Here is a 115,343-nt window from a genome sequence, read left to right on the forward strand (position 1 = left end):
GTTGCCAAAGAAATAGGGCAGTACCTGGCTACGAGACCAGAAGTGGTAAATTACCAGAGTTATGTTGGTACTTCTGCACCAATAACATTTAACGGATTAGTACGTCATTACGATTTACGTGGTGGTAGTAATATGGCAGATATCCAAGTAAATCTAACAGATAAGCACGATAGATCTGCACAGAGCCATGATATCGCTAAATTATTGCGTCCAGATATTCAACAGATTGCTTCAAAATATAATGCCAATGTAAAATTGGTTGAGGTTCCACCAGGACCACCAGTATTATCTACGATAGTTGCGGAAGTTTATGGACCAGATTACGACGAGCAAATTCGTGTTGCAGATTCGGTTCAGTCTATTTTAAAGCGTACAACCGACGTTGTTGATATCGATTGGATGGTTGAGGCAGATCAAAAAGAATTCAATTTTATTATAAACAAAGAAAAAGCGATGCTAAATGGTGTGGCACCACAGCAAATTGCTTACACCATGAATATGGCTTTGTCTAACAGACCTGTAACGACTTTATATGATGAAGATGCTTCAAATCAAATTGGGTTGATACTAGCTTTGGATGAAAACGAAAAGTCTACACTACAAGATATTGCCAATTTAAAAGTAAAATCTCAACATGGTAATTTGGTGCCAATAATAGATTTGGTAACTATAGAAGAAGGAACAAAACCAAAGCGTATTTACCGCAAAAATCAAAAACGTGTAGTATATGTTATGGCGGATATGGCAGGCGAATTAGAAAGTCCGGTTTATGCTATTTTAGGTATGTCTGATAAACTTCAGGAAATCAACTTGCCAAAAGGTTACAGCATGGATGAGCTGTACATAAACCAACCAGAATATGAAGATGATTATACTGTGAAATGGGATGGAGAATGGCAAATTACTCTAGAAGTTTTTCGGGATTTAGGAATTGCCTTTTTGGGAGTAATTATTATCATCTATATATTAATTGTAGGATGGTTCCAAAATTTTAAAGCACCAGTAGTTATGATGGTCGCTATTCCATTATCACTGATAGGTATTGTTTTAGGTCACTGGATATTGGGAGCTTTCTTTACGGCAACGTCTTTTATTGGTATGATTGCTTTAGCCGGAATTATGGTGCGTAATTCGGTATTGCTCATTGATTTTGTGAATTTAAGATTGGCAGAAGGTATTCCATTAAAGCAAGCTGTGATTGAAGCGGGAGCAGTAAGAACAACACCAATTTTGTTAACAGCAGGTACAGTTGTTATAGGTGCATTTGTTATTCTTTTCGATCCAATTTTCCAAGGTTTGGCTATTTCATTAATGGGAGGAACTATTGTGTCAACGTTCTTAACATTATTGGTAGTGCCATTAGTATACTATATGATAGAACGTAAAAAATATAAATAATATGAAAAACAGAATAGTTAGAGGTATCGCAGGAACATTTATTTTAATCAGTTTGTTGTTGGCTATATACGTCCATCAAAACTGGTTATGGTTTACTGCTTTTGTAGGTGCTAATTTATTACAGTCGTCTTTAACCAAATGGTGTTTAATGGACACTATATTAGAGAAGTTAGGTGTGAAAAGTTAGTTAAAATTTGTAACATGTAAGTATTGTTTGCGTCATATAGTGGTAAACAAATAAAATCATGGAATCTAATTATCACACATTGAAACGTACAGACAATCAGTTGTTAGTTATTACGCATCTTACACAGATGTTAACTTATATTACAGGTTTTGGTGGTTTAATAGTACCATTAATCCTCTGGGCAACGCAAAAAGATAAAGTAGAAGGTATGGATGATCATGGCAAGGCTATAGTTAATTTTCAATTGAGTATTATAATATATTGTTTACTAAGTATACCTTTAATCTTCCTGTTTGGTTTAGGAATTTTACTTTTAATATTAATAGGAATTTTAGCATTTGTAATGCCTATAATAAATGCAATAAAAGCTAGTAATGGAGAATTATCTAGCTACCCATTATCTCTTAATTTTATTAGTTAGTTAACATTTCTGAAATAATTCAGAGTCAAGGAGATAGTATAAAAACGCTTACAGCAATGTGAGCGTTTTTGTTTTTTTTAGAAAAAAAAATACCACTTACAGAAAAATAGATAAAAGAATAATTACATAAATAGTAAGTTTGTTAATAGTTTGTAATGCGGTATTTTTTTAAATTCATAATCGTGTTTTGTTGTGGCTTTTTACTAAGGGCACAGAATCCGGTTTCTGTTAATATGTCTAATGTATCTAAGCTACCAGATGTAGTATTTTATGATATTATAGAAGACCACCAAAATTACATTTGGTTAGCGGCTAACAAAGGCCTTTATCGCTACGACGGAAAACATTACAAACGGTTTAGCCATCCTAAACAAAAAGCAAATTCACTTTTTCAATTAAATTTCGATTCAGATAACAAACTTTGGTGTAACAATATTTACGGACAGTTATTTTATGTAGAAAATGATAGTCTCAAACTATTTTATGATGCCAGTGAATTGGTAAAAGGGCAATTAGCATCTTACCAAGTCTTAGATACCTGCATTAGGATATTTACAGTGACAGGTATTTATGATATTGATATTAGCACAAAAAAAATCACCAAAATTTTTGATGGCATGTGCATAAGTAATGCCAATATAAATACTACTAATTACACGTTTGCTATAAATTTTGAAGGCTATTTGAAACGTCATCGTATTTATAAATTTAATAGCAATGAGTCCGAAAGTATATTTGAAATAACAAGTTTAAAGAGAATACAATCTCCAAAATTATTCGCATTTCAAAATCTTATATTTTTTACACATAAGAGTATAGAGGGTAATATAATATATGCTATAAATAATGAAAATAATGCTGTAACCAAACTTAAAACACCATTACAGGTACAGCATGAAACTATTTATAACCTTCTAAAAGTTAATAATGTTTATTGGTTTTTAACCAGTTCTGGTGTTTTTGTTTATGGTTTTGAAAATGAGAGATTTACCTTTAAAGAACAGCTTTTTAAAACAGAATCTATTACCGATGTTCAAGTAGATTTTAATAATAACTATTGGTTTACAACTTTAGATAATGGTGTGTTTGTGTCGCCAAATTTAAATATTCGTCGTGTAGAATTATCAAATATAGACTCTAAAGTCACAGCTTCTGTTGCTTTACAAAACAATCAATTTGTTTTAGGAACCAATGATGGTAAATTACTGTTTTACAATCACAATCAGCTAATAAAAACATTGCAATTACCAGGAAAAAAAATTATTGGGGAACTTTATTTTGATAAAAAAACTGAGCAATTAATCATTAGTATTAATGCTTCGGAGTCGTTTGTTGTCAATTTAAACACCTATAAGATTACCGATGTAAACAACCGATTTTCCGTTGCTAAAACATTTTCAAAAATTGATGATAATACCATGTTTTATGGTAATTACCGTCAAGGTATAGTATATAAAAATCCATTTAGTAATCCTGAAAAAAATATTCTCAAAGAAAGTCGTGTAACAGCTTCTGTGGTTTCTAATAAGCACTTATTTGTATCGTATATCGACGGACTTTACAAGTACGATATGCAAACATTTAGTGCAGAAGAAATCACGTTCAACGCTAATAGTTTGCTAGTTAATGCCTTAACAAAAACCAACGGGACGGTTTGGATTGCAACCCAACACAACGGGTTATTAAAGTACGAGAATAATATTCTAAAACCTTCAGGAATAAAACTTCCTGAAAATATTCAAATTAATGCTATTGGTGCCGATGGTTTAGCGTTATGGATTTCAACAGATGCTGGTTTGTTTCAATATCATACAAAAGCAAATCAGCTTAAATCTTTAAGTGCGCAAGATGGTTTAAATACCGCAGTAAATGATTTTTTAATTCTTCAAAATCAAATTATTGTAACCTTGCCTAAAGCATTTTATGCGCTACCAAAGTCGGATACATTGTTTAAAGCATTTAATACTGCCAAGGTGAGGGTAGAAGCCGTAAAAATTAATGATCGCGATACTTTGGTTACAGACAGGTACACACTACCTTACGATTTAAATAAAGTTGATATTTCGTTCAACTCAAATGGATTTCAATCTAATCAACACGTAAGTTATCAATACCGCGTTAAACAAATAGATACAAGTTGGCAAACTATACCTCTAAACACACATTTTGTTACCTATAATAGATTGGCTAGTGGTACGTACACGTTTGAGTTAAAAGCTAAAAATTTAAGTGCAAAACAAGCTGTTTTCAGTTCACCAATAACCTTTGTTATAGCCAAGCCATTTTGGGAAACTTATTGGTTTTACGCATTGGTTTTACTCACAATTTTTGGGTTGATATGGTTGTATTTTAGATGGCGATTGCAACAAAAAGAAGCACAGCGTATTGCTGAAATTGATAAAATTTTAATGGATAAGAAGATCACTAATTTAAGGTTAGAAAATCTGCGCTCTCAAATGAATCCGCATTTTATCTTCAATGCTTTAAATTCCATTCAAGATTATATTATTTCGAATGAAAAAGAATTGGCAAGTTCGTATTTAGTAAAGTTTAGTCGACTAATCCGTATGTATTTAGATTATAGTCAGCAAAATGAAATCACTTTAGAAGAAGAACTAAACGCTTTAAAACTGTATTTAGAACTAGAGAAAGTCCGTTTTGAGGACGAATTAGAGTACAAGGTTAGTATTGGTAATCAGTTGAAAATGCAACAGATAAAAGTGCCGTCATTATTCATTCAACCGTATGTAGAAAATGCTCTAAAACACGGATTATTACATAAGTTAAACGACCGACAATTGCATATTGAGGCCAAAATAACTAAGCAAAACAAATTGCAAATAACTATTGAAGACAATGGTATTGGTCGTGCACAATCCAGAAAAATAAAACGGCCAAACCAACAACATAAACCTTTTGCTACCAAAGCCAATGAAGAACGTACAAGGCTTTACAAAAATAATTTAAAGCGAAATATAAATATAGAAATTATAGATTTATATAATCCCAAAGACCAGCCCACTGGTACAAAAGTAGTAATATCAATGCCAATACAATAACGCATGAAAACTCTTATTATAGATGACGAAAAGCGCTCAAGACATCTATTGTCTAACCTAATAGCAGAACATTGCCCTAGCATAGAAGAGGTCTATGAAGCATCTGATTTAAAACTAGGTGTAGATGTAATTAAAACGGAGCATCCAGATATAGTGTTTTTAGACATAGAAATGCCAAATCAATCGGGTTTAGATATTTTAGAATATTTTCCAGAAAAAGTTGATTTTAAAATCATTTTTGTAACAGCATATAACCAGTATGCTATAGAAGCTTTTAAGCTTTCGGCAATTGATTATTTATTAAAGCCCGTTGATATTACCGAGCTTAAAGAGGCTATAACAAAGGCAAAAGAAACTATAGAAGCCCATAATTTAAGTGGGCAGTTAAACAAACTGCGCAATTCATTTAGGCAACTATCTATGGATAAAATTGCTCTAGAAATTCCGAAGGGTATTCTTTTTGCCTCACATAGTGATATTATTTATTTCGAAGCAAATGGTATGTACACCAACGTGCAATTGGCAGAGGGAAAACAAAAAATAATTTGTAAACCTTTAAAGCATTTTGTAGTGCAACTATCTGATAACGCAATGTTTTTTAAGTGCCACCGCTCATATTTTATTAATTTAAAATATGTTGAAGAATTAGTAAGAGATGATGGTGACTATCTATTGATGAGTAATCAAAAACGAATTCCAATTTCTAAGTCAAAGCATAATCAGTTTTTAGAAATTGTAAAAGAAACTTTTATGTGATTTTTTCAGAACAATCTAGCATCCTTACAATAATGGTTTACTTAGAGCCTAGCAAAGAGTCTGTAAAACTCATTTAGAAGAAAAATACCACTTTTCAGAAAAAAGAGTCTTTATTTATTAGTGTTACGTTTTTTATTTGATAAAAAACAAAAAATACTATGATTAAAAAAGTTATCCTGTTTGTTGCATTAACATTCTGTTATGGCACAACTCAAGCTCAATTCGGTAAAATACTTAAGAAGAAAGCCAAGGCAGCAGTAGAGAAGAAGTTAGATAAAAAAGAGGGTACAAGTACATCTTCAAAACCTGAAAAATCTACAGGCATGGTTGGTAGTTCTTCAACATCTCACCAAGATTCTTCAAAAACAGAATATACGGATGAAGAATTTAAAGCAGAATTAGCCAAAAAATATCCAAACGATCAAGCGAAGCAAGATCTATACTATCAAAAATATCTAGAAAAAAAGCGACAAGAAGCAGAAGCCAATAAACCAAAAGCAGCTGCAAAAATAAGAGATGAATTCTTATACATGTCTTATCCATTTGCAATGACAAAAGGAATGAGTGCAGTAGGTGTAGATCGCGTAAAGTTAAGACGCCAAATGACAGATATGGGTGATAACGTAGATTTGTTGCCATACCCAGACCCAGATTACGCTTGGTTGAGATTTTTAACAACACCAGAACTAGAAATGATGTCACCAGAAGGTTACATTGGTTATGAGTTAGTTTCTGGTATGTTTACAACAAAAGTAGGAGCAGACAGATCACAAACTTTAGAGCTTGGAACAGGTATGCCAATTTTAGTGAGAGGAATGTTAATCGCAGAAGATGTATTTGTAATTTATGCAGGCTCTCATCAAGGAGGTCACGCATTTAATGTGCCGTCTTATATGCACCAAAATGATATTACAATTTTAAATATTATAGGAAAGGGTGAACAACAATTTCATTTAGATTGGTTAGATAAAGCAAAGCCAATCGTAAAAGCGTTTGAAGCCACTTTAAAAGCAAATTACGATGAAGCCGCAAAAGCAACTAGAGATGCTATTAAAATGCCTAATGCAGGTACAATGAATAACAATACCTCATTAATCAATTTTGCGAAAGAAAAAGTAGCAGCGAAAATAGCTAAAGATGGTGCAAAGCTTTTAAACTTAAATATAGAATCTAACGATTGGAGTATTGTTAAAAACAAATACACAGGTCGTATTTTGTACCGTTGGATTAAAGGTGCTTTTACCGAAAAAAACAAAAATAATGATTGTTACCTGCAAGGGTTTTTAATAAAGCAACAATATAATGGTAGTGGTTACAGTGGCTCTGAGTTTGGTGGTATTATCCACGGACAAATGCCTTACGGACAAAAAATGAATTGCGAGAATGCTAACTAACGACTTTACAGAAGTAAAAAAAGATATCAATTGCAAATTTAAAATCCATTATTAAGTTAAAAATGAAAAAATTATTATTACTCTTAGCCTTTTTATTTCTTGGTTTTTCTCAACCCACTCATGCACAATTTTTAAAGAAAATAAAGGATAAATTAGACAAACCACTAATTAAAAAAAAGGATAAAAAAATTAGTGATGAAGAATTGGAAAGAAGAAATAACATAAAGTTGCCAGACGCTGGTGCCTTAGATAAAGATGAAGCTCTAAAGTCTATTGCTATAAAAGGCTTGGATGAATACTACGAGAAATACAGTATGTCTAATACACACCAATATATAACTTCAGACACCTGGTCTACGGTTAAGCATAAAGATACTGGCGTACCATTGTATCAGTGGGCTGTGGGTGCAGTGGTTCAAAAAAATTCGGATGGGCAATGTATGCTATATGAATTTATTTTAAGAAAAGATTATACAGGTGGTGGTGACTATGGTAAAGCGTATTTTAATGGTATTAATAGAGCAACAATTAAGGCGCCATATGGAAATTACGTTGGTTGTGTAGATTAAATACTGAAATTTATAATTAAAAAAATTAAAGAGTTTACTTATGGTAAACTCTTTTTTTTAGAAAAAAAACAGGGTGATTCAGAAAGAATCCCATTCATAATGGTTTTTTAAAATTTTCTTTTGTAAGTAAATTAATAATAAAAATAAAAATGAGAAAAAAATTACTATTGCTATGTTTATTAGTGTTTGGATTAACACAATCACAAACCGTAGTTTATGTAGATATTGATGCTACAGGAAATAACGACGGTACAAGTTGGGCAAATGCCTACAACTCCTTGCATGATGCATTAAACAATACAACTATTGCAGGCGCAGAAGTGTGGATTGCAGAAGGAACTTATACACCTACTAGCGCATCAACACCATTTATAAATCAATATGGATTGCACATTTATGGTGGGTTTGTTGGAACTGAAGCTGCAAAATTTGAAAGAACTTTAGATCCATGGTTACATCCTGTTTATCTATCAGGAGATATTAATGGTGACGATTTAGTTGAAGTACCAAGCGCAACTTCAACAAATAAATCAGACAATGCAAATCGTATTCTACAAATAGAACCAACAACTTTAGGAGGTACAACTCTAGATCATGTTTTAGAAGAAATTATTATAGATAGGATTAATTTCGTAAACGTTTACGGAGGTAGCGCTTTATTCAGTCATCCAGCTACAGGATCTAATTTCACACAAAGACAAATAAAGTTAAGAAACTGTCGTTTTTCACGCAACTACGCAACTACAAGACCAGCTTTTGATGTGTGGTCAAACGAACCAGGAAGTCCTGCAACTTCACCTTTAGAAACTTTTATAATGATTAATAGTATTGTAGATGAAAATGTATCTTCTATTGGTTATGCATTTGAGTTTAGAGGTTTAGCTGGTTATCTTAAAACAACTTTAGTTAATAATTTATTTATTGCTAATACGGTAACAGATGTAAATTCATCAGGAAGCGTTGCACGTTTTATTAGTAACGGTTCTAATAATATAACTGTAAATTTTGCTAGTAATACCCTCGCTCTTAACCAAGAAGGTGCATCTTTTGGAGCAGATGGTGGAAGCTGTATTTACTTACAAAGAGCTGCAGGTGGTGGTATTGTTGGGCTTTGGTATAATAACATCTATTATAACAATCAAGGAACAGGTGAATACGCTCTATCTAATAATTTTACTTTGGCATTTATTAATGCTGCTAATACTAATGCAAGAGATTTTGCAACACCTACTTACGACCTTCCAAACTCAATTGTCTTAACAGAAAGCCCATTTATTGATATTACTACAGGTAATTTTGAACCTCTTCCTGCGTTTAGGCAAAATGGTTCACCTTCAAATGCAGCTTACAACAACAGTGAAGTAGGTATTAATGATTGTTTTAATAACCCAAGGTACTATTCAAATTTAAGTGTTATTGGCCTAGGAGCCATACAATTCGCTAATGTGGCAATGTTACACGGTCCGGGAGATATAGCAAGTTTATCTTTACCTCTAGCTCCTGGAGCTTTTTTTGTAGATCAAAATGCTACCGGAGCTAATGATGGTACATCTTGGGCAGATGCATTTACATCTTTATATGCAGCGTTAAGTTCTCCAAGTTTGTCTCCAGGGTCGAGTTTATACGTTAGAGCTGGTACGTATTTAGCCAACAACGGACCTTATATAATTGCAGATAACTCAATAAGTATTTATGGAGGTTTTGATGGTACCGAATCTTCTGAAGCTGATAGAGATCTAACATTAATTTTTACAAGTAATGCAACTATTATTGATGGAGATATAAATGGTGATGATACTTATGTTGATGGTTTTTTAACTGGAAATACAGCAGATAATGCTAATAAATTATTTGATTTAACATCAGACGGAGTTACTGTAGATGGATTTGTATTTAAAGGAGCAAATTCTTCAGGAAATGCTATTATAAATACACCTACGACGCAACTTTCAAATTTTACTTTAAAAAATTGTGAAATAAAAGAGAACAAAAGTTCTGGGTTATTTTTAGACTGGAGAAATTATGTAGATAATTTTAATATGTATAATACTGCTATTCATCATAATGATGTTAATAACGGTTTAATGTTATTACAGACTCAAAATGACGATTTAACTACAAGATTTGTAAATGTTAATGTTTACAAAAATAGAACAAACTCAGATTTTGGTGCAATATGGTTTAGAACCGTCGGGAGTGCAACAAAAAATGAAGTTGCTATTTTGAATTCTTCTTTTGTTGGCAACGAAGTAAATGGGGTTTCTGACAGTTATTTTAATATAAGTGGGCAATCCTTAATTAGTAGTTTAGCTATAATTAATTCTATAGTATGGGATAACAGTAAGTCTGGCAATCTAAATTTAAACGCTGTTGATAATACTAAAGTTGCCGAAGGTGATTTTACAGATTTAAGTTTAGTAAGTTCTATTGTTAGTCCATCTTCATTAACTATTACACCAACTTCAGGTTCATTTACAACACAAAATGTTAATACTGATAACCCACAATTAGATGAAAATGATAGTTATAAACCAACTGTTCTGTCAATAAATATCATTGATTCTGGCGATACTGGTTTTTATTTGGCGACTTATCCAACGGTTGATTTAAATTTTAACCAAAGAATCTTTAATACTACTATAGACATAGGGCCTTATGAATTCAACTCAACATTGACTTCAAATGATTTAGACTTACAAACAGCGTCGGTAAAGCTATATCCAAATCCTGTAGCTGATAAGTTATTTATTAAATCAAAAAACCAAATTGAAAGTGTATCTATCTATAATATAAAAAGTCAGTTGGTTAAGCAGTTTAATAATATAATAAACGGTTTAGATGTCTCTCAATTACAAAATGGGCTTTATTTTATAAAGATAAAAACATCAGAAAATACTATTAATCAAAAGTTCATTAAGAATTAAACAGGTTCATTTTAGTTTAAAAAGAAAAAGCTCACTAATAAAGTGGGCTTTTTGCTTTTTTTTAATTCTTAGTATACTTAATTGAATGTAATAGTTTATATTTCTGTATGAATAAGAATATTTTAATTTCAATTATAGTTAGTGTTTTATTTATCACTTCATGTATATCTTCAAAAGGAATAGATTTTAAAAAGAAACCACCTGCAAACAATAACAAAATTGATACATCAGTTTTAGATCATAGCAATTGGGATCTACTCTTAAAAAAGTATGTTGATGACCAAGGCTTTGTAGATTACAAAGGTTTTGTAAAAGATAAACAAAAGCTTTATGCCTATACAGATTATTTATCAGAACATTCACCTGAAGATAGTTGGAGTTATAATGAACAATTGGCGTATTTTATCAATGTCTACAATGCAAATACAATTAAACTAGTTGTAGAAAATTATCCTGTAAAGAGTATAAAAGATATTAGTGCCACTTTCTCACCTTTTTTAAAAAACTTTATTAAAATTGATGATAAAACATTCTCATTAGCAGATATAGAAAAGGGATTTTTACAAAAAATGAACGAGCCTAAAATTCATTTCGCCATTAATTGTGCCTCTTACTCTTGCCCAAAACTTATGAGAGACGCTTACACTGCCGAAAATGTTGAAAAATTGATGAACACCGCAGTGCAAACGTTTATAAACTCTAAAAAGAATAAGATAACTCCGAATAAAGCGACACTATCTAAAATTTTTAAGTGGTACAAAAAAGACTTCTTAAATACATCTGAATCTATAATTGATTATATAAATCAGTACTCTGACGTAAAAATTGAAGCTAATGCAATTATTGATTACAAGGAGTACAATTGGAGTTTAAACGACACAAAATAATTTAATCTTCAAATATTACCCGGCCTGTGTAAAGCTCCTCAACATTTACAATTGGAGGTGTATTAATAATAATCATATTTCCGGTACTTAGTAGGCTACCTCTAACCTCTAACTGTGGGTTTATAATAATGTCATTAGTACCTCTGTGAAACACATCAGCGTTTTGTACTATTAAGTTTCTACCTTCGAAGCGTGCATCTCCAAAAAGAAAATTTAAATCGAGATGCTCAACATTTCCAGATAGAAAGAAATTACTCAGGTTATTTTGTGTAATGGTTAGATTCTCTACATTTAAATCAAGCTCAAAGTCACCATTTGTATAAAAACTATCTTCTTCCTCTAAATCTTCCGATAATAAGGTGAGATTGTCATAGGATAGCGTGTTTAAGCTAGTAATTGTTAATCCAGAACTGTTTCTTATCTCATTAAGGTTAGGTGCGGTAACATATATTTTTGTAATTCCGTAGTCGCGTCCAAGATTACAACTGTTGTTGTTTTCAATGATTAAGCGATTGTTAGATACTCTAATATTAATGTCATTAACTAAATTTTCGCCAGTTTCAAGTATTACGGAAAATTCACCCTCAGAAACAAAGAGTTTACACCTTGGCATTACAGTTATCTTGTTAAATGCGTCTAAATTGTAGTTTACCATAATACTATCTCCTGAGCTCTGAAAACAATCAAACGCATCTTCAGAATTACACGCAAATGCTAAGAAAAATACTAATACTATGCTTATGTTTTTCATAATCTTATACCAATTCCAAATTCAACTGCTTCGGCTTTTGCACCGTGGGAGTGTACGTTAACGACTCCAAATAAAGACTCGGTAAAGTAACGTTTAAGGCCCAAGCGATTATACACTCTATTTTCAAATTCTACTGGCCAATATAAATAATAGCCTAAATGCGTAATAAAAGCTACTTTATTAAAGCGTAATTCATGACCAATAAATACACCAATCCTTTTAAAATCGGTATCTTTTTCGATGCCGTTTTCAGGAAAGGCGATAGATTGATGTTTTATATACTCTTTTAAAAAAAAGGAGACAAATAATTCGGTGCCAGCTAATAAGGTACTTTTATGGTTGATACGCTTATCTACAAAACCTGTAAAAACATAAAACGGGAATTGACCACTTCCGTTAATATCGCTTTCATTAATACCACTTCTAAAAACAAGGTTATACTTTAAAGGTTCTGAATATTTTGTTCGTTTTCCCTCTGGTATGTATTCAGGAAAATCGTCTCTATTAAATAAATAATTAATGCCAGCAGAAAAAGCAAAGGTATTTGTACTGTTATTAGGTGCCTTTATATTTGCATTAGAATAGTGAATAACCGTAAAGCCAGCACTAACGCCAAGCCCTTTATATAAATTCTCTTTTATATAATCAAACTTAAGATATGTACTACTTAAAATATGAGAACCATAGGCATTGTTTTTAAAGTTGTTATTTCTGTGGTAAGGTTTGGTTGCGTATGTAATGCCTTGCCCAACTCTAAAAACCAAATTTCGTTTTAAGAAATAGAAGTTAAAATGACCGTAGAGCCCGATGTTTTCGCCCAAAAATTCGTTTTTCATATCTTGATACGATAATGAAAATCCCCAATCAGGGTAGTTATACCTACGTTCCCATTCGTTAAAACCGTAAGTTTTTCTGTTATAACTTATAATAACTCCAGTTGGGTGATCTGTAATAAGATGCGATATATCTGGATTATGCTCTAGGATAGTGCCATAGAACATACTAAGATCTACCGAAAATGGTTTTTCTTCATTTTTTTGAGCATAAGAAATTAGGTTCAATAAAAAAATAATAACCAAATAATGGCATTTCATAAAAATCTATAGGATTTCGATAGGGGGAAGGATTTAATATTTTAAAAATAACACTTATTTTTTAATAGTATTAGTGTAAACTAAAAAAAGCCCACTTAACAAGTAGGCTTTTTTTATGTCATAAAATATTTTATTAGTTGTTAAGCATTACTGGCATAACAAGCATAGTTACATTTTCGCCTTCATCTAATCCATCCACTGGTGTTAAAATACCTGCTCTGTTTGGTAAGCTCATTTCTAACTGTACGTCGTCAGAATTGAGGTTGTTTATCATTTCTGTTAAAAAGCGAGAGTTAAAGCCAATTTGCATATCGTCACCTTGGTAGTCACAAGTTAAACGCTCTTCTGCTTTGTTGCTGTAGTCAATATCTTCTGCAGAGATATTAAGTTCTGCACCAGCAATTTTTAAACGGATTTGATGTGTTGTTTTGTTAGAGAAAATACTAACACGACGAACAGAATTTAAGAATTGTGTTCTGGCAATAACTAGTTTATTGGGATTCTCTTTAGGAATTACTGCTTCATAATTAGGGTATTTACCATCGATTAATCGGCAAATTAATACGGAGTTATCAAAAGTAAACTTAGCATTAGATTCGTTGTATTCTACTAACACATCATCATCATTTCCGGCTAAAATTCCCTTTAAAAGGTTTAAAGGTTTTTTAGGCATAATAAATTCAGCAGATTCTGTTGCGCTGACGTCATCTCTTGTATATTTTACCAATTTATGAGCGTCCGTTGCCACAAAAGTTAGATTGTCTTGAGAGAACTGAAAAAATACACCACTCATTACAGGTCTAAGGTCATCATTTCCTGCTGCAAAAATAGTTTTGCTAATTGCGGTAGCCAAAATGTCTCCCATTATAGTGGTTTTACTCGCATCTTCTACAGAAACAGCGTTTGGAAATTCAGCACCATCAGCATAAGCTAAAGCATATTTACCATGATTAGAACTGATTTCTACAGTATTGTTTTCTTCTACGACAAACGTTAATGGTTGCTCAGGAAACGTTTTTAACGTGTCTAATAATAAACGCGCTGGTAAGGCAATACTACCTTCAGAATCACTCTCTACATCAATGGTAGAAGACATTGTTGTTTCTAAATCACTAGCCGAAATCGTAAGTTTCGATTGGCTTAATTCAAATAAGAAATTATCTAAAATAGGAAGAGTGTTACTGTTATTTATAACACCTCCTAATACCTGAAGTTGTTTGAGTAAATATGTACTTGAAACTATAAATTTCATGCTAATAATTTAAAATTTTATCAATTATAACGTATCCTACAAATATATCTTAATCGTATAGATTTGTAAAACAAACTTATTAACAAATTCTAGGTGTATTTCTTCTTTCTAAAGAAGTTAAAAGCCAAACCAAAAAGACCAAGTAGTGCCAATGGTAATGCAATGTTTAAGAGTTGCCAAGTGCTGCTTTCTTCCTTTATTTTATCTTCATCAAGGTAAGCAACGCTAATTTCTTTGGCTCTAATGTTTATAAGTCCTGTATCGTCCAAGAGGTAGTTGATGGTATTAAGTAAAAATTCTTTGTTGCCATAGAGAAAGCCTCTATAATCTACACCGAGTTCTAAAGGTCTTCTTTGTCTAACATCGTTTTTTATAACATCACCATCAGAAATAACTACCATTTTGGTTGGTATACTTTTAGATTGAAAATTTTTCACCTTAAAAGGCAAAACACGTTGGTTGTAAACCGAAGTAAATTCACCCTCTAATAAAACAGCCAAGTTTTGTGGGCCAGAATTATATAAACGCTCATCAGGAGATTTGGTAACGTCATTTAGAGATATACTAGTTGGTACTCCTTCTAATCTAGATTTGGGGGAACTTTGAAGCAATATTGTTTTGTCTATACTATTTTTTAAGGTGTCTACAGGACTTGCAAAATCAAATCTAACAAGCTCTAAATTTTTGGTGATAGGATGCTTTTGGTTAGACGCGGCCAAAGGTGCATATTGCCATTGTATAGGTTGTAATTGTGCTTGGCTTCCTTCACCAATTGCCAACATAATTGGTGCAGAGTAGAGGTCTTTTACCAAACTAGGATTAACTCTAACTCCGTATTTGAAAAAGAAGTCATTGAGGTTGAGGTCTCGCATAATGGAAACGCTAGAGTTTGTAGCATTTCGTAAGCTATCCTCATCCATTACTACAGACTCAGTAAGCCAAAGACTTTTTCCTCCTCTCATGGTATACTGATCGAGTACCAGTTTCTCTTCTTCTGAAAACGCTTGGGTTGGCTTAGCAACAACTATTAAATCGTATTGTTTTAGCTTATCTAAAGTACCTTGTGGGTTTGTAGCAACACTATCTAAAGTAAAAGGTGCAATTTTATAGTAAGACTGTGCTGTTTGTAGAAAATCTGCAATATTTAAATCAGCGAGTTCACCATTACCTTTTAAAACCGCTATAGTTTTAGATTTTGAATTTACCAGCTTATTAAAAGCGTCAGCAAACACATACTCCAGCCCTTGTACAGAGTTATTGATTTGATCTGATAAATTTTGAGTAATGCTTCGCTTCAATAGTGGAATTTTAACCGTTTGATCTTTGTAACTCGCAAAGGCCCACGGAAAAATTATTTCTTGAGTAACTTTCCCTGTGCTGTTATCTGTATTGATATATGGCTCTAATCCAGAGCGCGTAAGTTCATCAATAATTTGTTCTCTTGTAGATTCATCTTCAATAGGGTCGATGTAATTAACCCTAATATTACTGGTTTTAAGCTGAAATTCTTCAATGATTTGTTTTGTCTCGGTTTGAAGTAATCTAAATTCTGAAGGAAATTCACCTTCTAAAAAGACATCAATTATTAACGGAGAATCTATATGATCTATGATGGTATTAGTGGCATCAGATAATGTATAGCGTTTGTCTTTGGTTAAATCAAAACGACCATAAATAGAACTCGATATAGCGTTTACTATTACCAGTGCAGCCAATACAATGAGTATGTATATTAGATTTTTATTCTTCTTCATTACTCTCGTATGTAATTTCTTCTTGATAATGTCTTAATGCTGTGACTTTATCATTCTTAAATATGATTTCTACACATTCTTTTTCGGCGTTAAAGGCTCCTGGTTCTATGCCTAAGCCGTAATTCCATTTATTGTTATCATGATCTTTTATACTGTCATTCCATGTTAACCATTCGTATTTTCCTAAAAGGGAAGTAATTTTGGTTTTAGAAGCACCAATCAGTGTATCCGATTCTATAGTATTATCGATCATTTCGTAACGTAAGGCTGGTTTTTCAATCCATGCTTCACTATCAAAATACTTTTGATGATGGTAATTGCTAATAATATTTACAAATGGATAAAACATATAGAAATACACAAAAGGTGTTAAAACCAAACTGATTAATCCTGTTAACCATTTGCGTTTATCTACCGTATTCAAAAACAAAAAAAGTAGCACAAAAACTACGATCATAAATATGACTAAAAAGGGTGTTATAATCATTGTTTCTGAATTCTAAGTTTTGTGAATAATAAAAACGCTAAAGCTATACTTATAAAATAGACCAAATCTCTGGTATCTATAACTCCACGACTCATACTGTTATAATGCGCAGACATCCCAAGATTTTCCATATAGACTAAATCACCAAATACATTATAGTTTGAAAGCCCTTCGAAACCAAAATACATAAAGAAGCAGATAAATACTGCAATGATAAATGCAACAATTTGGTTATCTGAAAGGGTAGAAGCAAACACTCCTATTGAAGTGTAAGCAGCAACTAGGAAGAGTAGACCAAAGTAAGATCCTATGGTACTTCCCATATCTAAATTACCTTCTGGACTACCTAATTGATAAACTGAATAAACATATAGTAGAGTTGGTATTAAGGCTAAGATAATAAGGATAAAAGCACCAAAATATTTACCCAACACAATCTGAAAATGTGAAATAGGCTTGGTAACTAATAGCTCTAAAGTACCTTGTTTTTTCTCATCACTAAAACTACGCATAGTTACAGCAGGAACTAAAAAGATAAGAATCCAAGGTGCTAATAAAAAAAATGACGATAAGCTTGCGATACCATTATTAAAAATGTTGAAATCGCCTTTAAATACCCAAAGAAAAAGACCGTTTAATAATAAAAACACACCAATAACCAAATAACCAATTGGAGAGGCAAAGAAGGTGTTTATTTCTTTTTTTAGTATTGCTAGCATATTTTCTAGTTTTCAGTTTCAGTTTTCAGTCTCAGTAAATCTGTTTACTGTTACTGCCAACTGTTTACTTGAGCGAAGCGACTTTACTCACACTCCAAGCTTCAGGTTTTGCATTAAACAAGGGTTTGGTTTTAGCCCAAACACTTTTAAATAAATCAGAATGTCTGTAATTATTTAAATCATCTTCAGAGTTCCAATAACTATACGTAAAAAAGATGTTGGTATTGTTCTGATCGCGATATAATTCTAAAAAATTACAACCTTCAAACCCTCTAATTTTAGATTTATTCGCTTCAAAATTAGCCAAGAATTCTTCAATCTTGGATGATTCAAAACTCATTTTTACAATTCTTACTAACATAATTTTAAAAGCCTTTCCTAAATCCTTTCCAAAGGAAAGGACTTTCTTACTTTTGTGAAACTATTTTTTTGGTTTTTGCTTCATCTTGGGCTTCCTTCCCACTGGGAAGGACTTAGGATGGGCAGGAAGTTTACCGTCACTGTGTCCATTGTTTTTAAACCCATAAGGGTAGAGGCACTACCAACAGTACTACAATTACTTTTATAGACTGCAATTTCTAAATAACCAGATGAATTAAAGACAACCAAACCTTTACCTTCATCATTTCGCTTAGCTTCTTCAATTTCAAAATTTACAATGTCGCTGTACCTGTTGTAAATTGTTCTAAACTTATGATTTCGAGCTGAGATTTCATATTGCCGTGTTTTTTGAACTTCCTCAAAAAATTTCCTTTTAATGTTGGTAACAACATTACCATAATTATCTATATATATAACACTACCTATAATTTGATTTTTGTCATCATTAACAAATGGGTTCAAATTTTTTATAGGCTTAATAGTGTTAATAACTTTTCCTATCACCTCAAGCGTACCTCCTCTTGCAATATGGCATGCTACTTTTACAAACACATCCAGAACAGGAAAATTGGTTTCAATTTTATCATGGATATTAATTTCAACAATTTTCTCTGGTGCAATTTCTGAACAAATCATGCTCATTATACCATTGTTGGCACATATAAAGTAATGGTCGTCTAAACTAACTGCAATGTGCTTATTTTCAGGGCTTAACTCAGAATCAATTCCTATGATATGAATTGTTCCTTTTGGAAAACTGCTATACGCATTTAAGATAATATATGCTGCTTCAGAAATGTTGAAAGGAGACACAGAATGTGAAACATCAACAATTCTAACTTCAGGTAATTCGCTATAAATAGCACCTTTAATCGCACCAGCAAAGTGATCTTTTTCTCCAAAATCAGTGGTTAAAGTAATAATTGCCATGGATTAATTGTTGATATTTTTTTTAGAATTGAGGTTGTAAAATTGTTAGATTTGTTTGTACACAATCGTTACACAAAAGTACATGAATTTTTTCATTTGAAAATTCTTAAAAACCAAATGAAATAAATTTTTGGACTAACGAAGTGGTTCCTGAATTAAAACAAAATTTTGTTCTTTTTTTGATAAAAAATTTTGTTCTTAAAGAAGAAGACTAAGAAAAGAAAACAGATTAACACACTAAATTAATTAGCCTTTTGAACGAACTTATTCTAGAATTAGAAGAAATTACTCCAAAAGAATTCTTCGGTGCCCAAAATGCCAATATTGAACTATTAAAAAAATACTTCCCTAAACTAAAAATCGTTGCACGTGGTAATAAAATTAAAGCCTATGGTGATGAAGATTTACTTGAGGAATTTGATACGCGAATGATGATGCTTATGAAGCATTTTGGTAAGTATAACAAGCTAGACGAAAATGTCATTGAGCGTATCTTAACTAGCAATAGTAGCGAAGATTATTCAACCTCTGCAACAAGTGGCGAAGTCATAGTGCACGGAGTAGGAGGCAAATTAATAAAGGCACAAACCGTTAATCAGCGAAAACTGGTAGAGAGCATACGTAAAAATGATATGGTTTTTGCCATTGGTCCGGCAGGTACAGGTAAAACTTACACAGGTGTAGCATTGGCCGTACAAGCTTTAAAGAGTAAGGAAGTAAAACGCATTATACTAACCAGACCAGCTGTTGAGGCAGGTGAGAATCTTGGGTTTTTACCAGGTGATCTTAAAGAAAAATTAGATCCGTACATGCAGCCTTTATATGACGCTTTACGCGATATGATTCCGCATGAAAAGTTAGAAAGCTACATAGAAAAAGGCGTAATACAAATAGCACCATTGGCTTTTATGCGTGGTCGTACATTAGATAATGCATTTGTAATCCTAGACGAAGGCCAAAATACGACACATGCACAAATGAAAATGTTCTTAACACGTATGGGTAAAAATGCCAAGTTTTTATTGACAGGAGATCCTGGTCAGGTAGATTTACCACGTCGTACTATTTCTGGTTTAAAGGAAGCCCTACTTGTCCTTAAAAATGTTGAAGGGATTGGCATGGTTTATTTAGATGACAAAGACGTCATTCGTCATAAATTAGTTAAGAAAGTCATTGCAGCCTATAAAAGTATAGAAAACAGAGATTAAATTTTTAGGAGCTATTTCCAGCTTTCCGCTATATCTTTTTATTTGCTGACTTCGACTACGCTCAGCCACCAAATAAAAAGGATGGCGCTTCAATCTGGGCTAGGGCTCAAACTAAAAGCAATAAGCACAACAAACTAATAGCTAATACCCAAAGGCTAAAAGCTAAATAAAATGAGTAACACAATAACAGACACAAACTTTAATTTTCCGAATCAAAAAAGTGTTTATAAAGGCAAAGTAAGAGAGGTTTATAATATAGGCAATGAGCAATTGGTAATGATTGCTACGGATAGACTAAGTGCTTTTGATGTGGTGATGCCAAAAGGAATTCCTTACAAAGGGCAAATTCTTAATCAGATTGCGACCAAAATGATGGCAGCTACCGAAGATTTGGTGCCAAATTGGTTGGTGGCTACACCAGATCCCAATGTGGCTGTTGGTCACCTTTGCGAGCCATTTAAAGTAGAAATGGTGATTAGAGGTTATATGTCAGGTCATTCAGCTAGAGAATATAAAGCAGGTAAACGATTACTTTGTGGTGTGCCAATGCCAGAAGGTATGAAAGAAAATGATAAATTTCCTGAGCCAATTATAACTCCAGCTACTAAAGCAGAAATGGGAGACCATGATGAGGACATCTCCCGTGAAGATATTTTAAAACGTGGCATAGTCTCAGAAGAGGATTATGTAGTGTTAGAAGACTACACCAGAAAATTATTTCAGCGAGGAACTGAAATTGCTGAGAAGCGAGGCTTAATTCTAGTGGACACAAAATACGAATTTGGAAAAACCAAGGATGGAAAGATTGTATTGATTGATGAAATCCATACACCAGATTCTTCTCGTTATTTCTACGCTGATGGTTACCAAGAACGTCAAGATAGAGGTGAAGCTCAAAAGCAGCTATCTAAAGAGTTTGTACGTCAGTGGTTAATATCTAATGGTTTTCAAGGTAAGGAAGGTCAGGAAGTCCCATTTATGAGTGATACATATATAGAATCCGTAAGTGAGCGTTATATTGAGCTATACGAAAACATTACAGGTGAAACTTTTGTAAAAGCAGATGTGTCTGATATTCAAAGTAGGATAGAGGCTAATGTTTTGGGTTATTTGGAAAGAGCTTAGTTGTTTATTCTTGGATTTGTTTAGATGTGTCACACTGAGCTTGTCGAAGAGTTGTTTTAGAATCTATTAATGGCTTGTAATTAAATATTCTCTATCAATAATTCTATTTTCACCATCATATTCCAAAACATATAGGATTTTTCTTGGTGAATAATTGATATTTGGATCTACTTGCTTATCAATAATTGTAATTTTTATAGGTAGTAAGTTATTTACTCTTTTAGCGAAATTTAACCTCAAATTACAATCATCATTGTCATAATTAATAATGGAGTTATTAAAATTCATTAAAAAACCAGAAAATGAATAAATTGAATCAAAGACTTTAATTTTTTCAGATTCATTTATATTATCATACTTTTCAATGCTTTTGGTCATTATATATAAGGTAATTGGGAAGTCTTCATGCGTAATAGGTTCTACATAATCACTTACTAGAAAGTTAAGTTTTTTACAATTACTTAAATCTGAATAATAGTTTTTAATCTTTTTAATAAAAATAGAGTCTTTGGAAACATACTTTAAAGCATTATCATATATAGTTAATTTGGATTTGTTTTTAATATTAGAATTTGTTTTGCAACAAACTAAAAGAATTGGGATACTAATAAGTATAAAAAGTCTATAAATCATAAATATAATTTTGAATTAAAGTATTAAATGTATTTTGTTGTAGAAAAATAGAAGAAGTAAAACTGCATAATGAATGAGTTTGAATAACTATCTGTCATTCTGAACTTGATTCAGAATCTAACAAATCTCTTGTGTGAGATGCAGAAATAAATTCAGCATGACAAAACTTAATATTTTTCTTTCAAAGTTATAGTATGATGCTCTACATGATAAGCTGTCCACATTATAATCTCGCGTATTGGCATTTTGCCCATGAGTGGATGTGGTAAAACTAGTTTATCCAAGTTTTTATCACTAATTCTTTTTGTCTTGTATTGCAGTTTTTTACTTTCGGTTTGTAATCGGTTTAGAATATATTGTTTTTCATCAATCTCAGGAATCTTCATATTCTGCGAACCTTTAAACGTTTTTCCTTTAGCATCTTTTAAACGCTCATGATATCGGTTAACAATAGTGTTGTAATCTCTAACAGGTCTATTTGCTTTTCCAAACTTATAGCGGATTAGGAATTTTGGAAGGCTTAAGGCATTATTGAGTGGAATGATACTCTGTAATAGATGCAGTGCTTGTTGCCCTTGTGTCCACTTTCCTGTAGGACCTTGTAACCAGGTTTCATTAGGTTGTTGCTCTAACCAATTTATTAGTTCAGAATGCTTTGCATCGACGAGGCTAGCGATTTCTTCTTTATCCATAAGTGTTAATTTTAGATAAAGAAAAGATAGGAATTTTTGTTGAATGTTTATGAAGTTATAAACTACTCTTTTTCCGTTTCTTGTATTACAACTTTATCTTTCTTAAAGATAGGTACTAAGTAGGATAAGTTGAAACCAAAACCCGCTCCAAAGCGACCACTGTCGTAGGTACGATTAAAACCAGGTATATAAAGATTTTCATAATCATTTGGTGCCGTTTCGGTAATTAAACCTTTGAGTTGTGCATTAATACCAGCATAGAAATTATTAAATAATTCTGCTTTTATTCCTATGATAATTTCTGCCCAAATTGCAGTAAGACCAGAAAACTCTGTACCTTCTTCAACAGTAAACTGTTGGTTCCAGTATTGGTTGTTAACATTATAAATGTTATAGCTATTTAAGGTTTGGCTAAATGTACTGGCTCCACCTCTAAACCCGATGTAGATCATATTTTCCATATCTAGCCAGTTCTTATAGAAGTTAAGGTCTATACCACCTTTAAAATAACTACCTTTAGTGGTGTTGTTGAGAACTTCATTTTCTAGAGTATATTCTTCGTTTCCTATCTCACCAGCTATATAGATACGCTTAGTAAGACGGTAGTCTCCCATAACTTCAAAACCCGAGTAGTTATCATCAAAAAAAGTACGCGCAAGTTTGCTTATATCGGCACCTATACGCAATCCGTACTTTTGTTTATAAATTAAAGTATCTTTTACTGTTTTCTTTTCCTCTTGAGCTATTGCCATTGTAGAAAACAATAGCAATAGAATACTGCTTTTAATGTAAAATGCGTACATGTACTACGTTTTCGTTTTCTACTTGCTCTATAGCGTCATTTATTTCAATGCTACTAATCCATGTGGTTCCGTCTGATGCTTCAAAGCTGACTTGTAAATTTTTAAATATGCTTTTGTAGCCACAAGCTCGAGAAACATAAACAAATTCGGTTTCGTATGATATTTCTATGATATCTATATTAGAGTTAGTATTGTCATTATCATCTAATCTTAAGTTGGTATCTTTTTCTAGGATAAACCGTGATATTGTAGTTTCACCTTCATTGTCAATGCGTAGTGGTAGTTCTGCTGTAGTAGCATTTGCATTATATACCAATGTGCCTTCCGTATTATCATCAGTTGGATTATTTGCTAAACCTTCTCCGTATATTGTTAATCGTGTTACGGGTTTTAGGTCTTCGGGTTCTGTAGCATCATTAAATTCTACTAAAAGCCTTGGTGTGGTTGGTGTGCTTTCTGCACAGATATCGTCGCGTTCGCAATTTTGAAATAGTAGTAGAGTAGTAAAGTACATTACCGAAACAACGATGGTCTTTATTTTTGTTTTAAAATTCATTAAATAGATTATGCGTTTATTTGTTTAGTTGGTAATTACGTAACGCATTTAACATATTGGTTATTTTTTCAATTTTATTTCTTGCTAATATATAATCATTATCAGACAAAAAGCCTAATTCTTTACTAATTAGTAATTGATTAAGAACTTCCATGGTAGAACTGAATGAAATTGTTGTAAAGTGTGCTTTGTCCTTTTGGGTCTTTCTTGATGTTCCTTCTGCTAAATCAGAAGAAATTGATATTGATGCTCGTCGTAGCTGATTAATTAATCCAAATTTTTCTTCTGATGGAAATGAATTCGTTACATCATATATAAATTTAACTAGTTCAACTGATTCTTTCCAGACCTCTAATCTTTCAAACGAGTACTTTTTCACTTTCAAATAAACTAATCAACAAATAAACAGATTTACAAACGTTCAAACAAAACTACAGTTTCAATATGTGCAGTATGCGGAAACTGGTCTACCAAACTTAACTTTTTTATTTGATATCCTGCAAGTAATAATTGCTCTGTATCTCTAGCTTGGGTAGCAGGATTACAAGATACATAAACCAAACGGTCTGCATTAAGGTTTATTATTTTTTTAAGGGTTTTTGGTGCAATACCAGCTCTTGCAGGATCTAAAATTATGGTACGTATCTTATTTTGATATTCTGGATGCTCCGATAAAAATTTACCAACATCAGCAGCATAGAATTCTAAGCCTTTTATATTGTTTCGCTTAGCATTTTCTTTTGCATCTTCTATAGCCGAAGCTACAATATCTACACCAACAATTTTAGTGTTATTTGCTTTACTTGCTACAATTTGTCCGATAGTTCCTGTTCCACAGAAAAGATCTAAAACTACCGTATTGTCTATAGCTTCTTTATTTTCTAAAGCATAGTCAACTACTTTAGAATATAGTTTTTCGGCGCATTTAGGATTGGTTTGAAAAAAGCTTTTCATACTAATTTCAAAGTTAAGTTCTAATAACTCTTCAATTATTTTGTCTTCTCCATAAACTAATTGAATGCTTCCTGTAGTAGCTATAGTTCTGTCTCCAACCTCATCATTTATTGTATGAAGTAAACCTGCAACTCTGTTGCCAAATAATTCAACTAAATAATTGGCAAAGGCATGTAAATCAAATTGGTCTAAGTCGTAAGAAGTGGTTACAAGGTTAAAAAGTAATTTATTTGTCTTGTAAGATTTCCTAACTACAAAATATCTGAAAAACCCTTCTTTTTTTGGACTATGCCATGGTGCTAAACCCGTATTTTTACAGTATGCTCTAATATCTTTCAGGTGGTTTTCAACGTCCGCATCAAAAAGACCAGAATCACTATTTAGATTATCTCCACACCACCAAAGTCCTCTGCGCTTAAAGCCTAATGTAAATTCATCCACATCTGTATTTACTTCACGATCAAAACCAATAGCAGAAAAGCCATACTCCATTTTATTACGATAGTGAAATGTATTTGGAGAAGCAACAAATGCATCAAACTTGGTTTCAATATTTTTTACTTTACCAATACGTTTAAAAAGCTCTAAGGTACTTTGCTTTTTGTATTGATGCTGTTTTTCAATTGGTAAATTGATGTAGGGCGCACCAGGAATATCTTGGTAAGGCATTTCTACTTCATCTTCCGAAGGTTTTAAAATCTCCAAAAGCTTGCACTCTGCATATTTTTTACTCGACTTTTTCACCTGTGCTTTTACCAGCTGACCGGGAAGTGTATTAGGTACAAAAACTACAAATTCACCATGTTCATTACGTATACGGCCAATTCCTTTACCACCAAAAGCGTAATCTTCAATTAAGATATCTAAGGTTTCTCCGCGTTTTACAAATTTATTTCGTTCTCGTCTTGGCATTAACTGCAAATTAGGCTGCAAATATAGTCGCATTTTAGTAATTGCCTTCAAGAATTTGGTCTCAACTTTAATCAAAATATGTGATAAATATTTATTAATTTGCACACTTCTAGGGATGATTTCTCTCCCACGCTGCTTTTTTAGGGCTTCACCATAACTTCTAAACATTGATGCGCAAAGTCTCTAAAAGAATAAAGGTAGAGTAGGAATGGTTATTTTTTCAACACTAAAAATTTATTAAAATGGCTGTTTTAGAACACATTACGTCGCAAGAGGCGATGGCACTAGAAAATAAGTATGGTGCACAAAATTATCATCCCTTACCAGTAGTTCTTAGTAAGGGCGAAGGAGTTTATGTTTGGGATGTAGAAGGAAAAAAATACTACGATTTTTTATCTGCATATTCTTCATTAAACCAAGGACATTGTCACCCAAAAATTGTGAACGCCATGGTAGAGCAGGCACACCGATTAACCTTAACATCGCGTGCGTTTTATAACGATATGCTAGGGCGCTACGAAAAATATGCAACTGAGTATTTTAAGTTTGATAAGATGCTACCAATGAACTCTGGTGCAGAGGCTGTAGAAACAGCTTTAAAGCTTTGTAGAAAGTGGGCTTATGAGGTAAAGGGAATAGATTTAAACAAAGCAGAGATAGTTGTTTGTAAAAATAATTTTCATGGAAGAACAACGACTATTATATCATTTTCTAACGATCCAGTAGCGCGTAAAAACTTTGGTCCGTATACAGACGGATTTATAAAAGTAGAATATGATAACCTTAAAGAATTAGAAGAGGTACTAAGTACTAACCCTAACGTAGCTGGTTTTATGGTTGAGCCCATACAGGGTGAAGCAGGTGTTTACGTACCAAGTGAAAACTACTTAATAGAAGCTAAAGCGCTTTGCGAAAAATATAACGTTCTTTTCATCGCAGATGAAGTACAAACAGGAATTGCACGTACAGGGAGATTATTAGCTACTTGTGGTAATTGTACCTGTGAAAATAAAGATTGCTCTGGCACACCAGATGTAAAACCTGATGTTTTAGTTCTGGGTAAAGCCCTTAGTGGTGGTTTGTATCCTGTATCTGCAGTAATGGCTAATAATGATATTATGAATGTTATTCAGCCAGGTAACCACGGAAGTACTTTTGGTGGTAACCCTATTGCTGCTGCGGTGGCTATTGCTGCCTTAGAAGTAGTAAAAGAAGAACATTTAGCTGACAATGCAGATTATTTAGGTAAGGTTTTTAGAGCAGAGATGAATAAATATATTAAAGATAGTACTATTGTGAGCTCTGTTAGAGGTAAAGGATTACTTAATGCTATTGTAATAAATGATGATGAAGATAGCGATACAGCATGGAACATTTGTTTAAAGCTTCGCGATAATGGTTTATTAGCAAAGCCAACGCATGGCAATATTATTAGGTTTGCGCCACCATTAGTAATGACGGAAGAGCAGCTATTAGATTGTGTTTCTATTATAACTAAAACCTTAAAAACGTTTGAATAAGTATTAAAGTTTAAATAAAAAAATACCACGATAAAATGTCGTGGTATTTTTTTGCTTTATTGTTTGCGTATTATCTACATCCGGCATTTTCAGCGGCTTTATAAATTTGTTCCATGGACTCTGCAGGTACATTAGGATTATTTTCAAACATTCCTATATACCAATCAAAGAATGCACAAGGATTAACCATTACCCATATTATAAATGCAAGTCCTATAAAGGAAATACACAATGATACGATGGCAAATGTTCTTGCACTTTTCATTGCGGAGCCGTTGCTGTAAACTTCAGGAGTGGCATTGAATTTTTTAAGTTCTTGATTCGCAATGACAATGGCTATTATAGCTGTAACTGTACCTAAACCATAGGCACAACAGCATATTATGCCTATTATAGATAAAATATAAACGAGAGTTGTGTTGAGTTTTTGCATAAATAAAGTTAATTAGTTAGTTAAAAATAGTTTTAAAGTATAGTTACCTACGGCAGCAATAAGAGTTAAGCACGCTAATGTGAGTTTTAGTTTTTCGCTATGTTTTATCTTTTTAAAAGTGTCAAAAATAAGAAAAGCAAAAAATAATAGCATAGGGTAGAGCGCAGGGTACATAAAAAATGAGGCTACAAAATCACCTTTAATTAAAAGTACAGCAGAGCGCTGAAAACCACAACCTATGCAATCTAAACCAAAATGCGTCTTGCTCATACATGGCAGCATGTAATCTTCCAAAGTTTTTAAAAGTAAAACCATAAGGCTAATTTAATAATTTACATTTACTTTAAATAGTATTAGAATAATTGTGCTAAATATTATTTTTGTTTTAAATTATTGAAGCTAATGAATTTTTCAAGAATTGTTAATGCCGTTTGTGTTGTTTTTGGTGGTATAGTAGCGATATATGCTCAAGCGGGTGAGAAACAGAACACTTATCTTTTAATGGGCGGTATTATACTTTTAATGTTTGGTGTTTACAGAACATCGCGCAATATTCCTAGTAAATACGAAAAGCAAGAAGACGAATCTTTTGTAAAATCTGAACCAATAGAAGATGATGAAAAAAGGTGATATTGTTGAAACAATAGATGATGCCATTAGAGGAACGGTTAAACAAGTTTATGGTACAATTATTACTATTGAAGATGCTGATGGTTTTGAATTTCAGTTTGAAGAAAGCGAATTAATGCTTGTACACACCAACGCATCGTTAGATAATGCCATTTACGATGCAGATATAGAGTCTGTAAAGAAAGAAAAAGAGACCTCAAAACGAAAAACTGTACCAACAGTTAAGCCAAAAGAGCGTCACGCACCAAAATTTGAAGTTGACTTGCACATACATCAACTTACCGATTCTACAAAAGGCATGACTAATTTTGACATGATGAATCTACAGTTAGATACTGCCAGAAGACAATTAGAATTTGCCATCAGAAAGCGTATACCAAAAATGGTATTTATCCATGGAGTAGGAGAAGGCGTTTTACGACAGGAACTCGAAACGCTTTTAGGACGTTACAATAATGTTCAGTTTTACGATGCTGATTACAAAACATATGGTATAGGTGCTACTGAAGTTAGAATTTTTCAGAGTATAGAGCCTTAATCATCAGCTTCTTCTATAAAAGTGATGTCGTAAGTTAAAGTACCAAAATCAATTTCTGTAGCAGATAATATATCTAAATTAAAATCCTCAATTAAAAAATTAACAGTAACAGTTCTTGTATAGATGTTACCACCGGCAAGTCCAGGGTTGCCATGATCTGTTGCTTCCAAAACATTTAAATAATCTGGTACTTCAACACCTTCAGCGTTAAGATTTCGGTCATCTCTTGGGTCTTTATTTTGGTTAGCATCTTCTAATATAGTATCTACACCATCACCATCATCGTCTTCATCTAAATAATCGGCAATGCCATCACCATCAGTATCTAGGTTGTTAGAAGGATCTCCATCACCATCAATATCGTCGGTTTCAATCTCATTTATAGTTAAGACATTATCATTATCGTCATCCTGATCTATATAATCCGGAAATTCATCATCATCAGAATTTCTAGGATTATCAATACCTCCAGGACCATATTCAAATGTGTTAGGTATACCATCATTGTCGTCGTCCTCTATTGAAACTGTAGCGAAAGCAGTGCCAGCATCAGCTTCGTAATCCTCTACAATAGTAAGGTTTGCAGGTGGAATAGGTGAGCATAATTCGCCATCGACAATACTTCTATTATAGGTGCGATAAATAAAACGATTGCCTATTTGTTGTAAATTAAATTCTATAGGCTCACCTACTGGTGTGGCTTCGGTAAATGGAAACTCTTCATTGTTTCCTCTTGGAATAATCAATGATAAGGACTCATTAGGGTTTTCTCTCGTGTCGTAAATAAGAAATGACTCTGTATTGTTGGTACATAGGTCTAGCTCTTTATCAAATTCTAAATCTACAGTAATAATATCACCATCATCACACGCTGTTAAAAGTAGAAGTGCAAAAATTACATAAAGGTGGCGCATCATAAGCTTACGTTTTGAACAAAAATAATAGATTTGTAAAATTATAACGTTGCATTATCTAAATAATTTTATTTGCAATATTTTTGCACTATGAGGCAAGTGTATTTAGACAATGCGGCTACAACAGCATTGCGACCAGAGGTTATAAATCGAATGGCAGAAGTTCTTACCAATACTTACGGCAATGCCTCTTCTACCCATAGTTTTGGACGCTCATCTAAAGCATTACTAGAGCAATGTCGTAAGAATATTGCTAATTATTTTAAGGTGTCGGCTTCTGAGATTGTTTTTACCTCAGGTGGTACAGAGGCAGATAATTTAGCTTTGCGTAGTGCTGTTAGAGATTTGGGAGTAACAGAAATTATTACCTCAAAAATAGAGCATCACGCTGTTTTGCATACAGCACAACAGCTACAAAAAGAGTATGGTATTAAACTAAATTTTGTTGAGCTCGATGAATGTGGAGCGGTAAACTACGAGCATCTTAAGCGTTTATTGACAGATTCTAATAAATCTGTGGTGAGCTTGATGCATGTTAATAACGAAATAGGGAATATTCTTAATATTGAACTTGTAGCAAAATTATGCAAAGAATATAATGCTTTGTTTCATTCTGATTGCGTGCAGTCGGTAGGGCATTTTAAATTTGATTTGCAAGACATACCAATCGACTTTTTTGCAGCTAGTGCTCATAAGTTTCATGGTCCTAAAGGTGTAGGGTTCTGTTTTGTTAGAAAAGAGTCTGGGTTAAAACCACTGATTTTTGGTGGTGAGCAGGAAAGAGGTTATAGAGCAGGTACAGAGGCTATTCATAATATCGTTGGTATGGACGAAGCTCTGAAAATAGCACACGATACCATGGATATTGAAAGAGAAAAAATCACTTCAATAAAAACGTACTTTATTAATCAGCTAAAACAAGTAATACCTTCGGTGAGTTTTAATGGAGGTTGCGAGGATATAGCTAAAAGTACCTATACATTAGTTAATGTTTGTTTTCCAATAGAGCCATCAAAGGCATCTATGTTTCAATTTCAATTAGATCTAAAAGGTATCGCTTGCTCTAAAGGGAGCGCCTGCCAAAGTGGTAGTGGTCAACAATCTCATGTACTATCAGAAATTTTAAAAGAAGATAAATTGAAACATCCTTCTGTGCGATTTTCTTTTAGCGCTTTTACAACAAAAGAAGAGATCGATTATACCGTAAATGTTTTAAAAGAAATTATTAGTGTTTAATAATAATCTTTTCAGATTTTACTGTATTAGAATTTGAAGTAACATTAACTACATAAACGCCATCACTCAGATTTACAGTTGATAATTCATAACGGTTAGAAACAGAATTATAAGCTTGATTAAGCATTCGTTTTCCTGCCACATCAAAAACTTCGATAGCTTTTACGTCTAAACCATTAGGGTTAACAACAGATAATTGTTGAATATTATTATCCTGACGAATAGTTAAATCACTTACTTCAAAGTCATCAATACTAAGAGCCTGGCCAGGCGTAAATACAATTTCAAAACGGTCAGTGTAGTTGCCTGGTTCTATATTAATATGGTAATTCTGAGCTCTAAGGTCTTGGTATACATCATAATTTGAGTCGTATATATAAATACCTTGATTATCATCAAAGTTTTGAATATCGTAAATACCAAAACTAAGTGGTTGTTGTTCTTCAATATCAATAACTAATGGTATTCTAAGTTCTGCGTCAAAAGCGTGCGCTTGTATAACAAAACTTTCGTCATCCTGAGTCCAATATGCATCAGATAATAGTTCGCTAGGTCGTTTTGCTTCTAAACCATAGTCAAAACCTTCAGTTGCAGAATCGTGAAAGTTAGCTAATAACTCTCTGGAGTATAATTCATTAAAGCTAATTATTACTCTAAATCTTTTATAATCATCAGGTACAATAAAATTGCCATTTTCATCATATTGAGATATAGGATCTGAGTTTGAACTGCTCTCTGTTGTTCCTCTAAAAAAATAACTTTCTGTTGAACTCTCTTTTATAAAGTTTCTATGACTATTTTTTAGATAAACTAAAGAACCTCCCGGAATACCAGTGGCACCTTCAACCATAAATCCTTGCCCAACAGGTATATAACGCCCCATTAGTCTAGATCCTGTACCAGCAGGAGGTGTTGCAGCAACAGAGCCGTCTGATAAATGGAAGTTATAAGGTGCATCTACAGTTGAAATTACTACATTATCTGAACCGTCGGGCTCAGTACACGTAAAAGAGGCATAGCCACCAACATAATCTTCAATTAAGTGAGAATTAGAATTTGCAGGGTCTTGTTCCCAATAATAAATAGCACCAGTTGTACCGGCAGGTGGAGAGCTAACTTCATCTAAGTTAATGTTCTGAGGATCCCATAAAAAATCTGCTGCATCAAGCGCAGAAGGGTAAGGGTTGCCAATTAAAGTAAATTGCCCTGAAGCGATTGGATTTGTAATGCTACCATTGTTAGGTTTTCCTCTAAAATCAAAAATTTGATTTACAGCAGCACCACTTGGTCCCATACCTTTCATGGTAAAACCAAGTCCAGGGTTAATTGTACTAGTTTCTGTTAAGGGATTCCATTCACTGTATTCGTCGGAGACTTCAAATGTATATAACCATTTGGTTGAAATCACCAAATCTGGTGAAGTGGAAGTCATATTAGGTGTGCCGTTTAAAACATTTAGAAATGTTGGGTCACCGCTATCTATTGGAGTTGCGGTAATGTAGAGAGGGTCGTCAATTTGGTTTACTGTAAAGGGGTTATTTGCTGTACTAGCTGATATTCCACCAACGGGAGAGCACCAATAATGATAAGCAAATTGGTTTACCTCAGAATTTTGATAAACACTTAATTCACCAGTACCAGAATTACCAATATTATTTCCTTGAAGTAACTGCGCATCATTACGTAAATAAATATGTGAGTTGGTTTCTAGATTAACATCGTCAGTAACAAAGATTGGTGCAACATTTGGACTGCTAGAAAAACCAGTACCATCTACGTAGATGTAACTTCCGTTACTTACAAATAAATCTGCTTGTGCCGAAACAGCACCAATACATAGCATTACGCATGCAATGAAGGTATTTTTCATGCTTTATGATTTACAACTGTAGCTTAGTAGGGTAACCTAAAGTGAATTAGACAATTACAAATTTATAAATTTTGCTGTATGTAACGGTGCATTACAACGAGGATATATGCGGTTTCGCTAAAAATTTGAAGATTTTAATAAGAATTTTACAAAAAGCTAAAACCTAGCCGATAATCTTAAGTTGAAGACACGAGGTGTCAAAAAATTAGGGATGGCAAACTGTCGTTTGGTATATACGTCTCTTACCCAAGTGTTGGTAATTGAGTTTTGATTATTAAACATATTGTAGATTTCAAAACCCAAAGCAAGTTCTCTAAATGTCTTTTTCCATTTCGCTTTGTAGGTTTTGGTAGGATTTACCAATTCTAACTGAATTCCTAAATCGGCACGTCTGTAATCTCTAAGTCTTATTTGAAAATCGTATGGGTCTGCGTAACTTGGTGAACCACCAGGAACTCCGGTATTGTATACCAAATTAAGGTACATTTTTAGATTTGGCATGTTTGGTACATAATCTTGAAAGAGTGCACCAAACTTTAGGCGTTGATCTGTTGGTCTTGCTATATAACCTCGATTATTTATGTTTTCTTCGGTTTTAAGATAGCCAAAGCTAAACCATGATTCTGTGCCTGGAACAAACTCACCATTTAGGCGCATATCTAATCCGTAGGCATAAGCCTTAGCATTATTTTCTGCCCTGTATCTTATCCTAACATTTTCTACCGTGTAGGCATTAACATCTGATAGGCCTTTGTAATACGCTTCTGTAACAAGTTTAAATGGTCTGTCCCAAATTTTAAAACTATATTCATTGCCCAATACAACATGAAATGACTTTTGTGCTTTTACATTAGGTTGCACAACACCTGAAGAGTCTCTTAGCTCTCTATAAAAAGGAGGCTGGTAATAGAGACCGCCAGCAACTCTAAAGAGCATGTCTTTTTCCCAATTTGGTTTTATGGCAAATTGAGCTCTTGGGCTAAATACGGTTTGCGTATTGCTTTGTAGGTTTTCGCCACTAACTGTCCAATTATGCACTCGTATACCAGCGTTGTAGAATACCTCATGACTATCCCATTCTGTGCGTTTGCTATATTGCGCAAAGGCTTGAATTCGGTCTATTTGAACTCTATTTAGCGCTCTAATATCTTCAAATGCAGTCAGTGGGCCTTCAAAAGGCTCGTAAGGTTGAAGGTTGGGAATGCTAAAATTAGGAGGACGGATGGAAAACCCAGCAGAGTCAATAATTTCATATTCTACCAAGCGATCTCTAATATCTTCGTGCGTGTATTTTACAGACCATTCAACTGTAGATTCTTCATCAATATTATAATCACCTCTATGCTCTGCATTCACTATAAAGGCATCCAAATCGTTACGAGCATGTGTTAATTGCGACCCAATACCTTCGCTAAATTCTACTTCGCCTAAATTTTCGTCACCTATGTTTGTGTTTACTTCACCTAATCTGTATTGTGCAAAAATGTCAAAATACTCTTGCTCTAACGTATGATAGGCAGATCCAATAAATTTTAATGTTAAATCTTTATTTACATAGTAGTTTGCTTTTATGGCACCAAAATATGTTTGGTATGCGTCTTCTTCATTACCATCATAAAAAACCAATAGTGCAACGGGTTCTTGTAATGTACCAAAATTGGTTTGTCTATTTTCTGGTTGAAAATTATATTGGTTGAGTGATATGTTTCCAAGAAAATTTAAATGGAATTTATCGGAAAAACGATAGGTCAAATACGTTTGTGCATCGGCAAAAACAGGCTCTACGTTTCCTTCGGTTTCAAGATTATTGAGGATTAAACTATTATCTCTATAACGCACACCAGCAATACCAGAGAATTTACCATTTTTTGATACAGCCTCTGCAGCAACACTCCCACCAAGTAAACTTAAATCGGTACGTACACCAAAGGCCACAGGGTTACGATAGGTTATGTCTAATACGGAAGATAATTTATCTCCGTATTTAGCTTGAAATCCACCAGCAGAAAAATCGACATTGGAAACCAAATCTGTATTTACAAAGCTTAAACCTTCCTGATTACCAGAACGAATCAAAAACGGTCGATAGACTTCAATTTCGTTAACGTAAACAAGGTTTTCATCAAAATTGCCACCTCTCACAGAGTATTGTGTGCTCAATTCGTTAGAAATATTTACTCCAGGTAGTGTCTTAAGTATATTTTCTATACCAGGTTGTGCACCTTTTATAGTTCTTAGTGTTCTTGGCGATATGGTAACAACTCCATCTTCATTTTGTCTTGTGTTAGTTGTAATGACAACTTCTGCAAATTGCTCTGCTTCAACCTTCATTACAGGGTTAAATTCTAACTCCTGTCCATTTTTTAGTTGAAATTTCTGTACAATACGACTATGCCCTAAATGTGTGAATTCTACAGTTACTTCAACATCAGAAGGTATTCTTAATTCGTAAAACCCATTAGTATTGGTAGCTGCTCCGTCACCTGTTGAAGCTTTTATATTAACATTTTCAATTGGTAGGTTAGCCTCATCTAAAATAACACCTCTAATAATGGCAGATTGCGAAAAGGATAACATGCTATACAGTAAACATGTAAGGAGTGTAAAAAGTAAGCGTTTCAATAGGTGTAATTTTATTTTCTAAAAAAGGTTGCTTCAAATGTAGAACTATTTCCAACATTATCGGTAACAATTATCTTTAAATCGTTCTTGGTATCTTTAACGATATTATCATTAAAATCGTGTACCAGCATATTGGTTTTGTAATCGTATTCCATTAAAATCCATTTGCCATTTACGGTTGCCCTATATTTACTTATTCCAGATAAATCATCGTCAATTTTTACTTTAAGATACCTGTATTTACTCAACCATTTTTTATCCTTAAAGTTTATTGGTTTTATTGAGGGTGCTACAGTATCTACGGCCAGAGTATAGGTGCCAAAAACATTACTACCAGCACTTAGGGTGTGCCCCTTTCTTTTGGTGTAAACATAACTTGGTCTTTTGTAGTAGCCATAAAGTCTTGCAATAAAAATTTTATCGAGATCATCTGACTTATAATTGCTTAGATCGTAATTGATATAAAATTTTTTTTGAAGTGGTATGTTATCTTCGTGTAAGTTTAGTGTATCTGAATTTACACTAAAATCTATACCAACATCTTCATAAACAGTATTTTTATAAAAATTAACAGTAACTAATCCAGATTTTAGCTCTGTTGCTTTATCTGAATAAATTAAGGTCTTATTAGACCAATCCTTTTCTGTTGTATTGTTGTATTCTCGCTTGCCCTTAATAGGGATGTTTACCCAAGTTTCGTTGTTTTTAAAGTCTCTTATTCTAATTTTATAGACTGAGGATGTGCTGTCTTCAACTCTAATATATCCATCATCGTAAGCGTTTTTATATAGACTTAGCGGGTTGTTTTTTTCAATAAACAGTTTTTGTATCCTAGATCTCTTGGTTTTAAAGTACTCATAATCTATCAATTTTTTAATGTGCTTTGTTTCATTGAAACTGAAACGTTTAAAATCAATTTCGAGACTTTTATTGCCATTATAAAACGTCTGAATGTTATAAACACCGTTATTATTAGGTGCTAAATCTTGCCTATCGTAAGAAGTGATTCCAAAACCAATATTGCCATGAGCTGTAATTTTCTCTACGTCATAATCACCATTTTTTTGAGGTATTAAACGAAGTGGTATGCGCTCGTTCTTACCGTTAATAATGGCGTTTTCATCTTTTGGGTAGGCATATATAGCTGATACAAACGGACGTGTAGTGTCTTTAATATCAATACCAAATAGCATAGGATTGATAGGGCGTTCTTGGTTGTCTCTAATCTCAAAATGCAAATGCGGCCCACCAGATCCTCCCGTATTTCCTGAAAATGCAATAATTTCGTCTTTTGATACTAAAAGCTCTTGTGTGCTAGGAAAGACCTCTACCTCATAACTTTCCTTCTCATATTGGCATTCCTTAATATATTTTTCAATACGATCAGAAAATTTCTGTAAATGTGCATACACTGTAGTATAGCCATTAGGGTGCGTAATATAAAGCGCTTTACCATAGCCGTAATGCGAAATTTTTATTCTACTAACGTAACCATCTGCTGCTGCATAAACTTTTAAGCCAATTTTTTGCTGTGTTTTAATGTCTAATCCCGAATGAAAATGCGAGGATCTAAGTTCTGAAAACGTTCCTGATAATACCAATGTTATATCTAAAGGGTTTCTAAAATAGTCTTGTGGATATTCTGACTGGGAATAGATTGAACAGGTGATTAAAAAGAAGAGTATTAATTTTTTCATTTAGACAACTATTACGGCTAAAATATCAAATTGCATAAAAAATGCAAACCATAAATATGTATTATTTTTCTGAACGTTTTAATTTCTAAGTTGTTATGTCGACTAAAAATAATTGTAAAAGAATTGTATTATTTCAATAGGTATGTTAAATTTGTTTCAATAGTATTGAATTACTTAAATGAGTAAAATAGAAGAAATTGTTGATGCTTTAGAAAACAAAATCAGCAAGGTTTTACATAAGCAAGAAGTCTTAAAACAAACGAACGCGAGACTATCTCAACAGCTTGAAGCGCAGCAACAAAAGCTTCTAGAACAGCAAAAAGAAATTGCTTCTTGGGCAGATAAATATGAAACACTCAAAATAGCAAATTCAATGCTTGGTAGTGACGAAAATAAACGAGAAACAAAGCTCAAAATAAATGCACTTATCAGAGAAATTGACCATTGTATTGCTCAACTCTCAGAATAAAGTTGTAAATTTAAACTAAATGTCAGATCAATTAAAAATTAAACTTTCAATTGCCAATAGAGTGTATCCGTTGACAATAAATCCAAAGCAGGAAGAAGGTTTACGTAAGGCCACAAAAAAGATAGAGGCCATGATTGGTCAGTTTGAGCAAAATTACTCTGTAAGAGATAAGCAAGATGTTTTGGCCATGTGTGCCCTACAGTTTGCTGCTCAGGTTGAGCAAAAATCAATTGATAAAGAGTATGTTAACGAAGAAGTTCAGGAAAAGTTACTTGCTATAAATGATCTTTTAACGCAGCATATCTAACTCGTACGTTCTTTAAAATACAAAAAGGTTACTGCCTACATTAGTTATATTTTTTGATAAACTCAACGTTAATTCTTTAAAAAGGGTGAGTTTAAATTGTAAAAGCATGCTGCTAATACTTAGTATTTGGGCAGATCCTTGATCAGTTTGTTAGCCCTAAACTTGTTTTTAAGGAGTTTATACAAAATCAGAGCTGATGTAGGCTTTTTTTATATATTAAACTAAACATAAAACATGGACATTAACACAATACTATATATTGTTGGCGGAGTGGTATTAGGACTAATACTTGGTTATATTATAGCTAAATCCTTAGAAAAAGGAAGGGCATCTAAGTTAATTGCTAATGCCGAGAGCGAATCTAAATCAATTTTAAAACAAGCCAAAGCAGATGCAGAGGCATTAAAAAAAGATAAAATACTCCAAGCAAAAGAAAAATTTATTGAGCTTAAAGCAGAGCACGAAAAAGTTATTTTATCTAGAGATAAAAAAATGGCAGAGGCTGAAAAGCGCATAAGAGATAAAGAGTCTCAAATTTCTAATGAGCTATCTAAAGCTAAAAAATCTAACCAGTCCTTGGACGATAAAATCAAAGATTACGACTTTAGGTTAGAGTTTTTAGAAAAAAAGAAGGACGAAATAGAAAAAGCACACAAAAGCCAAATAAAACAATTGGAAGTCATTTCGCAATTATCTGCAGAAGAAGCTAAAGAGCAGCTAGTAGCATCCTTAAAAGAAGAAGCGAAGACGGATGCCATGGCCTTTGTACAAGATCGTATCGAAGAAGCTAAGATGACCGCTCAACAAGAAGCTAAAAAGATTATAATAAACACCATACAACGTATTGGTACTGAGGAAGCTATAGATAATTGTGTTTCTGTTTTTAATATCGAATCAGACGATGTTAAAGGAAGAATTATCGGTAGAGAAGGAAGAAACATTAGAGCTATTGAGGCGGCAACAGGCGTAGAGATTATTGTAGATGATACACCAGAAGCAATAATATTATCTTGTTTTGATTCTGTAAGACGTGAGATTGCGCGTTTATCGCTTCATAAATTAGTGACCGATGGTAGAATACATCCAGCACGTATTGAAGAAGTCGTTAAGAAGACTACAAAACAAATAGAACAAGAGATTATAGAAGTCGGTAAGCGAACTGTAATAGATTTAGGTATCCATGGCTTACATCCAGAATTAATTAAAATGGTTGGTCGTATGAAGTATCGTTCTTCTTATGGTCAAAACTTACTACAACATTCCAGGGAAGTGGCTAAGCTTTGCGGTGTTATGGCTGCTGAATTAGGGTTGAATCCTAAACTAGCAAAGCGCGCAGGATTGTTGCACGATATAGGCAAAGTACCGTCTTCAGAGACAGATGTAGAAACTCCACACGCCATTTTAGGTATGCAATGGGCAGAGAAGCATGGTGAAAAACCAGAAGTTTGCAATGCTATTGGTGCACACCACGACGAGATAGAAATGACAACATTATTATCTCCAATAATACAGGTGTGTGATGCTATTTCTGGTGCTAGACCAGGAGCAAGACGTCAAGTGCTAGACTCTTATATTCAACGTCTTAAAGATTTAGAAGACGTTGCATTTGGTTTTACAGGTGTTAAAAAAGCGTATGCAATACAGGCAGGTCGAGAATTGCGTGTTATTGTGGAAAGTGAAAAAGTATCAGACGAGAAAGCTGCAAGCTTGTCTTTTGAAATATCTCAAAAAATTCAAACGGATATGACGTATCCAGGACAAGTTAAAGTTACAGTGATAAGAGAGACAAGAGCAGTGAATATTGCTAAATAAAGAATAACTAACTCAAGTAATGTAAAAGGGTGTTCTATTAGTTTAGAGCGCCTTTTTATTTTCTAGGATGAAACTTGTTTAAAACATCACTTAAGTGCGATCGGTCTACGTGCATATATACTTCTGTTGTGGTAATACTTTCGTGACCCAACATCATTTGTATGGCTCTGAGATCTGCACCATTTTCTAATAAGTGGGTAGCAAACGAATGTCTAAAGGTATGAGGAGACACTATTTTCTTTAAGCCAGACTTTTTAACCAGATTTTTAATTATAGTAAAAATCATGGCGCGTGTTAGTTTATTGCCCTTATAATTGAGAAATAAAATATCTTTAGATTCTGAATTTACATCTATTTGATTTCTTATGTCTTTCCAAATATTAATGAATTTTTTGGTAGACTCACCAATAGGAACAAAACGTTGTTTATCTCCTTTACCAGTAACTTTTATAAAGCCTTCGTCAAAAAACAAATCAGAAATTTTTAATTCTATAAGTTCGCTAACACGAAGTCCACAACTGTACAAAGTTTCTATAATCGCTCTATTGCGCTCACCAAGATTTATACCTTGATACTCGTAGCCCAGATCAATGGTATTAATTAATAAATCTATATCGGCAACAGATAAAGTGTCTGGTAGTTTTCTGCCTATTTTAGGAGATTCAATTAAGTCCATAGGATTAGAGTCTCTATAATTTTCAAAGACTAGGTAATCAAAAAAGTTTCTCAAGCCAGAGATTAACCGTCCTTGAGATCTTGGATTAATAGTTTTAGATGTGCTATAAATAAACTGTTTAATATGTTCTTGATCAATCTTATCTGGTGCCTCTTTAATTTGGTTGTTATCCAGATATTTTATAAGCTTTTTAATGTCGTAACAATAATTCTCTATAGAATTGTGTGATAACCCACGCTCAATTTGCAGATAATGTCTATAATCTTTAATTGCTTGAGGCCATTTCATAAAACTTGTCTTTTAGGTGTAAAAAATAGTTAATTATCTACGTATTTCATCGTATTTTCTAAAAAAAATGTTAATAACATTTTTTTTAAAATACTGATTTATAAATATTTAAGATATAATGTTTATTAAATTGTTAATAACTCCAAATAAAAATTTTAATATTATAAAAAAAAGGCTTTAGTTTGTATCAATCAATTTTAAAACTTAAAAGATTATGAAAAAATTATTTTTAGCTGCATTCGCAGTTTTTGCTTTTGCAAGTGTTAGTGCTCAGGATGGTGATTCATCAAGTGCTCTTACAAAAGGTTCTTGGCTAGTTGAAGCCAATACTGGCTTTGGTGGTGGTGCAACAGGTGCTGCTCACAGATCAACAACATCATTTGGCTTAACATCTATCGATGGAACTACAATTTGGTCAATTGGTGGTGAAGCAGGATACTTTGTAATGGACGATTTAGCGATAAAATTAGGACTTGGTTATAATGATTTTGATGGTGCTTCATCTTTTTCATACAAACTAGGTGCTAAGTATTATATTGCAAGTCAGTTTCCTGTACAGTTAGACTTTACTGGTGCATCTGGAGACGATGTATTTGGTGATGAAAGCCCTCTTTGGTTAGGTATTCAAGGTGGATACGCTTGGTTCGTCGCAGATAACATTTCAATTGAGCCAGGTCTTCGTTACAATCATTCTTTAAATGAAGATTTTACAGACGAAGGTGTACTAGAGTTAAACATCGGCTTTGCATTACACTTCTAAATCTATTATTATAATTTTTAAAAAAACCGAAGCTAATCGCTTCGGTTTTTTTATTTCGAAATTTTATATAATTGGATTTATCAAAAATCTTTAAAGTCTAATACTTCCGATAAAGAGTACAAAAATTTAACTATTAAATAGCGAATTATTGTAGCTAAAAAGCTACGTTTGTGTAAACTATTAATTATAAATTCTTATGAAAAAATTATTACTTTCTGCTGCTGTGGCAGTATTTTTTTAACTAGTGTAAATGCTCAAGAAAGATCTTCAGGAGATATAGAGCTTATACCACATGTTGGTTACATGTCGGCATTTTTAAATGGAGACGAAGTTGATGGCTTAGACCCTAGAGGATCGTTCAATTTTGGGGTTATAGGTGATTATTTTTTTAATGATAGATGGAGTCTTAGATCTGGAATTAATTTTGATTCTATGGGAGCGAGTATTCCAGGATCAGATTTAACACTGAATTATATTAACATTCCTATTAATGCAAATTGGCATTTTGGTAGTACAAGAAAATGGAACTTAAACTTTGGTGTTACACCTGGTTTTTTAACCAAAGCAGATTTAGATGGTGATGACGTAAAGGATGACTATAATTCATTTCAGCTAGGAATTTCTTACGGTATAGGTTATAAAATTGAAGTTCAGACAGCTTTAGCATATTAGTGCACGGTCAGGGTCTAGTAGGCGTTACTAATATACTTTCAGAGGAAGCTGGTGGAGAAGACTTTACTAGATTAAATGCTGGTTCTACAATTAGTGTAGGTGGTGTATTTAAACTATAAAAATTACAATTTAAATTGGTAAAAACCGAAGCTACTGCTTCGGTTTTTTTATGCTCATATTTTAATATCTTTACGGAATGAAGCAACTTATAATAATTAATGGTCCAAATCTTAACCTTTTAGGCAAACGTGAACCCGAGATTTATGGCAGCCAAACTTTTGACGACTATTTAAACATACTTAAGTCTAAATACAATAAAGTTAAGTTAGATTATTTTCAATCTAATATAGAAGGCGAACTCATTAATAAGTTGCAAGAAGCTGGTTTTAGTTACGATGGTATTGTTTTGAATGCTGCAGCTTATACACATACTTCAGTTGGTATTGGTGATGCTGTAAAAGCCATAGAAACACCTGTTGTAGAGGTTCATATTTCAAATACATTTTCTCGTGAGGCTTTTAGACATCAATCGTATATTTCTGCACACGCTAAAGGTGTTATTCTTGGTTTTGGCCTTAAAAGCTATGATTTGGCAATAGAAAGTTTTATCTTATAACCATGAAGAAAATTATTCTATCTTTTGTTGCTATTAGTCTTTGCATTGTAACTACCGCTCAAACAGATTTTGGTGTTAAGGGCGGATTAAATTTTACCTTTTTTAAAGTTAATGAAGGTGATTTTGGTACTAACCCAGATACGGAGATAGGCTTTTATGGTGGTGTTACATTAGATTTTCCTATAGATAATGGATTTCATATTCAGCCAGAACTTTTGTATAAAGGTATTGGTGATTTTAGGTTTTTAAATGCTCCTATTTACTTAAAATACGATATCTATAATACGCTTCATATTTTGGTAGGACCTAGTTTAAATTACTTTTTTGATTTTTTCTCTAATAAATTTAAGGTAAGAGCAGATCTTAGTTTAGATTATGATTTTTCTTCAGATTTAAGTATGCACATGAAATATACTATTGGTTTTGAAGAATTATCTCCCAACGTACTTTTCCTTGGACTAGGATATAGATTATAAAAAAAGCGATTCATATTGAATCGCTTTTTTTATGTATTGTGGATGTTTTATTACAAATGTATCACTTCATCATAAGCATCTGCAACAGCTTCCATAACCGCTTCACTCATTGTTGGGTGAGGATGAACCGCTTTTAATACTTCATGACCAGTTGTTTCTAATTTACGACCTAATACAGCTTCTGCAATCATATCTGTAACACCAGCACCAATCATATGGCAACCTAACCATTCACCATATTTAGCGTCAAAAATCACTTTTACAAAACCATCTTTGTTTCCACCTGCACTTGCTTTACCCGAAGCAGAGAACGGGAATTTTCCTATTTTAATATCATAACCCTGTTCCTTGGCTTGAGCTTCCGTAAGACCTACACTAGCAACTTCTGGTGAACAATATGTACAACCAGGTATGTTTCCATAATCTAAAGCTTCAACATGCATACCAGCAATTTTTTCAACACAAAGTATGCCTTCAGCAGAAGCAACGTGGGCCAAAGCTTGTCCAGGTGTAACATCGCCAATTGCATAGTATCCAGGTATGTTAGTTTGGTAGTAGTCGTTTACTAAAATTTTATCTCTGTCAACTGCAATACCAACATCTTCTAATCCAATATTTTCAATGTTAGATTTTATACCTACTGCAGATAATACAATATCAGCTTCTAAAACTTCTTCACCTTTTTTTGTTTTTACAGTAGCCTTTACACCTTCACCAGAGGTGTCCACAGAAGTAACTTCTGCAGAAGTCATGATTTTAATTCCAGATTTTTTGAAGCTACGCTCTAGTTGCTTGGATACTTCATCATCTTCAACAGGGACAATTTTTGGCATATATTCTACGATAGTAACTTCCGTTCCCATTGAGTTGTAGAAGTAAGCAAATTCAACACCAATGGCTCCAGAACCAACCACAATCATTTTTTTTGGTTGTTTATCTAAGGTCATTGCTTTTCTGTAACCTATTACTTTCTTACCATCTTGAGGTAGGCTAGGCAACTCGCGAGAACGAGCACCTGTTGCAATGATGATATGATCAGCCGAATACTCTTTGCCATCAACATCAACTTTTTTTCCTGGCTTAACTTTTCCGAAGCCCTCAATAACATCAATTTTATTCTTTTTCATTAAGAACTTTACACCATTACTCATGCCATCTGCAACACCACGGCTTCGCTTAACAACAGCATCAAAATCGTGTTCTGCATCTTTAACTTTTAAACCGTAATCTTCAGCGTGTTTTAAATATTCAAAAACCTGAGCAGACTTTAAAAGTGCTTTTGTAGGTATACAGCCCCAATTTAAACATACACCTCCAAGACTTTCCTTCTCTACAACAGCGGTTTTAAAACCTAATTGAGATGCTCTAATTGCTGTTACGTAGCCACCAGGACCACTTCCTAATACTATGATATCGTATTTACTCATGAGTAATTTTTTAATTGAATTTTTGAGAGTACGAATTTACGAAACCAAAATGTAATATTAAAGGTCTTCTGTAAAATGTCTTTTGCCTTTGTCTTTAGAAAATTTTTCTTTGTTGTAATCTTTTGATTTTCCTTTTGGTATAGATAAGGATTGCCAACGCTTTCCTTTAATGAGTTTTCCTAAAAATACAATCTGACCGACATGGTATGCATAATGCATCATTTGTCGATTTACAGCTTCAACCACTGTGTGACCTTGATTTCTTATGTAGATCAGACGCTCTAAATCTTCATCCGTTAGAGATTTCATTGAGCCAAATAAGCAGTCCCAACCTTTATTCCAGTTGGCTAGAAATTCTTCTTTAGACGTAAACGAATCAATAAATTCTTCATCGCGTTGTCTCCATTCTTTTTCACCATCTTCGGTTAGAAAATTTGTCCAACGACTTAGCATGTTACCAACAAGGTGCTTTACTATTATTGATATAGAATTAGAATCTTCAGAGAGCTCTCTTTTTAATTCATCAAAAGTTAACTGTGCAAAAGTTTTATCGCCAAGACTTTTGTAATATTCAAATTGCTTGATGCTGCTCTCAATGTAATTATTCATCTTTTTTAGTGTCCTCTGGTACAAAATTTAATGCCACACCATTAATACAATGACGTTTTCCTGTGGTGTCTTTTGGGCCATCGTTAAACACGTGGCCTAAATGTCCTCCACATGTTGCGCAATGTTCTTCGGTACGAGCATAACCAATTTTGTAGTCTGTGGAAAAAGCAACATTACCTTCTATCTCTCTGTCAAAGCTTGGCCAGCCAGTACCAGAATCAAATTTATGTTCACTTTTAAATAACGGTGTATCACAAGCAGCACAATGGTAAACTCCTTTTTCGTAATTTTTGTTCAATGGACTCGAGAAAGCACGTTCGGTACCAGCCTCTCTAAGAACATAGTATTCCATTTCGGTTAATTCAGCCTTCCATTCAGCTTCGGTTTTTGTAATTGGGAACTCTTCCGACTCCTCATTTTCTTTTTTTTGAGCAGAGCCATTGCAATTGAATAAAATAGCGGTTAAGGAAAATAATAAGATCTTTTTCATAGCTTAAATTTACAATTTTTAAATATACTTTTTGTCGTGTTAAGTTTTAAAAAATTACAAAGTTATCAGTGTAATTTTATTATTAAGTAATTGGATTAAAGAGTTGATAAAATCATAATATTTAAGTACATTACATTGGTGTTTTTTTAAATACCTTTTTCCATCGTATTAGTTATGCCTAGTGGCTATTATAATGTGTTGTAAACATTCATTGTGTAAATAAGTAATTTAAATCTTGCAGCTAATAAGTATTAAATAAATTTAGATGAAAGTATTGTTTCTTACCAGAGAATTTCCTCCTTACGTTTATGGCGGTGCAGGTGTGCACGTAGAATATTTAGCAAAGGAACTGTCTGATTTAATGGAAGTAGAAGTAAGAGCTTTTGGAGACCAAGATAAAACAACGAACAATCTCAGTATTAAAGGTTATCCTTTTGAAGATGGTTTTTTTAAAAATAGTGATGGTAAGCTTAAGTCTATTTTTAAGACCTTAAGTACAGGACTTCATATAAATGCTGATACCATAGACGCAGATATTGTACACTGCCATACTTGGTACTCGCATTTTGCAGGTATTATGGCAAAGTTGTGTTATGGAAAACCTTTAGTGGTTACTACACATTCCTTAGAGCCTTTAAGACCATGGAAACGTGAGCAATTAGGTAGAGGCTATGACGCTTCTTCTTGGGTAGAAAAAACCGCTATAGAAATGGCAGATTGTTTAATTGCTGTATCAGAAGAAACAAAACAAGACATTATCAAACATTTTGATGTTGATAAAAATAAAATTGAAGTCGTATATAATGGCATTGATTTAAAAGAGTATAGCATTGTAAACGAAACTAATGTTTTAGAGGCTTACGGCATTGACAAAAGCAAACCCTATGTACTTTTTGTTGGTAGAATTACAAGACAAAAAGGAATAGTTCATTTAGTTAATGCTATTAAATATATTAATGCTGATACTCAAATTGTATTATGTGCTGGCGCTCCAGATACAGAAGAAATTGCCAAGGAAATGAAAGATGCTGTTGCAGAAGCTTCTAAAACAAGAGATAACATCTTTTGGATTGATAAAATGTTAGATAAAAAAGATGTTATTCAATTATATTCTCATGCAGATGTATTTTGTTGTCCATCGATTTATGAGCCATTTGGAATTATAAATATAGAGGCTATGGCATGCGAAACAGCCGTAGTAGCAAGTGCAGTTGGTGGTATAAAAGAAGTAGTTGTTGAAGGTGAAACAGGCTTACTAGTAAATCTAGAGCAGCAAAATGTTGCACCTTTTGAGCCTGTAAATCCAGACCAATTTTCTAGAGATTTAGCTAATGGTATCAATAAAGTTATTGGGAATAAGGAACTAAGAGAAAAAATGGCCAAGAATGGACGACAGCGTGTAGAAGAGTTTTTCGACTGGAAAGCCATTGCAAAGCAAACCAAAAGCATATATCAATCCTTAAGCGCTAAGTAAATGATAAACGACAAAGTATTAAGTATAATATTAGGTGGAGGACAAGGCTCTCGTCTTTATCCATTAACAGAAAGCAGATCTAAACCTGCTGTACCCATTGCCGGAAAGTATAGATTGGTAGACATACCTATTTCAAATTGCATCAATTCTGATATTAAACGTATGTATGTTTTAACACAGTTTAATTCAGCATCTTTAAACAGGCATATAAAAAACACTTACCACTTTAGTTTTTTTAGTTCGGCATTTGTAGATGTTTTGGCAGCAGAACAAACTATTGCTAGTGATAAATGGTTTCAGGGTACTGCAGATGCAGTTAGGCAGAGTTTGCATCACTTTTTAAGGCATGATTTTGAATATGCCTTAATACTTTCGGGTGATCAACTTTACCAAATGGATTTTAACAAAATGATTGATGCGCATGAAGCAAGTGGCGCAGAAATTTCAATAGCAACTCAACCCGTAAACGCTAAGGATGCTACGTCTTTTGGTATATTAAAAACCGATGATAATAATTTTATTTCTTCGTTTGTAGAAAAACCAGATGCTTCATTATTGCCCGATTGGACCTCGCCCGTAAGTGAAGACATGCAGAAAGCAGGAAGAAATTATTTGGCGTCAATGGGTATCTATATTTTTAATAAAGCGTTATTGGTTGAATTATTAAAAAATCCTGATACAGTTGACTTTGGAAGAGAAATAATTCCTGAGGCAATTAAAAACCATAAAACGTTAAGCTACCAATTTGAAGGCTATTGGACAGATATAGGAAATATTGATAGCTTTTTTGAAGCAAATCTTGGATTGACAGACGATATACCGAAGTTTAACCTGTACGATAATGAAAGACGTATCTATACCAATGCTAGGATTTTACCAACTTCAAAAATATCAGGTACGCTTCTAGACAGAACTGTAATTTCTGAAGGTTCTATTATACATGCTGCAAAAATTGAACGTTCGGTAATTGGAATTCGTTCTAGAATTGGTGCAGAATCTACAGTTATTAACTGCTACATGATGGGTTGTGATCGCTATGAGTCTTTAGAGGAAGTAGAATCAAAAAAGATTAAAATTTTTATGGGTATTGGTGAACGTTGTTTTATAAAAAATGCAATTCTCGATAAAAACTGTAGAATAGGTGATGATGTTAGGATTAACGGCGGAAAGCAATTAAAAGATATTGAAACTGACAGTTATTTTGTTAAAGATGGCATTGTGGTTGTGAAAAAAAACGCAGTTATTCCGCCAAGAACCATTATTCAATAATCAATAAATTTAGTAATACTTAATTAATTCAAACGTTGTAGTTTGCACCTCTTTATTTATTCCTTTTATATGTCGAGTTTGTATATTACTTTCGTTATGTAATCAACAATCAATTAGCAAGATGCAGAACCAAAAACGTGTTGTCATAGACGCAGTAAAACCACAAATAAATTGTGGTGAATTTTTTATAAAACGTATTGTAAACGAAATTGTAAATGTAGAAGCTCATGTACTGGTAGATGGACACGACGTTATTGCAGCTTCGGTCTTGTTTAAACACGAAAAAGCAAAAAAGTGGAGCGAGATAAGAATGCATCATGTAGTCAATGATGAATGGAAAGCCTCGTTTACTGTAGAAAAACAAGGGTTTTATGCATACAAGGTTGAAGGTTGGGTAGACTATGCATTGAATTGGCAACATGGTATTGAACGAAAAATTGACGATAATCAACATGTAAAGTCAGAACTTTTAGAAGGAGTAACTTACCTTAAGCCTTTATTAAGCAAAGTTTCAAAAAAGGAAAAAGAGTACTTAGACTACTGCATAGATTGTTTTGAAAATGAAAGTAAGTATGATGAGGCAATCAAAGAAGCAACATCTCACAAGCTACACGATATCTTTGTAAAATATCCAGAAAAGCATTTGGTTAATGAATCTAAAGAGTTACAAATCTATGTAGATAGAAAAAAAGCACTTTTTAGTACTTGGTATGAATTCTTCCCTAGATCTTCTTCTCAAACCGAAGGTCAACACGGCACATTTAAAGATTGTGAACGCTTGTTGCCTCGTATTGCCGAAATGGGTTTTGATACCTTGTATTTTCCGCCAGTGCATCCTATAGGCGAAGTTAATCGTAAAGGAAAAAACAATACAACTAATGCCAAAGAAGGCGATGTAGGCTCAGCTTGGGGAATTGGCTCGCAATATGGCGGACATAAAGATATACACCCACAACTAGGAACTGTTGACGACTTTAAAGCTTTGGTTAAAAAAGCTAAAGATTTGGGTATTGAGGTTGCTATGGACTACGCATTGCAAGCAGCTCCAGATCATCCTTGGGTAAAAGCGCATCCCGATTGGTTTAAATGGCGACCAGACGGAACCGTTCAGTATGCCGAGAATCCACCAAAAAAATACCAAGATATTTTACCAATTTATTGGGAAAGCAAAGACTACAAAAACCTTTGGAAAGAATGTTTAGACATTTTAATGTATTGGATAGATTGCGACATCAAAGTATTTAGGGTAGACAACCCACATACTAAACCTTACTATTTCTGGAATTGGATTATTACTGAAGTAAAAAAACAACACCCAGATGTCCTTTTCTTAGCAGAAGCATTTACAAAACCAAAGGTTATGCAGCAATTAGCTAAACAAGGTTATACCCAATCATATACCTATTTTACTTGGCGGAATAATAAACAAGAGCTTATTGAGTATATGACTGAGCTTACTCAAACCGATCAGCGTGAGTATATGAGACCGAATTTTTGGCCAAATACACCAGATATCAACCCATATCACTTGCAAGGCGCTAACGAGTCTAAATATATACAACGCTATGTATTAGCTGCAACATTAAGTTCTAATATTGGTATCTATGGCCCTGTATTTGAACAACAGTTAGATAATGCTATTCCAGGAAAGGAAGAGTATTATATGTCTGAAAAGTTTGAAGTGAAGCACTACAATTGGGATGTGCAAAATAAATTGACGTCTATAATATCAAAGGTAAATGCTATCCGTCATCAACATGAAGCATTGCAACAAACAAATAACATTAAATTCTGTCATGTAGAGAATGATAATCTATTGGCTTATTACAAATGGAATGATTCAAAAACAGACGAGTTACTAATCATTGTTAGTTTAGAACAATACTATGCACAACAGGGAACAGTTCAATTGCCTTTGCAAGATTTAGAAATTCATTCTGGACAGCAAATAACTGTAAACGATTTAGTTACAGGAAGTAGTTATAATTGGCATAACGAATGGAATTTCATTGAGTTGCATCCCACCTTACCATTTCATATATTTAAAATAAATAAATAGAAATGTCTAAAAAGAAATCTACAACAGTCAATCTAAAAACTCCTTACAATTTTGATGTAGAGTGGGAAGATTTGATGGAAAATAAAGATTTTGTAAAAACATTTCTTTCAGACGTTTTAGAAAAGTATATTATTAAGCAACGTTGGTATGGTGGCAAATCAAGCAAACTAAAATATATTGAATTAGCTGAATATTTCAGAATTCAGCAAAATGAAGAAGTATATTATGGACTTATTTTAGAAGTTAATTTCACCGAAGCTTTTTACCAACACTATTTTTTGCCTATAGCGTTTGTGTCAGACGAAAGCTTCGCAAAAGACGACCGCATACTTCCCATAAGTATTCAAAACCAAGAAGGATTTATAATAGATGCCATAAATCTAGAAGCCTTTAGAAAAGTGGTTTTCGAGCGCATACTAAATGCTGTGCCAAAAGACAGAACTCGAGTACAGTATAAAAAAAGCTCAAATTTTTCAGACTGCCATTACGAGTCGTCAAGATTCATGGGTATGGAGCAGAGTAATACTTCTATTGTATACAATGATAAGTATGTTTTAAAGTTTTTTAGACGCATCTATGCAGACCGCAATCCAGATTACGAGATGAGTCGTTTTTTGTCCGAAAAGAAAGACTTTAAAAATACACCTGCTTATTTGGGCAGTATGCAAATTAAAGACCATGAAAACACCAATATAACCATAGCTTTAATGAATGAATTGGTGCCAAATGAAGGCGATGCTTGGGACTATATGTTAAAAGAACTTCATAAGGTGTTTTCAAATTTAGAGTATAAAAACATTAACATAAATCGTCTGCCTCACACAGAACCTTTTGAGCGGTTGACTATTAGGGATATTCCTGCGCAAATTATTGATTGGGCAGGTTTAAATGTTTTTACAAAAATACAGACACTTGCCAAGCGTACTGCCGAGATGCACATAGCTTTGGGCTCTGAGTTTGAAGATACATCCTTTACTCCAGAAAGGTTTAATGGCGATTACACAGTATGGCTAAAAAACAGATTGCTTTACCAGTTCCAAAACCGTTTAAATGCGGTTGAAAACAATCTACACAAGTTAGATGGCTTAGCATTAGAACTAGCCAATGAATTTTTAGAACGTAAAAATGAAATTAGAAAACGATTCTTAAATTTTGATTGGACCAAGCTAAAAGGGGAACGTTTGAGAGTACACGGAGATTACCACTTAGGTCAAGTTCTCGTTAAGAACGATGATTTCTACATTCTCGATTTTGAAGGTGAGCCAGAAAGTACCATTAGAGATAGAAAAGTAAAACAGCCACCATTAAAGGACGTTGCAGGTTTATTTAGATCGTTTCATTATGCTATATATGCGACAATCTTTAATAATCAAGATAAATATAAACAAAGTCAAGAAGAACTTTTTAAAGCTGGTGAAATCTTGTATCAATATTTTATTGGTTTGTTTTTAGGAACTTATGTTGTCGAAATTCAAAATGCTAATATTAATATCGGCTATCAGCAAGAACGTATCTTTTTATTAAAATATTCACTATTAGAAAAAGCAGTTTACGAATTAGGTTACGAGCTTAATTCTCGACCACTTTGGGCAGTTATTCCTTTAAAAGGAATTTCAAATATTATCAACCACTAAATTTATGGCAGAAGTAATTGCACACAGTTTATTTACAGATTTCGATATCAATTTGTTCAAATCTGGTAAACATTACCGTCTTTACGAAAAATTCGGTTCTCATATTACAACCGTTAATGGTATAGAAGGCACCTATTTTGCGGTTTGGGCACCAAGTGCTAAATCAGTTTCCGTTGTTGGTGATTTTAACTTTTGGTTAGAAGGAGATCATAAACTCAACGTGCGTTGGGACGAAAGTGGTATATGGGAAGGTTTCATACCAGGAGTTGGTAAAGGCAACATTTACAAGTATAAAATTCATAGTCATCATAACGATATAAAAACTGAGAAAGCAGATCCGTATGCCAGACGTTGTGAGCATCCGCCAAATACAGCCTCTATTGTTTGGGATGATGATTATAAGTGGAAGGATAACAAATGGATGAAAAAACGTAAAGAACATAACGCTTTAGATGCTCCTTTTTCAGTTTACGAAGTTCATTTAGGATCTTGGAAAAAGAAAGTTGAAGAAAATAGATTTTTAACCTATGAAGAACTTGCGGAAGATCTTGTAACTTACGTAAAGGATATGAACTTTACACACGTAGAGCTTATGCCAATTATGGAATATCCTTATGACCCATCTTGGGGTTATCAGTTAACAGGTTATTTTGCGCCAACATCACGTTTTGGTTATCCTGAAGATTTTAAACTACTAGTAGATAAACTACATCAAAACGATATAGGAATCATTTTAGATTGGGTACCATCGCATTTCCCAGAAGATGCTCATGGGCTTGGATTTTTTGATGGCTCAGCTTTATATGAGCATCCAGACAGGCGTAAAGGCTACCATCCAGATTGGAAAAGTTTGATCTTTAATTATGGTAGAAATGAAGTGAAATCATTTCTAATTAGTAATGCTATTTTTTGGCTAGATCAATATCACGCAGACGGTCTAAGGGTCGATGCTGTCGCCTCGATGTTGTTTTTAGATTACAGTAGGGAAGAAGGTGAGTGGAAACCAAATATGTTTGGAGGTAGAGAAAATCTTGAAGCCATTTCCTTTATGCGCGAAATGAATGAAGCGGTGTATAGTTCGTTTCCAGATGTACAAACAATTGCAGAAGAATCGACATCGTTTCCAATGGTTTCTAAGCCAACTTATCTAGGTGGGTTAGGTTTTGGAATGAAATGGATGATGGGCTGGATGCACGATACCTTGCAATATTTTGCAAAAGAACCAATCTATAGAAAGCATCATCAAAACGATTTAACCTTTAGTATGACTTATGCATTTACCGAGAATTTTATGTTGCCTCTAAGCCATGACGAAGTTGTTTATGGCAAGCACTCTATTTTGGGTAGAATGCCTGGTGATGAGTGGCAGCGATTTGCAAATCTTAGATTGTTGTATTCATATATGTTTACACATCCAGGGACAAAGTTATTATTTCAAGGTGCTGAATTTGGGCAAAGTGAAGAATGGAACTTTCAACAAAGTTTAGATTGGCATCTGCTGCAATATGCACCACACAAAGGTGTGCAAGCATTAATTAAAGATTTAAATAGTTTATACAGAAAAGAACCGGCTTTGCACCAAAAGCAATTTACGGGAGAAGGTTTTGAATGGATAGATTATAACGATGCTGAGAATTCAGTATTAGTTTACATCCGCAAAGGAGACAATACTAAAGATGATTTGGTTATAGCTTGCAATATGACACCAATACCTAGAGAAAACTACAAGATGGGTGTACCAAAAAAAGGAAAGCTGAAAGAGGTGTTTAATAGTGATTTAAAAAAGTATTTTGGATCGGGTTCTTACAAAAATAAAATGCAGAGTTCCGAAACTGAACCATGGCAATTTAGGGATAACTCAATCGCTATTACAATTCCACCATTAGGCATGGTAGTATTTAAGTACACGCAATAAAGACAAGATTTAAAGACATAAAATTTAAATTTTATCTATACTACGCTCTCGAAAACGATGTAGTTCATAAAACTGTATAAATACACGCATTTAAGCTTTTTAAAGTTCTTAATTTTCCGTTTTTTTACGCGCCCTTTCATATTAAATCGAGCTATGATAACAAATACAGAATTAGAAAATAAAGGAAATCAATTTCCTTCAAAAATAATAGGCTTTGAGAAAGATGTTGATAAACTTTATTTCTCAACCGATAACGATGTTATTCTACAATTAACTGTTGTTCGCGATAGTCTTTTAAGATTTAGATACACAACCGTAGGTACTTTTGATAATGATTTCTCTTACGCCATAACCAAATATGCAAGTATTGGCTATAATAAACTTGAAATTGAAGAAAATGATGATTGTTACATTGTTATAACTTCTAAGTTGCGATGCGAAATTTCTAAAGAAAGTCTCCGTGTTTCAATATATGATGCTAAAGATGGCATTTTAATCAACCAAGACGAAATTGGTTTTCATTGGGAGGAAAGCTACGAATTTGGCGGTAATATCGTAAAAATGAGCAAAGTCTCTAACGATGGTGAAAGTTATTATGGACTCGGTGATAAGCCTAACCATCTGAACCTGAAAGGAAAGCGTTACGATAATTGGGTTACCGATTCTTACGCATACGGAAAAGATACAGACCCTATTTACAAAACCATTCCATTTTACACAGGCCTTCATCATGGCAAAGCTTATGGGATTTTCTTTGATAATACTTTTAGGAGTTCTTTTGATTTTTCTCAAGAGCGACGAAATGTTACCAGTTTTTGGGCACAAGGCGGTGAAATGAACTATTACTTTTTCTATGGCCCAAATATGAGTGACGTGGTTGAAAGCTATACAGATTTAACAGGAAAACCACACCACTTACCACCATTATGGGCACTTGGGTTTCATCAATGCAAATGGAGTTATTATCCCGAGAGTAAAGTAAAGGAAATAACAACAACCTTTAGAGAGCTTAAAATTCCATGCGATGCTATTTATTTAGATATCGATTACATGGACGGGTTTCGTTGCTTTACTTGGAATAAAGACTATTTTCCAGACCCAAAACGTATGGTTAAAGAATTGCAAGATCAAGGTTTTAAAACAGTAGCTATAATAGACCCAGGTATTAAAATCGATAAAGACTATTCGGTTTTTAAAGAAGCATTAGAGAATGATTATTTCTGTAAGCGTGCCGATGGGCCTTACATGAAAGGAAAAGTATGGCCTGGCGAATGCTATTTTCCAGATTTTACAAATCCTGAAGTGAGAGAATGGTGGTCAGGACTTTTTAAGGAGTTAATCGAAGAGATTGGAATTAAAGGGGTTTGGAATGATATGAATGAACCTGCCGTAATGGAGGTGCCAAACAAAACCTTTCCAGATGATGTTAGGCACGATTACGATGGTAACCCTTGTAGCCATAGAAAAGCACATAATATTTATGGAATGCAAATGGCGCGAGCAACCTATCAAGGTTTAAAGAAATACTCGTTTCCAAAACGACCTTTTGTAATTACAAGGGCTGCATACTCAGGGACACAGCGCTATACATCTACATGGACAGGCGATAATGTAGCCACTTGGGAGCATTTATGGATAGCGAATATTCAGGCACAACGTTTGGCCATGTCTGGCTTTTCATTTGCTGGTAGTGATATAGGTGGTTTTGCAGAACAACCTCAAGGTGAATTGTTTACACGTTGGATTCAACTTGGTGTTTTTCATCCATTCTTCAGAGTACATTCATCTGGTGATCATGGAGACCAAGAACCATGGGCTTTCGATGAGGATGTTACAGCCATAGTACGTAAGTTTATTGAACTTCGTTACCAATTATTACCATACTTGTATACTGCTTTTTGGAATTATACCGATCATGGTACACCTTTACTTAAATCGTTAGTGTTATTCGATCAAGAGGATGTTCAAACACATTACAGAACAGACGAATTTATTTTTGGAGAACAGATTTTAGCCTGTCCTGTATTAGAACCCAATGCAAAAGGCAGACGCATGTACATACCAAGAGGCAACTGGTACAATTTTTGGACAGATGAGATTATTAAAGGTGGTAAAGAAATGTGGGTAGATGCAGATATAGATAGCATGCCAATATTTATTAAAGAAGGATCGATTATCCCTAAATTCCCTGTACAACAATATGTTGGAGAGAAAGAAATTGAAGAAGTTGTTCTAGACGTTTACTACAAAAAGGGTAAAGAAGTTAGTGAATTATTTAGTGATGCCAATGATGGCTATGATTATACAAAAGGACGTTATAGCTTAAGAAGTTTCAGTTTAACAGGACGAGAAAATGAGTTAATAATCAATCAGCATAAGGAAGGAAAGTTTATTACAACCTACGAAACCTTCAAGATAAAAATTCATGGTTTACCATTTGATATTGAAGAAATTCAATTAGATAACGAAATTATCTCGCTAGAGCACTTAAAATCTAATGGAACAAATTCTTTCGTTGTAGATAAAAACTTTTCAGAGCTTCATATTATAGGAAGCGAAGCAAAGTCTAAGTGACCAACTAAAAAAAGCCGTGTCTAAAAACTACCCATAGATTTTTTGTATTTTAGTAATTGTATAAATTAAACCATCAGCTATGACTTTTAAAAAAGGAATATCAATACTAGGAATAGTAGCAATTTTTGTTTCGTGTGCCACAAACCCATTTACAGGTAAGAAGACCATGGCATTTGTTTCTAACGATCAGTTATTTCCTTCGTCTTTTGCGCAGTACAACCAAGTTTTGAGTGAAAGTAAAGTAATTACAGGCACTAAGGATGCAGAAATGATTACCAGAGTAGGGCAGCGCATTGCTGTTGCTGCTGAGCGTTGGTTAAATGCCAATGGACACCAAGGGTATTTAGAAGATTATAAATGGGAGTATAAATTGATAGAGTCTGAACAAGTAAACGCATGGTGTATGCCAGGTGGAAAAATAGCGTTCTACACAGGGATTCTACCTATTGCTCAAAACGAAACAGGTGTTGCCGCCATAATGGGCCATGAGGTGGCGCATGCTTTAGCCAACCACGGCCAACAACGTATGAGTTCTGGAATGTTACAGCAGTTGGGCGGAATAGGAGTTGCTGTAGCTACTGGAAATGACAGCCCAGAGAAGCAACAAATGTGGATGCAAGCTTACGGATTGGCAAGTAATGTTGGCGGAATGTTACCATTTAGTAGGTCTCACGAAACTGAGGCAGATAAAATTGGTGTAATTCTAATGGCAATTGCAGGTTATAATCCTGATGAAGCCGCAGAGTTATGGAAACGTATGAAGGCAAATAGTGGCGGACAAGCACCACCAGAATTTTTAAGTACACACCCAAGTAACGACTCTAGAATTGCAACACTACAAGCGTTATCCTCAAAAGCAAAAGCGGAAGCTAAAAAGTTTGGTGTTACGTCGTTTAGACCAATAAATTAATATTGGCTTAAAAAATAAATGATTACTTTAGAAGCTGTTCAATACGAACAGCTTTTTTTAATTTATATCTATGAGCAAACTTAAAAAAGGAAGTAAAAAACTTCTTAATGCCTGGGCATTTTATGATTGGGCAAATTCGGTTTATACCCTTACCATTGCATCATCTATTTTCCCGATTTTTTATTCGGCATTATTTCTTTCAGAGATAAAAAAAATTACTGCCTTTGGATATGATTTTAAAAGTACTGCGCTTATAACGTTTGTTACAGCATTTACATTTTTGGTGGTTGCTTTTTTATCACCAATTTTATCTGGTATCGCAGATTATATAGGTAACAAGAAGAATTTTATGAAATTCTTCTGTTATGTAGGTTCTATAGGCTGTATAGGTTTATATTGGTTTAGTTTAGATAGAATTCACCTAAGTCTTCTCTTTTATTTTATGGGATTAATTGGGTATTGGGGAAGTTTAGTCTTTTACAACTCTTATTTGCCAGATATTGCGTACGAAGAGCAACAAGATAGCATAAGTGCAAAAGGGTTTAGTTTAGGATATATCGGCAGTGTTTTGTTGTTGGTAATTAATTTAGCTATGGTAATGAGTCAAGAAGATGGTGCAGACAAAGTGCAAATGATGCGCTATTCATTTATTACCGTTGGTATATGGTGGGCAGGCTTTAGCCAATATACATTTTATGTGTTGCCAAAAGGTGTGTCATCAGGACACAAGGTAACTAAGGATGTTATATTTAATGGTTTTAAAGAATTAAAAGGAGTTTGGCGAGAACTCAAAGAAAACCTACGACTTAAGCGCTACTTATATGCGTTTTTTGTATTTAGTATGGCCGTACAAACTATTATGTTAGTCGCGGTATATTTTGGTGAAGAAGAAATTGCATGGGGAAGTGATGAAGCAAAAACAACAGGACTCATAGTGAGTATATTAGTTATTCAACTTGTTGCAATTATAGGCGCTGTGTTAACCTCGAGAGCTTCATCAAAATTTGGAAATATACCTACTTTAATAGCTGTTAATTTTATTTGGATGTGTTTGTGCTTCTATGCCTATTTTATGAAAACACCAATACAGTTTTACATCGCAGCATCTTTGGTCGGTTTGGTTATGGGAGGTGTACAATCTTTAGCGAGATCTACATACTCAAAATTTTTACCAGAGACAGAAGATACAACATCGTATTTTAGTTTTTATGACGTTGCAGAAAAAATTGGTATTGTAATAGGCATGCTTATTTATGGGTTTATAGACCAAGTCACAGGCAGCATGCGTAACTCTATTTTGTTTCTTTTCATTTTCTTTTTAATAGGAATTATTTTATTATTTAGAGTGCCAAAAAGACAGATTCAAAATTAATTCTTAACTTTAGCCAGCTATGGTTAAGAAAATATTTATGTTAGGAGCATTTGCTATGCTCTTTATGGCAGTAAACTGTGATAATGAGCCTTATGAAGGTGAAATTATCGTTGAAGACACCTCTTGTATAGAAGCTATTGAAACTACAGAAATAGCTGCTCAGAATTTCTTAAATGGAACACAAGAAGATTTTAGTGACCTGTGCCTTATTTATAAAGAAGCTTTATTAGATCAGATTGAAGCTTGTGGAGATGAAGACGGTAGCTTACAATTACTTGCAGATGACTTGGGTACTTGTACAGAAGAAATCGATGTTTGCGAAGAAGCAATTGAAGCTTCTGAGTTGGCTCGTATTATATATGAAAGTGCTGCAGACGAAACCGCTGAAGTTCTTTGCAATGCTTACAAAGACGCACTTTTTTATCAAATAGAAGTTTGTGGAGATGATGGTACCTTACTGGCTGTTATAGAAGATCTCGGTAATTGTGAAATAGAAATGGTAGATGTTGTAGGTACTTGGAAACTAGTATCTTGGAATACCGATGAACTGAGAGACCTTAATAATGATGGCATAGTAACAAACAACTACCTTGATGATATAGATTGTTATGATAATGAGACCATAGAATTTAATCCTGACGGCACAGGAACTATGTTTTTGAGATCTACAGCAGAGTTTACATTTACACCAACCGCAGACGGTGAAGACTATTTTACAGAATGCACCAGCATTATGGAGGATAAAACTTTTACATGGACTGAAACTATTAACAGTGTAACCATGTTATATACAGATGGTACCAGTCTAAGTCTCTTTAAGAATGGGAATCTTTATACCGCAATTAATGATGCATTTTATGCTCAGAGTACAGTAGACAATTCTGTAATTACAGAACGCATAACCTTTGTTTATAATAAGCTTTAGGTTTTTTTACTATAACTTGGCATTTAATATAAATACTTCATAAATATTCTTATATTGCCAGTAACTAAACACTCAATAATGAAAAAGCTATTAATACTTTCAATCCTATCTTTAACTGTATTTTCATCATGTAGTAGTAAAGTAGACCTTGCTATTGATAATCCAACAGATGCCTCTGTAGAAATCGTAGTAGATACTTTACGAGTTTTGGTTCCGCCAAAAGACGTTGTTTGGGTAGAAATGGGACCAGGAGAACACCAGTTAACCTTAGAGAATGATAGTATTATAAAATATAATTTTACCGAATCTGTATACATGATTAACCCTTCGTTATCTGAGTACTTAGTAGCAGACGAATATTATGGACCACCAGCTTTTCAAAATTCTTATTCATCTACATTACCAAGTAAAGAAGTTACGTTTTTGGGCATGACGATTGAAGGAAATTACGATGTCTTTGCTGATGTTATTAATAAAGTGACTTGGGATTACGGTCCACGAGAAACGTTACCAGAAATGGTAGAGGTAGATGCCGATGAATCTTATACAACGCTTGTTAAAGTTTATGATTCTTATGAATTTATAAACATGATGCAAAATGCATATGACTCTTATTCTGAAGAAGAATAAACCACACTAAGTTTGAAAACTTCTCTCGGTACTCATATCACTTGGGATGTGTATAACTGTAATGCAGATACACTATCGTTTATACCTACGGTAAAAACGGTATTAAATGCTATAGTTGAAGAATTACAGCTTACCAAGGTTAATGAATCCTACAAACAGTTTGAGCCTATTGGTGTTACTGGTTTTATTCTTTTAGAAGAAAGCCATGTAAGTATTCATTCCTGGCCAGAGCATCAGTTTGCAGCAGTAGATATTTTTTCTTGTAGACCTTTTAATGCTAAAAAGATTCAGCAATTATTAATGAAGTCTTTTAGTTCGGATAAAGTTGTTATAAAACAGATTGTAAGGGGAGAGGGTATCTCTATTATTTCACCAGATCTTATATAATAAAGTGAGACATAAACTCACAATCATCAGTTATAATCTTAGATTCTTGTGTTCTTAAGTTTATGGCAGACGCTCTCGATGTATAGAACATTCCTATTTGATAAAAGTAATCTTCTTCATCCTTGTTTAATGGATAAAACTTTTGAAACACCATATACTGATGCCCAAAATCACCTTTAGATCTAGCTTCAGAATTACCCATAGCTTCAATAGAAATATTTTCACCCAGTCGACCATAAACTGGCTTTTGTACATAATTGTATAAGCTTGGTTCTTTATTTAAATACGTTTCAGCCAAAATGTTATTTGGAAAGTTTTGTGTGATATAGGCCAAAAACTTTTTATTCTGCCAAATAGCCGTGTATGGTGGATTTAAAACTACAACTTTATCGTTTAAGATTAAATCTGAAAGGATGTGTGCCAATTCAGGTTCATCAATAAACATCCAATCCCAGGGAATCATTTTAAAAAGCACATCTACATCTTCATATTCATCACCAATTTGATGAAACACACCTTCATCAGAAAAAATAACATGTTCTAAGTCCGAATAAAACGGTTTATAGCCTGCTTCGTAAGCTATATCTATAATGCAGTTAACGTTTTCTTTGTCTTCAATATACCCAAATGAAGTACCAAGAAATATAGGGTTGTCTTTACCAAAATAAGATTTTAGGTTAGACAAAGCATCCTTTATATCAAACTTTAAAGTATTAAAACTTTGCGGATTGCCTTTTAGTTGTTCTAATTGAAGAGGTTGCCACAATAACGTTTCAGGTAAGGTGCTGCATGTGTCTGCATTAAACTCAATAATGCGACCATAATCAGATTTTAAACCTCCATTAATATCAAAACGACCATAGAGAAAAGGATGTTTATTTTTGTTCTTCCAGCTATGTTCAATACATTTTTGAAACGATAACGGAATGCCAAGCTCACCTAATTTATGTTCGGCTATAATTTTGTCTGTAGCGCGTTGAAATACATAAAACGCTTCGTCAGAAATACGACGTAGTTGCTCTACCTCAGAACGGTAAATACCCAGTAATTCTTCAGAAAAATAATCTTCTTCTAAATACCAATGTAAGCGATGTGGAACGTGTTTCTTTTTAAGACGTTTTATCTCTTTAAAACGACTATCCTCCAAACGATCTAAACGACTTTCCGCTGCCATATCCTCTAGATGATTTTCCTGGTACACTTACTCTTCGAGATGTTGCAGAGCTTCTTAAATCGTTTTTTAATCCTGTAGATTTATTATAAGCAGAAGCATTTTTGTAGTTACTTTGGTTTGGTGTAACATTACGTAAACTTCTGTTAAAAAAAGAAGCTGCTAACGAGTAGTATAGGATGCTTCTTAAACCCGAATGACGACTGTAAGATGACTCGTCATTTTTCATTTTTCTTAAAGATAATGTATCTGTTGTTCCTTCTAATGTGTGTACAATAGCAATAGATTTATCTTTATCGTCAATTAAACGCTCATCGATGATTTTATAATCATTTCCTGGTTCTACTTCTTCAACCTCAGTGATAACACCTTGAGTAGTTTCGTAAACCGTTTCTTGCTGTGCATCTTTAATGCGTGGACTAGGATCGTTATCGCCACAACTTTGAAATGTTAATGCAGCCGCTACAGCAGCCATTAACGTTATTTTTTTAGTTAAAGCAAGACCAGTTATAATTTTTTTATTCATCTTTGACAGGTTAATTTCCTCAAACATAATCAATTTTTAATGAATAAAAAAGCACTAATTCCATTTGCTGTATTTATTGCAGGTTTATGTTCAATCATCTACGAATTGCTAATAAGCACAACTGCAACTTATTTTTTAGGAGATGGTGTAAGACAGTTTTCCATAATTATTGGTGTGTATCTGTTTTCTATGGGAATAGGCGCCTTTTTATCCAAATTTTTTAAGGACAAACCACTTACATTTTTTATCAATGTAGAGTATCTGCTCGGTTTTATTGGTGGTGTTTCTGTGCCACTGCTTTATATGCTGTTTGTGTATGTGTCGCCAATGATATTACAAATAAGTTGTTTGGCTATCATATTTGTAATTGGCTTACTTACAGGTATGGAAGTGCCTTTATTGACTTTTGCCTTAGAGGAGAGCAATATTAAAAATAACTTGTCTAACGTGTTGTCGTTAGATTATATAGGTGGACTTATTGCGACCTTGATTTTTCCATTTATCATACTTCCATTTGTTGGCTTGTACTATTCGTCGCTAATCTTTGGAATTGTAAATATTGTCTTAGGTATTCTTTTGAATTACACTTTGCTCAAAGACAAAAAACGAAACAGCATTTTTGGCTTTTTGGCCGTTATTGCTTTAGTTGTTTTAGTGTTGCTTGGCGGTAAACTTTTAAAGGTTTGGGATCAGAAAATATACAAGCGTCCTATTGTATTGAATGAGCAAACGCCGTATCAAAAAATTGTAATGACCAAAACACAAGGAGATGTTCGTTTGTATCTTAATAGAGTGATACAGTTTTCATCTTCAGATGAGCATCGTTACCATGAGTCTTTGGTACATATTCCTTTAGCAATGCATTACAATCCAAAGCGTGTTTTAATTCTTGGAGGTGGCGAAAATTTAGCAAGTAGAGAAGTGCTAAAACATAGCTCTATTCAGCGTGTTGATGTTGTAGATATTGATAGTACCATGTTTTATCTGGCTAAAGAGAACAAATATCTAAAGGATATTAACGCTGATGCTGCCAAAAATGAAAAAGTAAATCTTATACCAGAAGATGCGTTTACGTACCTTTTTAATAATACTGAAAAGTACGACGTAATTATTGCAGATTTGCCAGACCCAACCAACCAGGCATTGGCAAGATTGTACAGCAAGCAGTTTTTTTTAATGGCGAAGCGAAATCTTAAAAAGGACGGTGTTTTTGTAACACAATCTGGTGAAATTTATTTCTCAAACAAAGTCTTTAGTTGTATCAACAATACCTTGGCATCAGTTTTTGAAGACGTACAACCTTATCACACGTATATACCATCGTTTGGAGATTGGGGATTTATTATTGCAAGGCATGATGGTAACAACAGTAAAGTGGATACTAAAGCTTTGCCAGAAGATTTAAAATATCTCAACCAAAACCAAATAGAGCAAGCCTTTATTTTCCCTAAGGATATTACCATTGCCGACACTAAACAGAATACTTTAGACAATCCAATTATCCTTAACTATTTCTTAGACGAATGGGAAAAATGGAAAGTAGATTTTGAAGCTGGAACGAAGTAATTTATTTAGATTATGAAAAGCCTAATATCTATATTCTTATTGATTTTAATTAGTAGCCTTTTTAATAATGAAAGAATTTCAGAGTATGAAAAAGCATTAAATGTTATTCTTGATTCAGAAGAGTACACGTCTATAACTAAAAATAAAAAACAATTTCATGTGTCTAGTGAGGTTGTGGTTTTTGAGAAAATGGGAAAGTTCTTTATAGAAGAGTTACAGAATAATAGTATATACTTATCTGCTGAGAACATAATACTTGGCGAAAAGAAAGAGAATTTTAACAATGAAGGTTTGGAAAAATTGAATTGTAAAAAGAGAGGTAAAGTACAAGCTTATTTTTCAGAAATCAAAAATGATGTGTTTTTTGCAGAAATTGTCGAGTCAAAGAAAAAGAGCTCTTATGAAAAAAAGATTGGGTTTGGTACAACTTCCATATTTATGTTTAAAATTTCAAATAATGAACTGGAGTTAATTTCCGTCAAAAAACTAATATATGGATGATGGAAACTAAAAAAGGACAAGCCAACACTTGTCCTTTCTCCTTTTTTGGTTGATTGATTGAGCACTAGTTGCTAACGCTACCAGAGCCTGTCACTTTAGTGTCTTTGTTGGTTGGATTACCTGAATATTTTACATCACCAGAGCCTGTAATTCTTACTTTAAGCTCACCATTACAAACCACATTAGATCCACCAGAACCAGTGATTTTTGCAGTGACATTAGTGCTGTCTAGGTCGCTACCATCAAAATCGCCAGAGCCTGTTACTTTTGTCGTCAAATCTTTTGTTGAGCCACTTAATTCTATATCACCAGATCCCGAAATACTACTTTCAACAGAGTTAGAGCTAATCTTTAAACTGATGTCGCCAGAGCCTGCTAAGGACACATCAAAATCGTTAGCTTTAATTGTGCCTGAATTTTCAATATCACCTGAGCCAGCCAAGGAGACAGAATTGATAGATTCGTAAGGTACGGTAACTACAATAGTTTTTGTAGGTTTCAGATTAATACCATTTTCAACTTTTACAACAAGTTTACTACCTTTTACCTCAGTAATGATGTATTGCATTAAATTGGCATCACCTTCAATAGTAATAGTTCCCTCATTACCTTGGACTAATTTAAAATCCATTGGTCCTGCAGCCTCAAGACCATCATAATCACCTGTAGATCTGTTTTCTGTAGTAATGTTTCCGTTGCCTTTTTCTTTTTTCCATTTTCCCCATTGTGCACAAGATGTTGTAACACTAAAAAGGAATGCGACTAATGTAATTGATTTTAATAATTTCATGTTTTTGAATTGTTTGGTTACTGTTCGTTTTTTGATTTTTATATCAGTTCGAGCGATTTCGAGAATCGGAATTGTATCGAGAACACTTTTATTTGTCTTCTCGATACAAATTCATTAAATAAAATCCTCTGAATTCATTCGAAGTGACGATAAATTATTGTTGTTTAAAGCTAACGCTTCCGTATTCCGATTTTATTTTCACATAGTTGCCAGACCCTTTTGTGCCATGGTAACCATTGTACTTTTTCTCGAAAGAATCGACTTCTTTATTTGTAAAATTAAAGGCATCAGAATCTCTTAATGAAGCATATTCTAAATCGATATTAAAATCAAAGCTGTAATTACTATCATAACCAATAGTAATGCCCATAAACTCAGAATCGATTTCTACATTATTTGCTTTTGAGGCGATGCGATCTATCTTTAAAGATCCATAATCGGCTTTTAAGTTAATACTTTTATATATGTTAACTATACGTAAGGTAAGATAATCAGCGTTTCCTTCAACATTATTTATGTTATCTATTCTTAACGAACCGTAGTCGCAGTTGAATTCTACATCTTCCGAATTTTCGATTATAGAATTTGTATACCCAGTGTTTAAGTAAAGGGATTTTGTCTTGGCTATGGTAAAGTCGCTATAATCTGCATATAATTTACCACTTTTAATAAATTCAAAATAACAACCTTTACTGTAATCAAAATTAACGTAGTTGTCATCTGCCATAAGTTCTTTGGTGGTTATTTTCCCATAGCTACAGTGAATTTTGGCTTTGCCTTTTAGTCTATCTAAATTTATGGTGCCATAATTATTATCTAAATCTACGTTATTGGTTATTGGCATTTTTACACGGTAGTGCACTTCGATCTTTAATTTTTTGTTGTTATTCCAACTCCACCAATTTTTGTCTTTATTTTCAAAATTTGTTTTGGCCGTTACTAAATCTTTAGTGTTATTAAAACTAACTGAAATTTCATTAAGTCGTTCTTCAACTTTGTCGGCATTATTGCCAGTCACTTCAATAGTAATATCAAACTCAATGCGATTCTGGTCCCAAGTTACAATGTCTAAGTTGCCATAGCTATTATCTATTTTTAATGTAGCATCAGCAGATACATCAAATGACTTTTTTATGTTGCGTTCTTTCGTCGTTTTTGCAATTTCAGCGTTTGTGTTTGCCGACGCTAAAAATGGCATTAGCAATAGAAGCATTGCTATTCTAAAATGTATTTTTTGGTTCATCACTGTTGATTTTTAATTCTCTAATTGTTTCAATTTGTTCTAAAACTGTATTCAAAATATCTATCCTGTTCTGAAAGTTGCTAATCATAGCGTAGATAACGCGCTGATCCTTATTACTTTCAGTTAAATCTGTTTTTAGTTTTTGATAGTCTTTTTCTAACAGTTCAATTCGGTTCAGCGCATCTGTTATAACTTGTTCGGTTAAAGGCGAGCGCTCATTGTTAAGCTTTTTTAATTCTGCATAAATTGTTGCTGTAAAGAAATCTTGCGTTTCGGACATTTCTGGTGATACGCTTGCCAAATCCATAACTTCTGGCTGCGCAGTTGACGTTGTAAATACAGCTAAGCAAATCACCAAAGAAGCTGCTATGGCTAAAAATGGTTTCCAATTAAAACCTGAAGACTTCATCTCTTTTGTAGAAGCTACTGTATTTGTATTGAGCTTTTCTAAAAAGCGATCTTGATGACCAGCATTTGGTTCATTGATATCAAACTCACCTTTGAGGTTATCAAATAATTCATCAATGTTATCTTTCTTCATAATTCTTCGTTTTTAAGCAGTTGGCACTAACTTTTTACGTAAACTTTCTTTAGCTCTGGATATCATGGTTCTGCAATTGGCGTAGGATATGTCCATAATCTCACAGATTTCTTCGTAATCATAACCTTCGATAAGATGCAGGGTTAGCCCTAAATTATAATTGGGTTTTAGTGTTTTCATAACACTAATAATTTGCTTCACCTTAGCATTATTTTGATTATAACTTTCAATGCGGTTATCATCTTCAACTTTGTACATAATTGGCTCTAGAGGCACTTCGTTTTGTTTTATGGTTTTGTTGTAATGTGCTATACTATTATTCACTACAATACGTTTTAACCATGCGCCAAATAGTTTGGCGTCCTCTAATGTTTCAAGTTTTGTAAAAGCCGTTAAAAATGACTCTTGCATAATGTCTTCAGCCTTAAAAGAATCTTTTACAATTCTCAATGCTGTGTTATACATGGCTTTGTGGTATCTATTGTAAACTTCTAACTGCGCACGTTGGTTACAAGATTTACAAAGCACTAATAACTGTTCGATATTTTGATTGGTTGATGTCAAAAAAACAATTGCTTTATTCTATAGATGAAGGCGTTTTGGCTTTGTTACACTTTTGATAAAAAAACTTTTAATAAAGTCTAAAGGTAATGGCATAACAATTGAATTATTACTAGTGTGAATAACTTTGAATATCTTGTAATGTATTGGTATTCAATATAAAGTTAATTATTAATACATTTAAACTCATGCTTTTCTATCATTATAACGTGACAGAATGGCTTAAACATATTTATGAAGAAATCAAATTTTTTAAGTCTTGACAGTTTGTCATTTCAAGATTTTGACGAAAATTCAGAATTAATTCCGTTGATGACTCCAGAGGATGAGGAATTAATTAATAACGAATCCTTACCAGAATCGCTCCCAATTTTACCGTTAAGAAATACAGTGTTATTTCCTGGTGTTGTAATTCCTATCACAGCTGGTAGAGACACCTCTATAAAGCTAATAGACGATGCTAATAAAGGAGGAAAAGTTGTTGGTGTTGTAGCTCAAAAAGACGAGACTATAGAAAAACCTTCTGCTAGCGATATATACCAAACCGGTACCGTAGCACGCATACTTAAGGTGCTAAAAATGCCAGATGGTAATACTACGGTAATAATACAAGGTAAAAAGCGTTTTCAGATTAATGAAATTATTTCTGAAAAGCCTTACTTAACGGCAACAATTTCTGATATTCCTGAGGCTAAACCAGCTGCGGATAACGAAGAATTTAATGCTATAATAGATTCTATTAAAGATCTTTCATTAGAGATTATAAAGGAAAGCCCAAATATTCCTACTGAAGCCTCTTTTGCTATTAAGAACATTGAGAGTAATTCGTTCTTAGTGAATTTTGTGTCTTCTAACATGAATCTTAAAGTGGAAGAAAAGCAAGAACTTTTAAAAATTAATGATTTAAAAGAACGTGCGCTTCAGACTTTAAAATACATGAATTTAGAATATCAAAAACTTGAGTTAAAAAACGATATTCAGAGCAAGGTTCAGAGTGATATGAACCAGCAGCAACGTGAGTATTTCTTGCACCAACAGATGAAAACCATACAAGAAGAACTTGGAGGTGTATCATCTGGTGAAGAGATTGAAGATATGAGAGCGCGAGCCAAAGACAAGAATTGGAACGATAAAGTGAAAGCGCATTTTGATAAGGAACTAGCCAAAATGCAACGTATGAATCCTCAGGTTGCCGAGTATTCTATTCAACGTAATTATCTAGATTTGTTCTTAGATCTACCATGGAATGAGTTTAGCGAAGATCAATTTGATCTTAAACGTGCCATGGAAATCCTAGATCGCGACCATTTTGGATTAGACGATGTAAAAAAACGAATTATTGAGTATTTGGCTGTTTTAAAACTTCGTAATGATATGAAGTCGCCAATACTTTGTCTGTATGGACCTCCAGGTGTTGGTAAAACCTCATTAGGTAAATCTATAGCCGAAGCCTTAGGAAGAGAATATGTTAGAATTTCACTGGGTGGTCTGCGTGACGAGGCTGAAATACGTGGGCATAGAAAAACCTACATTGGTGCAATGCCAGGACGAATCATTCAGAGTTTAAAGAAAGCTGGCACTTCAAACCCTGTATTTGTTTTAGACGAAATAGATAAATTATCTACTGGCAATCAAGGAGACCCATCTTCTGCAATGTTAGAGGTTTTAGACCCTGAACAAAACAACGAGTTTTACGATAATTTCTTAGAAATGGGTTATGACCTTTCTAAAGTAATGTTTATTGCAACTTCTAATAGTCTTAATACCATTCAGCCTGCTTTAAGAGACCGTATGGAGATCATTAATGTCACAGGTTATACTATTGAAGAAAAAGTAGAAATTGCTAAACGTCATTTATTGCCAAAACAATTAAAAGAACACGGACTAGATAGTAAAGCATTAAAAATAGGTAAACCACAACTTGAAAAAATCGTTGAGGGTTACACGAGGGAATCTGGCGTAAGAGGTCTTGAAAAGCAAATTGCAAAAATGGTACGTTACGCTGCCAAAAATATTGCAATGGAAGAGGACTATAACGTGAAAATATCTAACGATGATGTTATTGAAGTATTAGGTTCGCCACGACTAGAACGCGATAAATACGAAAATAATAATGTAGCAGGTGTAGTAACTGGTTTAGCTTGGACTAGAGTGGGTGGAGATATCTTATTTATAGAGTCTATTTTATCTAAAGGAAAAGGCAATCTCAACATTACAGGAAACTTAGGAAAAGTTATGCGTGAGTCAGCTACTATAGCCATGGAATATATTAAAGCCAATGCAGATAAGTTTGAAATAAACCCAGAAGTTTTTGATAAGTACAATGTACACATACACGTACCAGAAGGTGCAACACCAAAAGATGGTCCAAGTGCAGGTGTTACGATGTTAACATCATTAGTCTCGTTGTTTACGCAGCGTAAAGTAAAGAAAAGTATAGCGATGACAGGTGAGATTACACTGCGTGGAAAAGTACTTCCTGTAGGTGGTATTAAAGAGAAGATTTTAGCGGCTAAACGCGCAAAAATTAAAGAGATTCTTTTGTGTGAAGACAATAAACGCGATATTGATGAAATAAAGCCAGATTATCTAAAAGGGCTAACCTTTCATTATGTGAAAGATATGAGTGAAGTTTTAGATATTGCTATTACAAATCAAAAAGTAAAGAATGCTAAAAAACTCTAAGCTAGTTGTTGTTATCAGTATAATGCTCTTTTTCTGGCTGAATAGTTTTAGTCAGGCAGACGGACAGTTCAAAGATGTTATCTTAGATGGCAAGCCTGCAAAACTTAATGTGATTACCGGAGAAATTACTTTAGTCAATTCAGACGGTAAAAAAGTAATTATTGAAAACGATTCTCTTTCAAAGACATCTAGCAGTAAAGTCAACGAACCCTCAGTAACACAAATCGAGACAGATTACCATACTGTAAAGGAGAACGAAACGCTTTTAGATATCGCTAATCGCTATAAAACAACTTTAACAGCTCTTAAAGAAGCCAATAATTTAGAGACAACTTTAGTCGACGTAGGCCAAAAGCTAAGAGTTAGTAATTTTAATAAACAACGAGAAAGTACTGTAAATACTTCAAATGAGAAAGCACTGGCTGAAGAACCTGTATTAAAAGACGCATCTGGTATTCATATAGTAGAAAATGACGATACTTTATATAGTCTTAGTAAGCGTTATGGTTTTACAGTTGATGAATTAAAAAGTAAAAACGGGTTAACTTCAAACTTAATAAAAGTAGGTCAAGAGTTAAATGTCTCGCATTCCGACTATAAAAAATCATCAACAAATAAATCCATTTGGACTGTATCTAAAGGTGATACGTTATACAATATTGCCAAGCGAAATGGGCTTACAGTTGATGAATTAAAATCTCTAAACGGACTTACTGATAATCTAATTTTAATCGGACAGATCTTAAAACTAAAGCAGAAATAAAACACCTCAAAAAATAAAAAAATCATATCATCGTTTTAAGATAGATTTGTTTATTTTGCAAAATCTATGATAAAGAGGGTTACCCAATTCTGTTTTATGCTTTTAGCGTTGCCATTGTTTGCACAATTGGGTGGTGAATCTACTTATCAATTTCTTAATCTTGTATCGTCACCCAGACAAGCAGCTTTAGGTGGTAAAATTATCACTAACTTTGATCATGATGTTTCTGAAGCACTTTACAATCCTGCCTCTTTAAACTGGCAAATGCACAATCAATTAGCAGTAAATGTATCGAGCTTTCTAGGCGGTATTACATATGGTACAGCAGCTTATGCTTATACTTGGGACAGACACGTACAAACATTTCATTTTGGTGTAACATATATTAATTACGGAACGTTTGATGGTTATGATGTTAATGGTAATTCTACCGGAACATTTAGTGGAAACGAAGCAGCAATTTCAGCAGGCTATAATTACAACATTCCTTTTACCGATTTTTATATAGGTGCCAATGTAAAAGTTATTACTTCTTTATTAGAGCAATATAATTCTGTTGGTGGAGCAGTAGATTTGGGTATAATGTATATTAATGAAAAGTTAGATTTTCATGCAGCTTTAACCGTTAGAAATTTAGGAACTCAATTTACAACCTACGCAGGTCAAAATGAACCTTTACCGTTTGAAGTTAATTTTGGGATGTCTCAGACATTAGAAAACGTTCCTATTAGATGGCATTTAACTATGGAAAACTTACAAGAATGGCCAATAGGAGTATCTAATCCTGCTAGAGCCACGACAGATTTAGATGGTACCCAAACCCAAGAAAAAGTCGGATTTTTCAATAATGCGTTACGTCATTTAATTTTAGGTGCTGAGCTTTGGCCAGAACGTGGATTTAATCTAAGATTTGGTTATAACTTTAGACGCGCAGAAGAATTAAGAATTGTAGATCAAAGAAATTTTTCGGGACTATCTGTTGGTGTAGGTATTCGATTAAACTCAATGCGGTTTAGTTATACACATGCCAGATACACAAGTGCATCAAACACCAGCTTTTTTGGACTTCAAATAGATTTAGACGGAAGACGAAGACGATAAAAATTGATTATGAATAAGAAGATAATTATAGCCATAGATGGATTTTCTTCAACAGGTAAGAGTACCATTGCAAAGCAAATTGCAAAACAACTCAACTATATTTATGTTGATACAGGTGCTATGTATAGGGCTGTTACTTATTTTGCCATGAAAAACAAATTGATTGGAGAAGACTTCTTTCATTCTAAAAAACTCATTGAACGACTCAATGAAATACATATAACCTTTATATTTAATGAAGCGTTAGGGTTTGCCGAAGTCTACTTAAATGGTGAAAACATTGAGAAGGAGATTAGAACTCTAGAAGTCTCAAAATATGTAAGTCCCGTAGCAACAATTTCTCAAGTGCGTCAAAAATTAGTAGAGCAGCAACAATTAATGGGCAAAGACAAAGGCATTGTAATGGATGGTAGAGATATTGGCACTGTTGTTTTTCCTGATGCTGAGTTAAAAATATTTATGACAGCTTCTGCTGAAACCAGAGCGCAAAGACGTTATAAAGAATTATTAGAACGTGGTCACAACCTGAGTTATGACGACGTTTTAGAAAATGTAACCACAAGAGATCGTATAGACTCTACTAGAGAAGACTCACCTTTAGTGAAAGCGGATGATGCTATAGAAATTGATAATTCAGATTTAACCATAGAAGAGCAAATAAAAACACTTTTAGAATTAGCAGCATCTAAAACATAAAAAAAGCGACCAATCAGTCGCTTTTTTTATTATATATATCTAAATTATAGATTAGGAATCACTAATTCCTGGTCTGGATGAATTAAATCTGGATTTTTAAGGATATTGGTGTTAGCTTCAAAAATTTCTTTGTACTTCATTGCATCACCATAGTAGTGCTTGGCAATTTTTCCTAAGGTTTCACCAGATTTTACAGTGTGTCTGGCGTATACAGACTCATCGGCAACTTTTATGTCTGCCATAATATCAGAAGGCTCATCACCACCTATTTCTTTTATCTTATCCCAAAGTAAGTTTTTTTCGTACTGTGTAGCTGCTGTTCCCCAAACTTTTAATTGTCCGTTTGTTTCTTCAACTTTACCGTTTTGAATGTTTAATTGTTCCCCTAAGTCTAGAACGTCTTGGTATTTAGCTTTAACCATAATTGTTTTGTTTTTAAGTATTAATAGTGTTGTAAATATACCAATTTAAATGCCAAATTTTAGAATTTTTAAAGCATCAAACTTGTATTCAATTATTTGACACTTAAAACGTACTTTAGTCACATTTTCAATAGCAATAAACTTATTGTTTATTGTAGGTTGTCCAATTTCTATTAGTACCTTCAAGATACCAAACTTCTAGTGTATTATTGTTAACTGAATACGCTACGCTGTTCATATTATTATTTTCTGTAAAGTATTCGATAGTATTTTCTTCTGCATTAACTGTAAAAATACCATTAGTTACAACACCTTGTTGATTAAACGTGTAAGATCCTATTAAATCGCGTAGATTATTGTCGTCCAAAAAAGTTAAAGTTTCGCAACAAAACACCTCTAGAGATAGAACGTTGTTAGTGCCACGGCCATTTATTTCCCATTCTCCAATAAGTCCAGTTTCTATTAAAGGGTTAATTGTACCGTCATTATCATTATCGCAGCTTAAGATTAAAATAGGCATAAAAAAAAATATTAATAGTCTCATGGTACTTTACGTTTATCGTACAAATAAAGTTAATATAATCAGGTTGCTGTTGTATTAAGTGACCGTTAAATTTTGGTTAACGGAACTGCTACTTCATTAAATAGGTTATTTTATTTGTTAATTATTTGAAAATGATTAATTTTGCGCTCCTTTTTAGCGGACTTGTGAAAGTAAAAAAGGTAAATAAATCAAACTTTAATTAGCTTCTGTAGATTTTTCCGCATTGCTTTCAAAAAAATACAGAATACAAATTTTTAATCAGCAATGGCTGAAAACAAAACAAATCAAGCTGAGGTTGAAGCAACTGAAGCAAAAACAGTTGAAGCTCCAGTAGTTTCTGAAGCTCAAGCAAATCCAGAAAAATTCTTAAAAGAGTTCAATTGGCACAATTACGAAGAAGGAATTGAGCAGGTAGAGGACAAAAAACTAGCAGAATTTGAAAAATTAGTATCTGAAAATTTCGTTGACACTTTAGATGACGAGGTTGTAGAAGGTGAAGTAATCCACATCACTGATAGAGATGCAATAATCGACATTAACGCTAAGTCTGAAGGTGTAATTTCTCTTAACGAGTTTCGTTACAACCCAGATTTAAAAGTTGGTGATAAAGTAGAGGTATTAATTGATGTACGCGAAGACGCTACAGGTCAGTTAGTATTATCTCACAGAAAAGCCAGAGTAATCAAGGCTTGGGATCGTGTAAATAATGCACATGATACAGGTGAAATCGTTAATGGTTTTGTGAAGTGCAGAACTAAAGGTGGTATGATTGTTGACGTTTTTGGAATCGAAGCATTCTTACCAGGATCTCAAATAGACGTTAAGCCAATTAGAGATTACGACCAGTACGTTAACAAAACTATGGAATTTAAAGTTGTTAAGATCAACCACGAATTTAAGAACATAGTAGTGTCTCATAAAGCACTTATTGAAGCTGATATTGAGGAGCAAAAGAAAGAAATCATTGGCCAGTTAGAAAAAGGACAAGTATTAGAAGGTGTTGTTAAAAACATTACGTCTTACGGTGTGTTTATCGATTTAGGTGGTGTAGATGGTTTAATTCACATTACAGATTTATCATGGTCTCGTATCAACCATCCAAATGAGATTGTTGAGTTAGATCAGAAGTTAAATGTTGTAATTCTTGATTTTGATGAAAACAAATCTAGAATTCAATTGGGTCTAAAGCAATTATCTAAGCATCCATGGGAAGCTTTAGGTGAAGATCTTAAAGTTGGTGACAAAGTAAAAGGTAAAGTAGTAGTTATTGCTGATTACGGTGCTTTTGTAGAAGTTGCTGATGGAGTTGAAGGTTTAGTTCACGTTAGTGAAATGTCGTGGTCTACGCACTTACGTTCTGCTCAAGATTTTGTTTCAGTAGGAGACGAAATCGAAGCGCAAGTATTAACTTTAGACAGAGAAGATCGTAAAATGTCCCTTGGTATTAAGCAATTAACACCAGATCCATGGACAGATATTACATCAAAATACCCAGTAGGCTCTAGACACGTAGGTATTGTTCGTAACTTTACAAACTTTGGAGTATTTGTTGAGTTAGAAGAAGGTATTGATGGATTAATTTACATCTCAGATTTATCTTGGACTAAGAAGATTAAGCATCCATCAGAATTCTGTAACGTTGGAGATAAACTAGACGTTGTAGTTTTAGAACTAGATGTAGAAGGACGTAAATTATCTTTAGGACATAAACAAACAGAAGAAAACCCTTGGGATAAATACGAAACTGAGTTTGCTGTTGGTACGTCTCATACTGCTGCTATTACTGAGATAGTAGATAAAGGCGCTACAATAGAATTTAACGAAGATATCGTTGCTTTTGTGCCTGCACGTCACTTAGAGAAAGAAGATGGTTCTAAACTTAAGAAAGGTGAAGAAGCAGAATTCAAAATCATTGAGTTCAATAAAGAGTTTAAACGTGTTGTAGCATCTCATACTGCAGTATTTAGAGAAGAAGAAGCTAAAATCGTAAAGCAAGCTGTTAAGAAAGCAGAAGCACAAGCGGCAGAGGCTAAACCTACTTTAGGTGATGCAAACGATGCGTTACAAGCACTTAAAGATAAAATGGACGGAAAGAAGTAATGTATTCTTTGAATATATTTTAAAGCCTCTCAATTTTTGAGAGGCTTTTTTTATGGTATATCTTAAATTTGAAACTCTAAGAAATTAGCTTAACTTTGCCAATCAATAACGTTTGCATAATACATGAGTCAAAAAATATTACTCAATTCTAAAGAAGTCAATATTATACTGCACAGATTGGCTTGCCAACTTATTGAAAACCATGATGATTTTTCGGAAACCGTCTTAATAGGTATACAACCAAGGGGTAAATTTTTAGCTGACCGTTTAGCGCAAATGCTAATAGAAGACTACAACATCAAAGCTATTAAATTAGGACATTTAGATATTACTTTTTTTAGGGACGACTTTAGGCGAGGCGAAAAACCTCTAGAGGCCAACACTACAGAAATTGATTTTATAGTCGAAAATAAAAATGTTGTTTTTATAGACGATGTATTATATACAGGTCGTAGCATAAGATCTGCACTTACTGCGATTCAATCTTTTGGTAGACCAAACAATATAGAATTACTGACCTTAATAGATAGGCGATTTAGTAGACATTTGCCAATTCAACCCAACTACAAAGGACGACAAGTAGATGCTATAGATAACCAGAAAGTTAAAGTAAACTGGATTGAAAATGGAGGAGAAGATGCAGTGTATTTAATTGATAAATAGAAAATTAACTAGCAATGAGTGAACTAAGTGTTAAACACTTATTAGGAATAAAATATCTTACAAAAAAAGATATAGATTTAATTTTTGAAACTGCTGATCAGTTTAAGGAGGTTATTAATAGACCGATTAAAAAAGTTCCTTCACTAAGAGATATTACAATTGCTAATTTATTTTTTGAAAATTCTACACGTACCAAGTTATCGTTTGAGCTTGCAGAAAAACGTCTTTCGGCTGACGTCATAAATTTTTCGGCTTCACAATCTTCAGTAAAAAAAGGCGAAACCTTAATAGACACAGTTAATAACATCCTTTCCATGAAAGTAGATATGGTAGTAATGCGCCATCCTAATCCTGGTGCAGGTGTATTTTTATCTAAGCATGTTAACGCAAGTATCATCAATGCAGGAGATGGTGCACATGAGCACCCTACACAAGCCTTATTAGACTCATATTCAATAAGAGAAAGGTTAGGAGCTGTAGAAGGCAAAAACGTTGTCATTGTTGGTGATATTTTGCATAGCAGAGTAGCACTTTCTAATATTTATGCATTGCAATTACAAGGTGCTAATGTTATGGTTTGTGGTCCTAAGACCTTATTGCCAAAATATATCAAAGATCTTGGTGTTAAAGTTGAAACTAACTTAAGAAAGGCTTTAGAGTGGTGCGATGTTGCTAATATGTTGCGTGTACAGAACGAACGTATGGATATTAGTTATTTTCCAACAACACGAGAGTATACCCAACAGTTTGGTGTTACTAAAGAATTGTTGGATAGTCTAAAAAAAGAAATTGTAATAATGCATCCAGGACCAATAAACAGAGGTGTTGAAATTACCAGCGATGTTGCAGATTCTAATCAAGCAATAATACTAGATCAGGTTGAGAATGGTGTTGCTGTAAGAATGGCAGTAATTTATTTGTTAGCTTCTAAAATAAAACAATAAGTTATGATCGTAGACAGAGACGGCAATGTTACAATTATTACTCAAGAAAAAGCTTCGGTAAAAACCTTGGTAAACAATATTGAACAGGCTTACGATAAGTATAAAAATTACCATATAATAGTTAATCTATCAAGCTTAGATAAGTTGAGCTTAGAAGATATTATCGAATTTTTACGTCTCAGCAATAATCATAGAGGAGACAAAAAGTCCTTTGTTATAGTCTCAGAAAAAGTTGATTTAGATCAAATGCCAGATGAAATTGTCATTGTACCGACCATTCATGAAGCTTATGATATCATTGAAATGGAAGATATTGAACGCGATTTAGGGTTTTAGTATGAAACTTACTATTCTCGGTTGCCATAGCGCAACACCACGCACCAATACCAACCCAACATCTCAGATCTTAGAGATTAAAAACCACATGTTTCTCATTGATTGTGGTGAAGGCACTCAGGTAGAATTGCGCCGAAATAAGATTAAGTTCTCAAGAATTAAACATATCTTCATTTCACATCTGCACGGCGATCATTATTTTGGATTAATAGGGCTGGTAAGTACATTTCGTTTGTTAACTCGAGAAACAGAACTTCACATATATGGCCCAAAGGGTATTAAGGAGATTATAACGCTTCAACTCAAGCTCTCAGACTCATGGACAAATTTTCCGTTAATCTTTCACGAGTTAACGTCAAAAGAGTCTGAATTGATTTTTGAAGATGATAAGGTAGAAGTCTATACAGTTCCATTAAAACATCGTATTTATACTAACGGTTTTTTGTTTAAAGAGAAGCAGAATGAACGTAAGTTAGATATTAATGCAGCCAGAGATGCAAATATTAATAAAGCTTATTATAGAAAACTAAAGCAAGGTGCTAACGTGGTTAATGAAGACGGTATAACAATAGATAATGCCGTTGTAACAAAAGACCCTATTCCACCAAAAAGTTATGCGTATTGCAGCGATACAGTGTATAACGAAGATATTATTCCTATAATAAAAAATACGACAATACTCTATCACGAGTCCACGTTTTTAGATAAAAATGAGAGTCTATGTAAACGAACTAGGCACAGTACCGCAAGACAAGCTGCGATCATTGCAAAAAAATCGAACGTAGAGACGTTAATCCTCGGGCATTTCTCAACCCGATACAATGGTTATGACGACTTTAAAACTGAAGCAAAAGAAGAATTTGAAAATGTTCTTTTGGCGCAAGACGGATTATCTTTTAAGTTTTAATTAAATTCTTTTAAATACTGTACCCAATTGATGGCTTCACCTAAGCTATGCGCTCTCTTTAAAGGGATTTTAGCCATTTGTTTTTCAATATTGGCATTCATATACGAAGAATCCCTGTAGGTTACTATCGATGCAGCAACTAAAATACTATCATCTTTATCAAAATAAGACCAAAGCACTGGATCAATAGAATAAGAATTTACTCTGTTAGCAATGTAAGCTAATGCTTTATGATTTCCGTAGTGATCACGTAAAGCGTCTAAGAGTGAATTAAGCTTATCCCAATTAAAATGCTCTCCTTCATTTACTTCTATAATAAAAAAATCATCTAGTAAGTAATAATTAGCAAACTTTGCCACCACTTTATCGTAGCGTAGAGCTTTTGAAAAATCAGAATCTTCAAAGTACATGTTAGGGTTGTTATATAATTAAGGGTAGCCAAAACTACACTTTTTTTGATAGAAACAAAATATTGATTTAACTTCGTGCAACTATGGAAAAAGACTTAAGTAATTATAGAAAATCATACGAAAAAGGGGAGCTGCTATTAAATAACATTCCAGAAAACCCTATCGAGTTATTTAGAGATTGGTTTATTGAAGTTGATACACATTTTAATATTGAAGAAACCAATGCCATGACAATTTCAACTATTGGACTAGATGGTTTTCCTAAGAGTAGAGTAGTGCTTTTAAAAAAATATACACACGAAGGCTTCATTTTTTATACCAACTACAATAGTGAGAAAGGAAAAGCAATAGCAGCCAATGCCAATGTATGTCTTTCTTTTTTCTGGCACTCAGCAGAACGACAGGTTATTATTAAAGGTACAGCAGAGAAACTATCAGAAAATCTTAGTGATGGGTATTTTGAGTCGCGTCCTAGAGGTAGTCAATTAGGAGCAATAGCTTCTAACCAAAGTGAAATTGTTGAGAGTAGAGAAGTACTTGAAAAAAAATTAAAAGCGCTGGAACAAGAATATGATGGAAAAGAGATAGAACGACCAAAACATTGGGGAGGCTATATGGTAAGACCTGTTGAAATGGAATTTTGGCAAGGAAGGCCCAACAGATTACACGATAGAATACGTTACCAATTGCAAGAAGATTACAATTGGAAAATAGAACGTCTTTCACCTTGATTTTTTATCGTTTAAAAGTAATTATTACCGTTTAAGTCATCGATTTTTCTTACTGAAAGTGTATTTCGTCGATGTTTTGCATAAAAAATCGATTAAATACATGTTTTTTGTCGATTTTAACTTTTATTTAACATTTAGACCTAAGTAGGCTATTAAATTAGTAATCCCAAACCTAAATTTAACCTACTTATGAAAGCTAAAAAGCTATTGCCATTATTGGCTATCGTTGCCCTCTTAGGCTTTACATCTTGTTCTACAGATAGTGCTGCCGAAGATAAAATCAATGCTATTGAAGTACCTCTAGCACCTCAGGCTAAACAAATTGAAATCGAAATTATGGAGCTTATCAATGCTCATAGAATCAATCAAGGCCTAAACCCATTACACTATCATAGCACAGTAAAAGCTGTTGCTTATACACATACCGATTATATGATAGAAGTAGACAACGTATCTCATGATAATTTCTTTCAAAGAAAACAAAGTCTACAAGTTAATGCTAATGCTAATATAGTATCAGAAAACGTGGCTTACGGATTTAGTTCTGCTGAGTCTGTGGTTAATGCATGGTTAAATAGCCCAAGCCATAAAGAAAATATAGAAGGTAATTTTACAGATTTTGATATCTCTGCCGAAAAAAATAATGAAGGCAAATGGTACTTTACTAATATCTTCATTAAGCGCTAGACCGCAATAAAAGTTGATTAATAGCCCCTAAGAGCCATGACAATAGTTATGGCTTTTTTAGTTGACTAATGTTTGGTATTCTAAACACTCAAGAGGTTCATGTAATGTAGAATCATTAAATTCTAAATGGATAACTCTTCGTCTTTTTTTGTTAGTGGTCTTATTGGAAGCATGGAGCAGAAGAGGTTTCATTAACATTATATCTCCCTTGTTCAACTCACATATTCTCTCATCTTTTATATTGAAATTTTCAGATTCTAGTCTAATAACTCCCTTTAGGTGTGATTTGGGTATCACTCTTAACGCACCATTCTCCTTAGTAGTATCATCTAAGTGTATTCTTACTGTAATTGTACTTTCTAAAATATTTAAAGGTGGTTGAACACCATATTGACCATTTTTAAATGTCCAATTCTTATAACCTTCTGTTACGTATTTTTTATCTACGGCAATACTTAAATCTTGATGATAGGATACAAACCAATTTGAAAGCGGTGGTTTGTCGAAGTAAATAGCCTTTGTTAAGAAATAGTTGGATGAAAATAAATTATTCAAAACTATTTTAAGCTTATTATTAAATACAATATCCTTTATTTCAGGTTTATAGTTGATTAACTGCCTTATAGCATATAAACTATTTGTGTTAATTGTATTCTTATTATCTGTTTTATGATTTTGAATACTATCTATAATGGAACTTATTTCATCATTAGAGTAAATATCCCTAATTATTGAATAACCTTGGCTCTTAAAATCTAATTCTTTCATGTTTAAATCAATATTATAAAAATACTACTTGAGTTTAATCTCATTATATAATTAAGATTAATTTAATAGCAATAAAAAAAGCAAGCCCAAATAAGCTTGCTTTTTAGTTATAATTTTGAGGGTAAAATTATTCGGTTACAATATAGAAATAAGAACGTCTGTTTAATTGGTGTTCTTCTTCTGTACATTTTACTCCATTAGAGCATTTGTTAAGGAGTTGAGATTCTCCATAACCAATGGCACTTACAATTCTATTTGCATCAATACCTCTAGATATTATGTAATCTCTGGTAGACTTTGCACGTCTATCAGATAATTTCATATTATATCTGTCACCACCACGACTATCTGTATGAGATTCAATTTTTATGATCATTGTAGGATGCTTGCGCATTACATCTACAATGTTTTCCAATTCATATTGTGCGTCTGTTCTAATATTCCATTTATCAAAATCAAAGAATATTGGGTTTATGACAATTTGGTTATCAATAATCAAAGGTTCTAAACTTAAATCTACAGTATTGACTTTTTCATCTTCTGTAGTTGAAGTTATAGTTTTCTGATCGTCTTTGTAATCGGGTTTACTACCAACAACAGTATATGTTTTATTGCAATCTACTGTAAATGTATATTCTCCGCCATCTTTAGTAAATTGTTCTTCTATTACTTTGCCAGTTTCGTCAATTAAACGTATTGTTACACCAGAAAGGATAATATTTGTTTTACTATCTCTAGCAACTCCAGTAATTACTTCTTTACACGCTTTAGCATTAAAACTGTAGATGTCGTCACTTCCTTTTCCACCTGGTCTATTAGAAGAGAAATAGCCTTGTTCGGTTTCAGAATTGACAAAGAAGGCAAAGTCATCGTAACCACTATTGTATGGAGAACCCATATTTTCTGGGTCGTTACGTAATCCTTTTAATATATCTGATTTAAAAATATCGAGAAGTCCTAAGTTTAAGTGGCCATCAGATGAAAAGTAAAGTGTACTGTCTTTTGCCACATAAGGGAACATTTCGCGTCCTTCGGTGTTTATTTTTTCACCTAAATTCTCTGGTTTGCCATATGTACCATTTTCGTTTATTGAAACAGAATAAATATCAGATTGGCCCAAACCACCTTCGCGATCAGATACAAAGTATAATGTTTTATTGTCTGGACTCAATGCTGGATGACCTGTTGAAAAAACTTCATCATTAAAAGGTAGCTCGACAACATTTGTCCATTCATCATTTACTAAAGTAGCCTTGTAAAGTTTTAAATGTGTAGTACCTTTTTTGTCGTATTTTATGCGGTTACGTTTATTAACGTTATCTCTTGTAAAATACATCGTTTTACCATCGTTTGTTATAGCTACAGATGCTTCATGATACTCTGTATTTATATTTTCAGGCAACTCAGTTGTTGTTCCATAAGTAACAACACCATCGGTATTTGTCAAAGCGATTTCATATAAATCTAAGAAAGGTTCTTTATTCCAACTGTAGATTTTACTATTACCGCCTCTTGCAGAGGCAAAGTAGAGTTTGTCATCAAAAATATAAGATCCAAAATCAGAATTTGCAGAATTGAAATCTAAGTTTTCAACGGTAACAACGACTTCATTTTTAGACGTTAATTTTGCATATAAATCTACTTCATCAGGGTTATAACCTTTAAGTCTACTATCGCCTTGTTGTGCAGCTCTTAGCTCTTTAAACCATTTGTCTGCTTCTTTATAATTACCGATACTCCTAAGTGACTGTATGTACTTGAATAGATATTCGGCATCTATTTTTTTGTGTTCTTTTAAAGCTTCACCATACCAATATGCAGCTTTCTCAGAGTTAGAATTATTATAGTAAGCATCACCAAGACGTGTAAGTACATGGGCGCTGTTATCTCCATTTTCTACAGCTTTTTCATAAAGCTCAATAGCTTTTATATAGCCATAATTTTTGAAGAATTTATCAGCTAACTTCGTTTGGGCATACGATAACGAACAGCTAAGTATAAGAGTTAGAATTAATATTCTTGTTTTCATAATGCGATTCTTTTAGAAGTATCTAGGAGATTTTATACGTTTACTTTTAAATACTTCAAACATCAATAATACTTCATGGGTACCACTAGTATATGGTCTTAAATCTGAAATTGGGTATTCATAGGCATAACCAATTCGTAATTGTTTTGATACCTGAAAGTCAGCTATACCACCAATCGCTGCTGCATTTTGGTTAATTCTATAACCACCACCAATCCAAAAGGTGTCATTGAATAAGAAATTGGCAGAAATATCAAACGACAAAGGTGCACCATTAGTGGCCTTAAGTAAAACAGAAGGTTTTAATTTTGTTGTTTCACTTAAATCAAACACGTAGCCTCCTGTTATGTAATAACTTACACGTTCTAAAGCAATATAGTCTAGTTGACCTTGTCGACCATTATTATAATCTGTATTCAATATTCTAGGTGCCGAAAGACCTACATACCAACGTTGAGAGTGCCAATATAAGCCAGCACCAACATTAGGACTCCATCGGTTAGAAATTTCATTAAAGAAGGGATCATTAACAACAGAAGGATCGTTTAATAGTTCCTCGTCTAAATTGTAATGGGTAAAACCACCTTTAATACCAAATGCTAACTTGGTATTAACACCAGTTTGAATGGTATATGAAAAGTCAGCATAGATATATGAAAAGTTTTCATAACCTAGCTTATCATTTATGAATGATAGCCCTAAACCAATCTTCTCATTCCTTAACGGAGTATGAACAGATAGGGTTTGGGTTTCTGGCCCACCTTCTAATCCAACCCATTGACTTCTATGTAAGCCAACAGCACTGAACGTTTCTCTACTACCAGCATATGCAGGATTAATAGAAATGGTATTAAACATGTATTGTGTAAATTGAGGTAGCTGCTGTGCAAAGGCAGTAGAAACACCTAATATAAATAGTACAATACTTAATGATTTAGATAACTTCATCTCGGTTAAGTTTATTTATCAGTTGCTACGTAGATTGGACCTGCAAAAGGTTTTAATCCACTATTTCTTAAATTAATAACGTAATAGTAAGTTCCGGTTGGGACTTTTCCTGAGCTTCCTACAGACGAGCCATGAGCATCGCCATTCCAGTCGTTTTGGTAATTATTGTTTTTGTAAATCTCTGCACCCCAACGATTGAATATCTGTAATTCAATTACAAATCCACAGTCTTCTACACCAGTTATGGTAAAGAATTCATTATAACTATCACCATTTGCCGTCACAGTTTTGGATATAACAACATCTTCAGCACCGCAAGGTAAAACGACACAGTCATCGTCAACCGTTACAATAACTTCTACTTCTGTTGGACAAGGTCCTTCGGTAATAGCATACATAAATGTGTATTCACCAACGTCTACAGAAGATGGATCGAATAAACTTCCATCTATAGTGGCATCACCAGACACAACACTCCAAGTACCGTCCATGCTAAAGTCACCAGATAGTAAATCGAATAAATCAAACTCAGCATCTAGTAAGCATCGACTTGCATCAAAGGCATCAATAACATTGCTAATTTCTACAGTAATGTTTTGCGTGAACTCTGCAACATTACCACAATCATCAGTGACAGTCCATGTTCTAATGATAAAATAATCTTCAAAGTCGTTAGTCTGTGTAGAACTTTCATTAAAGGAAACACTAATATTATTTGAACAAGCATCTTCAAAGACTAAATTCGGCACTTCAGGAATAGCATCACATGAAACTATAATATTCTCATCAAATGAATTAACCATAGTAGGTGCTGCAGTATCCTGTACTGTTATAATTTGAATGTGGATGGTATCATTTCCACAAGCATCTGCAGCAGTCCACGTACGCTCAATAATATAATCACCCATACAAGCTCCACTGGTAATTTCCTCTTCAAAAGTTACCGTAGCATCACCACAGTTGTCATTTGCTGTTAAGGTTTCAGCTGTAGGAACCGCATCACACTCCACAGTTACATCTGCAGGCAGTGCTTCATTAAACGTTGGTGCCGTAGTATCCTGAACTGTTATCGTTTGTGTATGAACAGTTTCATTGCCACACGCATCAGAAGCCGTCCAAGTGCGCGTTAACGTATAGTCGTTATCACAAGTACCAGCCGTAGTCGTTTCTTCAAGAGTTACCGTAGCATCGCCACAGTTATCATTAGCAGTTAAGGTTTCAGCTGTAGGAACCGCGTCACACTCAAACGTTACATCTGCAGGCAGTGCTTCATTAAACGTTGGTGCCGTAGTATCCTGAACTGTTATCGTTTGTGTATGCACAGTTTCACTGCCACACGCATCAGAAGCCGTCCAAGTGCGCGTTAACGTATAGTCGTTATCACAAGTACCAGCCGTAGTTGTTTCTGCAAAAGTTACCGTAGCATTACCACAGTTATCATTAGCAGTTAAGGTTTCAGCTGTAGGAACCGCGTCACACTCCACCGTTACATCTGCAGGCAGTGCTTCATTAAACGTTGGTGGAGTTGTATCCTGAACTGTTATCGTTTGTGTATGAACAGTTTCATTACCACACGCATCAGAAGCCGTCCAAGTGCGTGTTAATGTATAATCGTTATCACAAGTACCAGCCGTAGTTGTTTCTGCAAAAGTTACCGTAGCATTACCACAGTTATCATTAGCAGTTAAGGTTTCAGCTGTTGGAACCGCATCACACTCCACAGTTACATCTGCAGGAAGCGCTTCGTTAAATGTCGGTGGAGTAGTATCAACCACCGTGATCGTTTGATCAGCAGACACGCTGTTACCACACTCATCGGTTACTGTCCACGTTCTAACAATAGTTTTTGTATTGCCACAAGCTGCAGTTTCCACATCAGATTCAGTAATAGTTACTGTACCACAAGTATCTGCACCAGTAGCCACACCAGTATTAGCAGACGATTCATCTTCAGTACACTCAATTGTAATATCGGCAGGAACGTTGATTGTAGGATCCGTAGTATCAACCACAGTAATAGTTTGATCAGCAGACACACTGTTACCACACTCATCAGTTACAGTCCAAGTTCTAACAATAGTTTTCGTATTACCACAAGCTGCAGTTTCAACATCAGATTCAGTAATAGTTACTGTACCACAAGTATCTGCACCAGTAGCCACACCAGTATTAGCAGACGATTCATCTTCAGTACACTCGATTGTAATATCAGCAGGTACAGAGATTGTAGGATCCGTAGTGTCAACCACTGTGATCGTTTGGTCAGCAGATACGCTGTTACCACAAGCATCCGTAGCTGTCCATGTTCTTGTTATCGTTTTTGTGTTACCACAAGCTGCTACTTCAACATCGCTGAAAGTTACATTAGGAACTGCGCAATCATCAGTTGCAGTTGCAGTACCAGTACTTGCAGGTGATGTGTCATCAGTACATTCAACTGAAGTATCGGCAGGAATTGTTAATACAGGGTCGACTGTATCAATAATAGAATAAGTAGCTGTAGTATTTGCAGTGTTACCACACTCATCAGTAGCAGTAAATGTTACCGTAATAGCACCATTAGCACAATCTACGTCAGTATTAGCACCATAGTCATTAGACCATGTAACAGTACCACAAGTATCATTAGCAGTGGCGCCAGCATTATTAGCAAGCCAAGCTTCTAGTGTACCATCAGGCGCTACACCACATTGAATTACGATATTATCTGTATTTGTATTATCTATAGTCGGTGGAGTAGTATCAACCACAGTAATGGTTTGATCAGCAGATACTGAATTACCACACTCATCGGTTACGGTCCACGTACGAACAATAGTTTTTGTATTACCACAAGAAGCCGTCTCTACATCTGATTCCGTAATGGTAACTGTACCACAAGTATCTGCACCAGTAGCCACACCAGTATTAGCAGAAGACGCATCTTCAGTACACTCTATAGTGACATCCGCAGGAACGTTGATTGTAGGATCCGTAGTATCAACCACAGTAATAGTTTGGTCAGCAGACACGCTGTTACCACACTCATCGGTTACTGTCCACGTTCTAACAATAGTTTTTGTATTGCCACAAGCTGCAGTTTCCACATCAGATTCAGTAATAGTTACTGTACCACAAGTATCTGCACCAGTAGCCACACCAGTATTAGCAGAAGACGCATCTTCAGTACACTCAATAGTGATATCAGCAGGAACGTTGATTGTAGGATCCGTAGTATCAACCACAGTAATAGTTTGATCAGCAGACACACTGTTACCACACTCATCAGTTACAGTCCAAGTTCTAACAATAGTTTTCGTATTACCACAAGCTGCAGTTTCAACATCAGATTCAGTAATAGTTACTGTACCACAAGTATCTGCACCAGTAGCCACACCGGTATTAGCAGACGATTCATCTTCAGTACACTCTATAGTGACATCCGCAGGAACGTTGATTGTAGGATCCGTAGTATCAACCACAGTAATAGTTTGGTCAGCAGACACGCTGTTACCACACTCATCAGTTACAGTCCAAGTTCTAACAATAGTTTTTGTATTGCCACAAGCTGCAGTTTCCACATCAGATTCAGTAATAGTTACTGTACCACAAGTATCTGCACCAGTAGCCACACCAGTATTAGCAGACGATTCATCTTCAGTACACTCAATTGTAATATCGGCAGGAACGTTGATTGTAGGATCCGTAGTATCAACCACAGTAATAGTTTGATCAGCAGACACACTGTTACCACACTCATCAGTTACAGTCCAAGTTCTAACAATAGTTTTCGTATTACCACAAGCTGCAGTTTCAACATCAGATTCAGTAATAGTTACTGTACCACAAGTATCTGCACCAGTAGCCACACCAGTATTAGCAGACGATTCATCTTCAGTACACTCGATTGTAATATCAGCAGGTACAGAGATTGTAGGATCCGTAGTGTCAACCACTGTGATCGTTTGGTCAGCAGACACGCTGTTACCACAAGCATCCGTAGCTGTCCATGTTCTTGTTATCGTTTTTGTGTTACCACAAGCTGCTACTTCAACATCGCTGAAAGTTACATTAGGAACTGCGCAATCATCAGTTGCAGTTGCAGTACCAGTACTTGCAGGTGATGTGTCATCAGTACATTCAACTGAAGTATCGGCAGGAATTGTTAATACAGGGTCGACTGTATCAATAATAGAATAAGTAGCTGTAGTATTTGCAGTGTTACCACACTCATCAGTAGCAGTAAATGTTACCGTAATAGCACCATTAGCACAATCTACGTCAGTATTAGCACCATAGTCATTAGACCATGTAACAGTACCACAAGTATCATTAGCAGTGGCGCCAGCATTATTAGCAAGCCAAGCTTCTAGTGTACCATCAGGCGTTATACCACATTGAATTACGATATTATCTGTATTTGTATTATCTATAGTCGGTGGAGTAGTATCGACAACCGTAATGGTTTGATCAGCAGATACTGAATTACCACACTCATCGGTTACTGTCCACGTACGAACAATAGTTTTTGTATTACCACAAGCTGCAGTTTCAACATCAGATTCCGTAATGGTTACTGTACCACAAGTATCTGCACCAGTAGCCACACCAGTATTAGCAGACGATTCATCTTCAGTACACTCAATGGTAATATCGGCAGGAACAGTGATTGTAGGTGGAGTAGTATCCTCAACTGTGATCGTTTGATCAGCAGACACGCTATTACCACACTCATCGGTTACTGTCCACGTTCTAACAATAGTTTTTGTATTACCACAAGCTGCAGTTTCCACATCAGATTCAGTAATAGTTACTGTACCACAAGTATCTGCACCAGTAGCCACACCAGTATTAGCAGACGATTCATCTTCAGTACACTCGATAGTGATATCAGCAGGAACGTTGATTGTAGGATCCGTAGTATCAACCACAGTAATAGTTTGATCAGCAGACACACTGTTACCACACTCATCAGTTACAGTCCAAGTTCTAACAATAGTTTTCGTATTACCACAAGCTGCAGTTTCAACATCAGATTCAGTAATAGTTACTGTACCACAAGTATCTGCACCAGTAGCCACACCGGTATTAGCAGACGATTCATCTTCAGTACACTCTATAGTGACATCCGCAGGAACGTTGATTGTAGGATCCGTAGTATCAACCACAGTAATAGTTTGGTCAGCAGACACGCTGTTACCACACTCATCAGTTACAGTCCAAGTTCTAACAATAGTTTTTGTATTGCCACAAGCTGCAGTTTCCACATCAGATTCAGTAATAGTTACTGTACCACAAGTATCTGCACCAGTAGCCACACCAGTATTAGCAGACGATTCATCTTCAGTACACTCAATTGTAATATCGGCAGGAACGTTGATTGTAGGATCCGTAGTATCAACCACAGTAATAGTTTGATCAGCAGACACACTGTTACCACACTCATCAGTTACGGTCCACGTACGAACAATAGTTTTTGTATTACCACAAGCTGCAGTTTCCACATCTGACTCAGTAATGGTTACTGTACCACAAGTATCTGCACCAGTAGCCACACCAGTATTAGCAGAAGACTCATCTTCAGTACACTCTATAGTGACATCTGCAGGAACATTGATTGTAGGATCAGTAGTATCAACCACAGTGATGGTTTGATCAGCAGACACGCTGTTACCACACTCATCGGTTACGGTCCACGTACGAACAATAGTTTTTGTATTACCACAAGCTGCAGTCTCAACATCTGACTCAGTAATGGTTACTGTACCACAAGTATCTACACCAGTAGCCACACCAGTATTAGCAGACGACTCATCTTCAGTACACTCAATTGTAATATCGGCAGGAACAGTGATTGTAGGTGGAGTAGTATCCTCAACAGTGATCGTTTGATCAGCAGACACGCTGTTACCACACTCATCGGTTACAGTCCAAGTTCTAACAATAGTTTTCGTATTACCACAAGCTGCAGTTTCAACATCAGATTCAGTAATCGTTACTGTACCACAAGTATCTGCACCAGTAGCCACACCAGTATTGGCAGAAGACGCATCGTCAGTACACTCAATTGTAATATCGGCAGGAACATTGATTGTAGGATCCGTAGTATCAACCACAGTAATAGTTTGATCAGCAGACACACTGTTACCACACTCATCGGTTACGGTCCAAGTTCTAACAATAGTTTTTGTATTACCACAAGCTGCAGTTTCAACATCAGATTCAGTAATAGTTACTGTACCACAAGTATCTGCACCAGTAGCCACACCAGTATTAGCAGACGATTCATCTTCAGTACACTCAATAGTGATATCAGCAGGAACGTTGATTGTAGGATCTGTAGTATCAACCACTGTGATCGTTTGGTCAGCAGATACGCTGTTACCACAAGCATCCGTAGCTGTCCATGTTCTTGTTATCGTTTTTGTGTTACCACAAGCTGCTACTTCAACATCGCTGAAAGTTACATTAGGAACTGCGCAATCATCAGTTGCAGTTGCAGTACCAGTACTTGCAGGTGATGTGTCATCAGTACATTCAACTGAAGTATCGGCAGGAATTGTTAATACAGGGTCGACTGTATCAATAATAGAATAAGTAGCTGTAGTATTTGCAGTGTTACCACACTCATCAGTAGCAGTAAATGTTACCGTAATAGCACCATTAGCACAATCTACGTCAGTATTAGCACCATAGTCATTAGACCATGTAACAGTACCACAAGTATCATTAGCAGTGGCGCCAGCATTATTAGCAAGCCAAGCTTCTAGTGTACCATCAGGCGTTATACCACATTGAATTACGATATTATCTGTATTTGTATTATCTATAGTCGGTGGAGTAGTATCGACAACCGTAATGGTTTGATCAGCAGATACTGAATTACCACACTCATCGGTTACGGTCCACGTACGAACAATAGTTTTTGTATTACCACAAGCTGCAGTTTCAACATCTGATTCCGTAATGGTTACTGTACCACAAGTATCTGCACCAGTAGCCACACCAGTATTAGCAGAAGACTCATCTTCAGTACACTCTATAGTGACATCCGCAGGAACGTTGATTGTAGGATCCGTAGTATCAACCACAGTAATAGTTTGGTCAGCAGACACGCTGTTACCACACTCATCAGTTACAGTCCAAGTTCTAACAATAGTTTTTGTATTGCCACAAGCAGCAGTTTCCACGTCTGATTCCGTTATAGTAATTGTACCACAAGTATCTGTACCAGTAGCAACACCAGTATTGGCAGACGATTCATCTTCAGTACACTCAATGGTAATATCAGCAGGAACGTTGATTGTAGGATCCGTAGTATCAACCACAGTAATGGTTTGATCAGCAGACACGCTGTTACCACACTCATCAGTTACAGTCCAAGTTCTAACAATAGTTTTTGTATTACCACAAGCTGCAGTTTCCGCATCTGACTCAGTAATGGTTACTGTACCACAAGTATCTACACCAGTAGCCACACCAGTATTAGCAGACGACTCATCTTCAGTACACTCGATTGTAATATCAGCAGGTACAGAGATTGTAGGATCCGTAGTGTCAACCACTGTGATCGTTTGGTCAGCAGATACGCTGTTACCACAAGCATCCGTAGCTGTCCATGTTCTTGTTATCGTTTTTGTGTTACCACAAGCTGCTACTTCAACATCGCTGAAAGTTACATTAGGAACTGCGCAATCATCAGTTGCAGTTGCAGTACCAGTACTTGCAGGTGATGTGTCATCAGTACATTCAACTGAAGTATCGGCAGGAATTGTTAATACAGGGTCGACTGTATCAATAATAGAATAAGTAGCTGTAGTATTTGCAGTGTTACCACACTCATCAGTAGCAGTAAATGTTACCGTAATAGCACCATTAGCACAATCTACGTCAGTATTAGCACCATAGTCATTAGACCATGTAACAGTACCACAAGTATCATTAGCAGTAGCGCCAGCATTATTAGCAAGCCAAGCTTCTAGTGTACCATCAGGCGCTACACCACATTGAATTACGATATTATCTGTATTTGTATTATCTATAGTCGGTGGAGTAGTATCAACCACAGTAATGGTTTGATCAGCAGATACTGAATTACCACACTCATCGGTTACGGTCCACGTACGAACAATAGTTTTTGTATTACCACAAGAAGCCGTCTCTACATCTGATTCCGTAATGGTTACTGTACTACAAGTATCTGCACCAGTAGCCACACCAGTATTGGCAGAAGACGCATCGTCAGTACACTCAATGGTGATATCAGCAGGTACAGAGATTGTAGGATCAGTAGTATCAACCACCGTGATCGTTTGATCAGCAGACACGCTATTACCACACTCATCGGTTACAGTCCAAGTTCTAACAATAGTTTTTGTATTACCACAAGCTGCAGTTTCAACATCAGATTCAGTAATAGTTACTGTACCACAAGTATCTGCACCAGTAGCCACACCAGTATTAGCAGACGATTCATCGTCAGTACACTCGATAGTGATATCAGCAGGTACAGAGATTGTTGGTGGAGTTGAGTCTTCTACAGTTATTATTTGTTGTGCAATCGCAATATTATTACAGTTATCTGTTATAGTAAATGTTCTTTCAACTACTACAGGACAATTTGTTGATGTAATAACATCAATATATGTTATAGATGATATATTAAAATCATCAGAAGCATTATAATTTTGGTTATTAGTAAATGCACTTTTAATGTCCGAAGAGCCAGAATCATTAAAATTAAATACAGAATTTTCAGTAGTAATATCCGAAGTTGTACAACCTTGAATACTTACTGTATTTGGCACTGAAATCGTAGGGTTCTCAGTATCGTTTACACCAATTGTAGCTGTAATTGTGGTATTACAGTTATTCGCATCAGTAATAAAAACTGTGTAAGATCCGTCGGTTAAATTTTCAAATAAATTACTAGACTGATAATTATTGCCATTGTCGATAGAGTACTGATAAGGACTTGTTCCGCCAGAAGTATTAACAGTGAAACTACCACTTGATTCACCACTGCAATCTACATTAATTACATTAAATATGTTTGCTGACAATTGAGCACTAGGCTCGGTTATGGTAGCTTGATTTGTAATCTCGCAACCGTTAGCATCGGTAATCGTAACTGTGTAATTTCCAACACCTAAATTAGATAAATCTTGCGTAATTTCACCGTTATTCCACAAATAGCTGTAAGGTGTAGTACCGCCACTAACTTCTAAATCTATGGATCCAGAATTTTCTCCGAAACAAAGAATATTATTTGTATTTGCTATTGTAGAAGATAATTCTTCGGCTGGTTGGTTAATTGTAAAGCTATCAGAAATAGAACATCCATTTGCATCAGTAACTGTTACAGTATAAGTACCACCAAAAACATTTGAAATATCTTCTGAAGTTGCTGAATTACTCCAAGAATATGTATAAGGAGGTGTGCCACCAGACACTGTTATATCAATAGCACCTGTATCTTCTAACTTACAGGCAACATCAGTTATTTGAGCTGATAAATTAAGATTTTCAATAATAATTGGATTGTTTGTAAAAGAAGTAACACATCCAACATATTTGTTTCGCACTAGCAATGCGTAAGACCCTTCGCCTAGGTCACTAAAAATAGGTGCATCTTGATAAGTTGAACCACCATCGATTGAGTACTCAAATTCTGCACCAATAGGATTATCTACAGTTATAATAAATTCATTTGTTGCGCTACAACTTATGCTAAACGTTGGGTTTGGTGGAAGGTCAATATAGGATAGTGTTACAGTACCAGTATCACATACAGAAGTGTTAGGTGCTGGTAAACAAACTTCATAATCAAAAACAACATCACCTGTGTAACCAGGTGTCGGTACATAAGTATAAGTACCGTTAGAATTTAAATTAAATGATTGTCCGGCAGGTGAAGGACCAGAGACTAATGAATATGTTGAACCACTTGGAACATTATTCTGTTTATCTAGGTCACCGCTATGCGCTTCATCAATACAGTTTGTTTTAGTCTGATCAACCGCATATTTCTGTAAAATAAAAAACTTACCGTCACCGTGATCCCTAGTGGCGGCAACAAATTCAATTTTAGTTATTTGAGATCCCGTAGGTGCTAAATTATTAAGGTAAAATAAGGCCACACCTACAGTTTGACCGTTTTCATTACATCGTCCAGATTGCCAATAATCTGAGTTGGGTAAAGGTGGGCCAAAATTACAACCTGTGTAATTTCCAGTATTTCTTACAAAGGTTTCTCCTAATTTTTGTTCAGATCCACCTCCGGCAGGTGTCCCCCAAACTTCAATATAAAAACAGTTATTGGCACCTCTTTCTGTGACAGCGAGTACACCGCCTTGATTAGATGGAATTGCCGGACTGTAAAAGATGGTTTGTTTTTGAGCATCCGTCGTTAGGGCTGCATTAAAGTTTGAGCAGATGTTTCTACCATTAGGATTTGCTTCAAAATAATAATTAAGGTTTTTACTTTGAAATGCCTGTGTAGCACTTGCAATCCAATTGCCAGCATTGCTACTACCTGAAGCTATGCCACCATTTAATCTAATATTGTTAGGATTGTGTCCATCGGGTCCCAATCTTGTCATTTCATAACTAGAAGGCACAACAAAAGTGTTGTATACTGTACCATCAATAGTTACTGACTGAATGGTAGCAGGATCACTGTTGTTGGTTTGTGTGTCATCCCACTGAAATGTTACACCAGTCTGAATAGATGGTGACTGCTGGGCAAAAAACACATTTGGTAGTGTAACTAATAATACCAATAGTATACATTTAGTTATACTTAAGCCTGAAATACAAGTGTATTTGTTTCTCATACTGTACATAATATCTTAATATGTCTTTGGTGCATTAATTATTATGTGACTTTTTTACTTTTCTGATACAGACAGCATCTATCACTTAATATTTAAAGCAACACTTTTTGTTTTGTTAATTGCAAAAAATTAGAGGGAAGTATTATTAATGCAAATGAAATCTTGAATGGATTAATATATTTTTGATTTGGGGTCATTTACATTAATTTTACAAAACAAAAGAACTTATATCTAAAATTTTAAACAAACATTAGAGTTAAAGCGCCAAAATAGTCGTTAAAACGGAAATATGCAACATTTTGTCGAAAAAAAATGCTTTTTATCGAAATACTATGAAATCAATCACACTTGTTAGACACGGAAAATCCTCATGGGAATTAGATGTTTCAGATGCACTTAGACCATTAAAAATTAGAGGAGTTAACGATGCTAAATTAGTTGCTAATCAGTTTGTTAAGTTAAATGAGCTACCTAATTTTATATATTCTAGCTCTGCAGTTAGAGCTTTTTCAACTTGCAAGATATTTTTGGAGGTATTTAATTTGTCAGAAGATTCCGTATGTGTCACAGATGAATTATACGATTTTGGAGGTGAACGTGTAGTAAATTTTATTAAAAGATTATCCAGTAATTATAATTCTGTTATGTTATTTGGGCATAATCATGCTTTTACGTCTATAGCTAATATATTTGGTGATAAATTTATAGATAATCTTCCCACAAGCGGTCTAATTAAGATTAATTTTGACATTTCTAATTGGAAAGATTTAAAACAAGGAACCACTGAACTTATAATTATCCCTAAGGAATTAAGACATGACAAAATATAAAAACACATACATAAACAGAGAATTAAGCTGGTTACAATTTAACGCACGCGTACTGCAGGAAGCTGCAGACGAGCACGTACCACTTATTGAACGTCTGAGGTTTTTAGGTATTTTTTCTAATAACTTAGATGAGTTTTTTAAAGTTAGATATGCAACTGTTAAGCGAATTTATGATGCAGGAAAAGGCGGCAAAAGTGAGCTTGGCGGCATTAAAGCAGGCGAGTTGCTAGAAGAAATTACCGAGGTGGTTATTGAGCAACAACGAGAGAGTGTAGAAATTTTAAACCAAATTGAGCAAGAGCTTGAGAGTGAAAACATTTTTATTATAAATGAAACTGAGATAGAAAAAGATCATCATGAATTTATAAAAAACTATTTCTATCATGAAATCAGTCCGGCACTTGTTGTAATTATTTTAGACGAAGATGTAGACCTACCAGAACTTAAAGATAGTGCAGGCTACTTAACCATTAAGATGTCTAATTCGGGCGGAAAAGACCAATTTGCGCTTATTGAAATTTCTAAAAGCATGGAGCGCTTTATTGTTTTACCAAGTAGAGGTGATGCCAACTTTATAATAATGGTAGACGATGTTATTAGATATTGTTTAGATGATATTTTCAATATTTTTAAGTATGACTCTATTTCGTCCCATATGATAAAAATTACTAGAGATGGTGAGCTAGACTTTGATAGCGATCTCAGCAAAAGCTTTATAGACAAAATATCTCGTAGTGTAAAAGGACGACAAAGTGGTGATCCTGTAAGGTTTGTGCATGATAAAAATATAGCACAAGACACATTGAGTTTCCTTCTAGAACGGATGGAAATAGACTCCAAAGATAGTATTATCCCTGGCGGTCGCTACCATAACCGTAGAGATTACATGGATTTTCCGAGTTTAGGAAGGACGGATTTGCTATACGATAGGATAAAACCATTACCTGTTAAGGGTTTGAGTTTACAAGAAAGTATATTTACTTCAGTAGCCAAAAAGGATTATTTAGTTTACACACCCTATCACACCTTCTCTTATGTTGTTAAGTTTTTACGAGAAGCAGCTCTAGATCCAAAAGTAAGAACCATAAAGATTACAATTTACAGGCTGGCTCAAATATCTCATGTAGCTAGCTCGCTAATAAATGCTGCCAAAAACGGAAAGTATGTTACAGTTTCTATAGAACTAAGAGCCCGTTTTGATGAAGAGGCCAATATTAATTATGCAGAACAAATGCAAGATGCAGGTGTTAATATGTTATTTGGGGTTCCTGGATTAAAAGTGCATAGTAAAATGTGCGTAATAGAACGGGAAGAAGACCATAAGCTTAAACGCTACGGTTTTATAAGTACAGGTAATTTTAACGAGTCTACAGCCAAATTTTATACAGATTTTACACTTCTTACTTCAAACTCTAAAATCTTAAAAGACATAAATAAGGTATTCAACTTTTTAGAAGTTAATTACATCGTTAACAGATACAAACATATAATAGCTTCACCTCATTATACTAAAACTAAATTATTTTCTCTAATTGATAAAGAAATTGAGAATGCCAAAAATGGTAAAAATGCTTATATAAAGTTAAAGATGAACAGTATAAGTAGCTATAAGATGGTTGATAAGCTGTACGAAGCAAGCAGAGCTGGTGTTAAAATACAAATGATTGTGAGAGGCCTTTGCTGTTTAATACCAGGTGTCCAAGGCATGAGCGAAAATATTGAGATTATAAGCATAGTAGATAAGTTTTTAGAACATACACGCCTATACATATTTTCTAATAATGATAATCCTGCGGTGTACATATCTTCTGCAGATTGGATGACAAGAAATATTGAACATAGGGTAGAAGTGAGTTGTCCAATTTATGATGAAGACATAAAACAAGAATTACAAGATCTGTTTGAGATTTGCTGGAATGATAATGTAAAGGCTAGACATATTAATGAAAAACAAGACAATACCTACCGAAGAAACGATAAACAGAAAGTAAGAGCGCAGTTTGATACATATAATTATTATTTAAAAAAGTTAGAAGGATAATATGCTGAAGATTCAAAAATATGCTGCAATAGATATTGGTTCTAATGCAGTAAGACTATTAATTTCAAATATAATAGAACAAAAAGGAAAACCTACGGTATTTAAGAAAAACTCTTTAGTCCGTGTACCTATTAGGCTTGGTGCAGATGTTTTTATTAATGGTGAAATATCAGAATATAACCAACAACGAATGATAGATACCATGATGGCCTTTAGTCTACTCATGAAATCTCATGGAGTCGTTAGATATAAAGCCTGTGCCACTTCAGCAATGAGAGAGGCCGAAAATAGTGACAAGCTAACTGATAGTATCATCAAAAATTGCGGAATTAGTATCGATATCATAGACGGCGAAGAAGAGGCCGCCATTATTGCGGCTACAGACCTCAGTAGCTATATCGATGAAAATAAAACCTATCTATATGTAGATGTAGGTGGTGGTAGTACAGAGTTTTCTATAATACACAACGGTAATAAAATTAAGTCAAAATCTTTTAAAGTTGGTACCGTAAGACTTCTAAATGACATAGTTACCAGAGAAACTTGGAATGATCTTGAGCTTTGGATCAAAGAAAACGCCACAAAGTACGATAAAATAGATTTAATTGGTTCTGGTGGTAACATTAATAAAATATTTAAAATTTCTGGTAAGGCATTAGGCAAACCTTTAACCTATTTTTACTTGTCTAATTACTACACAATGCTACAAAACTATTCTTACGAAGAGCGTATTACTGAGCTTAACCTTAACCAAGATAGAGCAGATGTAATTATTCCGGCAACGCGCATATACCTGTCAGCTATGAAATGGAGTGGTGCCAAAGATATATATGTACCAAAGATCGGCTTATCAGACGGTATTATTAAAAGTATCTATTTTGAAACTGTTTCTAGCGTTGTTGTATAGTAATTATACCGAAAAATTACCGTTCAACTAATTTTTTCTTTTTAAAATCTATACATTTACAAGAGTTTTATAATTTAATTTATATTCGCGGTCTCAAATTAAAGATTATGAAAAAATTTTTACTTGCCTCATTATTAGTAGGCCTTACAACAATTTGTATGGCTCAAGAAGTGCGCTATGGTGTAAGGGGTGCACTAAATGTGTCTAATCTAGATTTTGATCCAGATGCAACTTTTGAAAATAAACACAGAAATGGCTTTGCCTTTGCAGGTTTTGTTGAGTACGGCTTTTCTGAAGAGTTAGCTTTGCATACAGAGTTGCAGTGGTCTGCAGAAGGTGGAAAAGATGAAGATCTAAGAGCCGATTATATACAAATGCCAATTTTATTAAAATTGTCTACCTCTGATAGATTGTCTTTTATGTCAGGACCACAAGTAGCGTTAAAAACATGGCAAAACAATGATGGTTTTTCAACATTTGCTTTTTCTGGAGTTATTGGTGCAGAATATATGATAACTGATGAGTTATTTGTTGATGCAAGATTTTCTTATGGATTAACAAACATCTTAGATGAAGATAATCTACCCAATCTAGAAGCTAAAAACCATGTAATGCAATTTGGTTTTGGGATAAAGATTTAAAAAGAAAAATTTAAATAATTTTTGAAGGCTTTAACCTATGGTTAAGGCCTTTATTTTTTTATAAACTTTAGACTTTTAGTTGAAGAATCCCCAATGACGAAATTAATGAAGTAAACACCAGAAACTACATCTTCAACATTAATAGAATTACTATTCAGAATAGATGACTTTACTTGTTTACCATCGATGGCGTATATGGTGTACTGTAAGTTTTCTGATAAAAGCTGATTGTCTATATTAAGCAAAAGCTTGTCTTCAACAGGGTTTTGTAGTAAAGAAATAGCATATTGATTCACATTATATTCATCTAAGGATAAAGTGGTATCACCAAAAATTAATCTTGCGCCAAGCAAATCAGTTAGAATTAATGCGGAACCATTATCTATAATTTCAAATTCGAAGAAGTTGGTGGTTTCAGTACCTAGTATTTGAAAATAGGTTGACTCATATGTACCTGTAGCACATCCAGATAATGATTGTACAAAATTGCTAATGCTTATATTATTTGCACCATTGAATGAAACAAAATAATTAGCAAAAAGAGCTTCACATTCACCTCCACCATTAGCTTCAGGTAGATTTAAAAACATATCAATATTATTAGTGAAATTAAGGTTAGGAAAATCACCTTCTGGTATATCAATAATAGGGTTTCCGGGAATATCTATATGATGCAGCCACCATGTTGATGCTAGTAGAGTGGTTGGAGCTTGTTTGCCAAACACTAGTGAATTTCCATCTGTATTTGTTAAGGTTAAGATTTGTTCTTCACCCATTCCCGTAATTGAATAGGTGTGAATACAGTCTATATTACAGTTTAATTCATTATAATAAAGTTCCTCATAAATAGCATAAGGTGCAGTATAACAATCATCTGTAAATGTAGCAGAAATATTAATTGTGATTTGATTAGTATCTACTGAATACGAACCATTAGAAGCATTACAGCCATGACCAGAACTAAAACTTAAAGTTCCTGGTAAATCACCTGAACCGTTTGTGAATTCGAGATTAAAAACAGTATAGCTATTATAATAATTAGGATAAGTTACACCTTCTTTAACTATATAGTCTAAATACCAAGTACCTATTAAATCAGTTTGACCATGAGAACTAAAACTGATAAAGGTGAAGAAGCTAATTAAAGCGTAAATGTGTTTCATGGAAATTAGAGCTAATTATAACTCTAATTTATAAAATATTATCCATGTACAGTTTCTTTTTTACTTAAATCTTTCATGATGTCTGCTTCATATTCAAGGAGTTGCTGCCATTTTTGGTCTACCTCTTTTCTTTCACCATATTGCCTTGCAAAGTTTAAGAACATGGTATAGTGGTTGGCTTCACTAATCATTAATTTCCTATAAAATTTAGCTAGCTTTTTATCTTCAAGTTCTTCAGAGAGTAATCTAAAACGTTCACAGCTACGCGCTTCAATTAAAGCTGCATAGAGCAATCTGTGAACCAATTGTGTGGTTCTACTTCCGCCTTTTGGAAAAAACTTTAAGAGAGCAAGTACATACTCATCTTTACGATCCCTACCTAGTGTCCAGCCACGTTCTAAGATAAGGTCGTGCACCATTTTAAAATGACTCATTTCTTCCTCAACCAAGTCAATCATTTCTTGGACCAGCTCTGTATACTCAGGGAATCCTACAATCAATGAAATTGCAGTACTAGCGGCTTTCTGCTCACAATAAGCGTGGTCAGTTAATATTTCTTCAATATTTTTTTCTACAATGTTTACCCATCTTGGGTCTGTTGGGAGTTTAAGGCCTAACATAGTTTTAATAGTTTTCAGTTTGAATGAAGTTTGCTTTTCCTTTGTCGTTAATCAATATTTTATGATGGGATACCTTATCAGTTTCAGGTATTGCATATACTACATCTATTGCTACTGTGTTGGTATAGCTTGGGTCATCATCTACTTGTATAGCGTTTAATATGGCAAGTTTATCAAAGTTATAAAGCTCTGAACCTTTTACCAGATTAGGATTAAATTTAAAAGCTTTATTCGCTTTTTGCTTATCGAAACTTTTGTTATAAATGACTTTATTATTTTTTTCTACTAAAATATCAAACTTAAAATTCCGATAATATGTTTGATAGTTAATAGTGTCTTTTATTTTAGTGAAGAGGACACTATTGTCCATATCAGTATAGGCTTTTATCTTAACTCTAAAGCCATTGCTGAGTGTAGTGTCTACCTTGTGTTCTGTATAATTCTCAGGTTTATGAATATCGACTTGTACAGATACCGTTTTTTTAAATTCTTCAATATCTTCTACTAAAGCCTGATTCTTGGTTATGCGTCCTTCACAGCTAACAAATCCAATAGTTACGATTAAAAGTAAAAAAAGTAAGTTTCTCATAAGTTTATATGTCTAATCCGAAGGTTTTCTTTAGTAATTCTATATTTGGATTCTTTTCTTTTAGCTTTTCGTATTTTTCTCTTGGTGTAAAGGCATACTTTTTTGCCACTTCCTCATTTACAGTAATGTCTAAATGAAGGTCATAGTTTTTTAGTGTTTTGCGTAAATAGGCGAGAAGTGGGAATTGCGCACGTTCTAACTCTATCTTGTTAGTATTGTTTGAATATGTGAGATAAATTGCAGTGCCCTTTAGTTTAGGCTTATCCATTTGCAGTATGGAAGCTAATATTTTTTCACCTTTTTTAGACATAGAATTGATGTAGTCATTCCAGACTTTAGTTAATGCGTCTTGAGACACAGGTTCTTTTGGTAAGTCTTCCTCGTCTATAACAACATCTAATTGCCGTATTTGATGCTCTTTTTTCTCTCTAATACTTTTTAATGATAAGCCAGAAGTTGCTTTTTTAGCTTTATCGATTGATATTTTTGGAATTGTAATAGGCTCAGAAACTGCTGTAAGTGTTTCTTTCAGTTCTTCTTTTTTCTCAACCTTTGGTTGTTGCACAGTAGGTTTTGCCTGTTCTGTTGGTTTATTAACAGTAATTGGTGTAATACCTTTTGCCTGAAAATAAGAAGGTGGAATTATGAAATGTCTGTCATTTTTTTTTTCTCCATCAAAAGTGATAGAGGCTAGTTGCATAAGTGTTAACTCAACCAGTAATCTTTGGTTTTTACTCGTTTTGTATTTTAAGTCGCAATCGTTGGCGAGCTCTATGCCTTTAAGTAAGAATGTGTTTGATGTTTTTCGAGATTGCTCTAGATATTTTTGCTTGGTCTCCTCACCAACTTCTAGCAATTCTATTGTGGCTTGATTTTTACAAACCATTAAATCTCTAAAATGCGACGCCAAACCAGCAATGTAATGATGGCCATCAAACCCTTTAGATAATATGGTATTAAACTGCACCAATACATCAGGAATTTTGTTTTCTAAGATTAAATTAGTACTCTCAAAATACGTTTCATAATCTAAAACATTAAGATTTTCGGTTACAGCTTGTCTGGTTAAATTTTTACCAGAAAAACTTACAACTCTATCAAAAATAGATAAAGCATCTCGCATGGCACCGTCAGATTTCTGTGCAATAATATGTAAAGCATCATCTTCTGCAGTTACACCTTGTTCTTCTGCTATGTACTTTAAGTATTCTTTTGCATCGGTTACGGTAATGCGTTTAAAATCAAATATTTGACATCTCGATAAAATCGTTGGAATAATTTTATGCTTTTCTGTAGTTGCCAGTATAAATATACAGTGCTTTGGTGGCTCTTCTAAGGTTTTAAGAAATGCATTAAATGCCGATTGAGAAAGCATGTGCACCTCATCTATAATGTACACTTTATATTTACCGACTTGTGGTGGAATCCTAACTTGGTCGGTTAAGTTTCTAATATCATCTACAGAGTTGTTGGAGGCTGCATCTAACTCAAAAATATTGAAGGCAAAATCTTCATCATCGCTTGTATTACCGTCACTATTTATCATTTTTGCTAAAATACGAGCGCATGTGGTTTTACCAACACCACGTGGTCCCGTAAAAAGTAAAGCCTGTGCTAAATGATTGTTTTCAATAGCATTGAGCAATGTATTGGTAATGGCTTGTTGGCCAACAACATCCTTAAAGGTTTGTGGTCTATACTTACGTGCCGAAACTACAAAATGCTCCATTGAAAAGTAACTAAAACACAAATTTAAGAATAACCACAAAATAGCCATTTCTCTAGATTAAAATTTAATAGGAGTTATTAACAATTTATGTAATTTTGACGGCTAGTAAATCGCCTTATCGATTCTAATTTAATTAGGGTAGGAAAGTCCGAACACCATAGTGCAAGCATAGTGGTTAATAGCCACCAGCCGAGAGGTTAGGAAAAGTGCAACAGAAAGTATGTACAGGTAATGCTGTAGTGAAATCAGGTAAACTCTATGCGGTGCAATGTCATGTATACCAACGTTTGAGGGCTGCACGTTCGATGTTGGAGGGTAGGCAGCTAAAGTTTGCTGGTAACAGTAAACGTAGATAAATGATAAGGGTTGAAACTATAAAGGTCTCAATACAGAATTCGGCTTATAGATTTGCTGGTTTTAAAACGAGCTTCGTGTTAAACGCGAAGCTTTGTTTTTAATCATATTTAAAAAAACTAAACATATTACCACCATATTTTTTAGAATAGGAGTAGTGCTCCATATGGCTTAATTCTGTGTGTTTAGAGTGCTCTATGATTAAAAGTCCTTCTTCCTGGAGTAAATTATTGTTAAATATCAACTCAGGAATTTTTGAGAATAGTTCTACATTAAAATCATATGGAGGATCGGCAAAAATGATGCTGTATTGCTGGTTATTATTTTCTAAAAATTTAAAAACATCACTTTTTATAGTTGTTATAGGCATCTCAAATGCTTCTGCAGTAGTGTTTATAAATTTTATGCAGCCAAAGTGATCGTCTACAGCTGTAATTTGCTCTGTGCCTCTTGAGGCGAATTCGTAACTGATATTTCCTGTGCCAGAAAATAAATCTAATACAGAGATATCATCAAAATAATATTGATTGTTAAGAATGTTAAAGAGGGCTTCTTTGGCCATATCTGTAGTGGGCCGCACTGGCAATCTCGAAGGTGCTACAATCTTTCGACCTTTAAATGTTCCGGTGATGATGCGCATTAAAACGTATTTAGAATCAAATGATAATGATGTAATTTGCTTGTGACGATGTTTTCAGAATACTTAAAATTAAAGTTATTTCTCTCAAACTCTACATGTCTTATGTATGTGTATAATAAATGATATAATTTATCATTTTTATCAATGGTTCCGCTTATTTGCAATACAGTCGTCTCAACATCGAGGTTTAATTGTTCAAAAACAAACAGAACATAGTAAATAAAATCTTCTTTACTATGGTATTCAAAAACATTAAATAATTGAAGTTTTTTATTTTCTACCACTGTTATTTCAATCATAGTTTTGTTAACATGAAGATATACTTCTGTATTATGACTTTCGCCTGCTTTTTGTAAAACAGCATCTAATAATACGGTAGAAGAGTGTTTGTAGGTGAACTCGCCAAAGGTTTCAAAAATATAATTGTTGATGTTAATGTAAGGTATATACACGTTTATACTTTTATTAACTGCAACATCATCATGCGTAATATAGTCTGTTTTTAGGATTTTTGTATTGAATTTTAAATAGTCGGCTTTATTGCTTTCGTCATAAAGTGCTTTGGGTACCAGTGTTGAAAGCTCATTTTGGTGTATAATTGTAACAGCATCAAACGTGTCTGAAAATACTGAGTTGGCACTTAATTCTGTTTTTAAGCGATTTAGTACATCAAAAGGGTTTAATTTAGCACTAAACGCAATTTTATTGAGATACTCAATAGTGTTGATGGTTCTGTTTAGTATACAAAAAGAAAGCCCATTCAAATTAACTTGAATGGACAATTCTTTGATATTATTTTTATTCAAAACTTATTCCTTTACAGACAAGTCCTTGCCCCAATTTCCGCTGGTATTAACTTCTTCCATGGAACCAATTTTAACTGATGCACCCTTAACACCTGCAATAGATACAGCTTGGCGTTCTTTTTCTATTAGGTATTTTTCTTGTCCATCTAATACAATAGACTTATCTACACTTGCTTCAAACACCGGAATGTCTTCTAACTTTCCCGCTTGTAACTTAAACTTTGCATCTTCTTTACCAACGCCAACTTTTGCTAAGTTTTTATATCGCTTATCGCCTTTAAAAATTGAGTCTTTAACATTCCAATAGTCTAAAGTATCTATAATTGTAATGGTTTTAAACGTCTCTACGCCACCAAAGGCACGTGTACGCTCAACGTCTAAGACTGTGCTGTCGCGTCTTTGGGTAATTGGAATACTATCGTTTTCAATAAAATTTATCAGTTTATCAAAACTACCAGCGTATTCTCCATTAACTTCCTTATATGCTAGCTGAGAATCTCTAATATCTACCAACCTATCGATAACAACTTTATAACGCTCTACTTTTAACTGGTTGAATTGTATCTCTTTGTATACAGACATAAAGGTAATATACCCAAGAAAAATAATAAGTGCCCAAAGCACTAAATTAATGATCGGTTTTAATTTTCTAGGAACAAACTTGTCTATTAACCATACAATGAGGATGGTTAATAGAATAATACCAATTATTGCTGCAATTACCATTTTTTAGTTTTTATTTATTAATTAGCTCTCTCGCAAATCTACAATTTTTTTTTATTGGGAAAAATAATCTAAATAAAAATCATTGAAAATAAAGATCGGTTTTTTATGAAATTATAATAATGCTATATTGCTTATAATTTAATTCTATATGATCACCAATGCTTCTGCATTTTACACACTATTAAAGTCTAAATTTCCATTTGCACCTACTAATAAGCAAGATAAGGTGTTAATGCAATTGTCACAGTTTATTTTTAATAAGTCTTCAAATGAGACATATTTATTAAAAGGCTATGCAGGTACAGGAAAAACAAGTATTGTGGGTACCATAGTAAACAATTTATGGCAAGCAAAAAAAAGTGCTGTGCTAATGGCACCTACAGGTAGGGCAGCAAAAGTAATTTCTAATTATTCTAAAAAAGAAGCCTTTACAATACACAGAAAAATTTATTACCCGAAGAAAGAAAAAGGAGGTGGAGTAACCTTTGTAATGCAGCCCAACAAGCACAGAAACACACTATTTATTGTTGATGAAGCCTCTATGATACCAGACGCTCCATCAGATTCTAAATTGTTTGAAAACGGATCGTTACTAGATGATTTAATGCAATATGTGTATTCTGGTCACCAGTGCAAATTATTATTAATAGGTGATAAAGCACAATTACCACCAGTAAAATCAGATTTAAGTCCAGCGTTAGATTCAGATAAATTAAGCCTAAATTATAATAAAGATATTTTTGGTGTTGAATTGGACGAAGTCGTTAGGCAAGAGCAAAACTCTGGCATTTTAGAAAACGCTACAGAGCTAAGGGCTACGCTAGATTCTGGATTTTTTGAGAGCTTCAAATTCAATATTAAACCATATAAAGATATTGTAAGATTAGTCGATGGCTACGAAATAATGGATGCTATTAATGACGCCTACAGCAGCAATGGCTATGAAGAAACAGCAATCATAGTTAGAAGCAACAAAAGAGCAAACCTTTACAACAAACAGATAAGAGAACGCATATTATTTAACGAAAGTGAATTATCTGCAGGTGACTATCTTATGGTCGTTAAGAACAACTACTTTTGGATAAAACCAACAACCGAAGCAGGCTTCATTGCTAATGGTGATATCATTGAGGTTTTAGAAATCTTTAGTATTAAAGAATTATACGGTTTTAAATTTGCAGAAGTAAAGGTAAAAATGGTAGATTATCCACGAATGCGACCCTTTGAAACCGTTTTACTATTAGATACAATACATGTAGAAAGTGCTTCTCTAAGTTATGAAGAATCCAATAGACTTTATCAAGAAGTAGCTAAAGATTATGCAAATGAAACAAGTAATTATAAGCGTTTTTTAGGAGTTAAAAACAACAAGTATTTTAACGCATTGCAGGTTAAGTTTTCTTATGCAATAACATGCCATAAATCGCAAGGTGGTCAATGGAATACAATATTTGTAGAACAACCTTACTTACCAAACGGCATGGATAAAGATTATTTACGTTGGCTATATACTGCTGTTACTCGCGCCAAAGAGAAACTCTATCTTATAGGATTTAAAGATGAAATGTTTGCAGAAAACGACGCTATTTAAAATAGAAAACTTTATTTTTGAATACTGATAAAGCAGATATATGAAGATTATATCAATGATTCCTGCACGTTATAGTGCATCACGTTTTCCGGGTAAATTAATGCAAAATTTAGCCGGAAAATCAGTAATCCTAAGAACTTACGAAGCCACATTAGCAACAAACCTCTTTGATGAAGTCTATGTTGTAACAGACAGTACCATTATCTATAACGAAATAATAAACCATGGCGGAAAAGCCATCATGAGCCAAAAAGAGCACGAATCTGGTAGTGATAGAATTGCAGAAGCTGTAGCAAATATAGATTGTGATATCGTGGTAAACGTTCAAGGTGACGAGCCATTTACAGAACGCGAGAGTTTAAGTAAAGTATTAGAGGTTTACAAGGATGATACCAAAAACGAAATTGATTTAGCATCTTTAATGGTAGAAATTACCGATTGGGATGAAATTTCCAATCCAAATACAGTAAAGGTTATTGTAGATCATAAGAACTTTGCTTTGTATTTTTCTAGAAGTCCAATACCATATCCTAGAGACAAAGAAGCAGGAGCGAGATATTTTAAGCATAAAGGCATTTATGCCTTTAGAAAACAAGCTTTATTAGATTTTACCGTTTTACCAATGCAATATATTGAAGCCACAGAAAAGATAGAATGTATCAGATATTTAGAATATGGTAAAAAAATTAAAATGGTAGAGACAAAGGTACAAGGGGTAGAAATTGACACTCCAGAGGATTTAGAAAGAGCTAAAAAATTGTGGAAATAGTTTGTGCTGAACAGTCACACTTAGCTTATCGAAGTGTTGTTCTAGTAACTATTTATGAAAAATGATTAATACTTATAACAACATAAAAGTCATAGGCTTTGATGCAGACGATACGCTGTGGGTCAATGAAACCTATTTTAGAGAGGCAGAAGAGGAGGTTGGGCGTTTGTTGTCGCATTACGAGACACCAAATAAAATAGACCAAGAGCTTTTTAAAATGGAAATGAAAAATCTACCTACCTATGGTTATGGAGTAAAGGGTTTTGTGTTGTCTATGGTAGAATTAGCCATTGCGCTATCCAATAGCAGAGTCTCTAACGATATAATTTCTAAGATCTTAGATATCGGTAAAGATATGATTAATAAACCCATTGAATTACTAGACGGAGTTGAGGAGGTTTTAAAAACTTTATCTAAAGATTACAGATTAATCCTTGTCACAAAAGGCGATTTGTTAGATCAAGAACGTAAGCTAGAAAAATCCGGATTGTTAGATTATTTTCATCATATAGAAGTATTGAGCGAAAAACAAGAAGCCAACTACGAAAAACTCTTAAAACATTTAGATATTCAGCCATCGGAATTTTTAATGATAGGTAACTCATTAAAATCTGATATTTTGCCCTTGGTAAACATTGGCGCAAAAGCCATACACGTTCCTTTTCATACCACTTGGCAACATGAAAAAGTGAGTAAAAAAGAAACAAACGGTCTAGAATATAAAACGGTTGCCAACCTAAAAGAGATTTTAAATTTTATAAAGGCTAAATAAACAAACTAAGTTTTATTTTTGTTAAAGATTAAAAAGTAAATGACATATAAAAATTATCCAATGGTGTCTAGAGTTGTTTTTGGACGCGGAAGTTTCAATCAATTAGATGAAATTTTGGCACCCAAAAGAAAAGGACGCAATGCGCCATTTATATTTTATGTAGATGATGTCTTTAAAGGCAATCATTGGTTAACTTCAAGAATTACCCTCTCATATAAAGACAAGATCATTTACGTACCCACCAAAGAAGAGCCTAAAACATCACAAATAGATCAGCTAGTAGAAGATATTATCTTAGAATATAGTGAGTTGCCTTCTGGTATCATAGGCATAGGTGGCGGTATAGTAATGGATATAGCCAAAGCAGTTTCTCTGATGCTTACTAATAAAGGCCAGTCTAAAGATTACCAAGGTTGGGACCTAATAAAAAACCCAGCCATTTATCATGTTGGTATACCAACTATTTCTGGAACGGGAGCAGAAGTATCTAGAACCACAATCTTAACAGGACCAGAGCGCAAATTAGGAATTAACAGTGATTATACACCGTTTGACCAAGTGATTTTAGATCCTGAATTAACCAAAGATGTTCCAAGAAATCAGTGGTTTTATACAGGTATGGACTGTTTTGTACATTGTGTAGAGTCTCTCAACGGTTCTTATCTTAACGCATTTAGCCAAAGCTACGGAGAAAAGGCTTTTGAGCTCTGTGAAGAAATTTTCTTAGGCGATAGTTTATCTAAAGAAGCATCACAAGATAAATTAATGATGGCATCATGGCATGGCGGTATGAGTATTGCATATTCTCAGGTAGGTGTAGCGCACGCCATGAGTTACGGGCTAAGTTACCTTCTAGGCATTAAACATGGTATTGGTAACTGCATAGTATTTGATCATTTAAAGGATTATTATCCTAGCGGAGTCGCCATGTTCAAAAAAATGAAAGAAAAGCATGGTATCGAGCTTCCGCAAGGTATCTGTGCAGAATTAGACAACAATCAACTAAACAAAATGATTGATGTAGCCTTAAGCTTAGAACCATTATGGGAAAATGCTATAGGTAAAAATTGGAAAGCAAAGATTACCAGAGACACACTGCTAGCACTCTATAAAAAAATGTAAAATGCGCTGGTTAGCTAGGTTTATTTATTTTAAAGTTTTAGGGTGGAAAATTCTGGGCAACACTAATTTCTCAAAAGATAAAATTAAAAAGGCGGTTATCATTGCTTTACCTCATACAAGCTGGCACGATTTTTACATTGGTATTTTATTACGAAAAATTACAGGTGTTAAAACTAATTTTGTAGCAAAAAAAGAACTATTTAAATGGCCATTTGGTTATTATTTTAGAGCAGTAGGTGGAAAAGCCTTAGACAGAACTTCTGGTCAAAATAAAGTTGAAGCTATCGCTCAATTATTTAATAAGGAAGAAGAATTTAGGTTAACACTAGCACCAGAAGGAACGCGAAAAAAAGTTGAAAATTGGCGGACAGGATTTTACTACATAGCAAAAGCAGCTAACGTGCCAATTATAATGTTTACCTTAGATTTTAAAAATAAGCAAAACAAAATTTCTGAACCTTTTTACCCTACAGATGATATTGAAGAAGATTTTAAATTTATGGAAGCCTTTTATCAAGGTGTTGAAGGTAAAGTGAAAGAGTATAGTTAAAATTTTGGCATAAGATTTGCAAAGTTTATTATGAAATGAAACATAAAGTAAACACTTAAGTCCCTAAAAAGAAACATTGCCTTAAAAAAAAGCTATCTATTTACTTAGGTAGCTTTTTTTTGTCTATATACTTGTTGAGCAAATCATTGGTTCTAGCTTGTAATTTCTTTTTAAAAAAACCCGTGTTACCTAAAAGCCAACCCTTAATTCCTATAGCCTGTTTTGCCCAAATGTAAAGACTAAAGCAGTCTGTGTGTCTTACTATTAAACCGTCTTTAAACTCAAAGGTTGCCCTAATTTTATTATGAACATTCCTGCCCGTTTTACTAAAGGTGTAAAAGGCTTCCCAGGAGGCTGAGTTATCAGTAATATTTGTAACTTCAATTCTAAAGTTTTTATCTTTTTGAGAATCGCAAAGCATATACCACATTTCAATTGCTCTTACGCCATTTAAAGTGCCAAAAGCTGGGTCTTCAAAAACAATATCCTCATGATATAATGATGTCATTGCAGAAGCATTTAACTGTTTAAACGCATCGTAAAACTTAGTAATTGTATGTTTCATGATCTTTAATTTAAATTTAAATAAATAATTTAAATATTTATAAAACCATCTTTATCATAATTACGTAAGTATGTCAGAACAAGGGTGAGATAAATCTTTGGGCTTAAATTCCAACATATACTTTTTACTTTGGCGTTGAATTTAGCTTAGGGATTAGAAAAGATTAAGATAGGTGACGCTTAGCCTTTTTTATCTACCTTATTCGATTCTTTTAACCATTAATAATTTTTTTTGAGTTTTAAAAATTGTTATGAAAGAGAGAAAAGGCTTCCGACATTGGAAGCCTTTTTGAGTTTAAAAAATAGAGCACATTTGAATAATACAAAGGTACAAAGGCATACCTAATGTAATATTAAATGGAAATGTAATTGCCAATGCCATAGGCAAATACAAACTTGGATTAGCTTTTGGTACTGCAATACGCATTGCCGCAGGTACTGCTATGTAAGAAGCACTAGCCGCTAGTATAGCAAATAATAACCGGTTTCCTTCGCTTTGTGTAAATATAGAACTTACAACTGCCACTAAACTTCCGTTTATAATCGGAATAATGATAGCAAATACAAGAGCGAACCACCCTTTTTTAAGAAAAGAAGATAATTTTTTACCACTAGTAATACCCATGTCTAATAGAAACACAGCTAAAAACCCCTTAAAAATATCTGTTGTAAATGGTTTTATGCCTTCTGCCTGTTGTTCGCTAGCCAAAAAACCAACAACTAAACTTCCTAGAATTAAAAGAACGCTGCCATTGGTTAAGGCATGTTTTGCAACTTTTCCCATTGACATTTTTATGGCATTTTCTTTGTCGTATATAGAAATGAGCAGCAGACCTATAATTATCGAGGGTGCTTCCATTAAAGCCATTACTGCTACCATATGACCACCAAATGATATCTGCTCGATCTCTAAAAATGATATTGCTGTAACAAATGTTACAGCACTTACAGACCCATAAGAAGCTGCTATAGCACCAGCATTGGCTACACTAAACTTTCGCCTTAAGATAAAGTATGTGTAAATAGGTACTGCAATAGCTAATAATATGCCAAATAAAAGCGACCAAATTATTTCTAAATTTAGGTCGCTGTGAGAGAGTTCTTGTCCACCTTTAAAACCAATTGATAAAAGCAGATAGAGCGAAATAAATTTTGAGGAATTAGGAGGTATTTCTAAATCACTTTTTAACTGTACTGCAATAATGCCTAAAAAGAAAAACAGTAATGCAGGATTTGTTAAATTATCGAATAATAAATGCAGATCCATTGTAAAATAGTCTCAGAAAGGATATGATATTTTAGGTTGATGTTATTTTACAAACGATATATTAAGTGTACCATTAATAACCACATTATAGCCTTCCTTTCTAGCAATTGAAATGTAATCCTTAGCTATTTGTTTTTCTTTTAAAAGTTCGTCAATTCTACTACATTCATATTTTGTATCTGCCTGTTCCTGTCCTATGCAGAGACTTAACTTTTGTAGTCTATGAAAGTTTATCTTTTCTTCAATTAGCACATTAATTAAAAAATCGGCTTCAGATGGTCTAAATAAACCTTCTACTAGATTAACCTCTTGGGTTGCTTTTTCTATTTTGTTTTTTGTTTTTGTGTCAGACATATTGTTTTTCGTTAATTATTTAATTTAGTTTCTGTAAGTCTTATTATGCATATGCACGATATAATAAAGGCACATACAGCAAGGTATTCTATAAAAATATTGTCATTAATATATGATAGGGTAATGAGACCAGATAAAATCAACAACGTAATTGCTACTTGAATTTTAGTGCGCTGCGCTGCTTTTTTTTCATCTAACTCAACATCTTTAAAGTTTGAATTTGGTTCAATTCTATCCATTATCTACTGATTTTAAATTCTAGGCAAAATTGAAACATTTTTTTTATTTATTTTTATATATATTTTTAATCATATATATAATTATTATTTATGAATTATACGTTACATCAATTACAGATCTTTCTAAAAATTACTCAGCTAAAGAGTATTACAAAAGCTTCCGAAGCTTTATTTTTGAGTCAACCTGCTGTTTCAATTCAGTTAAAAAAATTTCAAGATCAGTTTTCTATACCGCTTACAGAGGTAGTTGGGAGGCAACTTTATGTTACTGATTTTGGATGGGAAATTGCAGAAGCTGCCGAAAAAATCCTTAACGAGGTAGATGCAATTAATTACAAGACAATGTCATTTAAAGGCCAGGTTGCAGGTAGGTTGAAAATTTCGGTTGTATCTACCGGAAAGTATGTTATGCCGTATTTTTTATCTGACTTTACAAATAAAAATAAGGGTGTAGATCTTATCATGGATGTTACCAATAAACAAAGTGTTGTTAAAAGTCTTGAGAATAACGAAGTTGATTTTTCCTTAGTTTCCGTAATACCAGACCAGCTGAGTTTAAATAGGGTAGAACTCATGGAAAACAAACTATATCTTGTAGGAGGCACCAAGGATAAATTTAACCGTAAGGTATCTACAAAGAAAATTTTTGAAACCTACCCAATGTTATACAGAGAGGATGGCTCTGCTACACGTAATGCCATGGAGTCTTTTATAGCCAGTCATAATATTAGTACGCCCAAACGAATGGAGCTTACATCAAATGAAGCACTTAAGCAAGCAGTAATAGCAGGTTTAGGATATTCCATAATGCCTATGATAGGTATAAAGAACGAATTAAAAAATGGTGATTTAAAAATTATTCCTTTTAAAGGACTACCTATTACAACCAACTGGAACTTAGTCTGGCAGAAATCTAAAAACCTCTCGCCTGTGGCCAAAGCATATTTGGAGTTTTTAAACAAAGAAAAGGAAAGAATTATAAGAGAGAACTTTGATTGGTATGAGGCTTACTAAATCCGTTTTAGTTTTTTTATTAAACGACGTACGTTGTTATATAAAAAAGCGTTTGTTTTTACATAGTAAAACGAAATAAAACACACTAATGTTAAAAATAAAACTGCACCAATAATGGCTTGCCAAGGCAATAAGGTTTTTCCTAGGATTTGATGTAATCCTACACCTGTAAAGCTTCCATAAATAATTATAAAGTGAATAACATATATGGATAGGGTTTTTTGTCCTATTTTAAGTAATAACGGTTGTTTTATATATTGCTCTATTGCATAGAAAACAGCAAACAGTATCAGTACGTTACCCAATCTGGTAAACAAATAATTATAATAAGCCACGTCCTTTAAAAGCTCTATATCTGTAATAAAATATAATTGCATTAAAAGCCAACTAGACTTAAAAATAAAAAACAGTCCGCAAAATATAAAACCTAATATAATACCAACTTTAAATTTTGGCCGTTCTAGGTACCTGTAGAAGATAGTGGCTATAAAAGCACCAAAGGCAACATATCCAAACCATGGAATAATATTAAAAACAGAGCCATAGTCTTT

105 protein-coding genes and 2 other RNA genes (2 of these 107 only partly in view) are annotated in these 115,343 nt (G+C 34.0%); 58 read left to right on the top strand and 49 right to left on the bottom strand.

The annotated features are described in order from the left end of the window. The 9 genes from BWZ20_RS00895 to BWZ20_RS00935 all read left to right on the top strand — a co-directional run. Positions 1–1,398: the 3' end of an efflux RND transporter permease subunit gene (locus BWZ20_RS00895; protein ID WP_076615024.1), read on the top strand. Its footprint begins 1,803 nt before the window's first position; 1,398 of the gene's 3,201 nt are visible here — the last part of the coding sequence; the start codon falls outside the window, past its left edge; it ends in the stop codon at positions 1,396–1,398. Position 1,399: 1 nt separating this feature from the next. Further along, positions 1,400–1,585, top strand: coding sequence for a DUF2892 domain-containing protein (locus tag BWZ20_RS00900; protein WP_076615027.1), 186 nt, complete (start codon positions 1,400–1,402; stop codon positions 1,583–1,585). A gap of 58 nt (positions 1,586–1,643) precedes the next feature. Next, positions 1,644–2,006, top strand: a complete 363-nt coding sequence (locus tag BWZ20_RS00905) for a DUF4870 domain-containing protein (RefSeq protein ID WP_076615030.1) — start codon at positions 1,644–1,646, stop codon at positions 2,004–2,006. A gap of 233 nt (positions 2,007–2,239) precedes the next feature. Further along, positions 2,240–5,065: a histidine kinase gene (locus tag BWZ20_RS00910; RefSeq protein WP_232217126.1), complete on the top strand. Its 2,826-nt coding sequence runs from the start codon at positions 2,240–2,242 to the stop codon at positions 5,063–5,065. A 3-nt stretch (positions 5,066–5,068) separates the two neighbouring features. Continuing rightward, a complete protein-coding gene (locus BWZ20_RS00915) occupies positions 5,069–5,821 on the top strand; it encodes a LytR/AlgR family response regulator transcription factor (RefSeq protein ID WP_076615035.1) in 753 nt (250 codons plus the stop codon). 158 nt (positions 5,822–5,979) lie between these two features. Further along, positions 5,980–7,215 carry a hypothetical protein gene (locus BWZ20_RS00920; protein ID WP_076615036.1) on the top strand — a complete coding sequence of 412 codons (1,236 nt, stop codon included), beginning with the start codon at positions 5,980–5,982 and terminating at the stop codon, positions 7,213–7,215. A gap of 62 nt (positions 7,216–7,277) precedes the next feature. Continuing rightward, positions 7,278–7,784 carry a hypothetical protein gene (locus BWZ20_RS00925; protein WP_076615039.1) on the top strand — a complete coding sequence of 169 codons (507 nt, stop codon included), beginning with the start codon at positions 7,278–7,280 and terminating at the stop codon, positions 7,782–7,784. Between the two features lie 149 nt (positions 7,785–7,933). Next, on the top strand, positions 7,934–10,708 hold the full coding sequence (locus tag BWZ20_RS00930; RefSeq protein WP_076615042.1) for a T9SS type A sorting domain-containing protein: 2,775 nt from the start codon (positions 7,934–7,936) through the stop codon (positions 10,706–10,708). A gap of 107 nt (positions 10,709–10,815) precedes the next feature. Continuing rightward, positions 10,816–11,595: a DUF547 domain-containing protein gene (locus BWZ20_RS00935; RefSeq protein ID WP_076615045.1), complete on the top strand. Its 780-nt coding sequence runs from the start codon at positions 10,816–10,818 to the stop codon at positions 11,593–11,595. Between the two features lies 1 nt (position 11,596). Here the strand turns inward: BWZ20_RS00935 and BWZ20_RS00940 are convergent, their stop codons facing one another. From BWZ20_RS00940 to BWZ20_RS00975, 8 genes are all read right to left on the bottom strand, one after another. Continuing rightward, positions 11,597–12,346 (bottom strand): head GIN domain-containing protein, encoded by a 750-nt coding sequence (locus BWZ20_RS00940; protein ID WP_076615048.1) that lies wholly within the window; start codon positions 12,344–12,346, stop codon positions 11,597–11,599. Next, positions 12,343–13,440 carry an acyloxyacyl hydrolase gene (locus BWZ20_RS00945; RefSeq protein WP_076615050.1) on the bottom strand — a complete coding sequence of 366 codons (1,098 nt, stop codon included), beginning with the start codon at positions 13,438–13,440 and terminating at the stop codon, positions 12,343–12,345. Before BWZ20_RS00945 ends, BWZ20_RS00940 begins: the two co-directional genes overlap by 4 nt. Before the next feature lie 133 nt (positions 13,441–13,573). Beyond that, a complete protein-coding gene (gene dnaN, locus BWZ20_RS00950) occupies positions 13,574–14,692 on the bottom strand; it encodes a DNA polymerase III subunit beta (RefSeq protein WP_076615052.1) in 1,119 nt (372 codons plus the stop codon). 89 nt (positions 14,693–14,781) lie between these two features. After that, on the bottom strand, positions 14,782–16,446 hold the full coding sequence (gene gldG, locus BWZ20_RS00955) for a gliding motility-associated ABC transporter substrate-binding protein GldG (protein WP_076615054.1): 1,665 nt from the start codon (positions 16,444–16,446) through the stop codon (positions 14,782–14,784). After that, positions 16,433–16,933 (bottom strand): hypothetical protein, encoded by a 501-nt coding sequence (locus BWZ20_RS00960; protein WP_076615057.1) that lies wholly within the window; start codon positions 16,931–16,933, stop codon positions 16,433–16,435. Before BWZ20_RS00960 ends, gldG begins: the two co-directional genes overlap by 14 nt. Next, positions 16,930–17,652 carry a gliding motility-associated ABC transporter permease subunit GldF gene (gene gldF / locus BWZ20_RS00965; protein ID WP_076615059.1) on the bottom strand — a complete coding sequence of 241 codons (723 nt, stop codon included), beginning with the start codon at positions 17,650–17,652 and terminating at the stop codon, positions 16,930–16,932. The genes BWZ20_RS00960 and gldF overlap by 4 nt, the downstream gene beginning before the upstream one ends. 64 nt (positions 17,653–17,716) lie before the next feature. Further along, positions 17,717–18,013, bottom strand: coding sequence for a putative quinol monooxygenase (locus BWZ20_RS00970; protein ID WP_076615061.1), 297 nt, complete (start codon positions 18,011–18,013; stop codon positions 17,717–17,719). Positions 18,014–18,093: 80 nt separating this feature from the next. Continuing rightward, the gene (locus BWZ20_RS00975; protein ID WP_076615063.1) at positions 18,094–18,963 is read right to left on the bottom strand and encodes an S-adenosyl-l-methionine hydroxide adenosyltransferase family protein; all 870 of its coding nucleotides are present in this window, start codon (positions 18,961–18,963) and stop codon (positions 18,094–18,096) included. Positions 18,964–19,217: 254 nt separating this feature from the next. On the opposite strand from BWZ20_RS00975, the gene BWZ20_RS00980 reads away from it, so the two are divergent. Both BWZ20_RS00980 and BWZ20_RS00985 read left to right on the top strand, forming a co-directional pair. Continuing rightward, positions 19,218–20,171: a PhoH family protein gene (locus tag BWZ20_RS00980; protein ID WP_076615065.1), complete on the top strand. Its 954-nt coding sequence runs from the start codon at positions 19,218–19,220 to the stop codon at positions 20,169–20,171. Between the two features lie 171 nt (positions 20,172–20,342). Next, positions 20,343–21,296 (top strand): phosphoribosylaminoimidazolesuccinocarboxamide synthase, encoded by a 954-nt coding sequence (locus BWZ20_RS00985; RefSeq protein ID WP_076615067.1) that lies wholly within the window; start codon positions 20,343–20,345, stop codon positions 21,294–21,296. A 66-nt stretch (positions 21,297–21,362) separates the two neighbouring features. On the opposite strand, the gene BWZ20_RS00990 is transcribed toward BWZ20_RS00985, so the two are convergent. The 6 genes from BWZ20_RS00990 to rlmD form a co-directional block, all read right to left on the bottom strand. After that, positions 21,363–21,929, bottom strand: coding sequence for a hypothetical protein (locus BWZ20_RS00990; protein WP_076615069.1), 567 nt, complete (start codon positions 21,927–21,929; stop codon positions 21,363–21,365). Between the two features lie 167 nt (positions 21,930–22,096). Continuing rightward, positions 22,097–22,621 carry a DinB family protein gene (locus BWZ20_RS00995; RefSeq protein WP_076615071.1) on the bottom strand — a complete coding sequence of 175 codons (525 nt, stop codon included), beginning with the start codon at positions 22,619–22,621 and terminating at the stop codon, positions 22,097–22,099. Positions 22,622–22,683: 62 nt separating this feature from the next. Then, the gene (locus BWZ20_RS01000) at positions 22,684–23,424 is read right to left on the bottom strand and encodes a DUF6048 family protein (RefSeq protein ID WP_076615073.1); all 741 of its coding nucleotides are present in this window, start codon (positions 23,422–23,424) and stop codon (positions 22,684–22,686) included. After that, positions 23,405–23,980 carry a DUF6452 family protein gene (locus BWZ20_RS01005; RefSeq protein ID WP_157358291.1) on the bottom strand — a complete coding sequence of 192 codons (576 nt, stop codon included), beginning with the start codon at positions 23,978–23,980 and terminating at the stop codon, positions 23,405–23,407. Before BWZ20_RS01005 ends, BWZ20_RS01000 begins: the two co-directional genes overlap by 20 nt. Positions 23,981–23,996: 16 nt before the next feature. Beyond that, positions 23,997–24,359: a four helix bundle protein gene (locus BWZ20_RS01010; protein WP_076621218.1), complete on the bottom strand. Its 363-nt coding sequence runs from the start codon at positions 24,357–24,359 to the stop codon at positions 23,997–23,999. Positions 24,360–24,391: 32 nt separating this feature from the next. Continuing rightward, a complete protein-coding gene (gene rlmD, locus BWZ20_RS01015) occupies positions 24,392–25,846 on the bottom strand; it encodes a 23S rRNA (uracil(1939)-C(5))-methyltransferase RlmD (protein ID WP_076621219.1) in 1,455 nt (484 codons plus the stop codon). Between the two features lie 242 nt (positions 25,847–26,088). Between rlmD and rocD the strand changes: the two genes are divergently transcribed. Then, positions 26,089–27,366 (top strand): ornithine--oxo-acid transaminase, encoded by a 1,278-nt coding sequence (gene rocD / locus BWZ20_RS01020; RefSeq protein WP_076615079.1) that lies wholly within the window; start codon positions 26,089–26,091, stop codon positions 27,364–27,366. Between the two features lie 70 nt (positions 27,367–27,436). Here rocD and BWZ20_RS01025 read toward each other — a convergent pair whose 3' ends face one another. Both BWZ20_RS01025 and BWZ20_RS01030 read right to left on the bottom strand, forming a co-directional pair. Further along, positions 27,437–27,799 carry a CCC motif membrane protein gene (locus BWZ20_RS01025; protein ID WP_076615081.1) on the bottom strand — a complete coding sequence of 121 codons (363 nt, stop codon included), beginning with the start codon at positions 27,797–27,799 and terminating at the stop codon, positions 27,437–27,439. A gap of 12 nt (positions 27,800–27,811) precedes the next feature. Further along, complete coding sequence (locus tag BWZ20_RS01030) at positions 27,812–28,114, bottom strand: DUF2752 domain-containing protein (RefSeq protein ID WP_232217127.1); 303 nt, start codon at positions 28,112–28,114, stop codon at positions 27,812–27,814. Between the two features lie 87 nt (positions 28,115–28,201). Between BWZ20_RS01030 and BWZ20_RS01035 the strand changes: the two genes are divergently transcribed. Both BWZ20_RS01035 and BWZ20_RS01040 read left to right on the top strand, forming a co-directional pair. Then, positions 28,202–28,429, top strand: coding sequence for a hypothetical protein (locus BWZ20_RS01035; protein WP_076615084.1), 228 nt, complete (start codon positions 28,202–28,204; stop codon positions 28,427–28,429). Beyond that, on the top strand, positions 28,413–28,967 hold the full coding sequence (locus BWZ20_RS01040) for a Smr/MutS family protein (protein ID WP_317041686.1): 555 nt from the start codon (positions 28,413–28,415) through the stop codon (positions 28,965–28,967). The genes BWZ20_RS01035 and BWZ20_RS01040 overlap by 17 nt, the downstream gene beginning before the upstream one ends. Here BWZ20_RS01040 and BWZ20_RS01045 read toward each other — a convergent pair. Beyond that, a complete protein-coding gene (locus BWZ20_RS01045; protein WP_076615088.1) occupies positions 28,964–29,884 on the bottom strand; it encodes a hypothetical protein in 921 nt (306 codons plus the stop codon). The genes BWZ20_RS01040 and BWZ20_RS01045 overlap by 4 nt on opposite strands. Positions 29,885–29,971: 87 nt before the next feature. Here BWZ20_RS01045 and BWZ20_RS01050 point away from each other — a divergent pair, with 87 nt between their 5' ends. After that, a complete protein-coding gene (locus BWZ20_RS01050; RefSeq protein WP_076615090.1) occupies positions 29,972–31,117 on the top strand; it encodes a cysteine desulfurase family protein in 1,146 nt (381 codons plus the stop codon). On the opposite strand, the gene BWZ20_RS01055 is transcribed toward BWZ20_RS01050, so the two are convergent. The 3 genes from BWZ20_RS01055 to BWZ20_RS01065 form a co-directional block, all read right to left on the bottom strand. Continuing rightward, positions 31,107–32,987: a T9SS type A sorting domain-containing protein gene (locus BWZ20_RS01055; protein ID WP_076615093.1), complete on the bottom strand. Its 1,881-nt coding sequence runs from the start codon at positions 32,985–32,987 to the stop codon at positions 31,107–31,109. The two genes, BWZ20_RS01050 and BWZ20_RS01055, sit on opposite strands and share 11 nt — an antisense overlap. A 156-nt stretch (positions 32,988–33,143) precedes the next feature. Next, positions 33,144–35,564: a carboxypeptidase-like regulatory domain-containing protein gene (locus tag BWZ20_RS01060; protein WP_076615095.1), complete on the bottom strand. Its 2,421-nt coding sequence runs from the start codon at positions 35,562–35,564 to the stop codon at positions 33,144–33,146. Between the two features lie 56 nt (positions 35,565–35,620). Then, positions 35,621–37,306 carry a M23 family metallopeptidase gene (locus BWZ20_RS01065; RefSeq protein ID WP_076615097.1) on the bottom strand — a complete coding sequence of 562 codons (1,686 nt, stop codon included), beginning with the start codon at positions 37,304–37,306 and terminating at the stop codon, positions 35,621–35,623. A gap of 178 nt (positions 37,307–37,484) precedes the next feature. Between BWZ20_RS01065 and BWZ20_RS01070 the strand changes: the two genes are divergently transcribed. The 4 genes from BWZ20_RS01070 to rny all read left to right on the top strand — a co-directional run bounded on the left by BWZ20_RS01070 (position 37,485) and on the right by rny (position 39,894). Further along, positions 37,485–37,775 carry a hypothetical protein gene (locus BWZ20_RS01070; RefSeq protein WP_076615100.1) on the top strand — a complete coding sequence of 97 codons (291 nt, stop codon included), beginning with the start codon at positions 37,485–37,487 and terminating at the stop codon, positions 37,773–37,775. A 19-nt stretch (positions 37,776–37,794) separates the two neighbouring features. After that, positions 37,795–38,082: a cell division protein ZapA gene (locus BWZ20_RS01075; protein ID WP_076615103.1), complete on the top strand. Its 288-nt coding sequence runs from the start codon at positions 37,795–37,797 to the stop codon at positions 38,080–38,082. Between the two features lie 60 nt (positions 38,083–38,142). Continuing rightward, positions 38,143–38,261, top strand: a non-coding RNA gene (gene ssrS, locus BWZ20_RS01080) — 6S RNA. 55 nt (positions 38,262–38,316) lie between these two features. Then, positions 38,317–39,894, top strand: coding sequence for a ribonuclease Y (gene rny, locus BWZ20_RS01085; RefSeq protein ID WP_076615105.1), 1,578 nt, complete (start codon positions 38,317–38,319; stop codon positions 39,892–39,894). Between the two features lie 55 nt (positions 39,895–39,949). Here the strand turns inward: rny and xerA are convergent, their stop codons facing one another. Beyond that, complete coding sequence (xerA, locus tag BWZ20_RS01090) at positions 39,950–40,858, bottom strand: site-specific tyrosine recombinase/integron integrase (protein WP_076615108.1); 909 nt, start codon at positions 40,856–40,858, stop codon at positions 39,950–39,952. A 214-nt stretch (positions 40,859–41,072) separates the two neighbouring features. Between xerA and BWZ20_RS01095 the strand changes: the two genes are divergently transcribed. The 4 genes from BWZ20_RS01095 (at position 41,073) to BWZ20_RS01110 (ending at position 43,382) form a co-directional block, all read left to right on the top strand. Next, positions 41,073–41,618, top strand: a complete 546-nt coding sequence (locus tag BWZ20_RS01095; protein WP_076615111.1) for a hypothetical protein — start codon at positions 41,073–41,075, stop codon at positions 41,616–41,618. Positions 41,619–41,786: 168 nt separating this feature from the next. Then, positions 41,787–42,290 (top strand): porin family protein, encoded by a 504-nt coding sequence (locus BWZ20_RS01100; protein ID WP_076615113.1) that lies wholly within the window; start codon positions 41,787–41,789, stop codon positions 42,288–42,290. A 196-nt stretch (positions 42,291–42,486) separates the two neighbouring features. Further along, on the top strand, positions 42,487–42,906 hold the full coding sequence (gene aroQ / locus BWZ20_RS01105; RefSeq protein ID WP_076615115.1) for a type II 3-dehydroquinate dehydratase: 420 nt from the start codon (positions 42,487–42,489) through the stop codon (positions 42,904–42,906). Between the two features lie 2 nt (positions 42,907–42,908). Beyond that, positions 42,909–43,382 (top strand): outer membrane beta-barrel protein, encoded by a 474-nt coding sequence (locus BWZ20_RS01110; RefSeq protein WP_076615116.1) that lies wholly within the window; start codon positions 42,909–42,911, stop codon positions 43,380–43,382. Between the two features lie 50 nt (positions 43,383–43,432). Here BWZ20_RS01110 and lpdA read toward each other — a convergent pair whose 3' ends face one another. From lpdA to msrB, 3 genes are read right to left on the bottom strand one after another with little or no spacing between them, the layout of a single operon-like run. Further along, positions 43,433–44,809, bottom strand: coding sequence for a dihydrolipoyl dehydrogenase (gene lpdA, locus BWZ20_RS01115; protein WP_076615119.1), 1,377 nt, complete (start codon positions 44,807–44,809; stop codon positions 43,433–43,435). A 57-nt stretch (positions 44,810–44,866) separates the two neighbouring features. Continuing rightward, positions 44,867–45,418 (bottom strand): DUF1572 family protein, encoded by a 552-nt coding sequence (locus BWZ20_RS01120; protein WP_076615120.1) that lies wholly within the window; start codon positions 45,416–45,418, stop codon positions 44,867–44,869. After that, positions 45,411–45,908, bottom strand: coding sequence for a peptide-methionine (R)-S-oxide reductase MsrB (gene msrB / locus BWZ20_RS01125; RefSeq protein WP_076615123.1), 498 nt, complete (start codon positions 45,906–45,908; stop codon positions 45,411–45,413). Before msrB ends, BWZ20_RS01120 begins: the two co-directional genes overlap by 8 nt. 265 nt (positions 45,909–46,173) lie before the next feature. Between msrB and glgA the strand changes: the two genes are divergently transcribed. The 11 genes from glgA to speD all read left to right on the top strand — a co-directional run bounded on the left by glgA (position 46,174) and on the right by speD (position 61,057). Then, on the top strand, positions 46,174–47,382 hold the full coding sequence (gene glgA / locus BWZ20_RS01130; protein WP_076615125.1) for a glycogen synthase: 1,209 nt from the start codon (positions 46,174–46,176) through the stop codon (positions 47,380–47,382). Further along, on the top strand, positions 47,383–48,651 hold the full coding sequence (locus BWZ20_RS01135) for a glucose-1-phosphate adenylyltransferase (protein WP_076615127.1): 1,269 nt from the start codon (positions 47,383–47,385) through the stop codon (positions 48,649–48,651). It begins immediately after the preceding gene. Between the two features lie 121 nt (positions 48,652–48,772). Continuing rightward, entirely contained in the window at positions 48,773–50,710 is a 1,938-nt protein-coding gene (locus BWZ20_RS01140; RefSeq protein ID WP_076615130.1) for an alpha-1,4-glucan--maltose-1-phosphate maltosyltransferase, read from the top strand. 2 nt (positions 50,711–50,712) lie between these two features. Further along, on the top strand, positions 50,713–52,344 hold the full coding sequence (locus BWZ20_RS01145; protein ID WP_076615133.1) for a maltokinase N-terminal cap-like domain-containing protein: 1,632 nt from the start codon (positions 50,713–50,715) through the stop codon (positions 52,342–52,344). A 4-nt stretch (positions 52,345–52,348) separates the two neighbouring features. Next, positions 52,349–54,259 (top strand): 1,4-alpha-glucan branching protein GlgB, encoded by a 1,911-nt coding sequence (gene glgB, locus BWZ20_RS01150; protein ID WP_076615136.1) that lies wholly within the window; start codon positions 52,349–52,351, stop codon positions 54,257–54,259. Positions 54,260–54,412: 153 nt separating this feature from the next. Next, positions 54,413–56,833: a glycoside hydrolase family 31 protein gene (locus BWZ20_RS01155; protein ID WP_076615139.1), complete on the top strand. Its 2,421-nt coding sequence runs from the start codon at positions 54,413–54,415 to the stop codon at positions 56,831–56,833. A gap of 79 nt (positions 56,834–56,912) precedes the next feature. Then, positions 56,913–57,743 carry a M48 family metallopeptidase gene (locus tag BWZ20_RS01160; protein ID WP_157358292.1) on the top strand — a complete coding sequence of 277 codons (831 nt, stop codon included), beginning with the start codon at positions 56,913–56,915 and terminating at the stop codon, positions 57,741–57,743. 70 nt (positions 57,744–57,813) lie between these two features. After that, positions 57,814–59,115 carry an MFS transporter gene (locus tag BWZ20_RS01165; RefSeq protein WP_076615143.1) on the top strand — a complete coding sequence of 434 codons (1,302 nt, stop codon included), beginning with the start codon at positions 57,814–57,816 and terminating at the stop codon, positions 59,113–59,115. A gap of 19 nt (positions 59,116–59,134) precedes the next feature. Then, positions 59,135–60,040: a hypothetical protein gene (locus BWZ20_RS01170; protein WP_157358293.1), complete on the top strand. Its 906-nt coding sequence runs from the start codon at positions 59,135–59,137 to the stop codon at positions 60,038–60,040. Positions 60,041–60,118: 78 nt separating this feature from the next. Then, entirely contained in the window at positions 60,119–60,670 is a 552-nt protein-coding gene (locus tag BWZ20_RS01175) for a hypothetical protein (RefSeq protein WP_076615148.1), read from the top strand. 12 nt (positions 60,671–60,682) lie between these two features. After that, a complete protein-coding gene (gene speD / locus BWZ20_RS01180) occupies positions 60,683–61,057 on the top strand; it encodes an adenosylmethionine decarboxylase (RefSeq protein ID WP_076615149.1) in 375 nt (124 codons plus the stop codon). Here the strand turns inward: speD and BWZ20_RS01185 are convergent. Both BWZ20_RS01185 and BWZ20_RS01190 read right to left on the bottom strand, forming a co-directional pair. Beyond that, on the bottom strand, positions 61,050–62,231 hold the full coding sequence (locus BWZ20_RS01185; RefSeq protein WP_083677131.1) for a glutathionylspermidine synthase family protein: 1,182 nt from the start codon (positions 62,229–62,231) through the stop codon (positions 61,050–61,052). The two genes, speD and BWZ20_RS01185, sit on opposite strands and share 8 nt — an antisense overlap. Beyond that, a complete protein-coding gene (locus BWZ20_RS01190) occupies positions 62,194–62,754 on the bottom strand; it encodes a hypothetical protein (RefSeq protein WP_157358294.1) in 561 nt (186 codons plus the stop codon). Before BWZ20_RS01190 ends, BWZ20_RS01185 begins: the two co-directional genes overlap by 38 nt. A gap of 39 nt (positions 62,755–62,793) precedes the next feature. Between BWZ20_RS01190 and BWZ20_RS01195 the strand changes: the two genes are divergently transcribed. After that, positions 62,794–64,320: a polyamine aminopropyltransferase gene (locus tag BWZ20_RS01195; protein WP_076615156.1), complete on the top strand. Its 1,527-nt coding sequence runs from the start codon at positions 62,794–62,796 to the stop codon at positions 64,318–64,320. Positions 64,321–64,332: 12 nt separating this feature from the next. Beyond that, positions 64,333–64,821, top strand: a complete 489-nt coding sequence (locus BWZ20_RS01200) for a hypothetical protein (protein WP_076615159.1) — start codon at positions 64,333–64,335, stop codon at positions 64,819–64,821. Between the two features lie 64 nt (positions 64,822–64,885). Here BWZ20_RS01200 and BWZ20_RS01205 read toward each other — a convergent pair whose 3' ends face one another. The 4 genes from BWZ20_RS01205 to BWZ20_RS01220 form a co-directional block, all read right to left on the bottom strand. After that, positions 64,886–65,611, bottom strand: coding sequence for a head GIN domain-containing protein (locus BWZ20_RS01205; RefSeq protein ID WP_076615161.1), 726 nt, complete (start codon positions 65,609–65,611; stop codon positions 64,886–64,888). 154 nt (positions 65,612–65,765) lie between these two features. Next, positions 65,766–66,854, bottom strand: a complete 1,089-nt coding sequence (locus BWZ20_RS01210; RefSeq protein WP_076615163.1) for a hypothetical protein — start codon at positions 66,852–66,854, stop codon at positions 65,766–65,768. Continuing rightward, a complete protein-coding gene (locus BWZ20_RS01215; RefSeq protein ID WP_076615165.1) occupies positions 66,832–67,395 on the bottom strand; it encodes a hypothetical protein in 564 nt (187 codons plus the stop codon). Before BWZ20_RS01215 ends, BWZ20_RS01210 begins: the two co-directional genes overlap by 23 nt. A gap of 12 nt (positions 67,396–67,407) precedes the next feature. Beyond that, positions 67,408–67,959, bottom strand: coding sequence for an RNA polymerase sigma factor (locus tag BWZ20_RS01220; protein ID WP_076615168.1), 552 nt, complete (start codon positions 67,957–67,959; stop codon positions 67,408–67,410). Positions 67,960–68,190: 231 nt separating this feature from the next. Between BWZ20_RS01220 and lon the strand changes: the two genes are divergently transcribed. The 4 genes from lon (at position 68,191) to cmk (ending at position 73,201) form a co-directional block, all read left to right on the top strand. Then, positions 68,191–70,641: an endopeptidase La gene (gene lon, locus BWZ20_RS01225; RefSeq protein ID WP_076615171.1), complete on the top strand. Its 2,451-nt coding sequence runs from the start codon at positions 68,191–68,193 to the stop codon at positions 70,639–70,641. Then, positions 70,625–71,404: a LysM peptidoglycan-binding domain-containing protein gene (locus tag BWZ20_RS01230; RefSeq protein WP_076615174.1), complete on the top strand. Its 780-nt coding sequence runs from the start codon at positions 70,625–70,627 to the stop codon at positions 71,402–71,404. Before lon ends, BWZ20_RS01230 begins: the two co-directional genes overlap by 17 nt. Before the next feature lie 66 nt (positions 71,405–71,470). Then, positions 71,471–72,505, top strand: coding sequence for a type IX secretion system protein PorQ (porQ, locus tag BWZ20_RS01235; RefSeq protein ID WP_076615177.1), 1,035 nt, complete (start codon positions 71,471–71,473; stop codon positions 72,503–72,505). Between the two features lie 9 nt (positions 72,506–72,514). Beyond that, the gene (gene cmk, locus BWZ20_RS01240; protein ID WP_076615179.1) at positions 72,515–73,201 is read left to right on the top strand and encodes a (d)CMP kinase; all 687 of its coding nucleotides are present in this window, start codon (positions 72,515–72,517) and stop codon (positions 73,199–73,201) included. 44 nt (positions 73,202–73,245) lie between these two features. Here cmk and BWZ20_RS01245 read toward each other — a convergent pair whose 3' ends face one another. Next, positions 73,246–73,623 carry a LysM peptidoglycan-binding domain-containing protein gene (locus BWZ20_RS01245; protein ID WP_198034965.1) on the bottom strand — a complete coding sequence of 126 codons (378 nt, stop codon included), beginning with the start codon at positions 73,621–73,623 and terminating at the stop codon, positions 73,246–73,248. A 142-nt stretch (positions 73,624–73,765) separates the two neighbouring features. After that, positions 73,766–74,167: a hypothetical protein gene (locus tag BWZ20_RS01250; protein ID WP_076615184.1), complete on the bottom strand. Its 402-nt coding sequence runs from the start codon at positions 74,165–74,167 to the stop codon at positions 73,766–73,768. Positions 74,168–74,431: 264 nt separating this feature from the next. Between BWZ20_RS01250 and rpsA the strand changes: the two genes are divergently transcribed. From rpsA to BWZ20_RS01275, 5 genes are all read left to right on the top strand, one after another. Further along, complete coding sequence (rpsA, locus tag BWZ20_RS01255) at positions 74,432–76,267, top strand: 30S ribosomal protein S1 (RefSeq protein ID WP_076615187.1); 1,836 nt, start codon at positions 74,432–74,434, stop codon at positions 76,265–76,267. Positions 76,268–76,390: 123 nt separating this feature from the next. Beyond that, entirely contained in the window at positions 76,391–76,930 is a 540-nt protein-coding gene (gene pyrR, locus BWZ20_RS01260; protein WP_076615189.1) for a bifunctional pyr operon transcriptional regulator/uracil phosphoribosyltransferase PyrR, read from the top strand. 14 nt (positions 76,931–76,944) lie between these two features. Next, a complete protein-coding gene (locus BWZ20_RS01265) occupies positions 76,945–77,874 on the top strand; it encodes an aspartate carbamoyltransferase catalytic subunit (RefSeq protein WP_076615192.1) in 930 nt (309 codons plus the stop codon). A 3-nt stretch (positions 77,875–77,877) separates the two neighbouring features. Continuing rightward, positions 77,878–78,210, top strand: coding sequence for a ribonuclease Z (locus BWZ20_RS01270; RefSeq protein ID WP_076615195.1), 333 nt, complete (start codon positions 77,878–77,880; stop codon positions 78,208–78,210). A 1-nt stretch (position 78,211) separates the two neighbouring features. Further along, positions 78,212–79,117 (top strand): ribonuclease Z, encoded by a 906-nt coding sequence (locus tag BWZ20_RS01275; RefSeq protein ID WP_076615198.1) that lies wholly within the window; start codon positions 78,212–78,214, stop codon positions 79,115–79,117. Here the strand turns inward: BWZ20_RS01275 and BWZ20_RS01280 are convergent. Then, positions 79,114–79,527, bottom strand: a complete 414-nt coding sequence (locus tag BWZ20_RS01280; protein WP_076615200.1) for a hypothetical protein — start codon at positions 79,525–79,527, stop codon at positions 79,114–79,116. The two genes, BWZ20_RS01275 and BWZ20_RS01280, sit on opposite strands and share 4 nt — an antisense overlap. Before the next feature lie 83 nt (positions 79,528–79,610). Here BWZ20_RS01280 and pdxH point away from each other — a divergent pair, with 83 nt between their 5' ends. Next, on the top strand, positions 79,611–80,258 hold the full coding sequence (gene pdxH / locus BWZ20_RS01285; RefSeq protein WP_076615203.1) for a pyridoxamine 5'-phosphate oxidase: 648 nt from the start codon (positions 79,611–79,613) through the stop codon (positions 80,256–80,258). Positions 80,259–80,447: 189 nt separating this feature from the next. Continuing rightward, the gene (locus BWZ20_RS01290; protein WP_076615206.1) at positions 80,448–80,945 is read left to right on the top strand and encodes a CAP domain-containing protein; all 498 of its coding nucleotides are present in this window, start codon (positions 80,448–80,450) and stop codon (positions 80,943–80,945) included. Positions 80,946–81,002: 57 nt separating this feature from the next. Here the strand turns inward: BWZ20_RS01290 and BWZ20_RS01295 are convergent, their stop codons facing one another. From BWZ20_RS01295 to BWZ20_RS01310, 4 genes are all read right to left on the bottom strand, one after another. Further along, entirely contained in the window at positions 81,003–81,713 is a 711-nt protein-coding gene (locus BWZ20_RS01295; protein WP_076615208.1) for a phytanoyl-CoA dioxygenase family protein, read from the bottom strand. A 127-nt stretch (positions 81,714–81,840) separates the two neighbouring features. Beyond that, entirely contained in the window at positions 81,841–83,742 is a 1,902-nt protein-coding gene (locus BWZ20_RS01300; protein ID WP_076615211.1) for an OmpA family protein, read from the bottom strand. Positions 83,743–83,754: 12 nt separating this feature from the next. Next, the gene (locus BWZ20_RS01305) at positions 83,755–84,690 is read right to left on the bottom strand and encodes a type IX secretion system membrane protein PorP/SprF (RefSeq protein WP_076615212.1); all 936 of its coding nucleotides are present in this window, start codon (positions 84,688–84,690) and stop codon (positions 83,755–83,757) included. An 11-nt stretch (positions 84,691–84,701) separates the two neighbouring features. Next, a complete protein-coding gene (locus BWZ20_RS01310; protein WP_076615215.1) occupies positions 84,702–95,504 on the bottom strand; it encodes a gliding motility-associated C-terminal domain-containing protein in 10,803 nt (3,600 codons plus the stop codon). Between the two features lie 332 nt (positions 95,505–95,836). Between BWZ20_RS01310 and BWZ20_RS01315 the strand changes: the two genes are divergently transcribed. The 4 genes from BWZ20_RS01315 to BWZ20_RS01330 all read left to right on the top strand — a co-directional run bounded on the left by BWZ20_RS01315 (position 95,837) and on the right by BWZ20_RS01330 (position 99,923). Next, positions 95,837–96,334 carry a SixA phosphatase family protein gene (locus tag BWZ20_RS01315; protein ID WP_076615218.1) on the top strand — a complete coding sequence of 166 codons (498 nt, stop codon included), beginning with the start codon at positions 95,837–95,839 and terminating at the stop codon, positions 96,332–96,334. Further along, positions 96,321–98,375: a polyphosphate kinase 1 gene (gene ppk1 / locus BWZ20_RS01320; RefSeq protein WP_076615221.1), complete on the top strand. Its 2,055-nt coding sequence runs from the start codon at positions 96,321–96,323 to the stop codon at positions 98,373–98,375. The genes BWZ20_RS01315 and ppk1 overlap by 14 nt, the downstream gene beginning before the upstream one ends. Position 98,376: 1 nt before the next feature. Next, positions 98,377–99,282 (top strand): Ppx/GppA phosphatase family protein, encoded by a 906-nt coding sequence (locus BWZ20_RS01325; RefSeq protein ID WP_076615224.1) that lies wholly within the window; start codon positions 98,377–98,379, stop codon positions 99,280–99,282. A 107-nt stretch (positions 99,283–99,389) separates the two neighbouring features. Further along, positions 99,390–99,923, top strand: a complete 534-nt coding sequence (locus tag BWZ20_RS01330) for a porin family protein (RefSeq protein WP_076615226.1) — start codon at positions 99,390–99,392, stop codon at positions 99,921–99,923. Positions 99,924–99,973: 50 nt separating this feature from the next. Here BWZ20_RS01330 and BWZ20_RS01335 read toward each other — a convergent pair whose 3' ends face one another. The 4 genes from BWZ20_RS01335 to dnaX are packed head-to-tail and all read right to left on the bottom strand — an operon-like array spanning position 99,974 to position 104,024. After that, the gene (locus BWZ20_RS01335) at positions 99,974–101,086 is read right to left on the bottom strand and encodes a T9SS type A sorting domain-containing protein (RefSeq protein ID WP_076615229.1); all 1,113 of its coding nucleotides are present in this window, start codon (positions 101,084–101,086) and stop codon (positions 99,974–99,976) included. A 38-nt stretch (positions 101,087–101,124) separates the two neighbouring features. Continuing rightward, positions 101,125–101,706: a tRNA-(ms[2]io[6]A)-hydroxylase gene (locus BWZ20_RS01340; RefSeq protein WP_076615231.1), complete on the bottom strand. Its 582-nt coding sequence runs from the start codon at positions 101,704–101,706 to the stop codon at positions 101,125–101,127. A gap of 4 nt (positions 101,707–101,710) precedes the next feature. After that, positions 101,711–102,295 (bottom strand): hypothetical protein, encoded by a 585-nt coding sequence (locus tag BWZ20_RS01345; RefSeq protein ID WP_076615233.1) that lies wholly within the window; start codon positions 102,293–102,295, stop codon positions 101,711–101,713. A 4-nt stretch (positions 102,296–102,299) separates the two neighbouring features. Further along, a complete protein-coding gene (gene dnaX / locus BWZ20_RS01350; RefSeq protein ID WP_076615236.1) occupies positions 102,300–104,024 on the bottom strand; it encodes a DNA polymerase III subunit gamma/tau in 1,725 nt (574 codons plus the stop codon). A 102-nt stretch (positions 104,025–104,126) separates the two neighbouring features. On the opposite strand from dnaX, the gene rnpB reads away from it, so the two are divergent. Further along, positions 104,127–104,443: RNase P RNA component class A (rnpB, locus tag BWZ20_RS01355), an RNA gene on the top strand. Between the two features lie 35 nt (positions 104,444–104,478). Here rnpB and BWZ20_RS01360 read toward each other — a convergent pair. The 3 genes from BWZ20_RS01360 to BWZ20_RS01370 are packed head-to-tail and all read right to left on the bottom strand — an operon-like array spanning position 104,479 to position 106,550. Continuing rightward, positions 104,479–105,018: an RsmD family RNA methyltransferase gene (locus BWZ20_RS01360; RefSeq protein WP_076615238.1), complete on the bottom strand. Its 540-nt coding sequence runs from the start codon at positions 105,016–105,018 to the stop codon at positions 104,479–104,481. Beyond that, positions 105,018–105,824: a DUF3822 family protein gene (locus BWZ20_RS01365; RefSeq protein ID WP_076615241.1), complete on the bottom strand. Its 807-nt coding sequence runs from the start codon at positions 105,822–105,824 to the stop codon at positions 105,018–105,020. The genes BWZ20_RS01360 and BWZ20_RS01365 overlap by 1 nt, the downstream gene beginning before the upstream one ends. Before the next feature lie 3 nt (positions 105,825–105,827). Further along, positions 105,828–106,550 (bottom strand): hypothetical protein, encoded by a 723-nt coding sequence (locus BWZ20_RS01370; protein WP_076615243.1) that lies wholly within the window; start codon positions 106,548–106,550, stop codon positions 105,828–105,830. Between the two features lie 148 nt (positions 106,551–106,698). Between BWZ20_RS01370 and BWZ20_RS01375 the strand changes: the two genes are divergently transcribed. From BWZ20_RS01375 to BWZ20_RS01395, 5 genes are all read left to right on the top strand, one after another. Continuing rightward, the gene (locus BWZ20_RS01375; RefSeq protein ID WP_076615245.1) at positions 106,699–108,141 is read left to right on the top strand and encodes an ATP-dependent RecD-like DNA helicase; all 1,443 of its coding nucleotides are present in this window, start codon (positions 106,699–106,701) and stop codon (positions 108,139–108,141) included. 40 nt (positions 108,142–108,181) lie between these two features. Further along, on the top strand, positions 108,182–108,910 hold the full coding sequence (gene kdsB, locus BWZ20_RS01380) for a 3-deoxy-manno-octulosonate cytidylyltransferase (RefSeq protein WP_076615247.1): 729 nt from the start codon (positions 108,182–108,184) through the stop codon (positions 108,908–108,910). Between the two features lie 61 nt (positions 108,911–108,971). Continuing rightward, complete coding sequence (locus BWZ20_RS01385) at positions 108,972–109,682, top strand: HAD family hydrolase (RefSeq protein WP_076615250.1); 711 nt, start codon at positions 108,972–108,974, stop codon at positions 109,680–109,682. 39 nt (positions 109,683–109,721) lie between these two features. Beyond that, a complete protein-coding gene (locus BWZ20_RS01390) occupies positions 109,722–110,804 on the top strand; it encodes an iron-containing alcohol dehydrogenase family protein (protein WP_076615252.1) in 1,083 nt (360 codons plus the stop codon). Between the two features lies 1 nt (position 110,805). Further along, complete coding sequence (locus tag BWZ20_RS01395; RefSeq protein ID WP_076615254.1) at positions 110,806–111,354, top strand: 1-acyl-sn-glycerol-3-phosphate acyltransferase; 549 nt, start codon at positions 110,806–110,808, stop codon at positions 111,352–111,354. Between the two features lie 100 nt (positions 111,355–111,454). Here BWZ20_RS01395 and BWZ20_RS01400 read toward each other — a convergent pair whose 3' ends face one another. From BWZ20_RS01400 to BWZ20_RS01415, 4 genes are all read right to left on the bottom strand, one after another. Further along, positions 111,455–111,919 carry a nuclear transport factor 2 family protein gene (locus tag BWZ20_RS01400; protein ID WP_076615256.1) on the bottom strand — a complete coding sequence of 155 codons (465 nt, stop codon included), beginning with the start codon at positions 111,917–111,919 and terminating at the stop codon, positions 111,455–111,457. Positions 111,920–112,213: 294 nt separating this feature from the next. After that, positions 112,214–113,185, bottom strand: a complete 972-nt coding sequence (locus BWZ20_RS01405; protein ID WP_076615259.1) for a sodium-dependent bicarbonate transport family permease — start codon at positions 113,183–113,185, stop codon at positions 112,214–112,216. A gap of 42 nt (positions 113,186–113,227) precedes the next feature. Continuing rightward, positions 113,228–113,539 carry a hypothetical protein gene (locus BWZ20_RS01410; RefSeq protein ID WP_076615261.1) on the bottom strand — a complete coding sequence of 104 codons (312 nt, stop codon included), beginning with the start codon at positions 113,537–113,539 and terminating at the stop codon, positions 113,228–113,230. Positions 113,540–113,550: 11 nt separating this feature from the next. Next, positions 113,551–113,778 (bottom strand): hypothetical protein, encoded by a 228-nt coding sequence (locus tag BWZ20_RS01415; RefSeq protein ID WP_076615264.1) that lies wholly within the window; start codon positions 113,776–113,778, stop codon positions 113,551–113,553. Between the two features lie 90 nt (positions 113,779–113,868). Between BWZ20_RS01415 and BWZ20_RS01420 the strand changes: the two genes are divergently transcribed. Further along, the gene (locus tag BWZ20_RS01420) at positions 113,869–114,792 is read left to right on the top strand and encodes a LysR family transcriptional regulator (RefSeq protein WP_076615267.1); all 924 of its coding nucleotides are present in this window, start codon (positions 113,869–113,871) and stop codon (positions 114,790–114,792) included. On the opposite strand, the gene BWZ20_RS01425 is transcribed toward BWZ20_RS01420, so the two are convergent. Further along, positions 114,789–115,343: the 3' portion of a heparan-alpha-glucosaminide N-acetyltransferase domain-containing protein gene (locus tag BWZ20_RS01425; RefSeq protein ID WP_076615270.1), read on the bottom strand. The gene runs 540 nt beyond the window's last position; 555 of the gene's 1,095 nt are visible here — the last part of the coding sequence; its start codon lies beyond the right edge, outside the window; it ends in the stop codon at positions 114,789–114,791. The genes BWZ20_RS01420 and BWZ20_RS01425 overlap by 4 nt on opposite strands.

Source organism: Winogradskyella sp. J14-2 (assembly GCF_001971725.1).
GTDB lineage: Bacteria > Bacteroidota > Bacteroidia > Flavobacteriales > Flavobacteriaceae > Winogradskyella.

Coding starts and splice junctions, on each gene's coding strand:
- BWZ20_RS00900 (WP_076615027.1), top strand. CDS start 1,400: ATGAAAAACAGAATAGTTAGAGGTATCGCAGGAACATTTATTTTAATC.
- BWZ20_RS00905 (WP_076615030.1), top strand. CDS start 1,644: ATGGAATCTAATTATCACACATTGAAACGTACAGACAATCAGTTGTTA.
- BWZ20_RS00910 (WP_232217126.1), top strand. CDS start 2,240: ATGTCTAATGTATCTAAGCTACCAGATGTAGTATTTTATGATATTATA.
- BWZ20_RS00915 (WP_076615035.1), top strand. CDS start 5,069: ATGAAAACTCTTATTATAGATGACGAAAAGCGCTCAAGACATCTATTG.
- BWZ20_RS00920 (WP_076615036.1), top strand. CDS start 5,980: ATGATTAAAAAAGTTATCCTGTTTGTTGCATTAACATTCTGTTATGGC.
- BWZ20_RS00925 (WP_076615039.1), top strand. CDS start 7,278: ATGAAAAAATTATTATTACTCTTAGCCTTTTTATTTCTTGGTTTTTCT.
- BWZ20_RS00930 (WP_076615042.1), top strand. CDS start 7,934: ATGAGAAAAAAATTACTATTGCTATGTTTATTAGTGTTTGGATTAACA.
- BWZ20_RS00935 (WP_076615045.1), top strand. CDS start 10,816: ATGAATAAGAATATTTTAATTTCAATTATAGTTAGTGTTTTATTTATC.
- BWZ20_RS00940 (WP_076615048.1), bottom strand. CDS start 12,346: ATGAAAAACATAAGCATAGTATTAGTATTTTTCTTAGCATTTGCGTGT.
- BWZ20_RS00945 (WP_076615050.1), bottom strand. CDS start 13,440: ATGAAATGCCATTATTTGGTTATTATTTTTTTATTGAACCTAATTTCT.
- dnaN (WP_076615052.1), bottom strand. CDS start 14,692: ATGAAATTTATAGTTTCAAGTACATATTTACTCAAACAACTTCAGGTA.
- gldG (WP_076615054.1), bottom strand. CDS start 16,446: ATGAAGAAGAATAAAAATCTAATATACATACTCATTGTATTGGCTGCA.
- BWZ20_RS00960 (WP_076615057.1), bottom strand. CDS start 16,933: ATGATTATAACACCCTTTTTAGTCATATTTATGATCGTAGTTTTTGTG.
- gldF (WP_076615059.1), bottom strand. CDS start 17,652: ATGCTAGCAATACTAAAAAAAGAAATAAACACCTTCTTTGCCTCTCCA.
- BWZ20_RS00970 (WP_076615061.1), bottom strand. CDS start 18,013: ATGTTAGTAAGAATTGTAAAAATGAGTTTTGAATCATCCAAGATTGAA.
- BWZ20_RS00975 (WP_076615063.1), bottom strand. CDS start 18,963: ATGGCAATTATTACTTTAACCACTGATTTTGGAGAAAAAGATCACTTT.
- BWZ20_RS00985 (WP_076615067.1), top strand. CDS start 20,343: ATGAGTAACACAATAACAGACACAAACTTTAATTTTCCGAATCAAAAA.
- BWZ20_RS00990 (WP_076615069.1), bottom strand. CDS start 21,929: ATGATTTATAGACTTTTTATACTTATTAGTATCCCAATTCTTTTAGTT.
- BWZ20_RS00995 (WP_076615071.1), bottom strand. CDS start 22,621: ATGGATAAAGAAGAAATCGCTAGCCTCGTCGATGCAAAGCATTCTGAA.
- BWZ20_RS01000 (WP_076615073.1), bottom strand. CDS start 23,424: ATGTACGCATTTTACATTAAAAGCAGTATTCTATTGCTATTGTTTTCT.
- BWZ20_RS01005 (WP_157358291.1), bottom strand. CDS start 23,980: ATGAATTTTAAAACAAAAATAAAGACCATCGTTGTTTCGGTAATGTAC.
- rlmD (WP_076621219.1), bottom strand. CDS start 25,846: ATGCCAAGACGAGAACGAAATAAATTTGTAAAACGCGGAGAAACCTTA.
- rocD (WP_076615079.1), top strand. CDS start 26,089: ATGGCTGTTTTAGAACACATTACGTCGCAAGAGGCGATGGCACTAGAA.
- BWZ20_RS01025 (WP_076615081.1), bottom strand. CDS start 27,799: ATGCAAAAACTCAACACAACTCTCGTTTATATTTTATCTATAATAGGC.
- BWZ20_RS01030 (WP_232217127.1), bottom strand. CDS start 28,114: ATGGTTTTACTTTTAAAAACTTTGGAAGATTACATGCTGCCATGTATG.
- BWZ20_RS01035 (WP_076615084.1), top strand. CDS start 28,202: ATGAATTTTTCAAGAATTGTTAATGCCGTTTGTGTTGTTTTTGGTGGT.
- BWZ20_RS01040 (WP_317041686.1), top strand. CDS start 28,413: ATGATGAAAAAAGGTGATATTGTTGAAACAATAGATGATGCCATTAGA.
- BWZ20_RS01045 (WP_076615088.1), bottom strand. CDS start 29,884: ATGATGCGCCACCTTTATGTAATTTTTGCACTTCTACTTTTAACAGCG.
- BWZ20_RS01050 (WP_076615090.1), top strand. CDS start 29,972: ATGAGGCAAGTGTATTTAGACAATGCGGCTACAACAGCATTGCGACCA.
- BWZ20_RS01055 (WP_076615093.1), bottom strand. CDS start 32,987: ATGAAAAATACCTTCATTGCATGCGTAATGCTATGTATTGGTGCTGTT.
- BWZ20_RS01060 (WP_076615095.1), bottom strand. CDS start 35,564: ATGTTATCCTTTTCGCAATCTGCCATTATTAGAGGTGTTATTTTAGAT.
- BWZ20_RS01065 (WP_076615097.1), bottom strand. CDS start 37,306: ATGAAAAAATTAATACTCTTCTTTTTAATCACCTGTTCAATCTATTCC.
- BWZ20_RS01070 (WP_076615100.1), top strand. CDS start 37,485: ATGAGTAAAATAGAAGAAATTGTTGATGCTTTAGAAAACAAAATCAGC.
- BWZ20_RS01075 (WP_076615103.1), top strand. CDS start 37,795: ATGTCAGATCAATTAAAAATTAAACTTTCAATTGCCAATAGAGTGTAT.
- rny (WP_076615105.1), top strand. CDS start 38,317: ATGGACATTAACACAATACTATATATTGTTGGCGGAGTGGTATTAGGA.
- xerA (WP_076615108.1), bottom strand. CDS start 40,858: ATGAAATGGCCTCAAGCAATTAAAGATTATAGACATTATCTGCAAATT.
- BWZ20_RS01095 (WP_076615111.1), top strand. CDS start 41,073: ATGAAAAAATTATTTTTAGCTGCATTCGCAGTTTTTGCTTTTGCAAGT.
- aroQ (WP_076615115.1), top strand. CDS start 42,487: ATGAAGCAACTTATAATAATTAATGGTCCAAATCTTAACCTTTTAGGC.
- BWZ20_RS01110 (WP_076615116.1), top strand. CDS start 42,909: ATGAAGAAAATTATTCTATCTTTTGTTGCTATTAGTCTTTGCATTGTA.
- lpdA (WP_076615119.1), bottom strand. CDS start 44,809: ATGAGTAAATACGATATCATAGTATTAGGAAGTGGTCCTGGTGGCTAC.
- BWZ20_RS01120 (WP_076615120.1), bottom strand. CDS start 45,418: ATGAATAATTACATTGAGAGCAGCATCAAGCAATTTGAATATTACAAA.
- msrB (WP_076615123.1), bottom strand. CDS start 45,908: ATGAAAAAGATCTTATTATTTTCCTTAACCGCTATTTTATTCAATTGC.
- glgA (WP_076615125.1), top strand. CDS start 46,174: ATGAAAGTATTGTTTCTTACCAGAGAATTTCCTCCTTACGTTTATGGC.
- BWZ20_RS01135 (WP_076615127.1), top strand. CDS start 47,383: ATGATAAACGACAAAGTATTAAGTATAATATTAGGTGGAGGACAAGGC.
- BWZ20_RS01140 (WP_076615130.1), top strand. CDS start 48,773: ATGCAGAACCAAAAACGTGTTGTCATAGACGCAGTAAAACCACAAATA.
- BWZ20_RS01145 (WP_076615133.1), top strand. CDS start 50,713: ATGTCTAAAAAGAAATCTACAACAGTCAATCTAAAAACTCCTTACAAT.
- glgB (WP_076615136.1), top strand. CDS start 52,349: ATGGCAGAAGTAATTGCACACAGTTTATTTACAGATTTCGATATCAAT.
- BWZ20_RS01155 (WP_076615139.1), top strand. CDS start 54,413: ATGATAACAAATACAGAATTAGAAAATAAAGGAAATCAATTTCCTTCA.
- BWZ20_RS01160 (WP_157358292.1), top strand. CDS start 56,913: ATGACTTTTAAAAAAGGAATATCAATACTAGGAATAGTAGCAATTTTT.
- BWZ20_RS01165 (WP_076615143.1), top strand. CDS start 57,814: ATGAGCAAACTTAAAAAAGGAAGTAAAAAACTTCTTAATGCCTGGGCA.
- BWZ20_RS01170 (WP_157358293.1), top strand. CDS start 59,135: ATGGTTAAGAAAATATTTATGTTAGGAGCATTTGCTATGCTCTTTATG.
- BWZ20_RS01175 (WP_076615148.1), top strand. CDS start 60,119: ATGAAAAAGCTATTAATACTTTCAATCCTATCTTTAACTGTATTTTCA.
- BWZ20_RS01185 (WP_083677131.1), bottom strand. CDS start 62,231: ATGGCAGCGGAAAGTCGTTTAGATCGTTTGGAGGATAGTCGTTTTAAA.
- BWZ20_RS01190 (WP_157358294.1), bottom strand. CDS start 62,754: ATGAATAAAAAAATTATAACTGGTCTTGCTTTAACTAAAAAAATAACG.
- BWZ20_RS01195 (WP_076615156.1), top strand. CDS start 62,794: ATGAATAAAAAAGCACTAATTCCATTTGCTGTATTTATTGCAGGTTTA.
- BWZ20_RS01200 (WP_076615159.1), top strand. CDS start 64,333: ATGAAAAGCCTAATATCTATATTCTTATTGATTTTAATTAGTAGCCTT.
- BWZ20_RS01205 (WP_076615161.1), bottom strand. CDS start 65,611: ATGAAATTATTAAAATCAATTACATTAGTCGCATTCCTTTTTAGTGTT.
- BWZ20_RS01210 (WP_076615163.1), bottom strand. CDS start 66,854: ATGAACCAAAAAATACATTTTAGAATAGCAATGCTTCTATTGCTAATG.
- BWZ20_RS01215 (WP_076615165.1), bottom strand. CDS start 67,395: ATGAAGAAAGATAACATTGATGAATTATTTGATAACCTCAAAGGTGAG.
- lon (WP_076615171.1), top strand. CDS start 68,191: ATGAAGAAATCAAATTTTTTAAGTCTTGACAGTTTGTCATTTCAAGAT.
- BWZ20_RS01230 (WP_076615174.1), top strand. CDS start 70,625: ATGCTAAAAAACTCTAAGCTAGTTGTTGTTATCAGTATAATGCTCTTT.
- porQ (WP_076615177.1), top strand. CDS start 71,471: ATGATAAAGAGGGTTACCCAATTCTGTTTTATGCTTTTAGCGTTGCCA.
- cmk (WP_076615179.1), top strand. CDS start 72,515: ATGAATAAGAAGATAATTATAGCCATAGATGGATTTTCTTCAACAGGT.
- BWZ20_RS01245 (WP_198034965.1), bottom strand. CDS start 73,623: ATGGTTAAAGCTAAATACCAAGACGTTCTAGACTTAGGGGAACAATTA.
- BWZ20_RS01250 (WP_076615184.1), bottom strand. CDS start 74,167: ATGAGACTATTAATATTTTTTTTTATGCCTATTTTAATCTTAAGCTGC.
- rpsA (WP_076615187.1), top strand. CDS start 74,432: ATGGCTGAAAACAAAACAAATCAAGCTGAGGTTGAAGCAACTGAAGCA.
- pyrR (WP_076615189.1), top strand. CDS start 76,391: ATGAGTCAAAAAATATTACTCAATTCTAAAGAAGTCAATATTATACTG.
- BWZ20_RS01265 (WP_076615192.1), top strand. CDS start 76,945: ATGAGTGAACTAAGTGTTAAACACTTATTAGGAATAAAATATCTTACA.
- BWZ20_RS01270 (WP_076615195.1), top strand. CDS start 77,878: ATGATCGTAGACAGAGACGGCAATGTTACAATTATTACTCAAGAAAAA.
- BWZ20_RS01275 (WP_076615198.1), top strand. CDS start 78,212: ATGAAACTTACTATTCTCGGTTGCCATAGCGCAACACCACGCACCAAT.
- BWZ20_RS01280 (WP_076615200.1), bottom strand. CDS start 79,527: ATGTACTTTGAAGATTCTGATTTTTCAAAAGCTCTACGCTACGATAAA.
- pdxH (WP_076615203.1), top strand. CDS start 79,611: ATGGAAAAAGACTTAAGTAATTATAGAAAATCATACGAAAAAGGGGAG.
- BWZ20_RS01290 (WP_076615206.1), top strand. CDS start 80,448: ATGAAAGCTAAAAAGCTATTGCCATTATTGGCTATCGTTGCCCTCTTA.
- BWZ20_RS01295 (WP_076615208.1), bottom strand. CDS start 81,713: ATGAAAGAATTAGATTTTAAGAGCCAAGGTTATTCAATAATTAGGGAT.
- BWZ20_RS01300 (WP_076615211.1), bottom strand. CDS start 83,742: ATGAAAACAAGAATATTAATTCTAACTCTTATACTTAGCTGTTCGTTA.
- BWZ20_RS01305 (WP_076615212.1), bottom strand. CDS start 84,690: ATGAAGTTATCTAAATCATTAAGTATTGTACTATTTATATTAGGTGTT.
- BWZ20_RS01310 (WP_076615215.1), bottom strand. CDS start 95,504: ATGAGAAACAAATACACTTGTATTTCAGGCTTAAGTATAACTAAATGT.
- BWZ20_RS01315 (WP_076615218.1), top strand. CDS start 95,837: ATGAAATCAATCACACTTGTTAGACACGGAAAATCCTCATGGGAATTA.
- ppk1 (WP_076615221.1), top strand. CDS start 96,321: ATGACAAAATATAAAAACACATACATAAACAGAGAATTAAGCTGGTTA.
- BWZ20_RS01325 (WP_076615224.1), top strand. CDS start 98,377: ATGCTGAAGATTCAAAAATATGCTGCAATAGATATTGGTTCTAATGCA.
- BWZ20_RS01330 (WP_076615226.1), top strand. CDS start 99,390: ATGAAAAAATTTTTACTTGCCTCATTATTAGTAGGCCTTACAACAATT.
- BWZ20_RS01335 (WP_076615229.1), bottom strand. CDS start 101,086: ATGAAACACATTTACGCTTTAATTAGCTTCTTCACCTTTATCAGTTTT.
- BWZ20_RS01340 (WP_076615231.1), bottom strand. CDS start 101,706: ATGTTAGGCCTTAAACTCCCAACAGACCCAAGATGGGTAAACATTGTA.
- BWZ20_RS01345 (WP_076615233.1), bottom strand. CDS start 102,295: ATGAGAAACTTACTTTTTTTACTTTTAATCGTAACTATTGGATTTGTT.
- dnaX (WP_076615236.1), bottom strand. CDS start 104,024: ATGGAGCATTTTGTAGTTTCGGCACGTAAGTATAGACCACAAACCTTT.
- BWZ20_RS01360 (WP_076615238.1), bottom strand. CDS start 105,018: ATGCGCATCATCACCGGAACATTTAAAGGTCGAAAGATTGTAGCACCT.
- BWZ20_RS01370 (WP_076615243.1), bottom strand. CDS start 106,550: ATGGTAATTGCAGCAATAATTGGTATTATTCTATTAACCATCCTCATT.
- BWZ20_RS01375 (WP_076615245.1), top strand. CDS start 106,699: ATGATCACCAATGCTTCTGCATTTTACACACTATTAAAGTCTAAATTT.
- kdsB (WP_076615247.1), top strand. CDS start 108,182: ATGAAGATTATATCAATGATTCCTGCACGTTATAGTGCATCACGTTTT.
- BWZ20_RS01385 (WP_076615250.1), top strand. CDS start 108,972: ATGATTAATACTTATAACAACATAAAAGTCATAGGCTTTGATGCAGAC.
- BWZ20_RS01390 (WP_076615252.1), top strand. CDS start 109,722: ATGACATATAAAAATTATCCAATGGTGTCTAGAGTTGTTTTTGGACGC.
- BWZ20_RS01395 (WP_076615254.1), top strand. CDS start 110,806: ATGCGCTGGTTAGCTAGGTTTATTTATTTTAAAGTTTTAGGGTGGAAA.
- BWZ20_RS01400 (WP_076615256.1), bottom strand. CDS start 111,919: ATGAAACATACAATTACTAAGTTTTACGATGCGTTTAAACAGTTAAAT.
- BWZ20_RS01405 (WP_076615259.1), bottom strand. CDS start 113,185: ATGGATCTGCATTTATTATTCGATAATTTAACAAATCCTGCATTACTG.
- BWZ20_RS01410 (WP_076615261.1), bottom strand. CDS start 113,539: ATGTCTGACACAAAAACAAAAAACAAAATAGAAAAAGCAACCCAAGAG.
- BWZ20_RS01415 (WP_076615264.1), bottom strand. CDS start 113,778: ATGGATAGAATTGAACCAAATTCAAACTTTAAAGATGTTGAGTTAGAT.
- BWZ20_RS01420 (WP_076615267.1), top strand. CDS start 113,869: ATGAATTATACGTTACATCAATTACAGATCTTTCTAAAAATTACTCAG.